The organism is Mariniflexile soesokkakense (genome assembly GCF_039650365.1).
Classification (GTDB): domain Bacteria; phylum Bacteroidota; class Bacteroidia; order Flavobacteriales; family Flavobacteriaceae; genus Mariniflexile; species Mariniflexile soesokkakense.
Genome location: NZ_JAZHYP010000002.1, coordinates 346,030 through 461,372 on the forward strand (window position 1 = coordinate 346,030; position 115,343 = coordinate 461,372).

General features: G+C 34.5%; 67 protein-coding genes (2 of these 67 only partly in view). 35 read left to right on the forward strand and 32 right to left on the reverse strand.

Going from position 1 to position 115,343, the window contains the following annotated elements:
• The 19 genes from VP395_RS05455 to VP395_RS05545 all read right to left on the reverse strand — a co-directional run.
• Positions 1–28 carry the 5' portion of a DUF6298 domain-containing protein gene (locus VP395_RS05455; RefSeq protein WP_346240734.1) on the reverse strand. 3,113 nt of this gene lie to the left of the window's left edge, so only the first 28 of its 3,141 coding nucleotides appear in the window; it begins with the start codon at positions 26–28; its stop codon lies beyond the left edge, outside the window.
• 22 nt (positions 29–50) lie between these two features.
• The gene (locus VP395_RS05460) at positions 51–2,816 is read right to left on the reverse strand and encodes a T9SS type A sorting domain-containing protein (protein WP_346240736.1); all 2,766 of its coding nucleotides are present in this window, start codon (positions 2,814–2,816) and stop codon (positions 51–53) included.
• Positions 2,817–2,837: 21 nt separating this feature from the next.
• Positions 2,838–4,433 carry a pectate lyase gene (locus tag VP395_RS05465; RefSeq protein WP_346240737.1) on the reverse strand — a complete coding sequence of 532 codons (1,596 nt, stop codon included), beginning with the start codon at positions 4,431–4,433 and terminating at the stop codon, positions 2,838–2,840.
• Positions 4,434–4,456: 23 nt separating this feature from the next.
• The gene (locus VP395_RS05470) at positions 4,457–5,140 is read right to left on the reverse strand and encodes a LamG domain-containing protein (protein WP_346240738.1); all 684 of its coding nucleotides are present in this window, start codon (positions 5,138–5,140) and stop codon (positions 4,457–4,459) included.
• A gap of 168 nt (positions 5,141–5,308) precedes the next feature.
• Positions 5,309–6,616: an L-fucose:H+ symporter permease gene (gene fucP / locus VP395_RS05475; protein WP_346240739.1), complete on the reverse strand. Its 1,308-nt coding sequence runs from the start codon at positions 6,614–6,616 to the stop codon at positions 5,309–5,311.
• Between the two features lie 22 nt (positions 6,617–6,638).
• The gene (locus tag VP395_RS05480; RefSeq protein WP_346240740.1) at positions 6,639–7,082 is read right to left on the reverse strand and encodes a MaoC/PaaZ C-terminal domain-containing protein; all 444 of its coding nucleotides are present in this window, start codon (positions 7,080–7,082) and stop codon (positions 6,639–6,641) included.
• Between the two features lie 238 nt (positions 7,083–7,320).
• On the reverse strand, positions 7,321–8,391 hold the full coding sequence (locus VP395_RS05485) for a Gfo/Idh/MocA family protein (RefSeq protein WP_346240741.1): 1,071 nt from the start codon (positions 8,389–8,391) through the stop codon (positions 7,321–7,323).
• 1 nt (position 8,392) lies between these two features.
• Positions 8,393–9,616 carry an extracellular solute-binding protein gene (locus tag VP395_RS05490; RefSeq protein ID WP_346240742.1) on the reverse strand — a complete coding sequence of 408 codons (1,224 nt, stop codon included), beginning with the start codon at positions 9,614–9,616 and terminating at the stop codon, positions 8,393–8,395.
• On the reverse strand, positions 9,616–10,755 hold the full coding sequence (locus tag VP395_RS05495; RefSeq protein ID WP_346240743.1) for a CaiB/BaiF CoA transferase family protein: 1,140 nt from the start codon (positions 10,753–10,755) through the stop codon (positions 9,616–9,618). The genes VP395_RS05490 and VP395_RS05495 overlap by 1 nt, the downstream gene beginning before the upstream one ends.
• Complete coding sequence (locus VP395_RS05500; RefSeq protein ID WP_346240744.1) at positions 10,756–11,901, reverse strand: CaiB/BaiF CoA transferase family protein; 1,146 nt, start codon at positions 11,899–11,901, stop codon at positions 10,756–10,758.
• 11 nt (positions 11,902–11,912) lie between these two features.
• Positions 11,913–13,052, reverse strand: coding sequence for an ABC transporter substrate-binding protein (locus VP395_RS05505; RefSeq protein WP_346240745.1), 1,140 nt, complete (start codon positions 13,050–13,052; stop codon positions 11,913–11,915).
• Between the two features lie 28 nt (positions 13,053–13,080).
• Entirely contained in the window at positions 13,081–14,238 is a 1,158-nt protein-coding gene (locus VP395_RS05510) for a four-carbon acid sugar kinase family protein (RefSeq protein WP_346240746.1), read from the reverse strand.
• Positions 14,238–15,266, reverse strand: a complete 1,029-nt coding sequence (pdxA, locus tag VP395_RS05515) for a 4-hydroxythreonine-4-phosphate dehydrogenase PdxA (protein ID WP_346240747.1) — start codon at positions 15,264–15,266, stop codon at positions 14,238–14,240. Before pdxA ends, VP395_RS05510 begins: the two co-directional genes overlap by 1 nt.
• 8 nt (positions 15,267–15,274) lie before the next feature.
• Positions 15,275–16,423: an iron-containing alcohol dehydrogenase gene (locus tag VP395_RS05520; protein ID WP_346240748.1), complete on the reverse strand. Its 1,149-nt coding sequence runs from the start codon at positions 16,421–16,423 to the stop codon at positions 15,275–15,277.
• A 14-nt stretch (positions 16,424–16,437) separates the two neighbouring features.
• The gene (locus tag VP395_RS05525) at positions 16,438–17,982 is read right to left on the reverse strand and encodes a sodium:solute symporter family protein (RefSeq protein WP_346240749.1); all 1,545 of its coding nucleotides are present in this window, start codon (positions 17,980–17,982) and stop codon (positions 16,438–16,440) included.
• Between the two features lie 27 nt (positions 17,983–18,009).
• The gene (locus VP395_RS05530; protein WP_346240750.1) at positions 18,010–18,858 is read right to left on the reverse strand and encodes a dihydrodipicolinate synthase family protein; all 849 of its coding nucleotides are present in this window, start codon (positions 18,856–18,858) and stop codon (positions 18,010–18,012) included.
• Positions 18,859–19,035: 177 nt separating this feature from the next.
• Positions 19,036–19,812 (reverse strand): T9SS type A sorting domain-containing protein, encoded by a 777-nt coding sequence (locus VP395_RS05535; RefSeq protein ID WP_346240751.1) that lies wholly within the window; start codon positions 19,810–19,812, stop codon positions 19,036–19,038.
• 247 nt (positions 19,813–20,059) lie between these two features.
• Positions 20,060–21,325 (reverse strand): T9SS type A sorting domain-containing protein, encoded by a 1,266-nt coding sequence (locus VP395_RS05540; protein WP_346240752.1) that lies wholly within the window; start codon positions 21,323–21,325, stop codon positions 20,060–20,062.
• Between the two features lie 411 nt (positions 21,326–21,736).
• Complete coding sequence (locus VP395_RS05545) at positions 21,737–25,348, reverse strand: pectinesterase family protein (RefSeq protein ID WP_346240753.1); 3,612 nt, start codon at positions 25,346–25,348, stop codon at positions 21,737–21,739.
• A 602-nt stretch (positions 25,349–25,950) separates the two neighbouring features.
• Here VP395_RS05545 and VP395_RS05550 point away from each other — a divergent pair.
• The 15 genes from VP395_RS05550 to VP395_RS05620 all read left to right on the forward strand — a co-directional run bounded on the left by VP395_RS05550 (position 25,951) and on the right by VP395_RS05620 (position 52,366).
• Positions 25,951–29,268, forward strand: coding sequence for a SusC/RagA family TonB-linked outer membrane protein (locus tag VP395_RS05550; RefSeq protein WP_346240754.1), 3,318 nt, complete (start codon positions 25,951–25,953; stop codon positions 29,266–29,268).
• Positions 29,269–29,285: 17 nt separating this feature from the next.
• A complete protein-coding gene (locus tag VP395_RS05555; RefSeq protein WP_346240755.1) occupies positions 29,286–31,103 on the forward strand; it encodes a RagB/SusD family nutrient uptake outer membrane protein in 1,818 nt (605 codons plus the stop codon).
• 83 nt (positions 31,104–31,186) lie between these two features.
• Positions 31,187–32,797, forward strand: coding sequence for a DUF4957 domain-containing protein (locus VP395_RS05560; protein ID WP_346240756.1), 1,611 nt, complete (start codon positions 31,187–31,189; stop codon positions 32,795–32,797).
• A 101-nt stretch (positions 32,798–32,898) separates the two neighbouring features.
• Positions 32,899–34,377, forward strand: a complete 1,479-nt coding sequence (locus VP395_RS05565) for a pectate lyase family protein (RefSeq protein WP_346240757.1) — start codon at positions 32,899–32,901, stop codon at positions 34,375–34,377.
• Between the two features lie 21 nt (positions 34,378–34,398).
• Positions 34,399–36,633 (forward strand): pectinesterase family protein, encoded by a 2,235-nt coding sequence (locus tag VP395_RS05570; protein WP_346240758.1) that lies wholly within the window; start codon positions 34,399–34,401, stop codon positions 36,631–36,633.
• 112 nt (positions 36,634–36,745) lie between these two features.
• Complete coding sequence (locus VP395_RS05575; protein ID WP_346240759.1) at positions 36,746–38,188, forward strand: glycoside hydrolase family 28 protein; 1,443 nt, start codon at positions 36,746–36,748, stop codon at positions 38,186–38,188.
• A 13-nt stretch (positions 38,189–38,201) separates the two neighbouring features.
• A complete protein-coding gene (locus tag VP395_RS05580; RefSeq protein ID WP_346240760.1) occupies positions 38,202–39,191 on the forward strand; it encodes a DUF4861 family protein in 990 nt (329 codons plus the stop codon).
• A gap of 6 nt (positions 39,192–39,197) precedes the next feature.
• Positions 39,198–40,436, forward strand: coding sequence for a glycoside hydrolase family 88/105 protein (locus VP395_RS05585; protein WP_346240761.1), 1,239 nt, complete (start codon positions 39,198–39,200; stop codon positions 40,434–40,436).
• 87 nt (positions 40,437–40,523) lie between these two features.
• The gene (locus tag VP395_RS05590) at positions 40,524–42,155 is read left to right on the forward strand and encodes a glycoside hydrolase family 43 protein (RefSeq protein WP_346240762.1); all 1,632 of its coding nucleotides are present in this window, start codon (positions 40,524–40,526) and stop codon (positions 42,153–42,155) included.
• A gap of 4 nt (positions 42,156–42,159) precedes the next feature.
• Positions 42,160–44,790, forward strand: coding sequence for a glycoside hydrolase family 3 C-terminal domain-containing protein (locus tag VP395_RS05595; RefSeq protein ID WP_346240763.1), 2,631 nt, complete (start codon positions 42,160–42,162; stop codon positions 44,788–44,790).
• Between the two features lie 6 nt (positions 44,791–44,796).
• Complete coding sequence (locus tag VP395_RS05600) at positions 44,797–46,491, forward strand: glycoside hydrolase family 28 protein (RefSeq protein WP_346240764.1); 1,695 nt, start codon at positions 44,797–44,799, stop codon at positions 46,489–46,491.
• Between the two features lie 3 nt (positions 46,492–46,494).
• The gene (locus VP395_RS05605) at positions 46,495–47,403 is read left to right on the forward strand and encodes an alpha/beta hydrolase (RefSeq protein WP_346240765.1); all 909 of its coding nucleotides are present in this window, start codon (positions 46,495–46,497) and stop codon (positions 47,401–47,403) included.
• Positions 47,352–50,606, forward strand: a complete 3,255-nt coding sequence (locus VP395_RS05610; protein ID WP_346240766.1) for a glycosyl hydrolase family 95 catalytic domain-containing protein — start codon at positions 47,352–47,354, stop codon at positions 50,604–50,606. Before VP395_RS05605 ends, VP395_RS05610 begins: the two co-directional genes overlap by 52 nt.
• A 7-nt stretch (positions 50,607–50,613) precedes the next feature.
• Positions 50,614–51,579 (forward strand): alpha/beta hydrolase, encoded by a 966-nt coding sequence (locus tag VP395_RS05615; protein ID WP_346240767.1) that lies wholly within the window; start codon positions 50,614–50,616, stop codon positions 51,577–51,579.
• 22 nt (positions 51,580–51,601) lie between these two features.
• Positions 51,602–52,366 (forward strand): rhamnogalacturonan acetylesterase, encoded by a 765-nt coding sequence (locus VP395_RS05620; RefSeq protein ID WP_346240768.1) that lies wholly within the window; start codon positions 51,602–51,604, stop codon positions 52,364–52,366.
• A gap of 94 nt (positions 52,367–52,460) precedes the next feature.
• Here VP395_RS05620 and VP395_RS05625 read toward each other — a convergent pair whose 3' ends face one another.
• Positions 52,461–53,045, reverse strand: a complete 585-nt coding sequence (locus tag VP395_RS05625) for an RNA polymerase sigma factor (protein ID WP_346240769.1) — start codon at positions 53,043–53,045, stop codon at positions 52,461–52,463.
• A 133-nt stretch (positions 53,046–53,178) separates the two neighbouring features.
• Between VP395_RS05625 and VP395_RS05630 the strand changes: the two genes are divergently transcribed.
• From VP395_RS05630 to VP395_RS05650, 5 genes are all read left to right on the forward strand, one after another.
• Complete coding sequence (locus VP395_RS05630; RefSeq protein ID WP_346240770.1) at positions 53,179–54,342, forward strand: FecR family protein; 1,164 nt, start codon at positions 53,179–53,181, stop codon at positions 54,340–54,342.
• A 164-nt stretch (positions 54,343–54,506) separates the two neighbouring features.
• Positions 54,507–57,758 (forward strand): SusC/RagA family TonB-linked outer membrane protein, encoded by a 3,252-nt coding sequence (locus VP395_RS05635; RefSeq protein ID WP_346240771.1) that lies wholly within the window; start codon positions 54,507–54,509, stop codon positions 57,756–57,758.
• Between the two features lie 27 nt (positions 57,759–57,785).
• On the forward strand, positions 57,786–59,318 hold the full coding sequence (locus VP395_RS05640; RefSeq protein ID WP_346240772.1) for a RagB/SusD family nutrient uptake outer membrane protein: 1,533 nt from the start codon (positions 57,786–57,788) through the stop codon (positions 59,316–59,318).
• Between the two features lie 126 nt (positions 59,319–59,444).
• Positions 59,445–60,440 carry an alpha/beta hydrolase fold domain-containing protein gene (locus tag VP395_RS05645; protein WP_346240773.1) on the forward strand — a complete coding sequence of 332 codons (996 nt, stop codon included), beginning with the start codon at positions 59,445–59,447 and terminating at the stop codon, positions 60,438–60,440.
• A gap of 15 nt (positions 60,441–60,455) precedes the next feature.
• Positions 60,456–61,427 (forward strand): pectinesterase family protein, encoded by a 972-nt coding sequence (locus tag VP395_RS05650; RefSeq protein WP_346240774.1) that lies wholly within the window; start codon positions 60,456–60,458, stop codon positions 61,425–61,427.
• Positions 61,428–61,487: 60 nt separating this feature from the next.
• Here the strand turns inward: VP395_RS05650 and pelA are convergent, their stop codons facing one another.
• The 7 genes from pelA to VP395_RS05685 form a co-directional block, all read right to left on the reverse strand.
• A complete protein-coding gene (gene pelA, locus VP395_RS05655; protein WP_346240775.1) occupies positions 61,488–63,113 on the reverse strand; it encodes a pectate lyase in 1,626 nt (541 codons plus the stop codon).
• A gap of 152 nt (positions 63,114–63,265) precedes the next feature.
• The gene (locus tag VP395_RS05660) at positions 63,266–65,419 is read right to left on the reverse strand and encodes a hypothetical protein (RefSeq protein ID WP_346240776.1); all 2,154 of its coding nucleotides are present in this window, start codon (positions 65,417–65,419) and stop codon (positions 63,266–63,268) included.
• A gap of 21 nt (positions 65,420–65,440) precedes the next feature.
• Positions 65,441–66,514 carry a glycoside hydrolase family protein gene (locus VP395_RS05665; RefSeq protein WP_346240777.1) on the reverse strand — a complete coding sequence of 358 codons (1,074 nt, stop codon included), beginning with the start codon at positions 66,512–66,514 and terminating at the stop codon, positions 65,441–65,443.
• Positions 66,515–69,946: a DUF4450 domain-containing protein gene (locus tag VP395_RS05670; protein ID WP_346240778.1), complete on the reverse strand. Its 3,432-nt coding sequence runs from the start codon at positions 69,944–69,946 to the stop codon at positions 66,515–66,517.
• Positions 69,947–69,994: 48 nt separating this feature from the next.
• Positions 69,995–71,374, reverse strand: coding sequence for a glycoside hydrolase family 88/105 protein (locus VP395_RS05675; RefSeq protein ID WP_346240779.1), 1,380 nt, complete (start codon positions 71,372–71,374; stop codon positions 69,995–69,997).
• Positions 71,375–71,394: 20 nt separating this feature from the next.
• Positions 71,395–72,687: a DUF4861 domain-containing protein gene (locus tag VP395_RS05680; RefSeq protein ID WP_346240780.1), complete on the reverse strand. Its 1,293-nt coding sequence runs from the start codon at positions 72,685–72,687 to the stop codon at positions 71,395–71,397.
• Positions 72,688–72,713: 26 nt separating this feature from the next.
• A complete protein-coding gene (locus tag VP395_RS05685) occupies positions 72,714–74,192 on the reverse strand; it encodes a glycoside hydrolase family 28 protein (protein WP_346240781.1) in 1,479 nt (492 codons plus the stop codon).
• Between the two features lie 263 nt (positions 74,193–74,455).
• Here VP395_RS05685 and VP395_RS05690 point away from each other — a divergent pair, with 263 nt between their 5' ends.
• The 15 genes from VP395_RS05690 (at position 74,456) to VP395_RS05760 (ending at position 108,639) form a co-directional block, all read left to right on the forward strand.
• The gene (locus tag VP395_RS05690; protein WP_346240782.1) at positions 74,456–75,502 is read left to right on the forward strand and encodes a GntR family transcriptional regulator; all 1,047 of its coding nucleotides are present in this window, start codon (positions 74,456–74,458) and stop codon (positions 75,500–75,502) included.
• 103 nt (positions 75,503–75,605) lie between these two features.
• Complete coding sequence (locus VP395_RS05695) at positions 75,606–76,910, forward strand: rhamnogalacturonan acetylesterase (protein WP_346240783.1); 1,305 nt, start codon at positions 75,606–75,608, stop codon at positions 76,908–76,910.
• 6 nt (positions 76,911–76,916) lie between these two features.
• Complete coding sequence (locus VP395_RS05700) at positions 76,917–79,766, forward strand: glycoside hydrolase family 2 protein (protein ID WP_346240784.1); 2,850 nt, start codon at positions 76,917–76,919, stop codon at positions 79,764–79,766.
• A 327-nt stretch (positions 79,767–80,093) separates the two neighbouring features.
• Positions 80,094–83,162: a SusC/RagA family TonB-linked outer membrane protein gene (locus VP395_RS05705; RefSeq protein WP_346240785.1), complete on the forward strand. Its 3,069-nt coding sequence runs from the start codon at positions 80,094–80,096 to the stop codon at positions 83,160–83,162.
• A 22-nt stretch (positions 83,163–83,184) separates the two neighbouring features.
• On the forward strand, positions 83,185–85,143 hold the full coding sequence (locus VP395_RS05710; RefSeq protein ID WP_346240786.1) for a RagB/SusD family nutrient uptake outer membrane protein: 1,959 nt from the start codon (positions 83,185–83,187) through the stop codon (positions 85,141–85,143).
• Positions 85,144–85,238: 95 nt separating this feature from the next.
• Positions 85,239–86,762, forward strand: a complete 1,524-nt coding sequence (locus tag VP395_RS05715) for a rhamnogalacturonan acetylesterase (protein ID WP_346240787.1) — start codon at positions 85,239–85,241, stop codon at positions 86,760–86,762.
• A 303-nt stretch (positions 86,763–87,065) separates the two neighbouring features.
• Positions 87,066–89,300, forward strand: a complete 2,235-nt coding sequence (locus tag VP395_RS05720; protein ID WP_346240788.1) for a fasciclin domain-containing protein — start codon at positions 87,066–87,068, stop codon at positions 89,298–89,300.
• A 55-nt stretch (positions 89,301–89,355) separates the two neighbouring features.
• The gene (locus VP395_RS05725; RefSeq protein ID WP_346240789.1) at positions 89,356–92,574 is read left to right on the forward strand and encodes a SusC/RagA family TonB-linked outer membrane protein; all 3,219 of its coding nucleotides are present in this window, start codon (positions 89,356–89,358) and stop codon (positions 92,572–92,574) included.
• Between the two features lie 18 nt (positions 92,575–92,592).
• Positions 92,593–94,086: a RagB/SusD family nutrient uptake outer membrane protein gene (locus VP395_RS05730; RefSeq protein ID WP_346240790.1), complete on the forward strand. Its 1,494-nt coding sequence runs from the start codon at positions 92,593–92,595 to the stop codon at positions 94,084–94,086.
• A gap of 11 nt (positions 94,087–94,097) precedes the next feature.
• Positions 94,098–95,786, forward strand: a complete 1,689-nt coding sequence (locus VP395_RS05735) for a fasciclin domain-containing protein (RefSeq protein WP_346240791.1) — start codon at positions 94,098–94,100, stop codon at positions 95,784–95,786.
• A 47-nt stretch (positions 95,787–95,833) separates the two neighbouring features.
• Positions 95,834–97,285, forward strand: a complete 1,452-nt coding sequence (locus VP395_RS05740) for a fasciclin domain-containing protein (protein WP_346240792.1) — start codon at positions 95,834–95,836, stop codon at positions 97,283–97,285.
• Positions 97,286–97,306: 21 nt separating this feature from the next.
• Positions 97,307–100,468, forward strand: coding sequence for a SusC/RagA family TonB-linked outer membrane protein (locus tag VP395_RS05745; protein ID WP_346240793.1), 3,162 nt, complete (start codon positions 97,307–97,309; stop codon positions 100,466–100,468).
• A gap of 36 nt (positions 100,469–100,504) precedes the next feature.
• A complete protein-coding gene (locus tag VP395_RS05750; RefSeq protein WP_346240794.1) occupies positions 100,505–102,256 on the forward strand; it encodes a RagB/SusD family nutrient uptake outer membrane protein in 1,752 nt (583 codons plus the stop codon).
• Between the two features lie 270 nt (positions 102,257–102,526).
• On the forward strand, positions 102,527–104,143 hold the full coding sequence (locus tag VP395_RS05755; RefSeq protein ID WP_346240795.1) for a right-handed parallel beta-helix repeat-containing protein: 1,617 nt from the start codon (positions 102,527–102,529) through the stop codon (positions 104,141–104,143).
• 179 nt (positions 104,144–104,322) lie between these two features.
• On the forward strand, positions 104,323–108,639 hold the full coding sequence (locus VP395_RS05760) for a hybrid sensor histidine kinase/response regulator transcription factor (protein WP_346240796.1): 4,317 nt from the start codon (positions 104,323–104,325) through the stop codon (positions 108,637–108,639).
• A 75-nt stretch (positions 108,640–108,714) separates the two neighbouring features.
• On the opposite strand, the gene VP395_RS05765 is transcribed toward VP395_RS05760, so the two are convergent.
• The 5 genes from VP395_RS05765 to VP395_RS05785 form a co-directional block, all read right to left on the reverse strand.
• Positions 108,715–109,941 carry a T9SS type A sorting domain-containing protein gene (locus VP395_RS05765; protein WP_346240797.1) on the reverse strand — a complete coding sequence of 409 codons (1,227 nt, stop codon included), beginning with the start codon at positions 109,939–109,941 and terminating at the stop codon, positions 108,715–108,717.
• Positions 109,942–110,123: 182 nt separating this feature from the next.
• Positions 110,124–112,568, reverse strand: coding sequence for a glycoside hydrolase family 31 protein (locus VP395_RS05770; RefSeq protein ID WP_346240798.1), 2,445 nt, complete (start codon positions 112,566–112,568; stop codon positions 110,124–110,126).
• Positions 112,569–112,701: 133 nt separating this feature from the next.
• Positions 112,702–113,376, reverse strand: a complete 675-nt coding sequence (locus VP395_RS05775; protein WP_346240799.1) for a DUF4998 domain-containing protein — start codon at positions 113,374–113,376, stop codon at positions 112,702–112,704.
• A gap of 24 nt (positions 113,377–113,400) precedes the next feature.
• Positions 113,401–114,594, reverse strand: a complete 1,194-nt coding sequence (locus VP395_RS05780) for a DUF5000 domain-containing lipoprotein (protein WP_346240800.1) — start codon at positions 114,592–114,594, stop codon at positions 113,401–113,403.
• A 26-nt stretch (positions 114,595–114,620) separates the two neighbouring features.
• Positions 114,621–115,343 carry the 3' end of a RagB/SusD family nutrient uptake outer membrane protein gene (locus VP395_RS05785; RefSeq protein ID WP_346240802.1) on the reverse strand. Its footprint extends 1,158 nt past the window's final position, so 723 of the gene's 1,881 nt are visible here — the last part of the coding sequence; the start codon falls outside the window, past its right edge; its stop codon occupies positions 114,621–114,623.

A 115,343-nucleotide genomic window follows, 5' to 3' on the forward strand; every position in this document is an offset into this window, starting at 1 on the left:
GCATATGCTTTACCCATCTCATTTTCATGTTTACTAATTTAAATTTTCACCTATTCTATAATTATTTTTTGAGTATGTACCAGTTGTTTTGTTTCAGATTCTAAAACCTTTAAGATAAAAACACCTTTTGTGTTTAAATTTATGTTTTCTGTACTACCCGCTTCAATAGCTCCTTTTAACACCTCTCTACCTAAAATATCAAATATTTTAAATTCAGATTTCGCACTATTATTTTTCATTTTGATAGAAAACGCCCCCTTATTTGGAATTGGCCAAACCTTAATTTCGGCTAAATTTTTCTTTTCAACCGATAAAGTTAAATCGTATCCATTAAGAATATTTACTGTACGTGACATGCTATCTCCCGCCGAATCTGTAACAGTAAATTTAAAAGAGGCTAAACCTGCTACTGCTGGTGTGAATTCCACAATATTTCCGACTAAATTTGTGGTTCCGTTTACAACATCGGACAACACATATGAAACACCACTTGTAAATCCTCTAGATAGTTGTTGAATATTAACATCAATTTTCTCACCTGTTGCCGTACTGTAATGAGGTTGAGCCATCCACTGCAAATAATAATCTAGATTTGTATATCCATCTGAATTAGTATCTGCATTAGTATCTGAAAAATCTCCAGAAGCAGAATTTATATTGGTTCCTATAATGTTTTCCCACCAATTTGGTAATCCATCATTGTCAGAATCCCAATCGGCTGCTCTTGTTACGAATGGATAATCTTCATAACCACCTACATCTGCTTCATTATCTGGAAACCCTGGCTTATTGGTTACACTTCCCCTATATGTAAATGTGCCTCCTAAAGTTTCAGTAATCATTCTTTGATCATGATCATCTGAAACTGGTTGATTACAGCCCACATCTGAAAGCACTATTTTATAGGCTTGTGTAGCCGATTGTGTTGTTACGTATGATGGAAAAAAAGGTGTATCTACAAATGTTTCATAATTAACTACAGCACCATTAGATAGCTTAATTCTTCTTCCTGCTGCTTGGTTACTTTCATCAAAACGCCCTGGCATGACATTCCCATTAAAATAACACCTTTGCATACCAGTACCTGTCCCTTCATGTTCTGCTGTAAAAGCATAAAACAATGTTGAACCTGCTCCTGGTTTATAATAATTATTTACGAAATTAACCTCTTTAGTACCTCCATCGGTTGTCCTAGACCCCCAATTGTAAACCACATTATTGGTAATATCCATTCTTCCTGCATAAGCACCACTACCGTCTAACCCACCGCCTAAACTCCAATTACGTCCGTAATTATGCGCTAATAAATTATGATGAAAAGAACCAATATCTCCGCCAATAGTAGCTGCATAACCATGTTCAGTCCCTACTGGGTAATTCTGATGTCCTGCCGCATTTAAAGCTTCAGCTATTAAAGTGCGTTGAAGCGTGATATTGTGTCCACCACGAGAACTGAATGACTCATCAATAGTCCAACTTATAGAACAATGATCAATAATACTATGATCGCCACCTGTTAACCCCATGCCATCATACGTTTTACCACCTCCTAAACGAACTCTAAGATTTTGAACCACATTATCATTACCTGTAATACCAAATGGAGCAGATCTAATTGTGATGCCTTTTCCGGGTGCTGTTTGACCTGCAATAGTTACATATGGTTGGCTAGAAACCAATCTGGAATAAAGTTGTATTAAACCAGAAACATTGAATATTATGGTTCTTGGACCAATATTATTTGTAACAGCTTCTCGTAAACTTCCAGGTCCACTGTCATTTAAATTTGTTACAGCTACTACTTTCCCTCCACGACCACCGCGCGCAAAACGTCCATAGCCTTCTGCTCCTGGAAAAGCAAGTATTGCCGGACGGAAACGCCATACATTACCCTTGGTAACTTCGCCTCCTGATACAACTTCATCAATTCTCCAATAATATGTTTCACCTGTATATAAACCATTCACTTGGTAAGAAGCATTTGCTTGTAACTGATTGCCTTTATATTCTGGCGAACCTGTATTTGCGGCATCAACCGATGCTAAACTGGTTCCAAAATAAATATTGTGTGATACGGCATTTGTGGCGGGAGTCCATTCTAATAAGGTATTCCCAGAATTCAGCTCTACATGTTCATTGTTATGAGCGGGAATTGGATCTGTTGCTTGATTAAAAATATTGGGCGTATTCAATTCAAAACCGTTTAGCATTACATTTTTGAAATCGTAAGTACCAGAAGTTTCTGCGGCAAAAAGAACAACTACATCTACACCTGAAGTGGCTTGTATATTTAGATATACCGATTTTGCTGAAGCTGTTGTTAATGCCCTTACAGTTGGAATAACATTGTCTTGAACCAAAACCCCATTAACAGACACATCAATTGGGCTAAAAGTATATGCATCACTATCTACAACATTTAAAAATGCCATTAAAGTATGATTCCCAGTAGCTAAACCACTTATGCGGAGTTGTATTTGGCCTCCTTGGTTTGCGGTTGTTCCTTTAACAGTAACTCCATCACACACCAATCTGGCGTAATAGGGAGCCTGAATACCTGTTTTGTACCAATTTGTACCCAATGCATCGCCATTAGCCCCTGCTTTTGAAACGGTAAATGTTACTCCGCTTACTGCCATTGAAGCCGAAGTCCCAGAGCCGATAACCCATGGAGTATAATCTGGTTCACCTACTTCACTAGTATTTCTACCAGCCTGATCGAAATCTATTTTCACTATGGGGTTTTGTGCAAAAACACCCAAAAAGGAAGCTAAAAATAGAATGAATATCAGTTTGATTTTGTAATTTCTTAGCATTTTTTTATTTAATTTTTAACATTATTTATTTGAGGCTTCAACAGACTGCATGTAATTAATTAACAATTTCATGTTTCTAATGTAAGTCCCTGTTGAAATATACTTTTGATCTGTTGCATCTGGGTAAGGCGATGTATCTGTTTCATCGCCAACACGTGTTGTTGCATAGGCATCGGTTGCTTCTGTTTTTATCCCATCACCAATATACGGATTACTTATAAATGCATGGTCTGAAAGCCAACGATTTTGACTGTCAAGTTGTTCAACCACCTCAACAATTTTAGATTCATCCATTTTAAAATTAAATATGTATCTATTTAAATCGTAATAACTTTGAGGCGTTCCTTGATATTGAAATTCTTGTGGTTTTAAAGGGGAGTCTTTAGTCGCCTCTTCAACTGAAAGCTTTAATACTTTTTCATATTCATCTTTCAATTCTTGAATATTGACAAAACCTTTTCCGTAATAATGAGACAGTAAATTCTTGTCATTATCATCTACATAATACTTCCCATATTTTACATTAGAACCTTTACGGTGTACATAAATTGGCTTGTTGGTTTTAACATCAACAAATGTTGGATGCGTTCTATGACCTTCCATTTTATCTTCAGGAAGTTTTACTTCTTCCAACCATTTAATAGCTTTTGGTACACCTTCAAGAAATTGTTTATCTCCTGTTAATTGATAAAACTTTATTAAAAGAAGTGCGTTTTCACAAGTGGCACCTGGTAAAAAAGCAGCTGGTTCGTAAGTTCTTGCACTGGCTGCTTCCATTTTCATATTTACTTGTTGCCCCCAAGCGCCACAACTTGCTTGCGATATCCTATAAAAGTTCATGCCTCGATATATTGGATCAAGAAAACGCTCTTGCCCTAATACTAAATAGCATTGCGTAAGAAAATTTACGTTTTCCCATATCACATCATCATTAAAAGTATAAAAAGGTGTATAATCTGGGAACCCTGGTTTTTCAAAACCTTTAACTAACGGATATCTTTGCGGCCATCCACCATTAGGATATTGACTTTTTAAAATAAAATCTAAGGCTTTATCTAAGGCTGGTTTATACGTAGGATCCATTTTTTCCAAATACATTCTTAAAAGAAATCGAGCCGCATCTGTTGTAACATCATCATCAAAGGTTGAATTTCCATAATAATGTTGGAACTCTTCCAAACGCCAGCCATTTTTCCCTATAGTATTGTACCAGTTTTTAAGCGAACGGTCGCCTGCAAAGTCAATCATATAATTCCAACCACCTTCATTACTTTGTCCCCAAATTATGGCATTGGCAGCCTTTTGGGCGGCTTTGTAATAGTATTCATTCTGTGTAACCCGATACGCGTCTAAAAACACATGACCCATACTAATGGTTCCTGGGTGTTGAAGCCAAATCATGGTTTTGTATGCTTCCATTTCACCCCATTGACGAGAGAAATCGGGCATATAATACCAAACATAACCACCATTAGCACTTACATCTTCTACCATAAACTCCGTCGCTTTTAACATGGTTTCCGAAACCAGTTCTTTAGATATTTTTGGTTGTGCAAATAAATTCAATCCAAAAATAAGGAACGATAAAACAAATACAATGCGGTTAGTTGGTCTCATAAATATCTTAGTTTTTTAATCCTTTATAACTTAAGGGTCATAAAGTGTTCTGGTTTTAGTTGTTTAGAGGTAACTCTAATTTTATATATATGCCCTTTAAACCAAGAGCGCTTATTTAAACGAACACCTACTGAGCTTTGTCCAGTTTCAATAGGATTATTAAAAGAAAAAGGCTCTGTTAGCTCAAGATTTCCATTCACATAAGTACTAAGGCTGTTTTTTGTTACTACTAAAGCCACATGGTACCATTGTCCTAATGGATGAATTAATTCCTCATCAATCAGTGCCAATTTATGCTCGCCTGAAGCAACAAAACCATCAAAATACCAATTCCCATCTATAGCTCTTATTTCAAGCAACATGCGATTACCAGACACTTCACCAATATGCACAACCCGCTGTTCAAAATCGCCATCAATTGATGGGTTAAAAATCATTTCTACAGTAAATTCTTTTAATGACTTAAGAGGGTTTTCATCTAAAAAAAACGCATCATCAACACCATTAAACAAAACAGCTTCACCATAAGGAGAATGAGCTATTTGAGGATGTCCACTTATTTCAATTTCTTTTGAATTTTCATTAAGCATTTTTGCCGACAACCACTCAACATTAGTATTTTGCCCATTTAAAATAAAAGGACAGCTCAAAAAGAATAAACTGATTAATGCTTCTATTTGATTTCTTCTATTGAATTGAAATACCATATTATAAATTCCCCAAAGGTTACACTTTACGACTCTTAAATGCAATGCAATCGATTACCCAAATATATTTAAAAAAAACACTTCATTTTAAAAAAACATGTTAAAATTGTGTGTTTTATACAATACTTGTCGTTTAGACTCTTATTTCTTCTAAAGGTTTAAAATAAATTATTGAATTTTTTCTTTTTTAACTTTTCGACCAAATACACCAAAATACAATATCACTAAAAAGCAAACTAATGGAATTATGTAACCTGATTGAATATCATCGTGTTTTACATCAATTAAAGTGCCCATGGCATACGGAAGTATTGCACCTCCAACAATAGACATAACCAACCAAGATGAACCCGTTTCTGTATTTGATTTTAAACCTACTAAGCCTAGTGAAAAAATAGTGGGAAACATTATGGACATGAAAAAACCTAAACCACCTAATGCATAGATTACATGAATACCTTCTCCATAAATAGCCACAAGACTTAATAAAACACTTAGCACACAATACATAGAAAGTAGCACATAGTCTTTTATAAATTTCAACAAAAAAGTACCAACAAAACGCCCAGCCATAAACAAAAACCCATAAACACCCAAGTAATAAGCCGCTGTTTTTTCGTCTAATCCCGCCCCTTGTTGCGCCGCTCTAATAAAGAAACTGGTAACACATACCTGTGCACCCACATAAAAGAATTGTGCCACAACTGCCCAACTTAAATGAGAAAACTTTAAAACTGAAAAGAACCCTGGTTTAACTTCTGAATCAGTAGCTTCAATTTTCAACTTAGGAAGCTTCATAAAATACACCACAGCAGCCACAAGAATTAATACGCTTCCTAAAACTATGTATGGCATTTTTACCGATGCTGCTTCACCTAACAAATAAGCTGCCTTTGTGGCCTCAGACATTGCAGCCATTTCATCGGGTGTGTGATTGGTTCCTGAAAGAATAAATAACGACCCAACAACAGGTGCTACCATGGCTGCTAATCCATTAAAAGACGCTGCTAAATTTAAACGTTTGGAGGAGGATTCTGGCGGTCCTAATATGGCAGCATAAGGATTGGCACTGGTTTCTAAAATGGTTAATCCACAACCAATAACAAACAAGGCAAATAAGAAAAGCTCATACATTCTTGTATTGGCTGCCGGCACAAACAAAAATGCCCCTATTGCAAATACCAACAACCCAGTAATGATACTGTTTTTATATCCAAATCTTTTAATTATCATACCTGCTGGAATTGCCATAATGAAATAGGCGAAAAACACAGCGGTATCAATCAATGTGGATTGACGATTGTTCAATTCACATGCCTTTTTAAGATGGGGAATTAAAATAGAATCAAGATTATGCGCCATTCCCCACAGGAAAAACAAAAAGGTTATAAGAATGAAGGGAAACATCTGTTTCCCTACTAAACTGGTTTGTTTTGGTGCTTCAAATGAATGACTTCCTTGGTTCGTTGTTTGCATGGTGGTGTTTTATTATAAGGTATTAAGCTTTTCTTTTTACAAGTAGTAAATGGTCACATACCAAAACAACTTCTCCTTTTTGATTTATAATTTCTACATGTTCGGTTACTGTTCCCATTTCTGGTCGTTTAGCTTCGCCTTTTTCGGAAATGGTTATTTCAGAATGTATGGTATCACCAATATGTACTGGCTTTACAAAGCGCATTCGGTCGTACCCTTTTGAAAAAGCTTCTGGATTAATTTCTGAAGCTGTTAGGCCTATTCCGATACTGAATATCATGGTGCCATGTGCAATTCGCTGTCCGAAAGGTTGGGTTTTACACCATTCTTCATCCATGTGATGTGGAAAGAAATCGCCTGTATGTCCTGCATGCACTACAAAATCGGTTTCGGTTATGGTGCGTCCTAAGGTTACTCGTTTATTGTTTAATTGATAGTCTTCGAAAAATGTTGATTTGAAATACATAATTACTTGTTAATCGTTAAGTTGTTTATTGTTACTAGGTGCGTTAGGGATAACTCATTGTTTAACATTTTTGAATTAATGAATTCGTGAATGCTATGTATTTGCAGCGTCATCCTTTTTAAAACGTAATGATAAAATACAAATTCACCTCTATGATTTAGCAGATTGCCATGTCCTTCGTCCTCGCAATGACGGTTTAAAAAGATAAAGCGTAAAGCCCACCCCTTGTGGTAACGCCCTAATTAAAATCATTTAATTGAACACCTCCGTTGTTATTACTTATATAACATGCTTCTACCACTTTCATGGTATCTAAAACATCTTGAACACTGGCATGCAATACCGTATCTGAACCCTCTTTAAAACGCATGAGATTAGACATGGTACCTACAAACGCCTCTGGAAACCAGGAACCTTCAAGATTTAAAATTTTCCATTCTGAATCTTTGTTTTCTTCGGTTATGATGTACTCAAATTTATCTGGCAAGCCATTAGGGTAATTCATTAAAAGTCCCATTTTTGCTTTAATAGCGCCTTTTGTACCTTCCCATTTGATGTAACTTTCTTCATGTTTCTGACCAAAATGATGGTCGTGATTGGTGTTTATTTTCACACTCATAGTATCACCATAATCTAAAATAATGGTGGAACGACAAGAGGATAAATCTTTTAATGGGTGTTTTGTTGTTCTAGCCATAACACGCTTTGGATTTCCTAAAAAAGAACGAATACAATCAATATAATGCACACTGTGAAACAAAATTTCCAAACGAGGATGTTGCTTGATTACGGGAAATAATTCCCATGGTGTATTGACTGTTACTTTAAATTCTAAATCGTATAAATCACCTATAAGCCCTTGATCTATGATGTTTCTAGCGGCACTTACAAACGATGCAAAACGCAACTGGAAATTGATGGCCGCAACCAAATTTTTACGTTCACAAACGGCAAAAATTTCTTTAGCTTGTTTATAATCATTTCCCATGGGTTTTTGAATAAGTACCGCAGCCCCATCGGGTAATTGCTCTAATATTTCTATATACTGGTCTGGCAAAACCGTAATGTCGTAAACAGCATTTTTGGGTGCGTTTTTTACTGCCTCGGCAACAGTTTCAAATACATGTGGAATATTATGGGCTTTTGCCATAGCCTGTGCTTTAGAAATGGTACGATTTGTAATTCCAAACACCTTAAATCCTGCCATTTTATAAGCTGGCAAATGGGCATCTTTCACAATACCACTTGCTCCAATAATAACAATGGGCTGTTCTGTTTCTGGTAATAATGGCTTGTAAGTAACAGTCATTTTATATGATTTTTTGGATGTTATTTTGAGTTTCTTCTAACAATTCTTTGGAAGGTGCTGTACCATTTATGGCTTTTAAAACCATGTGGTCTATCAATTCCGCTACCTTTGGCCAAACGGGTGTTTGTGGCAATGTTAAAGCATTTTCATGCAACATACTTAATTTATGATAGTATGGAATGGTTTTATTGATTTCCACATCATTCCAAGTCGATTTTCTACAACCGATGCCGCCTTCGTTTGTTAATAATTTGTCACTTTCGGGTGTTGTTGCATATTGCAAAAATTTATAAGCCAAAGCTTTATGTTTGCTTCCTGAACCAATGGTATATAACCAATACACATTTAGCGATGCTGATTTGTGGTTTTCATCATGTGGTAATTCTGCAATATCGACCTTTCCTTTTACTTTAGAAGCTTCAATTACTTCGCACATCGATGCAAATCCAAACCAGTTTATTGCCATAGCCGCTTCAGCAGTTGCGAATGCCATACCTGCTTCCACTGAACCAAAGTCTTTTGATCTTGGATGTGTTGTTTTTTTATTATTAACGATGTTTCTATAAAAATCCAAAGCTTTTACCGCTTCGGGTTTATTTATGCTTATTTGATTATTTATATCTAATAATGAACCGCCACGCGTCCATAATTGCAAACAAAAATCGAAAACCATATTATGACCATCGGGATAGTTTGCAAATACACATCCGTACAAATCCTTTTCAGGTCTGTTGAAAAATTCGGCTATTTGCGTGAATTGCTCCCACGTTTTTGGTGGTTGCAATTCGTAACCAAATTGGTTTTTGAAGGTTTCTTTTTCTAAGGAATTTTCAAATAAATCTTTTCTATAAATTAAACATTCAGGTCCATCATGAAATGGTAATCCGAAAACATCATTATTAATTTCCTGTAGATGAAGCAACGATTTATGCCATCCTTCTGGGAAATTATGCGGTGGATTATGTGCAATTAATGGTGATAAATTCTCAACTGCTTTGGCCTTTGCAGCATCAAAAATCCAGTCCGTGTTTATGTGAGCTATATCCCAATCACCATTCTGTAAGCCTTTTTTAGCGAGTGTTTCCTCATATAAATCGTGAAGTTCTAACGGAATCATTTCCACTTCAATGCTCAAATTATTTTCAGCACTAAATGTCTCCCATAATTTTTTTAAAGTGGTTTCAAAAGGTTCAAATTTCCGAACGGCAATTCTAAATTTTTCCATTAAGTATTGATTAATTCGTTTAAAATTTTCTGATTATGCTCACCCAGTTTTGGAGAACCTTTTTCCGATATAAATAATTCACCATCTATTTTTATAGGACATCGGGTTGTTTCATACCCATAACCATCGCCCATAGTTACTTTTTGAATATAATTCAACACTTTAAAGCCTTCTTCTTCAAAAAGCTCTTGGTAATTTAAAACCTTGGCACACCAAATATCAGCAGGTTCTAAAACTGAAAGCCAATGTGTTGTGGTTTGGGTTTTTAAATGAGTTGCCAATACCTTTTTTATTTTGTCCCTTAAAGTAAACTTGTTTTCTGGAAATTGCAGTAAGGCATCACATTTTAAAAGGTTTGCTAGCACTGGGACAGAACCCATTGCTAAGGCTAAAAACCCATCATTTGTTTTATAAATCCCATACGGCGCTCCTAAATACGCATGCGCATTATTGCTTTTGGTTCGCACAGGTAATTCGCCGCCATCGTTAAAAAATGTGGTTATGGTCTCAAATTGAAAATCGATAGCAGATTCTAACATACTCACTTGTACCAATGCACCAGAATCATTTATTGTTTTTCTATATAACGCCGCTAAAATACCTTGCGCCAAATGGGCACCTGCTAACATATCTACGATGGACAATCCCATAGCTACCGGCCCATCATTTTGATTACCAGTTAGCCATGTTAATGCGGTCATTGATTGTAACAATAAATCTTGACCAGGCTTATCCTTTAAATCGGGGTGGTTGCCATACCCTGATATTTCGGCATAAACCACTTTTGGGTTAATGGCTTTTACATCATCATAACTTAAACCTATACGCTTCATAACATCGGGTCTGAAATTATGCATCACCACATCGGCTTTTATCAGTAATTTTTTTATTGTTTTTAAATCTTCAGTGTTTTTAAAATCGGCTGCAAAGGATTCTTTATTTCTGTTGATTGTATGAAATATAGAAGATTCCCCATTCATTATTAAATCGGAAGTATACAACGTTCTACAAATATCACCTGTTCCCGGTTTTTCAATTTTGATGACCCTTGCGCCTAAATCTGCTAAACGTAAACTTGCCGATGGCCCAGATAAAAACTGGCTAAAATCTACTATTAAATAATCTTCTAAAGGCTTCATTTAAATCTTTAAAAATTGTTCAATTATCTTCTCATTATCTTCCCCTACTTTTGGTGCCGCTTTGGTACTACTTAATATAGTTTCATCAAACTTTACAGGATGCCTGGTTGTTTCCATTTCCTTTCCTTCTGAATTTTTAACGGTTTGTTTTAACTGTAAATCCTTCATAAATGGCTGATGATTTAAGTCGTTATAATCCGATACTTTTTCACACCACATGCCTTTTTCACGCAAAGCTTTAATCCAATAATCTGAATCTTTTGTAATTATTTGTTTACTTAATATTTTTCGAATGGCTGCACGCGACCTAAACCATGTTTTTTTATTGGTATATTTGCTTAAATCAACTTCAAGAATACTACCTAACAAAAGTAAATCGCCCATTGCCAATGCTAAATAACCATCGGCGGTTTCGTAAATTCCGTAAGGCGCACTTAAAAATGCGTGAGCACTTCCACGTACATTTCCTCTGTCGGCAAGCTTTCCTCCGTTATTTAAAAATATGGTGAGTGCTTCAAACTGCACATCTAAAATAGATTCCAACAAACTCACTTCAACCAAAACGCCTTTACCTGTTTTGGCTCGCTTTAATAAGGCTGCTAAAATGCCTTGAACAAAATGGTTTCCGCACATTAAATCTGCAACCGCCAACCCAAAAGGCACAGGACCTTGACTGCTTTTTCCGCTTAACCAAGTTAAACCTGAAAGTGATTGAATTAATAAATCCTGTCCCGGTTTTTTTGCCCATGGTCCTTTTTCGCCATAACCTGTGATAACACCGTAAATTATTTTAGGGTTTATAGCTAAAACATCTTCAAAGGTTAGCCCTATTTTTTCCATAACGCCAGGTCGGAAATTATGGGTCATAATATCTGCTTTAGCGATTAGTTTTTTAACTTGTACTAAATCGTCTGGATTTTTTAAATCGGCTGCAAACGATTCTTTGTTTCTGTTGATGGTATGAAACAGCATGCTACTTTCATCAACAAATAAATCTTTAATGCTTAATTGACGGCATGCTTCGCCTTTTATTGGGCGTTCAATTTTGATGACACGCGCACCCATATCGGCGAGTTTTAAACCCGCTGAAGGTCCTGCCAAAAATTGTGCAAATTCCAATACCAATAAACCTTCTAATGGTTTCACTTTTTTATTTTTTAATGTGTTAGTGAATCTCTATAAATAGCATTCATTTTATCTACCGCCGCTTCAATGGATGTTTTTCCAGTAATGGCATCATGGATAACAGGACTTGCTTCATCTTGAAAGTGCATATAGCCATAATATTGTGGACGCATGGTAGCTTCATCTAAAGTCTGTAATGTGTCTTTAAAAAAGTTTTTACATTGACTATTTACATCATCATTTAACCACGCTTTTCTGTGTCCGGGTTGTCCACCGAATTCAAAATACAAACCAGATTGTGTTTTTTCTAAAGCTGTAAACTCGGCATATTTCATGGCAATTTCAGCATGTTTCGTTTGGGAAGATACGGCAATACCTGCTCCGCCTAATGTAGAGCGAAGTCGTTTTCCATTAAAAGCTACCAAACCTCCCGCTTTTAAGGTATAGTCGGCATAATTTTTTTTCGAATAATTTGAATAACCATAATTGAACGGACTGTACACAATATCGTTGGTTCGGGTCATTCTCTCATAAATCTTTATAGGATTCATTTCCAAACAAAATGATGGTGCTAAATCTACCAGCTCTTTATACATTTTTACGGCTTCAACCATAATGTTTCTAGGCGCTACCTCCGTTTTACTTTCAAAAACGTCAGCTCCTAAAGCGATACACATCATAAAATGATGCATTAACGTATCAATAGGAATGGAAGCAAATGCTACTTTTCCTGTTTTGGTTAGCACTAACAATTCTTCCCATGTTTTTGGAATTTGTATATTTTGTTGCTGTACCAAATCTTCTCTCCAAGTTGCTATGGGTGTTGCTGCATCGGTTGCTAAGGTCCATTGTTTTCCATTCACGTGGTAACTAGCATGCGATTTACCAACACTATTTTCTGCTAATTCATTTAAAAATTCGGCACTTAAATAATCATCAAAAGGCAAAAGCACTTTATCGCGTGCTGCAATGGATACATGCGGATTATCCATAATCAACAAATCGTAATTAGCTGTTAATTCACCTAAAGAAGCATCGGCAAAGGCTTGTAAAGAGCGTTTTTCCCAAATAATTCTAACATCGGGGTTTAATTCCTCAAACCGTTGTGCTGTTGCCACTACCGAGGTAAACCCTCGCGTATGATTCCATGCTATTCCTTTTAATATTTTCATTGAAGTTTTTAATCTATTTCTAAATATACTAATTTAATAAACCATTTGGCCATTGGTAACTGCCCGGTTTTATGGTGATGTGTTTTAATGGATCGTTGTTGTATTGCATACGCACTACCCCTGAAGCTAATTCTGCTATTGGGGTAAACGAATTCCAATGTAATTCATCCAACAAGCCATAAGCAGTAGCACCACCTTCAATAAAAAGCTCCTCAATATCTGAGGTTTCTATCAGTTTTTTTGCGATTAAACTCATTCGAGTTTTTAAATTTAGAGCGCTTTTGTTAAGTTGAATAACATCATTTGAAACTCTTAAAGCTAACTTCTTTTTATTTTTGTAAATACCCGATATTTCATTTATAAAATTCTTTAAAGCAGTTTTATCGAGTTTGGTTTCCAAAAGCGTCTCAGGAAAAACAACCAATGGACAATTTATTTTTTTAAGATTTTTTGAAAACTCAATGCTTTGGGGATGTGTACTTCCAGAAAGAAGCAAGTAATTGCTTTTAAAACTGTGCTCTGTTTGTTTGATTTTACATATTGCTAGTTTCATTTTAATTAGAAATTGCTCGAAAAAAGCAGCACTTCCTCCAATAAGCATGTCTTGATGATATAAGTTAACACTTTTTGATAGGTCTTCTACCGATCCACAATCTGGAACAAATATACCTTTTGTGTAGATTTCATTAAAAACCCCTGTATTCACTACAATAGTATGCTCTTTAGCAACTCTATCTAATATTAAACTTTTCACTAATGATGTATTTGAAGGAAAATCAGGGTCGGTAGCAAAACCAGTATGTTCTATTAAAATATCATTTATAAAATAGGATGCATTTTTAATGCAACGATTACCCTGTGGATTTGAAGGTTGCAATAAAACACATTCTTTTCCTTCGGCATCGAGCAGTGCTGAAAGTTCAATTAAAACATGCCCACGCAATACTGAATCGCATTTTTTAAATAGGATGTTTTTTGTTTTTGAAATAGTTTCTTCGGCTAGATGAAAATGAGTTTCATAAGCTTCATCTTCAGTCATGGAGCGTGTATCTGTTGCTATAATATTTATAGTGGCTACTTTTTCAGGAATAGCATCAATTCCGAAAGAAACGTCAATTCCATAGCGAAGACAAATGCCTGCAATTTCTGCGGCTCCAGTTAAATCATCAGCAATAACGGTAATCATTATTTTTTGTGTTTTGCCATAACTATGGCATAATCAATCGCTACTAACATAGCATCTGCCGAAGCAATGCCTTGACCTGCAATTTCAAAAGCGGTTCCATGATCTACTGAAGTTCGTATAATTGGCAAACCTAGTGTGATGTTTACTCCTTTTACACTTTTCATAGTCTCCTTTACATTGTCCCATTTAAAACCTTCTAGTTTAAACGGAATATGACCTTGGTCGTGATACATAGCGATACAACCATCAAACTTGCCTTGAACGGCTTTTACAAACATGGTATCTGGGGGAAACGGACCTTCAACCGTATAACCTAACTTATTGGCTTCTTCAATAGCAGGAATAATTTCGTTGACTTCCTCATCACCAAATAATTGGTTTTCTCCTGCATGTGGATTTAATCCAGCAACGGCAATTCTTGGTTGTTTAATTCCGAATTTTTTACAAGCATCATCCAATAACGTAATGACTTCAAATACGCGGTCTTTTTTACACAAATCGCAAGCTTGACGCAACGACACATGAGTACTTACGTGAATGACTCTAAAGTTTTCATCAGCCAAAAGCATGGCGAATTTTTTGGTGTTTGTATAATCGGCATAAATTTCAGTATGTCCTGAATATTTATGTCCTGCTTTGTGAATGGATTCTTTGTTTATTGGTGCTGTTACGGTTGCATCTATCTCTTTTGCCAACGCTAATTCAATGTTTTTTATAACAGCTTCAAAAGCGGCTTTTCCAGCCATAGCCGTTACGATGCCTGGTTTTAATTCTTTATTATTAACATTTTTTAAATCGTAAACATCAATAGTCCCGTATTCAAACTTAGCATCCACTACATTTTGAATCGCATTAATCTTTAATGAAGATTTTAATGAATTTACTTCGTTTTGCATCGCTTCAGCATCGCCTACAACTAAAGGGCTACATCTGTTGTAAACATCCTTTAACGCTAAGGTTTTAATTATAATTTCTGGACCAATTCCTGCAGGGTCGCCCATTGAGATTCCTATTTTCGGTTTCATCATTTTAGTCTTTAAAGTAGTCTTTTATAAATGGCAATGGCATCTTCCCTAGTAACTTCCCTTGGATTATTTTTCAACAACCGTGTTACTTTCATGGCTATATCGGCTAATTCTGGCAATACATCTTCGGTTACTCCAATCTCCGTTAATCTTTGTGGAATGTTACATGCTCTTGATATGGCTTCAATTTTTTCAATACCTATTAATGCTAAATTTTCATTTTTATCATTCCAAGTAACTCCTAAAGCACGTGCCACTTCAGCATGTCGTTTTAAGTTTGATGACATATTAAAGCGTAATACTTCGGGCATTAAAATAGCATTTGAAAGGCCGTGAGCTATATGAAATTTACCTCCCAACCCATAAGACAATGCATGAACTGCCGAAGTATTTACGGGCCCTAAGCACAAACCTCCATACATAGAACCTAATAACAATGCCGAACGTGCCTCTATATCGTTTCCATTATCATAAGCTTTTTGAATATTATCCGCTATAAGTTGAATGCCCTTTAATGCATACACATCTACTGTTGGATGCGCAAATTTGTTCGTATAAGCTTCAATACAATGCGACAAAGCATCAATACCCGTTTCAGCAGTTAATTTAGGCGGCAAACTGATGGTTAAAACAGGGTCGAGATAACAGGCATCTGGTACTAGATATGGACTAATAATTCCGCTTTTTGCTTGCGTATCTTCGTTTAATAAAATAGCATTTGGCGACACTTCACTACCGGTTCCTGATGTTGTAGGAATACATATTAGGTTTATTTTTCTTCCGTTCAAAAATCCAATGCCAACAACGTCTTCTAGCGATTGTGTATTATTTATAAGTGCTGCTAGCAATTTGGCACAATCTAACACGCTTCCACCACCAACACCTATAACACAATCGGGATTAACCCCTTTATTCTCACTTAATAATGTATTGAATTGCGAAAACGTAGGTTCTCCTAAGAATTTATATTCAACAAGTTGCACTTGCTTATTTTTAGACTGAAGACTTTTAATTGTTTGCTCAACAGCTTGCAACAACGGTGTTGCTACAAGCAGTAGTATATTGTTTGACCTTTCTAAAATAGTGTCGTTTGAAAGTTCTTGGATTGAACCTTCACCAAACACAATTTTTTGAGGCTGTAATAAGGTAATTGAATTCATTTCAATTTAATCTTTTATTGATTTTTCTCTTTAAGTTTAAAATATCCGTATATGGTTAATTCATCTTTTGGGTTTTCAGATTTGAAAAGGAAACTTGCGAAATAACCAACCACCAATACAATAAGATGGCTATATACCCCTAACATGTATTTATGCTGGGGAAAGTTTAAATTCCCTAAATCTAAAATTACAGAACCATCAATTTTTGTGGTTGTTAATACAGCGTAACCTGTAAATGCTACACAAACTGCTAAACCTACATATAAACCTTGTTTATTTGCGCGTCTTGAAAACAATCCTAAAAGAAAAATGCCTACAATACCTGCTGAGAAAATGGCGTATAATTCAAATACAACCCCAAGTACACCTTCACCGCTCCAAGCATTATATAATAGTGCCACGGCAGACATGGCCAAACCTGAAAACAACACTAATAATCGTCCCACAACTAATCTGTCTTTATCGGTACAATTAGGTTTGAAACGCTGGTAAAAATCTTCTACACCAATGGCTGCTAAACAATTCATATCGGAATCCAAACTGGAAACTGCCGCCGCAATTAATGCTGCCAATACCAAACCAACAGCACCCACCGGTAATTCTGTTCCTATAAAATAGGTAAAAGCTTGATCGGCATTTATACCTTCGGGCAATACTGCATTTCCAGAATTGTAAAACACAAACAACAATGAGCCAATTAGCATGAACAATGCCCAAACTGGCACACTGGCAAACACGCCTATATAAGCTGCTTTTTTAGCATCTTTATCATTTTTGGCCGCCAAATATCTTTGTACAATGGTTTGGTCTGTGCCGTATTTCTGTAATGCGTAAAAAGTGCCGTTAATAACCAGCACCCAAAACGTTAACTCAGTAAAACTAAAATTATAAGGTCCGAAATCTATTTTTTTCATGGTTACAGCTTCACTTAGCATATGTCCGGCACCTCCTTCATAATTAAACAATAAGATTCCTACACATAATAAGCCGCCTCCAATTAGCAAAAAACCTTGAATAACATCCATCCAAATAACAGCCTCCATACCCCCAAGCAAGGTTAGTAAAATAATAACCACACTAAGCATTAAAATATAAATTGAAACATCTAAACCTGTTAAGGTTGCCAATGCTAAACTAACCAAATACAACACCGTTCCCATTTTTGAAAAATGCGTTAATATAAATGCTATAGAACTATACATGCGTGCAAACACCCCGAACCGACGTTCAAAATATTCATAAGTACTTAAACGAATTACTTTACGAAATAAAGGGACAATAACCCAAATTAATCCTACTAAAACAATGGGTACCATTAAACCTTGCACTAATAATATCCAATTAGATTTATAGGCTGCCGCTGGATATGCTAAAAATGTAACACTACTAATTAAAGTAGCAAAAATGGAGATTCCAATAGCCCAAGCTGGTATGGTTTTACTTCCTGAGAAATATTGATCGGAACTTTTTTGCCTATTGGCAAAGTAAAACCCTGCACCCAGTGTGAATACTACCGAAATAATTACAATTACTACATCAATCCAATGAATGTTTAGCATAATGGTTGGTTCTTAGTTGGTTTAATTTTACTCCACCTCTGTTAATGGCGGCATCATGGTTTTATTACATATTTCCTTTTCATGCATTAAGGCCTTTAATACCGCTAAAGATTGCCCCAATGTTCTATCTTTTTGATATAGCAATGCTATTTTATCGGTTTCCCGTTGCCATTTTTCGCATGCATTCCAATCTTGATTAATGGCAGCATCATACAAACTTTTGTACATTTCCGGCACATAATTACCCGTACTAGGCACAATACCATCAGCCCCCACTTTTAAACTACCGGCAGTTTGTGCCCCCCAACCACAGAAATATGAGAAATCTGGATTGTTTTTATATGTTTTTATGAGCCATTCCATACGTTCAATATCACGTTCAGAATCTTTTAAACCCCAAATATTTGAATGTGAAGACAACTCGGTAACCACTTCCAAAGGAATGGTCATCTGCGTAGTTGCCTTGATATTATACATCATCACTGGTCCGTAAATCCTATCTGCTAATGTTTTATAAAAATGAGCCATTTGTTTAGGAGTTAGACCATAATAAGATGGCAGTGTTGCCACCACACAATCGGCTCCCGAACTTATATATAAATTGCCTCTATTAACCAAATCATCAACTTGATTGCCTACCAATCCGGCATAAATACATTGGTTTTTCGCTTTAGCTTTAACCGCGGCTTCAACTAAGCGAAAACTTTCTAATTCACTAATAGAACTAGATTCCCCCGTAGTACCTAATACCAACGGGTGAATACCATTTTTAGCAAAAAGCGTTACAATACGTTTTACAGCAACAACATCTACAGTGAAATCTTTATTGAGTGGCGTTATCATTGGCACTACAACCCCGGAAAAACGTTTTTGCATAAGTTATTAATTGAATGTCATGTTTATATTGCTAATATTAATAAATTAACAATAATGAGGTGCTATTTTTGAACGCTGACCAATTATATAAATTAACTACTAAAAGTATTAAGCAAAAAAAGAAGGATATACTTTTTAATGTATATCCTTCTTTTAAAAAAGTTATTATTAATGGGATTAATTCAATAATAATTTAACAGATTTTTGACCTTCTGCAGTTTTAATAGTAGCAACGTATAACCCAGCTTTAAAAGCAAAATCGGTATTACCATTCGTTTTAAATGTTTTTACCAACGCGCCTGTAATACTGTAAATATTTACTTCAGAACTAGTTTTTACGTTCGACACATAAACTCTATTTCCTATTGCTTGTACATTTGTTGAAACTGGAGATGTATTTTCTTTAACACCAAGCACACCATCAACCACTGAAATTCTATGGTAATTTATAGAAGAAGTAGCAGAAACATAAATAGTACCTCCAGCACCATTATAAGTAGCCGTTAAAATAACTCCTTGACCAGAATCTTCAGAAGTTGCAGAACCTAAAACAGTCGTTCCATCACTAACCTCACACGTACGACCTCCCGTACCATTAACCCTAAACCAAACTTTTATTGTAGAAGGACCAGTAACAGGAAAAGAAAAATAACGTCTTGTTGGTAAAGGATTTGTAGTACCACTTCCACTACTACCGTTTCCTGGCCATTCATTATTTGGTGTATAACCGTCAGGGAAATTCAAAGAACTAGATGTTGGACGCATTGCACCAAATGTAGCTGAAACTGCTGCCACAGTCAACCCATCTATAACTTGTTCTCCTGTAGTCATTTGAGCAAGATCTGCAGGCCAGCTTGTTGAAGTTGTTCCAATCTGCCAATCACGATCTTGAGCAATTGATAATGTTGATATTAACAACATTGGCAAAATAAATAAAAGTAATTTTTGTTTCATGTTTTATAGTTTTAGTTATAATACGACTACATTATTGTAATCGATTGCCTAATTTATGTATTTTTTTTTAAATTTCGGATATAGCTCTTAAAGATTTATTCTTATAAACCATTTATTCGTTTATTCGCAATTTTAATCGACGTAATACTGATTTGAGTTTAGTGTTTTTAAGATAATAATAAAAAAAGAGAATATCAATTAAGATATTCTCTTTTAAAACTTTAATTATGAACTTGTTACAAAAGAACTAGTTCAATAATAATTTAACAGATTTTTGACCTTCAGCGGTTTTTACCGTCGCTATATAAAGACCTGCTTTGAAAGCAAAATCCGTATTGCTATTTGTTTTAAACTCTTTTACTAAAGCACCAGTAATGGCATAAATTTTAACTTCAGTACTAGATTTTACGTTAGAAACATATACTCTGTTACCAACTGCCCTTACATCTGTTGTAACTGTTGAAGCCACATCATCAACATCCAAAGAAGCATCTAATTGAGCCTGTACGGCGCTTTTAATAGAAGTAGAACTTACAAACATTCTATAAAATCTAACGGTACCACCTCTGTACGCAAGCTTATAGGTTTGTGCATCAACCGCTTGAAATTCCATAACCCTTGGTGCTTCATCTCCAGTATCTCCACCAGAAAGACCGCTACAATCAAAAGCTCCGGTACCCGTACCTTTATCCTCAATTAAAACCGGTGTTCCAGTTCCTCCATAGGATTCAAACGAAAACCAACCTGTACTACAACCTAAAGTACCGTTTCCTTCAATATCTACATATTGACCTGAAGCCACCACGGTTAAATATTCGTTTGCCTGTAAATTAACCAAAAAGCCTCTAAACCTACCACTAGTGTTGTATCTTTTTTCACCAGGTGTTGTAAACTGCAAACAACCTGGAAATGCAGTAACATCCATACCATCAGGCAAAGTTAAACGTCTATAGTCTGTTCCAGCTAATGGGGTTGTATCAAATCCAGAACCATCATAACGTGTAATATCATCTCTTACCGTTAATAATCTATCGCTATTACTGTCTTTATAAAATACCATATCGGTGGTACCATCTAAATCTGGCATTAGTTGCGGTTTGGTATATAAACTTCCCCCACTTATCAAAGTGCCATTTGGAGGGTTTGGTGATGAACTTCTTGATGACATCTGGAAATTAGAAGTTGCGAAATTGCTATACCTACTATGAAAAGTTTTAAAATAAAGTGATACGGTACTTTCACCATTTTCGTTTCCATAAGGACCACTAGCATCATCTGGTTTAGGAGCATATGCAACCCCATCGGCATAATTAGTTACTGGGGAGCCACTGCCATCAACCCAATCTATTCCACGATTTTGATTACCCCATGCATTTAAATGACCTACAGGAAGCATGTTAGAATAACCTGCTCCAAGATCTTTAGCGCCAAAATCCCAATATTTGATTTGGGCTTGTGAAGTTGCCGTTAAAAGCAACATTGGTAAAATAAATAATAGTAATTGTTTTTTCATTTTAAATAATTTAAATATTAATAACTTAGTTGAGAGTGTATAGTAATAAGATTTTACAATTAATCACCATATATGTTTAGATGCTGCAATATCAGCAAATTAGTGATTTTGGGTATATAATTTTGAACTACGGTCAATTTTATAAATAACCAACAGCGCATTTAGGCATTCTTTTAATTCAACAAATAAAATTGAAAATATTTACAAAATATAGGGTTTTTTTTATCAAATCACAAATAATTAACATTTTACGCTTGTTAAAATCTATCATTATAGACCATAGTCATTATTAACCGTTATTAGCAGCAGCAATCTTTTATTTTCTTACAATTTTAAAATTTAGAATTTTTAACAAAAAAAGAGGAAACCTTATAAGTTCCCTCTTTTTGCTTTTCTATTATCTTTTTAGTATTAATGTGTTATTATCTTCACTGCTTTTTGTCCATCAGCATCTTTAATGGTTACAATAAAAAGACCTTTTTTAAATTCAAAATCGGTATCGCTTTGCGTTTTTACTGATTTAACCAAAACTCCTGTAATACTATAAATATTAATATCTGTACTTGACTTCACATTAGAAACATAGATTCTGCTATTATAAGCAGCTACTTTAACCCCTGTTTCATGGGCATTAAAATCATCAACTCCAAGAGACTCCAACTCTGCAATAGGATCCCAATTATCATTTCCTTTTGTAAAGTTAAATGTTGTAATAGGAGTTCCATCGTGTGTTAAAGTAGGCGAACTTAAAACGGTTGACCACGAAGCACGATTTCCTGAATTATCTATACCAGAAGCATTTTCAATAGTACCATATTCATACATTTTCGCTGATTCACCACCTAAAGAGCTTGTCCAACCAACAGGTGATATTAATGATAATCCTTCGGAGCCAGGGTAAGTAGACGCATCAATAGTTGTATTATAAAAAACCACTTCACTAGTTGTTGGTGCCCATGGGCGTCCAAAATACCCAGGTTTTGATCCATTAACAGATGCTGTTTCCACTCCAGGTACTGGTGATTTTACATGACACTCGTACATAAGGAAACCTCTTCCGCTACCTTGCTGTGCCGCTGTAATATAAGCTGCATCACTACCTGAATCGCTCGTATTAAGTACAAAGTCAGTTTTGTAAAACACCGCAGTCATACCTCCAAAAATATAGTCTACGGCACCCATCATAGCTCCTTTGTAAACTACAACTCGAGACCCTACACCTCCATAAAAAGAATCTTGACGACCAATAACACGGCAATTGTTTAAGATAACTTTATCTGTATTGTTAGCAATTCCAATAGCTGCAGCTTGCGTAACATATCCAGCAGCCCTGTTTTGAACACTTGTGTTACCGTAGTCTGTAGGCCTAACAGGATCAGAGCCTTTAGGCTGAACAATATCTTGAGATTCTTTTTGAGAAATGTATTGGTTAAATGAATTTTCCAAAATAATATCTTCAGCCGTGAAACCGTTTGCTGCAACCACTACTGTTGCATTCCAATAAGACGAACCACCGCCAGTACCTTCTTGATTTATATAATCTGTATAGCCATTTTCTGTGTTTACTGCCAAAGCTTCTGCATTCCATTTATTATTGGTTCCTTGACTAAAGAAGTTATATTTTTGTCCGTAATAAGAAGTAATTCTTACTGCGTTAGCATCAATATCAACGCCTGCATTTAAAAGTGCAATACTTGGTGAAGATGCTGCATTTTTTAAAGTAACATTAGAGCTGCTTATCACTAGCATTTCTTCGTAGTTACCAGGATCTACCATAACAGTAACACGCTCATTACTAAGTCTATCCATTAAAGAAATAGCTTTCAATGCCTCATTGATGGTTTGATAATCTTTACCAGTACCAACTGTTATAACGGGCGTATAAGCAACAATTTCCAATACTTTTATTGAAACAAAATAAGAAGTTCCAGCAGTAGTCAAGGTTACAGTACCGTCGGTTGTACCTGGATATACATATTCAGTAGTAATTCTTGTATTTGTACTATTGGAAGTGTTTTGTACCTGCGCACCACCTTCAATAGAATAGTTTGACTGATAGTAATCTGTAACCAGTACTTTATCACCCACCTTAACAGGAATCGCAATTGTAGCACCTCCCGAAGCCAATAAATCCCCATTTGAACCTCGTACATTCACAGTCCCGGTAAATGCAAGACCCTTATATGCCGTGGCATTAGAAATATTGCGGTTGTTAAAGACCCATTCACTCACAGGGTTAAATGTCAAGTTTTTTGAGGTATTTACACCGGCCACCGCTAAATTTGAGGTTAATGCCAACTCAATAGGGTAAGCGTCCAACCCATCATAAGAGATAGCGTAAACTCCATCGCGTAAAGCCACCGTAGTTACATCGGTAAAATTATATGAATAACCGGCTTCATTTTGGCTAGTAAAGGTTAAACTCAATGCACTTTTTTGGGTAGCATCTAAACCGGGTGTGTTTATTGTTATACTATATAAAGGTTTAGCAGAAAAAGCAATATTAGCTGTTTGACTAGCGGTTCCTATCGTAATAGTATTGGCCAAAATTTCAAAATCATTTACGCCATCTGCTGTAATGGTATATTCTACTCCAGCCTCTAGATCAACACTATAAGTTGATGCCCCTTTGTTTATTGAAACAATAGGGTTGTAAACTTTATTTGCAGCTGGATCTGGCGTGTAGTGCAATGCAAGGTTAGTAAGATCTACCAAGCCTGTTATATCTCCACTCACTGTATACAAATCAACTTGTATTACCGTAATGTCATGGGTAGTTGTTGAGTCGGTAACATTCAAACTAAGACCGCTAGAAATAACATAACCATTGGCACCACCTAAGCTTAAGTCATAAGTATATTCAGCTGGTAAATCGATGCTGTAAGTACCACTTGATACCACAGTAGAGAATGTTTTGCCTGCTTGGTTTGTAAAACCAATGGTATATCCACCTGGTATACCTGGTGCCAAGGTTTCATCAATAGTACCAGTAATTGTTTTATAATTAGCAGCTTTTCTTTGAATCCTGTAATAACTGGGCTTATCTACAGCATCGTATATACGGTATACCCCGCCAGTTTTTGCAACAAATTTAAGTTGCGTAAGTGTTGTTCCAACAGCCACAACATCATCTTGAGCAGACGGATTCGCTTCATACATGAAATGAATTTGCCCAGTTCCAGACTGCGTTATCATATATACTGATACTTCATCATCTTCATTTAATGTTAATCTCATATATCTATCTGGAGTAGTTCCATTTTGATATACCCTACCTATATAACCAGCTACGCCTCCTAAATTCTCATCGTAACGTGTAAGATTGGTATTTGATGTTCTCAATCGATCATTAGAGCCTCCAACCCACCCTAAATCGCCTTCGGTAAACGACGGTAATACAACACCGGCAGTTCCTGGTGTTGTTGCACCATACCAAGCATTTATTTTAGCTTCGGTTAACATATTATTATAAAGTACATTATCCAATTGCTGAGCGCCAAAATCCCAAACGTCTGTTTTCTCAATTACAACCACAAGATTCGTTACATCTATTGCCGGTGTATAAGCATTAGATCCACTAAAAGTGAAATATAAAGTAATCGCACCACCTGTGTAAGTAAATTCATAGTATCCCGTTTGATCTCCCATACCAGGATGATTATCCATGTCTACGTCCATAGTACCTAGTTCGCTACCACCAACGGTTGTACCTCCACTCATGGTGCCCGAACTAAACACAGAACCGTAAAAACGAATTGTATTCTGCCCCTCGGCAACGTCAACTTCCAAGGAATTACCCGTTTTAAATGCAATCCCGTAACCAGCACTATGCCATTGGGAAGTAGGAGCTTGGGTCCTTAATTTACCATCTGGACTTACTGTAGAAGTAACGGGATCCCATTGAGTACCTGTATTGGTAAAAGTAGATTGATTTCCTAGATTATAGGAGGTAGTTGTTTGAGCTTGTACCGCAAAGTCAAATAGCATCAAAAGAATCATACTAAAAAAGGAAAGTTTTCTCATAATTATCAGTTTAATTATAGTTAGTAAAAATTGTAAAAGCCCTCATTAATCAACAAGATCTATTCCTGTTAAAAAACAAATAATAAAGAACTGCAGGTAAACTGGAATTGGAGCATTGATTAAAACAATAATCAAAATGCAATCGATTACTCAAATATATAACAAAAAAAATATTAAACAACTAGTACATACATATATTTCATGTAACACCTTAAAAACAGCTTATTTATGAAGGTGATTTCGTCAAAAAACCAACAGAAATTCCGCTATTACAAAAGTGCATACATACTTTTCTAATGGTGGATGAATTTTAAGAACCAGTGATTAAGCAAAAAAAAACGAGAAAAATTTATGTTAATTTTATCTAAAAATTTGCATTCAACTAAATATTATCTATATTTGAGCAATCGATTACACAAACAGTTATTAACTTGTTACTCTTACCGCCTTATTGGTTTTAACTTATTAAGATGGGGAATTTCAGGTTTTTTTGTTAATTTAGAGAACTTTCACTCTTTAAAAACTTAGTGTAATCAAAATAGTTTTTTTTTAAAACTCTAACTTTAAAAATCAAGCAACTTTAACAACTAAACAAATTTTTTATGACAAACCATTCCTTATTTGATTATCTTTTTTTCTTTCCAAAAGTCAGAAAGAAAATAACGCACTTTAATAAGGCTTATTTAGCTTTATTTATAGGAGCTTTTTTGCTTTGCATAGGCAACGTACATGCGCAAAGCCAAATAACTATTAGTGGAGTAGTAACAGATGGTGGCGAATTAGGCGGGCCTCTTCCTGGTGTTACAGTTCTGGTTAAAGGAACATCTAATGGTACTTCTACAGATTTTGACGGACAGTTTACAATTAACAATGTAGCTTCAAACGCAACCATCGTATTCTCTTATATTGGTTATAAAACCCAAGAAGTAGCTGTAAACAACAAAACATCTATTAATATTACCTTAGAAACAGATTTAAGTCAGTTAGACGAAATTGTACTTATTGATTACGGTTACGGAAAAGTAAAAAAAGCAGACATGACGGGTGCTACTGCTAGTATTAGCAGTAAAGAACTATCAACTATACCTATCTCAAGTGCTGCCGAAGCACTTTCTGGAAGATTACCTGGTGTAAATGTAACTTCTGCCGATGGTGAACCTGGTGCTGAAATTAGAATTAGAGTGAGAGGTGGTACATCCTTATCACAAGATAATAGCCCTTTATTTGTAGTAGATGGTTTTATTGTTGGTGGTATAGATAACATACCTGTTAACGATATTGCCAGTATTGACGTTTTAAAGGATGCAGGTGCTACCGCCATTTATGGTGCATCAGCATCTAATGGTGTTATTGTGGTAACTACTAAAAACCCTGTTGCTGGAAAAACCTCAATAAATTATAATAACTATTACCAATTTAACGAATTACCTCAAGACAGGAAGTATGAGGTTTTAAGCCCTTATGAATTTGTTTTAGCTAATTACGAATACGAAGCATTAAGAGGACAAACAGCTATAGAAGGATTTGAAAAATATTTCGGTAAATATGACGATATAGAGCTTTACAAAAACAGAAAACCAACCGATTGGCAAGATGAATTATTTGGAGGCTCAAGAGTTTCTGAATATCACAATTTATCTATTGGTGGTGGAACAGAATTGACCAAAATGAATTTAAGTTTGTCTCATAATGCTGATGAAGGCTTGCTTACTGGTTCTGCTTACGAAAGAACTGCTATTAATTTTAAATTAAACCAGAAAATATCAGACAGACTTTCATTTGATGCACAAGCAAGGATAACAAACACTATTAAAGATGGCGCAGGAACATCAAGTGGCCAGTTAAGCATTAAAGATGCTGTTCAAACAAGACCTGTTAATGGTATTGCTGATGAACTGGACATTGATTTAAATCAAGTAACCGATGATGATGATTTTCAACAATTTCTTTTGGGTTTAAAAAACCCTAACGATATCGTTAAACAAGATTGGAGAAAAAGAACTGATTACGATTATGTTTTTAATGCCGCTTTAACTTGGTCTATCACAGATGAAATTACCGCAAAAACATCATTTTCACGTTCAAAAGGATTCCAAGAAGATTTAAGATTTTATGGTCCATTAACAAGTGAATCGTTCAACAATGGAGGTAGCTTACCACTTGGTCAAAGAACAAACAGAGATGATCATTCATACCGTTGGGTTAACACTTTGAATTATAAAAAAGACTGGGGAGACTCAAGGATAGACTTTTTAGTTGGACATGAAGTATCTTCAAATGGTGGAAAATCTAATTTTATTAGAGCTGAAAACTTTAGGCTATCTATAACCCCTGAGGAGTTATTTGCTAACATGCAGTTTGGTGATGTAGATAGAATTTCAGGTGGTCAATTTACAGATTCAAATAGAAAATCGCTATTTGGACGATTTGATTTCCAATTACAAGACAAATACATCTTTACGCTTACGGCTAGAGCAGACCAATCTAGTAAATTCGCTAAAGAAAACTCTTTAGGTATTTTCCCGGCATTAGCATTTGCTTGGAAACTAGACCAAGAAAATTTCATGAAGGATGTAGATTTTGTTGATGAACTAAAAATAAGAATAAGTTATGGTGAAACTGGTAACGATAGAATTGGTTCTGGTTTAACACAATTTCTTTTTGAAGGAACAACAAACAGAGGCCCTGGTTTTGGTAATGTAGACAACCTTTACTACCAACCAGAAAGTAGTTCGTTGTACAATCCATTTTTAAAATGGGAAACTACAGTAACCAGCAACTATGGTGTAGATTTTACTATGTTTAAGAAACGTTTAAATGGTAGTTTCGACTATTACAGAAACGAAACACGCGATTTACTTTACACGCAAGCTATCCCAACTAATACTGGTTTTAATGAACAATATGCTAATATTGGTAGTACTGCTAATAATGGATTAGAACTTGGCTTAACAGGTTATATTGTTGACACTAAAGATTTTTCATTATCTGCTAATTTCAATATAGGTAGAAACATACTTACTATTGAAAAATTAGATGGAACTCAGAACAAATTTGCACAGTCTAATTGGGCAAGTACCGACCTTAGAAACAGAAATGATTATCAACTAGAACTTGGAGGTAAAATTGGTAACATGTTTGGTTTTGTTACTGACGGCTTTTATTCAGTAGATGATTTTGAAAGCTATGATGCTGTGGCTAATAGGTATATTTTAAAAACAGGTATCGCCGATGCTTCTGGTACAGTAGGTAATACATTAAGACCTGGAACTTTAAAATTAAAAGACCTAAACAATGATGGTGCCATAAATGATTTGGACAGAAAAGTTATTGGTAATGCCTTACCAGATTTTCAAGGAGGTTTTGGTTTAAATTTTAGATATAAAGGCTTTGATTTAGCCACGTTCTTTAATTACCAAGTTGGAAACGACGTTTATAATACAGGTAAAATACAATTCAATCAGTTTAGAAGAGTTTCTAATGGTAACTTATTACAAACTATGAGTCTAGAAAATAGATTTACCTATTTAGATATTGATGGCTCATACACCGGCACTCCTGGTGGCATTGTAACCGATTTAGAACAATTAAGAGAAATAAATCAAGGTAAAAATATCTGGTCTCATGCCAGCCATGGTATTGCTGCTGCGGTTATCCATGATTGGGCTATTGAAGATGGGTCATTCTTAAGATTAAATAACGTAACTTTAGGGTATAGTTTACCTGAAAAATTAATCTCTAAAGTAGGGTTATCTAAAGTTAGAGTATTCGCAACAGGTAGAAACTTACATATATGGACTAAGTATTCTGGGTACGACCCAGAAGTTAACTCAAGTAGCAACCCTTTTACTCCTGGACTTGATAGATCATCTTTCCCTAGAGCGCGTTCGTACACTTTTGGAGTTAACTTAACATTTTAATAAAAAAATTAATTGATATGAAACTTAAACTTATTTTAGCTATTATACCTATTTTTATAATAGCTACTTCATGCGACAAGGACTTTTTAGAGCCTGACTCCATTTCAACATTTGACCTCGATTATATCTATTCAAATGTTGATGATGCCAGAAATGGTGTAAATGCCGTTTACTCTTATTTTAACCAAGATGCTTTTAGGTCAAGGTTATCAAATAACATGACAGGTAGTACCGATATTGAAATTGGATATCATAATGGTGAATATGATAATGGTAGACGTGAAATCTGGAACTTAGATGCTCTAGCCTCCAATAATGATTTAAACATTGTTTGGACTTATGCGTACAGGGCTATTAGAGATGCCAACATTGCAATAAAAGGAATTACAAACAGTGGTAACTTGAATTCGACTGATGTTAATGTAAAAAACACCTTTAATCATTTACTAGGTGAAGCCCACACATTAAGAGCTTATTGGTATAGTATGTTAGCATTTCACTTTGGTGATGTGCCTTATGTTACCGAAGCTCCTGTAGCTGGTGCCAATTTCTTTTTTCCTAAAACAAATAGAAATGAGATTCTTGCTAATGAAATTCAAGCTTTAATTGATATTGAGGCAAACATGCAATGGAGAGAAGCTGTACCATTTTCAATTGAACAAGTAACTCGTGAATATACTTTAGGTATGATTGCACGTTTAGCACTGCAACGTGGTGGTTATTATTTAACTCCAGAACTTAATATGGTAAGAGATAGCGACTATTTAGATTACTATAACATTGCTAAACAATACAGCAAAAAATTAATTGATTTGAAAGACAGACCACTACCTACAGATTTTGGACAAATATTTTTAAATCAAAATAAATTAATTGTACCTGCTGGTGATGATGAAATCCTGTTTGAAGTACCATTTGCTAATGGCGGTGGTGATGTGGGTTGGAATATTGGTATTCGAGTTGATGGAGGTACCGATGCTAAACATGCCTATGGATCTGGAAGTAATTATATGGCTATGCCTCCTACTTACTATTTATCATTTGACAGTAAAGACAAGCGTAGAGATGTAACCTGCGGCTTATTTAAAGTTACAGTAGAGGATGTAAATGAACATGTAGGTATCAATATATCTCAAGCTAAATGGAACAGACGCTTATTACCAACGCCTCCAGGAAGAGAGTCTGCAAAAGGAACCGGTATAAACTGGCCAATGATGCGTTATTCAGATGTTTTATTAATGTATGCTGAAGCAGAAAACGAATTAAACGGACCAACTTCAGAAGCGCAAACTGCTTTTAAAAGAGTTAGACAACGTGCTTTTAATGAAGAAGATTGGGCAGCTAAAGTAGATGGGTATGTAACTCAAATATCAGCTTCTAAACAAACATTCTTTGATGCTATTGTTGACGAACGCGCTTGGGAATTTGGTGGTGAAATGATACGTAAATACGAGCTTATACGTTGGGGTATTTATTCTGAAAAAATACAGGAAACTGTTGCAGACCTAAAAGTGTTAGCTGATAAGGCTTTCAATGGAACTGGTACTGGCCCAGACTATATGTATTGGAAAAATGACACAAGTGGTAAGTTTGTAATATTGAATCCAGATACAAAAATTTTAGCTGCACCAGATGATACTTGGAATAGAGAATCTTTTTTATTAAGAATGCACGATGACACTAACACGTATCAGGAATGGATTTTAAACGATTATAACAATTATTATAATGGGCCAAAACCTGGGGTTGTGAGATACATATTCCCTATACCAATTAATGCCATTGAAAGTAGCCAAGGAACACTTGCTAACGATGGTTATCAATTTACTAATTAAAAACTTATATACTTATAGATATGAAAAGTAAGAGTAATATTTTTAATCTGAGAACAGTATTGTTTTTATGCTTGATCGTTACCATGTTTAACGCTTGTGATAAAGACGATAATGCGACATACGAAAAAACCCGTTTGTTTCGTCCCGTTCTTAACGAACCATTATTTGCAGAAGGTAATACCATTATTGTAAATATGGGAAAACTAAAAGGTGCTGTTGGTTATACCATAGAGGTAAGTAGAGATACTTTTAACACCATTGAATATACCATAGTAACCGACACTAATTACGTTGAAATAAACGAAAACACGGTTGGAGAAGAATTATTTTGGAATACTAGATATCAAGTAAGAGCAACTGCTCACGAAGCAAACGCTGAATTTGATAGTAGAATTTCCGATTTAGGTGGTGTAAGAACCCAAACATTTCCAAGTATTCTATTTTCACCTAAATCTTATGATGTTATAGATGTTGCTGCAAGAGTAACTTGGGAACCAGCTGGACAAGTTGTTACTGGCATGAAAGTATTTGCTTCAACTGATTTAAGACTAACAACCCCTTTGTTTCCTGAAACACCAGTGACACCTGAGGAGTTTGCTGCTGGAGAAGCCTTTGTGTATGGTTTACAACCTGAAACAGCGTATCAAATAGCTATTTATAGCGGAACTGAACTTAGAGGTTGGGTAAATTACACAACTAAAGTCGCAGATATAGACCCAAGTGGTCCTGGTGTTATAGACATTAGAGCTGATGAAAGTGCTTCAGCGGTTAGTAATGCGGTATCTGCTGCACCAAATGCCTCTATAATATTGGTGAAAAGAGGTGTTGTTTACGATTTACCTTCATCTGCTCTCGACAAATCAATTACCATCAGAGCAGCATACGGCTTTGGAGAAAAAAGAGCAGAACTACACACTACTGGTAACTGGAACATAGCTAATGGAGCTACTATAGACCATATCCGTTTTATAGATTTAGAAATAAAAGGTGAAGACAATAATGGTGATTATGTATTTAATCCGTCTAGTGGAAATACCAATGTAAACGAAGTACTTTTTGACAACTGTGAAATAGGAACCTTGCGTGGCGTGATGAGGTTAAGAGGTGATAATGCCATTATAAATACTTTTGAAATTAGAAACTCTCTTGTTTTTGATATTGGTGGATATGGCATCTTTACTTGTGATACCGATCCAAATACCCCAACTACAGCAAGAGTAAACAATTTCAAATTTGTAAATAGTACATTTAATAAAATTACCATCGGAATTCAATCTAGAACACCTTCTCTATCTGTAGTTATAGAGAGTTGTACTATTGCTAATATTAATACTATTTTCCGTTATAGAGGTGGTGATGGTAATAATGACGTAGCCAATGGTATTGAAATTAAAAACACTATTTTCGGACACAAATGGGATCCTACAGGAACAAAAACAGGTGCTGATCTTGCCGTTGTTGGAACAGAAAGTGGTGGTTTAGGAGGCACAAACTTTACTGTTCAAAACACCTATACAACTACAGATTTCCTTTTTGTAGCAGGGAAAGAAATTGCTGCTATTCCCATTGGGAATGCAGGAACTTCACAATCTGGATTGTGGGCCGATCCTGAAAACAACAACTTTAATATTGTAAGCTCTTCATTTGTAGCTAGATCTACTTCTGGCGATCCTAGATGGCGAGTTAAATTATAATTAAATAAGGTTAAGTTTTTTCTTAACCATTAAAAAATGGATATCTAAAAAGCAATTAAAAACTATTTAGGTATCCATTTTTATTAAAATAAAAATAAGATATGAAATTCCATTTTCAAGCACTATTTATATTCTCGTGCCTATTCTATTCATGCAGCAGTTCCACTCCAGATGATAATTCAGGTAAAGAAGAGAAAGAAGAAATTATAGAAGACAAACCTGTTGCTGTAGTAGAAGAAGCTTTTGCTTTTCCGGGTGCTGAAGGTTTTGGAATGAACACTACTGGTGGCCGTGGTGGTAAAGTATTATTTGTTACAAACCTTAATGATACAGGTACAGGAAGCTTAAGAACAGCTGTAAATACGTCTGGTGCACGTTACATTTTATTTAAGGTTTCTGGAACAATTGAACTAAAATCTGAACTAAAAATAAACAATGGCAACATTACAATTGCAGGACAAACTGCCCCTGGTGATGGTATTTGTTTAAAAAACTACCCTGTTACAATAAATGCTGACAATGTAATTATTCGATTTCTAAGATTTAGAATGGGTGATGAAGCTAAACAAGAAGGCGATGCTATAGGAAGTCGCTTTCATAAAAACATAATAATTGACCATTGCTCAATGAGTTGGTCTACAGATGAAACTGTATCAATATATAACAATGAAAACACAACACTCCAATGGTGTTTTATAACAGAAAGTTTACGTAATTCAGTTCATGGTAAAGGTGCCCATGGTTATGGCGGTATTTGGGGAGGTAAAAATGCCTCATTTCATCATAATTTATTAGCACACCATGATAGCAGAAATCCTCGTTTGGGTGAATACGCAGGCTCTTCATTTGCTCTTACAGATTTAGTCGATTTAAGAAATAACGTTATTTACAATTGGCAAGGAAATAGTGCTTACGGTGGGGAAGCCATGAATGTAAACATTGTTAACTGTTATTACAAGCCAGGGCCCGCAACTACAAAAACAACCCGTATTATGTCAATTGACAAAAATAAAGTTTCAGGGACTGAAGTCTATGATATTTGGGGTAAATTTTATATTAATGGCAACCATGTTGAAGGCAGTACACAAACCTCAAACGATAATTGGACTTATGGTGTGTTCAATCAGTTTCATGGTAGTTATGGTAACGTTTCTGAAGAAGATAAAGCAGCAATTCGTCAATCCGAACCTCACAACATAAACAATAACGTTACTACGCATACCGCTTTAGTTGCTTACGACAAAGTACTTGCCTACGGAGGCGCATCTTATAAGCGTGATGCAATAGATTTAAGAATAGCGACTGAAGTTACTAACAAAACCTATACCTATGAGGGCTCAAATGGTAGCACAAAAGGTATTATTGATACACAAAGCGATGTTGGTGGATGGCCGGTTTTAAATTCTGAAATTGCTCCAGAAGACACTTCGGGTGATGGCATGCCTGATGCTTGGAAATTAGAAAAAAAATTAAAAGTAGCCGATAAAAACCCTAACGGACACGATTTAAGTACAGGCTATGAAAACATAGAAGTTTATATTAATAGCTTAGTGGCTTCAATTACTGAAAATCAAAAATAATTTAGATTTTAACACATCAGAATGTTTAAGAAAATTTGCTTCACAATATCTGTCTTCTTTTTAGTTTATAATACAACTTATGCCCAACAATTAGCTTTTCCAACTGCAGAAGGCTTTGGGCAATATGCATCTGGAGGAAGAGGTGGTTTAATATATAAAGTAACCAATTTAAATGATGGTGGTGAAGGAAGTCTTAGAAAAGGCATATTGAAAAATGGCCCAAGAATTATTGTTTTTGATGTTTCAGGCACAATTGAACTTCAAAGAAATTTAGACATCAATAAAGGTGATTTAACCATTTTAGGGCAAACTGCTCCTGGTGAAGGCATTACCATAAAAGGGTATCCGTTCACCATAAAAGCAGATAATGTTATTGTACGCTATATACGCTTTAGAATGGGTGACACGTTCAAAGTTGAAGGTGATGCATTAGGCTGCAGAAATGCCAATAATGTAATTATAGATCACTGCTCTATTAGTTGGGGAACAGATGAAAACGCATCCTTTTACAATAACAAGAACTTTACTCTGCAATGGTGCGTTATTTCTGAAGCATTAAACAGATCTGTACATAAAAAAGGTGCTCATGGCTACGGTGGTATTTGGGGCGGCGTTAACGCTTCCTTTCACCATAATTTAATTGCGAGTAATAATAGTAGAAACCCTAGATTTAGTGGGTCATCAACTACTGAAAATTCAGAAAATGAATTTGTAGATTTTAGAAATAATGTTATTTACAATTGGGGAGCAAACAATATCTACGGTGGTGAAAAAGGCACTTACAATATTATTAATAATTATTTTAAATCGGGACCTGCAACAACCTCTTCAAAACTAGACCGCATCGTAAGCCCTTCTGAACCTTATGGTAAATTTTATGTCGATGGAAATTATGTAAATGGCTACGGTGCTATTACTAAAAACAATTGGAATGGCGGTGTACAATGTGATAATCCAGAAGCAACTAAATTAAATTCACCTATAAACATTTCAGAAAATATAAAAACATCAAGTGCTATTGATGCTTATGAAGAAGTACTTAAAAACGCAGGTGTAAACCTTTTTAGAGATGCTGTGGATGCTAGAATTGTACACAATACCAAAGAAGGCAGTGCCAACTATAAAAATGGCATTATAGATTCCCAAGAAAATGTTGGTGGATGGCCTATTTTAAAATCTGAAAAGGCAAAAGTTGATTCTGATGAAGATGGTATGCCTGATGAATGGGAAGTTCAAAAAAAATTAGACCCAAAAGCAAGTGATGCTATTTTAAATACTTTAGACAAAAACTACACTAATATTGAAGTTTATACAAACTCATTAATAAATGCCGCTTTAAAAAAAGTAATTAATGGAGAGGCGTTTGACTTTATTATTGACTCCAAAGGGCATGGTGATTTTACCACCGTTCAAAACGCAATCAATGCCATACCAGATTTCAGAAAAACCGAAACTAAAATCTTCATAAAAAATGGTGTTTATAAAGAAAAGTTAGTGCTTCCAACATCAAAAACCAATGTAACGTTTGTTGGTGAAGATAAAAACCAAACCATTTTAACATACGATGATTTTGCCCAAAAACACAACAAGTTTGGTGAAGAAATGGGCACCACGGGCTCCACATCATTTTTTGTTTTTGGCGATGGTTTTAAAGCAAAAAACATCACTTTTGAAAATAGTGCAGGTCCCATTGGACAAGCTGTTGCAGTAAGAGTTGATGGAGACAGAATCATTTTTGAAAATTGCAGGTTTTTAGGAAATCAAGACACCCTATATCTTCATGGAGATAAAAGCAGACAATACTACAAAGATTGCTATATTGAAGGTACTGTTGATTTTATCTTTGGGTGGTCTACTGCCTATTTTGAAAACTGCGAAATATTCTGCAAAAATAACGGCTATGTAACTGCTGCTTCTACTAATCAAAACACAACATATGGGCTTGTTTTTAAAAACTGTAAGATAACTGGCAGCGCTTTAGAAAACACCTTTTACTTGGGGCGTCCATGGCGTGACTATGCAAAAACTGTTTGGATAGATTGCTATATGGATAAACAAATCAAACCTGAAGGATGGCACAATTGGGGCAAAACCAATGCGCAACAAACCACATTTTATGCTGAATATAATTCGTCGGGACCAGGAGCTTCCAACAAAAGGGTGGATTGGGCAAAAAAACTATCAAAAAAAGAAAGCGAAACATTCACTTTAGAAAATGTATTAAAAGGGTATGATAACTGGATTCCTAAATTATAGTCTTGAGAATTTTTACATACTCTTTATAAATAAGATAATGTCCTAAATAAATTATGCCAACAATTTCAACTTTAGTATTTTTATACAATCGATTACAACTAAACATAAACTCATGAAAATTACCACATCTTCTATAGCATTTTCATTAATATGCTTGACCCTATTTACCATAACCCTCAATTCTTGCAAAATCAAAGAAAAGGAAAAGGAAAAAATAGAAACCGACGTTTTTAGTGAGGCTGATAACATTATTAGCTCCATTAAAGTTTTAGAATTTCCAGACAAAACATTTAACATAGTGGACTTTGGAGCTGTTGCCGATGGAGAAACAAACAATTCCGCAGCGATAAAAAAAGCCATTGCTGCTTGTACTGAAGCTGGTGGTGGAAAAGTTATTATTCCTTCAGGTAAATTCTTAACAGGCCCTATTCATCTAAAAAGCAATGTGAATTTACATTTAGAGGAAGGTGCTGAAGTGCTGTTTTCTAAAAATTCAAAAGATTATCTACCCGTTGTACATACCTCTTATGAAGGTCAGGAATTAATGAATTATTCACCATTAATCTACGCTTACAAACAAAATAATATTGCCGTTACTGGTTCAGGAACTTTTAATGGGCAAGCAGGAACAACCAATTGGTGGCCATGGTGTGGCGCTGAACGCTACGGACATTTAAAAGATGCACCTCAGCAAAAAGACGCTCATAACCTACCTCGGTTATGGGAAATGGCCGAAAACAATACCCCAGTTTCTGAACGTGTTTTTGGTGAAGGACATCAATTGCGCCCTTTGTTTATCCAACCATTTGAATGTGAAAATGTATTGATACAAGGTGTCACATTTACGAATGCCCCATTTTGGGTCATTCATCCTATAAAATGTAACTATGTACGCGTTGAAGGTGTAACTGTAAACAGTCACGGACCTAACAATGATGGCTGCGACCCAGAATATTCAAAAAATGTTCACATAAATAAATGCGTATTTAATACAGGAGATGATTGCATCGCAATTAAATCGGGTAGAAATAATGATGGTAGACGTGTAAATATACCAAGTGAAAATATAGTGGTCGAAAATTGCGACATGAAAGATGGTCATGGTGGCGTTGTGATGGGAAGTGAAATATCTGCAGGCGTGAGAAATGTGTATGTTCGAAATTGTAAAATGAATAGCCCAGAATTAGACCGTGCTATTCGCATAAAAACGAACACCTTAAGAGGCGGTTTTGTAGAAAATGTGTATGTGAAAAATATAGAAGTTGGTCAGGTTAAAGAAGCCGTTTTAAAAATTAATTTGTTTTATGCTATTTATGGCCCCCAAGAAGGTAACTTTATGCCTGTTGTAAAAAACATTCATTTACAAGACATTAACGTAGAAAATGGAGGCAAATTTGGAGTTCTTATAAAAGGAAGACCACAAAGTTTTGTAAAAAACGTCACTTTAACCAACGTTCATATTAAAAACGCTGAAACAGATTTATCTGTAGAAAATTCAGAACCTATTATATTTAAAAACACCACTATAAACGGTAAATCATATGAAAACAATTAACAAATCATTTCTTATGAAAAAAACAGTAATTCTATCAATTGTTCTTTTTAGTTTATTTTCTTGTAAATCTAACCAATCTAACGGAAAATTAGATACAAATTTAAAAACCTATGCTGAACTTTCTATTGCACAAGGTGGCGAATGGGTTGATGGTTCAAGAGGACATAAAGAATATAATGCTGGAACTTCTTTTAAAAACGTAAATTCGCTTCAAGTTCCAAAAGAACATACGGACCATTCCTGGTTTCTGCGCTACGAAGGCCCAGGTTGGGAAAATAACCAAATTGGGTATCGTATATATTTAGATTGGAGAAATGCTATTGATATTTACGGTAAAAAAGTAGATTCTTTAGTATTACCTTATGTTGGGCAAGATGGATTTGATTCGTACCACGAACCTGCACCTTGGGGTCAAGATATTCTAAAAGCTGGAAAATCTATGGGTATTGGTGGTTACGGAAGACTTGTAAATGACACTATTGCTCATTTTCAAAGTGTAAAAAATACGTTCGCTAAAATTGAAAATAACAAAACCAATTCCGCTGTAAACATTACTTATGAAGACTGGAAAACAGGTAATGAGACCATCAATTTAAATTCAAAACTGACCATCTATCAACAAGATCGTTATACCAAAGCAGAATTAACTCCTTCTAAAGAAATAACTGGAATTTCAACAGGTATTGTAAAATTCAAAAACATTCCTTTAATCAAAAAAGAAGGTGCAAAATGGGCATATATTGCAACCTATGGCACACAAACTTTGGTAAGCAATACAGACAAATTAGGAATGGCTATTTTTTATAAATTAGATGGAGTAGCACAACAAAAAACAGGTATTGATGACCACTTAGTAGTTTTTAAACCAACAACTAAAACAATAACATATTACTTTTTGGGTGCTTGGGAACAAGAGCTAAATGGCATAAAAACTGAAGAAGCTTTCTTTCAAGATTTGAATAAGAAATTAGAAACATTAGATAATACAAATACCATAAACTAAATAACAATGAAAAATACCACAAAATTTATGGCACTTTTTGCTATTGCTTTAGGTTTATCGACTACAGCATGTAAGAATGCAAAGGAAAACTCTAAAGAAACAGCTGTTGTAGAAAAAATAGTTCCAGAAAACCTAAAATGGTCTGAACGCATGATGCTTTCTGAGATTGAACGTTTTCCTGAAGCTTCTAAACTCGATTTCGTTGATAAACCTCGTTGGAGCTATACCAATGGCTTAGTACTATCCGCAGCTATAAAAGTATACGAACAAACCAATAATGAAAAATTTTACGATTATACATATGCCTACGCTAATGAATTGGTTGACAGCACTGGTTCCATAAAAACCTACAAATTAAGCGATCAAAATCTAGATATGATAAAGTCTGGTGATGTATTGCTTTATCTATACTCTAAAACAAAAGAAGAGCGTTTTTTAAAAGCTATGGAAATTTTAAACAGCCAAATGGAATCCCAACCAAAAACATCTGATGGTGGCTATTGGCATAAAAAAAGATATCCATATCAAATGTGGCTAGATGGATTATATATGGCCGAACCTTTCCATATCCGCTATGCTCAAGAATTCATCAAAGATGAAGCCAAAAAACAAAAAATTTATGATGATGTAGTGCTTCAATTTGATTTAATCCAAAAACACAGTCGCGATGAAAAATCTGGACTTTTATACCATGGTTGGGACGAAAGCAAAGAACAAAAATGGGCAAATAAAGAAACTGGAAACTCACAACATTTTTGGTCTAGAGGTATGGGTTGGTATGGTATGGCCATGGTAGATGTTTTAGATTTTTTACCAGAGAATCATCCAGGACATGAACGCATCATTACATATTTAAATCAATTTGCTGAAGCTATTACTAAAGTTCAAGATAAATCTGGTTTATGGTGGCAAGTTCTAGACCAAGGAGATAGAGAAGGCAACTACCTAGAAGCTACAGGAACTTCCATGTTCACATACGCTTTTGCAAAAGGAGTTCGAAAAGGGTACTTAGATAAAAAATATTTAGAAGTTGCCAATAAAGCTTACGATGCTCTTATAAAAGATTTAGTTTCAGTTGAAGAAAACGGAATTGTTAACCTAAATAAATGTTGTGCAGTAGCAGGCTTGGGAGGAAACCCTTACAGAGATGGTTCGTATGAATATTATATTAACGAAACCATCCGTTCAAACGATCCTAAAGGTACTGGGCCATTCATTATGGCAAGCCTTGAATTGAACAAATAATTCATTTCTTTTTATCAAACATTCGTGACTAATCATAGTACAAAAGAACTAGTCACGAATGTTTGATTATATAAAAACAACAAACACATGAAGCTTTATTCAATCTTATTTGCACTTTTAAGCACTACCCTGCTCTTAGCTCAAAACAACAAACCTTACATATCAGATGTTTGGGTATCCGATAATGGCGATGGCACCTACAAAAACCCAATAATTTATTCCGATTATTCAGATCCAGATGTTGTTAGGGTTGGAGGCGACTATTACATGACGGCATCCAGCTTTAATGCGGCACCTGCCCTACCCATATTACATTCAAAAGATATGGTGAACTGGAAATTAATTAATCATGCTTTACCTTTACAAGTGCCTTTTGAAACCTTTAATGTACCTCAACATGGTAATGGTGTTTGGGCACCAAGTATTCGTTATCATAATAATGAAGTTTATATCTATTGGGGCGATCCAGATTTTGGGATTTACATGGTAAAAACCAAAGATCCTTTTGGTAAATGGGACGAGCCTATTTTAGTTATGGAAGGAAAAGGACTTATAGATGCATGCCCGCTTTTTGATGACAATGGCGACGCATATTTAGTACACGCTTATGCTGGCAGCAGAAGAGGTGTTAAAAGCTTGTTATCTGTAAACAAAATGAACCCAGAAGGCACTAAAGTTTTAGATCCAGGTATTCACGTTTTTGACGGCCATGAAAAACACGAAACCGTTGAAGGTTCAAAATTCTATAAACGTAATGGTTACTATTATATTTTTGCTCCTGCTGGTGGCGTTGCTACGGGCTGGCAATTAATTTTACGCTCTAAAAATATTTATGGGCCTTATGAAGAAAAAGTAGTTTTAGAACAAGGAAAAACCAAAATTAATGGGCCACATCAAGGTGCTTGGGTAGATACACCTAATGGCGAATCATGGTTTTATCATTTTCAAGATGTAGATGCTTATGGTAGGATTGTACACTTACAGCCCATGAGTTGGAAAAATGATTGGCCAGTAATGGGAAAAGACTTAGATGGTAATGGCATTGGAGAACCTGTTATGACTCATAAAAAGCCAAACGTTGGAAAAACTTACCCTATTGAAACACCTGTTGAAACCGATAATTTTGATGGCTTTAATATAGGCCTACAATGGCAATGGAATGCTAATAATGATGTGGTTTGGCACGCTAAATTACCTGGAAACGATTATTTGAGATTGTTTTCTATTAAATCGGTTAAGGACGGTGAAAATCTTTGGATGGTTCCAAACTTATTACTTCAAAAGTTTCCTGCGCCAAATTTTACAGCTTCAACAAAAATAACATTAGTTCCAGAAGAAGCTAAAAGTGGTAAAACAGCAGGGTTAATTATTATGGGAATGGATTATGCAACCTTAAGCATTAGCCATGATGAAAACGGTTATTATATTCAACAAACCGAAGCTATAAAAGCTATTGATGGTGCCGAAGAAAAAGTTATTGTAAAAGAACGATTAAAAGAAAATACAGCCTATTTTAAAGTTGAAGTAACAGCGCCTGATGCTATGTGTCAATTCAGTTTTTCTGAAAACGGAAAAAATTATAAAAAAATTGGCAAACCTTTTAAAGCGCAACCTGGTAAATGGATTGGTGCTAAAGTAGGTTTATTCAGTATAAGCACTCAAGAAGCAAAACGTGGTGGATATGCCGATGTAGCCTATTTTAAGATTACTAAACAATAATTTTATGAAAACCAGAGGCCTTTTATTAATTTTATTATTGGTATTTGAAATTAGCTATGGGCAAAATACATTTCCATTTCAAAATTCTAAATTATCACAAGAAGAAAGACTTAACGACTTAATTTCTCGGTTAACTATCAAAGAAAAAATTGAGCAACTCATGTCTGATGCTCCAGCAATTGATAGACTGGGAATTCCGAAATATAATTGGTGGAATGAAGCTTTACATGGCGTTGCTAGATCTGGTTACGCCACTGTTTTTCCTCAATCTATTACCATTGCTGCTTCATGGAATACCGATTTGTTATCTCAGGTAGCCTCCGTGATTTCTGATGAAACACGAGCAAAACACCATGAATACATAAGACTTGGTCAGCATGACATGTATCAAGGTCTTACACTTTGGTCTCCAAATATTAACATCTTTAGAGATCCTAGATGGGGACGAGGTCATGAAACTTATGGTGAAGACCCCTATTTAACCAGCCAATTAGGACTTCAATTTGTAAAAGGTTTACAAGGGAATGACCCACTAAATTTAAAAACAGTTGCAACAGCAAAACACTACGCCGTTCATTCTGGACCAGAAGCTTTGCGCCACGAGTTTGATGTAGCCCCTAATATGCAAGATCTTTGGGAAACTTATTTACCCGCCTTTAGAACCTTGGTTAAAGATGGACAGGTTTATTCGGTGATGACTGCATATAACCGTGTAAATAACAAAGCTGCAAGTGCCAGTGATGAATTATACGATATTTTAAGAAATAAATGGGGATTTAAGGGCTACGTAGTTTCAGATTGTGGGGCCATTGCTGATATTTGGAAAACTCATAAATTAACCAATGATGCGGCTTCTGCTTCTGCCCTAGCTTTAAAAGCGGGTTGCGATTTAAATTGTGGGAGCTCCTATAAGTTTTTGAATGACGCTATAAAAGAAGGATTGATTAGTGAAAATGATTTAGATATTTCATTAAAGCGACTTTTTTTAGCCCGAATGAAATTAGGCATGTTAGATGGTGATTTAAAAACGCCTTATTCAGAAACTCCTTTTTCTGTAAATGATAACTCAGCACATTCCAATTTATCTAGAAAGGCAGCTCAAGAAAGTATTGTATTGTTAAAAAATGAAAACCAACTGTTACCGCTTTCAAAAGATATAAAAACAGTAGCCGTAATTGGCCCAAATGCAGATAACATTATGTCGTTATGGGGTAATTACAGTGGCATACCAAGCAAACCTGTTACTATTTTACAAGGCATAAAAAACAAATTAAGCCCAGAGGTTAAGGTGCTATATGCAGAAGGAAGTCCTTTAGCAGACGGCATTCCAACTATGGAAGTGATACCTTCAATATATTTTCGTACAGATAATAATATACAAGGTTTAACTGGGCAGTATTTCAATAATATTGATTGGGAAGGAGACCCTTTGTTTGAAAGAATTGATGATAACATTTCTTTTCAATGGGACATTAATACGCCCGATCCTCGTTTAAAAATGGGACATTATTCAATTAAATGGACAGGATACATACTTCCACCCAAAACAGGAATTTATTCTTTTAGTGATTGGGGAAAACCATTTATGGAGTTTTCTATAGAAACCATTAAAGGAGGCGGAAAGCACAGTCACCATGCATCTTTAAACCCAAAAGAAATTCAACTTGAAGCAGGGAAAGAGTACAAAATTGAAATAAAATATAAAAATTATTATGGAGATGCAACCGCACAAATGATGTGGAGCAAACCTACTAATAACCAAAAAGAAGAGGCCTTAGAAATAGCCAAAAAATCCGATGTTGTTATCTTAACTTTAGGTTTAAACGAACGACTTGAAGGTGAAGAAATGAGTATAAAAGTTGATGGCTTTGAAAGAGGAGATCGTACAAAACTAGATTTACCCAAAGCACAAGAAGACCTAATGAAAGCCATAGCCGAAACAGGCAAACCTGTAATATTGGTTTTGGTTAATGGTGGTGCATTAGCCATTAACTGGGCAGCAGAAAATGTACCTGCGATAGTATCTGCCGGTTATCCTGGGCAGCAAGGTGGGAATGCGATTGCCGATGTATTATTTGGTGATTATAATCCCGCGGGAAGATTACCTATAACCTATTATAAATCCATCGATCAGTTACCTCCTTTTGAAGATTATAACATGAAAGGAAGAACCTATCGTTATTTTTATCAAGAACCCCTATTCCCTTTTGGCTTTGGATTAAGTTATACCAAATTTAGTTATAGTAATTTTAAAATGCTATCTAAAATTGATATTAACAAACCCATAAACGTATCAGTAAAGGTTTCTAATATTGGTGATTTTGATGGAGATGAAGTTGTTGAGTTATATCTTAAAGACGAAGAGGCCACTACTCCTAGACCTAATCATCAACTAGTTGGTTTTAAAAGAGTTCATATTAAAAAAGGAGAACAAAAAGAAGTTCAATTTACTATTCAACCAAGGCAACTTTCCATTATTAATAATAAAAATGAATTGGTAATAGAACCAGGTTGGTTCACAATTTCTGTTGGAGGAGAACAACCAAATGTAGCATATAAAAATCATTCCGCTTCAACCGAAAGTATTTCTAAACGTATAAAAGTAGTTGGTAAAACTACAGCTATAGAATTTTAAAAAAACATGAAAACTAAACAATCACATTCACTTTTAGCACTATTCATCTTTACAATCACTTGTTATGTTAGTGCCCAAAAATCTAGCACAATTAATGAAACCAATGTTTACGAAGGCATAGAGTTTAATATGCCGAAAGTAAATACAACCAGTTTTCCAAATTATGAAGTTAGCATCGTAGATTTTGGAGCAATTACTGGTGGTATTATTAAAAACACAGATGCTTTTGCAAAAGCCATTAATAATGTATCAACTAAAGGCGGTGGAAATGTCATTGTTCCTCGTGGCGTATGGTTAACTGGCCCTATAACCTTTAAAAGTAACATAAACCTTCATCTAGAAGATGGTGCCTTAATTATTTTTAGCAAAGATTTTGATGATTACCCTATTATAAAAACCAGCTTTGAAGGTTTAAACACTGTACGCTGTGTTTCTCCTATTAATGCCAATGAAGTAGAAAATATAGCCATTACTGGTAATGGTATTATTGATGGCAGCGGTGATGCTTGGCGACCTGTGAAAATTAGTAAAATGACCGATGGACAATGGAAAACACTTGTTCGTTCTGGTGGTGTAGTTTCAAAAGATGGTAAAATTTGGTTTCCTTCAGAAGGTTCTAAAAAAGGCTATGAAAGCAGCACCAATTTTAATGTACCCGATTTAATTGGTGATGAAGAACTGGCTTCGGTAAAAGATTTTCTAAGACCCGTAATGGTAAGCATTGTTAAGAGTAAACGAGTTCTTCTAGACGGACCAACATTTCAAAACTCACCGGCTTGGAATATTCATCCTTTAATGTGTGAAGATGTCATTATCAGAAATATTAATGTTAGAAATCCTTGGTACTCTCAAAATGGTGATGGATTAGATTTAGAATCATGTAAAAATGCGTTGGTTTATAATAATACGTTCGATGTGGGTGATGATGCCATTTGTTTTAAATCTGGAAAAGATAAAGATGGTAGAGATAGAGCTATTCCTACTGAAAATGTGATTGTAAAAAACAACATTGTTTATCATGCACACGGTGGGTTTGTAATAGGTAGTGAAATGTCTAGTGGTGTTAAAAACGTACACATTTCAAATTGCACTTTTATAGGAACTGATATTGGTTTACGCTTTAAAAGCACCCGAGGACGAGGCGGTATTGTTGAAAACATATACATATCGAACATAGATATGATTCACATTCCTACCGAAGCAATTGGCTTCAATCTGTATTATTCGGGTAAAGCACCAGTTTTAGATGATAATGAAACATCTGATGCTAAAATACAAGAAGAAAAATTGGTTGAAATAAACGAAGAAACGCCCTCTTTTAGAAATATTTTTATGAAAAATATTAATGTAGCAGATTCTGAAACAGCTATGTTTTTTATGGGATTACCAGAAATGAACCTAAAGAATATTTCTATAGAAAATTCTGTTTTCGAAACAAAAAAAGGCATAACACTTATTAATTCAGATGGCATTACCTTAAAAAATGTAAAAATAAAAGCTTCAGATGATTTCGCATTAACTATTTACAATAGTAAAAATATCAAAGCGAGTAATTTTGACTTTACAGAAAGTAAATCTGCTATAAAAGCCTTAGGGCCTAAAACCAACAATATTGAGTTTGATAAAAAAGATATTTCAAATGAAAAGGAGCAAATTCAACAAGGTATGGGATTAAACAAAAAAGCTATAAAACTTCAATAAATAATGAAAAGAAAAGCAGTAATACTATGTAGCTTCATTTTTACTCTGATGCTTTCTGCGCAAGATATTATTCCGTTATGGCCAGAAGATAACATGCCGAACTCTAAAGGCTTGAGTCTTGAACATATTGAAGAACGCGAACGTATTACACAAATTTCTAAACCAAACATGCTAGCTTTTTTCCCTCCTAAAGAAGAGCAAAACGGCAGTAGTGTTTTAATTTTACCATCAGGAGGTTACCATCATCTTACATATAATTTAGGAGGTATTCAATTAGCAAAATGGTTTAATACCCGAGGCATTACAGCTTTCGTGCTTCTTTACAGATTGCCTACATCGCCAGATTTAATAATTAGTGAAAATGGCCCCATCCAAGACACCCAACGTGCCATAAAACTAATACGCTATAATGCTGAAAAATGGCGTTTAGATAAAAATAAAGTAGGCCTTTTTGGCGCATCGGCTGGCGGACATTTAGCTTCAACCATTGCTACTCATAATGAAGATTTATCAAAAATTAATGATGATGTAGATTCATTGTCGTTTATTCATGATTTCATGATTTTGGTTTCTCCTGTAATCAGTTTTGGAGCATATACACATAAAGGCAGTTTAGAAAATTTATTAGGAGATCATGCCACTTCAGAAAATATTCATAAATATTCAAATGAATTTCATGTTACCGAAAACACACCGCCTACTATTTTATTTCATGCTCAAAACGACCCTGCTGTAAACCCTATGAATAGCCTATTGTTTTATGAACAAATGATAAAGCATCAGATTAAGGGCTCGCTACACATTTTCCCTGAAGGCAAACACAATATTGGCATATATAATGAATCTTCTTTAACCGACGAATGGAAAACTATCTGTACAAAATGGTTGAAGGAAATAGCCATAATAAAATGAAAAATAGTATCCAAAAATACAAAATATTAGTACTTGTAATTTTAATTACAACATTTTCAAGCGCGCAAAATAACAACATTTTATGGTATGAAAATGCAGCGAATAATTGGAACGAAGCCTTGCCTATTGGTAATGGCAGAATTGGAGGCATGCTTTTTGGAGGTGTTGAGAATGACAAAATCCAACTAAACGAAGAAACCGTTTGGGCAGGAGAACCTGGGAATAATATTCAAAAAGATCATTATCAAGACATTCAAAATATTAGAGCATTACTTTTTAGTGACAAATACGAAGAGGCTCAAAAAGCTGCACTTCAGGCATTCCCAAAAGACACTCCAAAAGATAATAATTATGGTGTACCCTATCAAACCGTTGGAAACTTAAATCTGCATTTCCCCAATCATAACAATCCATCTAATTACACAAGAGAACTAAACATTGAAAACGCCATTTCTACAGTTAGTTATACCATAAATGGTGTTCATTACAAACGGGAATACTTTGTATCGTTTCCAGACCAAGTTATGGTCATTCATATTACAGCCGATAAACCTAAGAGTTTGAGTTTTGAAATTTCAACAGATAGTCCGCTTAAAAACCATACTATTTCAGCAAAAAAAGGATTGATTGACTTAAGCGGCACAGGAGATGACCATGAAAACAAACAAGGAAAAATCAACTTTACCACTTTGGTTTACCCTAACGTAATTGGGGGAAAAATTACCAAAAATAACCAAACGATTATTATTAAAAACGCCGATGAGGCTACCTTATTTGTGAGTATTGGCACCAATTTTAAAAACTATAAAGATTTAAGTAATTCTGCCGATAAAATTGCTAAAGTATTTCTTGAAAAAAGTAAAGGAAAATCCTTTGAAACCTTAAAGAATTCACATGTTAAAGATTATCAAAGTTTATTTAACAGAGTATCTTTAGAGATTGGAGATGCTGCAAACAGTACATTGCCAACTAACAAGAGATTGGAAGACTTCGAAAAAAAAGAAGATTTATCATTGGTGTCTCTATATTTTCAATTTGGACGTTATTTGCTTATTTCAAGCTCAAGACCTGGTGGACAACCAGCTAACTTACAAGGTATTTGGAATGATAAATTATCTCCACCATGGGACAGCAAATACACGGTAAACATTAATACCGAAATGAACTATTGGCCTGCTGAAGTGACCAACCTGTCAGAACTGCACCAACCATTATTTTCTATGCTAGAAGATTTATCTGAAACAGGTAAACTCAGTGCCAAAAATATGTACCACGCCCGTGGATGGAATATTCACCATAACACTGATATTTGGCGTATTGCAGGTATTGTTGATGGTGGTTTTTACGGACTTTGGCCCATGGGTGGCGCATGGTTAAGTCAACATCTATGGCAGCATTATTTGTTTACCGGCGATAAAGATTTTTTAAATAAATACTACCCTATTTTAAAATCGACTGCCCAATTTTATGTAGATGTACTTCAAGAAGAACCAAAAAACAAATGGTTGGTGGTAACACCTTCTATATCACCAGAAAACAAATATATGGGTAGTGCCGGAGTTACTTACGGAACCACAATGGATAATCAATTGGTGTTTGATGTATTTAGTAATGTTATTACAGCTTCTAAAACTTTAAATACCAATATTGAATTTGCCGATTCCTTAAAATTATTAAAGAAAAGACTGCCACCTATGCAAATTGGAAAACATAACCAATTGCAAGAATGGATTGAAGATTGGGATAAAACAGACGATACGCACCGCCATATTTCTCACCTCTATGGACTATATCCATCGGATCAAATATCACCTTTTAAAAATCCAGACTTATTTAAAGCTGCCGAACAAACCCTTGAGTACAGAGGAGATGTTTCAACAGGTTGGTCTATGGGTTGGAAAGTAAATTTTTGGGCACGAATGCTTAACGGAAATAGAGCCTATAAACTTATAAAAACGCAGCTTACTTTAGTTGAAGACGGAGCAAAATCCGGTGGTACTTATCCTAATTTATTTGATGCACATCCACCCTTTCAAATAGACGGCAATTTTGGTTGTACTGCTGGTATAGCTGAAATGCTTATACAATCACATGATGAAGCTTTACATTTATTACCTGCATTACCAGACACTTGGAAAGAAGGTTCTGTAAAAGGACTAAAAGCAAGAGGTGGATTTGAGGTGGATTTAGATTGGGAAGACAATGCTGTGAAAACATTCAAAGTAACATCTAGTCTAGGCGGTTATTTAAGAATTAGAACTACTGAAATATTATTGGATGCCAATGGTAAAGAGCTTGCAAAAGCTTCAGGTAAAAATACTAATCCATTCTATCAAAGTCCGGAAATAAAAGAACCGTTGATTTCTAAAGAAGCCCATTCATCAACTTTAAATCTGCCAAAGTATCATTTGTATGACATTGAAACTACAAAAGGAGGCGCTTATACTTTCAAAGCCAAACACCAAAAAGTAACAGCTGTTTATTTAATTGGTGATTCCACGATGGCAGATTATACAGGAAATTACGACCAAGGAAAAGATTATATGAAAACAAGATTTCCTGTTACAGGCTGGGGACAAGTTTTTCAACCGTTTATGGTTTCCGATAGTTTGTATAAATTAACGAATCTTATAAAAACAGATAGCATTTTTGTTGATGACAGAGCAAGAGGCGGACGCAGTACCCGCACCTTTTTTCAAGAAGGCAGATGGCGTTCGGTTTATGAAACCCTTAAAAAAAATGATGTTGTTATTATGCAATTTGGACATAACGATGCGGCTAAAGAAAAAACAGAACGCTATGTAGATGTTGAAGGTTACAAAGAGTTTTTACGATTATTTGTTAGCCAAACTAGAGAAAAAGGAGCCATACCAATTATTTTAACACCCGTAGCCAGAAACTATCCATGGAAAGATGGCGTTTTAAACGATGTACATGGTGATTACGACCAAGCTCCTAAAGATGTAGCTGCAGAATTACAGGTGATGCTTATAGATTTAAACAAAAAATCAAGAGACTTTTTTACTAAAAAAGGAGAATCTTTTGTAACAGACAATTATTTCATGAATCTCCCTGAAGGCAAATACGAAGCGTACCCTAAAGGGCAAAAAGACAATACCCATTTTCAGCCAAAAGGCGCTACAGAAGTTGCAAGACTGGTATTTGAAGGGTTGCAAGAATTAAATAGTACAATTAAAAATTAAGATAAAGATGAAGTTTTTTCTAAGCTTATGCGGTGTATTATTTCTTATGGGCAATACAAGTTTTGCACAAGACAAACCAACTTATCCCCCATATACTATTGAATTAACGTATCAAAAACTAAAAAAAGATTATCCTTTTATTACGACTATTGAGCCTTTAAAATCAAACAAAATCAAATCAAAAGAAAACATCGTTTATAAAAAAACGAACACTTCTAAATTAAAACTTGATGTTTACATTCCTAAAGGTCTTTCTAAAAAAACCTACCCTGCAGTTTTATTAATTCATGGTGGTGGTTGGCTAGTAGGCAGTAAAGAAAATGAGCGGGTTATGGCTCAATATTTAGCATTAAATGGGTATGTAGGGATTTCCGTTTCTTATAGATTAGGATTGGAAGCAACCTATCCTGCGGGCGTTACTGACTTAAAAGATGCCGTGAGATGGATGCGCAAATATGCAAAAAAATACCATATTAATCCAGATAAAATTGCAGTATTAGGCGCTTCTGCTGGTGCGCAATTAGCCGCATTAATTGGGGTAACTCCTAACTCATCCATTTATGGCTATGACACATATATTTCTGATGAAATTCAAGCCATTGTTAATATAGATGGTATTGTCTCTTTTATTCATCCAGAAGCTGCTGCTGAATCAAAACCCGGTAAAGTTTCTATGGCTGGCACTTGGCTTAATGGTGAAAAAGAGGAAAATTTCAAAAATTGGAAAGAGGCTTCACCATTAGAATATGTTGGAAAAAACACACCTCCTACTCTTTTTATAAATAGTGCACAACCCCGTTTTCATGCGGGTAGGGATGATATGATCGCTATTTTAAACAAGTATGACATTTATAACGAAGTACATACCATTCCAGATAGTCCACATTCCTTTTGGTTGATGCATCCTTGGTTTGAAACTACATTAAATTATACCATTAACTTTCTAAATAAAGTTTTAAAAGATGAAAAATAATAATTCCTTTAGCAACAAAACAATGCAACAAATAATTGCATTCTATCTATTAGCTTTTTTCTATACCTCTTTTGTATTTTCCCAAGACAAAAAAACAACAATTTATCTTGTTGGCGATTCTACCATGTGTTTATATGATGAAAGCAGGTTTCCCCAAGAAGGTTGGGGCATGCCTTTTGCGAATTTTTTCGACGATACTGCAGAAATTGAAAATCATGCAAAAGGTGGTAGAAGCACCAAATCATTTCTTGATGAAAACAGATGGCAACCTATAGTTGATTCCCTAAAGACTGGCGACTTTGTATTAATACAGTTTGGACATAACGATTCAGCCAACTCTAAAGACCATCCCAATCGTTATGCTTCACCCGAAGATTATAAAAAATATATGGGAAAGTATATTAATGAATCCAGAGCCAAAGGTGCTGCAATTATTTTAATAACACCCGTTACCCAAAGAAAGTACAATTCAAACGGTGAATTAATAAAATCTCATAAGGAATATTGCGATGCGGTTATTGAATTAGGAACCGAGTATAACGTTCCTGTTATAGATTTAAACACAAAAAGCCATGAATTGGTTAAAAAAATGGGACCAGAGTTTTCGAAAAATTTATATATGATTTTTGAACCAAATGAACTCCCTCGTTTTCCAAAAGGATTTAATGACACGACCCATTTTTCTGAGTTTGGAGCACGAAAAATGGCTGAATTGGTATTACAAGGCATTAGAGAACAAAATTTAGAATTGGTAAATTATGTTGTTAAGCCTTATTCTAGACAGTAAATTAATAATCCTAGGACTATAATTTTATAAAAACACACCATAAATTATTTACATAATTTTTCAAAAAATTCAATTGCCCAATTTATTATATGAATTAATCATTTATATTAAAATCTAATTTAGTTTCCATACCGAATAATAAAAACAAAACACAACTTACTTTACCACCAACTGCTTTGCGTAGTAAGGAAAATGCTTTTGTAATATGCGCTTCAACGGATTTTATTGAAACGTTCTTATACTCGGCTATTTCTATATTGGTAAGTCCCTCCTGCTTACTAAGTAAAAAGATTTCTTTACATTTTGGGGGAAGGTTTTGTATTTCTAATTTCACCAATTTTATTACTCTTTCAAGAGATTGTTCATCTTCATCTTCCACACTAGCCGAAAGAGCGCTTATATATTTGTTCTCTAAAGGAAAAACTGATTTTTGTTTACGATAGTAATCTATAAATTCATTGTAAACCGATTTATAAAGAAAACTACTGATTTCAAAATCTGGGTTGAGACGTTCACGCTTTTTCCAAATTCTAATAAAAACATTTTGAACAATATCTTCCGCAGCATCCTGGTCGTGAACAAGGCCAAACACATACACACATAATTTATGATGATAGGTATCCATCAAAAAAGTATAGGCTTTGGAATCGCCTAATTTTAATGCTTCTATAAGTTGCAAGTTGTTAGAAAAGCTTTTTGACATATATTAAAATGATAATAAACGATATGGTTTATTGCGAAAATATAAAAAAAACTCATAAAAAGTTAGGGTTATAGAAAGTTGATACGTATTAAGGTAAATAATGTATTAAATGATTAACCCTAAAATCGAAAACTTAATAATTAAATTCCTTACCAATCAAGCATCAGCCTCTGAATTGGATGAATTAGAGCTATGGATACAAGATTCAAATAACAACCTTTTGTTTAATACTTATGTTAAGATAAACTATGCCATCGAATTTAATATGAGAAAGTTCGATATCAATAAAGCTAAAGATAAATTAAATGAAGAAATAGGTAATGACAAAAAGGTAATTAAGCTAAAAAAAATACGTCAAAAAATACGCTATGCAGCTGCTATTACTATCGGTATATTGGCTACTAGTTACTTCTTTAAAGGTAATTTATTTGACACTTCCGTTGATAATGGTCAAAAGGTTACAAAAACCATTGAAGCTGGCACCGACAAAGCTACTTTAACATTAGATGATGGATCTATTATTCTTTTAGAAAAGGGAGATGCATATCAAACACATAACGTAAGCAGTAACGGAGAGCAAATAGTATATAATGATACAGAAATAAACACTAACAACATTAAATATAACTACCTTACTATTCCTAGAGGAGGTCAGTTCTTTATCAAACTATCAGACGGGACTAAAGTTTGGTTAAATTCAGAGTCTCAACTTAAATACCCAGTATGTTTTAAAAAGGGTGGTGCTAGACAAGTAGAATTAGTTTATGGAGAGGCCTATTTTGATGTATCACCTAGCACAAACCATAATGGAGCAAAGTTTAAAGTGTTAAATCAGACACAAGAAATAGAAGTATTAGGAACAGAGTTTAACATTAAATCTTATAAAGATGAAACCAATATTTACACAACGTTAGTAGAGGGTAAAGTAGAGATAAACACATCAAAAGGCAAGCAATTACTAGTTCCAAATCAACAATCAAATTTAAATATTACAAATAACGATATATCTATTAGCGTAGTTAATATAAAAGAAGTAGTGTCTTGGGTTCATGGCGACTTTGTTTTCCAAAACAAACCTTTAAAGGATATTATAAAAGTTTTGTCTCGTTGGTATGATATTGAAATTGAAATTGAAAACAAATCCCTTGAGGATATAAAATTCAACGGAGAATTAAGTAAATCTCAAAATTTAGAAGAAATATTACTATTAATAAAAAACACAAATTATATAAACCAATATGAATTAAATAACAAAAAAGTAATATTGAAGTAAAAAGAAAGAGGGAAAGAATATCAACATCTCACCGCAAATAATTCTCCCCTCCTTTAGTACGATTAATTAATTAAATGTTTAACTAACTAAAACTATGTAAATTTATGGAAATTAAATTAACTAATGCTTACTTTCTATTTAGAAAGCGGTTATTAATGATTATTATGAGAACATTCATTTTTCTATGTTTCTTTTCAATGTTTGGCTTTACACCAAATAACATTTTATCACAAAATGTTAAAATTGTTATAGACACAGATAAAACAGCTACCATTGATGATGTTTTTAGAATAATTAGCGACCAAACAGATTACAAATTTATTTACCAAGTAGATTTGTTTAAAAACTTGCCTAAAGTTCAATTAAAAAAAGGAATTATTGAGGCAAACACATTGCTTCAACAAAGCGTTTCTAGTGCGGATGTTCTATTTGAAATTACAAATAAGAACAACATCGTTATTAAGAAAAAAACACCAGATACTTTTTTCTCCATCTTAGAAAATAAAAAAACTCAAAACTTACAAATTTCAGGTACAGTAAAGGACGAAAATGGGCAACCACTTCCAGGTGTGAATATTCTTATTAAAGGGACTTCTAATGGAACCCAAACCGATTTTGATGGAAACTATAACATTAAAGTTGAAAATTCTAATGCTATTTTGGTATTTTCTTTTATAGGCTTTATCACCCAGGAGGTAGCTATTGCTAACAGAACTGTTATTAATGTTAGTTTAAAAGAAGATGTTGCAAAATTAGACGAAGTTGTAGTTGTAGGTTACGGTTCGCAAAGGCAAAAAGATGTAACAGGCTCTGTGTCATCAATGAAGTCTGAAGATTTTAATAAAGGTCCGCAACTAAGTGCACAACAAGCTATGCAAGGAAAAATGGCTGGTGTTGTTATCGCACAAAATAGTGGAAAACCAGGAGGTTCAAATACGGTTAGAGTGCGTGGAGGTACATCTTTAACTGGCGTAAATGATCCCTTATATGTTATTGATGGTGTACCAATTTCCACAACAGCTGGTGTAAGTTCTGCTAATATTAGAGGCAATGGAACAGATTTTTTCGATCAAGAACCTACCAATCCTTTAATGACAATAAATCCTAATGATATTGAATCCATTACGGTTTTAAAAGATGCCTCTTCTACAGCTATTTATGGATCTAGAGGTGCCAATGGCGTTATTGTTATCACTACTAAAAAAGGAAGCTCAGGAAATTTAAAGGTTACTCTTGACGTAACAGGAGGTATTTCGACAGTTGCCAAAAAACTAGATGTTCTTTCTGCTGATGAATACCGGCAAATCAATGATGATTTAGGGCTAGCTTATTCAGACTTAGGAGCAAACACAAATTGGCAAGATGAGATTTACAAAACTGCACAAACTCAAGATTATAATTTATCATTTTCTGGTGGATCTGGAAAATCAAATTATAGAGCATCATTGGGTTATGGTAATCAAGAAGGTGTTTTAAATGGTTCTGAACTAGAAAGAGCTAATGCAAGAATTAATGTCAACCATTCTGCTCTAGATGATAAATTAACTTTTGATTTAAGACTTAACTATGGTAACACGTTTTCAAATAACTCACCAGTATCTAACACTGTAGGAAGTGAAGTTGGAACTAGTATAAATTATGAGTCGTATGTTTTTAATCCTACCTATCCAATTTATGATGCTGATGGGAACTACAACCATGTTCCTCCATACAGGGTTAATCCAATATCATTTGCAAATGATGTTATAGATGAAGTAACAAACAATAGGCTGATAGGTAATTTATCTACAACTTATAATATTACAGACCCCTTAAGTGTAAATATTAACTTAGGCTATACACGCCAAGCTATAAACAGAAACTCATACATCAACAAAACAAATCCATTAGGAGAAGGTTTTGGTGGTTATGCTAGTGTTCAAAAACTAGAAGATTATAGTAAATTAATTGAAACCATTTTAAGGTACAATAATACTTTTGGCAAACATAATGTTGATGCTATTGCAGGTTATTCTTGGCAGTATTTTATAAATGAAGGTTTACGGAATGTAGCTTCAGGGTTCTTATCAGATGAATTCAAATGGTATAGTTTACAAGCTGCAAGCACAATAAGTAATGTTTCTACATTTAAAGGTAGCAATACTTTAATCTCAATGTATGGAAGAGTTAATTACAATTTTGACGATAAGGTTTTAGCTACCGCTACTGTTAGAAGAGATGGCTCTAGTAGATTTGGTTCTGGAAACCAATGGGGTGTTTTCCCTTCGGGTTCTTTGGCTTGGAGAGTTTCAAATATGGGCTTCTTTAAATCAAATACAATTTCCGATTTAAAAATAAGAACTAGTTATGGTATCACTGGAAACCAAGAAATAGGAAATTTAAACTCTCTTACCACACTAGGTGCTACTAATGCAGGTTACATAGTAGGTGGGCAAAGAGTTACTACTGTATTACCACAACAATACGCCAACCCAGACTTAAAATGGGAACAAACATCTCAATTTAATACTGGTGTTGATTATACTATACTTGATGGTAAAATTCGAGGAAGTATAGATTATTACAGAAAGAAAACAACCGATCTTTTATTACGTTTACCTGTTCCTTCACCTACAGCTGTTAGCACGCAGTTAGCAAATGTTGGTAGTGTTGAAAATAAAGGTATAGAACTAGAAATTTCTGCAGATATTATTGATAAAAATGATTTTACATGGACATCCTCATTTAACTATAGCAGAAACAGAAATAAAGTTTTAAGTCTTTCCAACGATCAATTTCAAGGAAAAGATATTCAAATAGCACCATTACAAGGGCAAGGTTTATCAGGAATTTTTGCGCAACTAATTAAACCAGGGTTAGCTCTAGGAACTTTTTATGGCAGAGAATTTATTGGAATAGAAAACGGTGCAGAAATACTTGGAGATGAAGATAAAGTTATTGGCTCTGCACAACCAGATTTCACCTTTGGTTTTTCAAATTCATTTACTTACAAAAATTTAACGCTTGGTTTAAATTTTAGAGGGTCAGTTGGTAATGATGTATTTAATTTAACAGGAAATAACCTTGGATATCTAAGTAATCTTCCTGGTAGAAATGTATTTAAAGAAGCCTTAACCAGTGGTGTTTTAAGAAGCCAACCTAAGCGCTATTCTTCTCGTTGGATAGAAGATGGATCATTTGTACGTTTAGACAATGTCACATTAGGCTATAATTTTGATCTTGAAAAAATTCCAGCCTTATCTAGTGCTCGAATATTTATTACGGGACAAAACTTGTTATTATTTACTAAATATTCTGGATTAGACCCCGAGGTTAATTCAGACATATCAGGGACTGGTATAGCGCCTCTAGGAGTTGATTATTTAGCTTATCCTAAAGCTAAAACAATTAGCCTTGGATTAAATGTATCATTTTAAGAATAACTTAAATTATAAATTAATATCATGAAAATATATAATAGAAAATTAATATTCACTTTATTTGTTTTTGCATTGTGCTTATCCGGATGTACAAATTTAGATGAGGAAGCGTTTGGAAGCTTATCTCCAGACACTTATTATAATACAGAAGAAGAAGCACTATCTTCAGTAGTTGGTGTATATCAAGCATTATCTAGTGTATCCAGTATTGATCGTCCTTGGAGACTACAAGAATATGGAACAGATGAATTTGTTATTCCAGGAAGAGCTAGTGGAGGCTGGTTTGATCAAGATGTTATCGACATTGTTACACATACCACAACCCCTGTAAATGCAGATGTAAATAGAGGCTGGAACTCACTTTTTCAAGAAATAGGTATAGCAAATGCTGTTTTAGAAAGCTTACAAGCATCTCCCAACAGGGAAAACCTAAAAAGTTTAATAGCTGAAACTAGAGCACTAAGGGCATATGGATACTTTTTTGCTATGGATCTTTGGGGTAATATACCAATAGTAACAGTAGCGAGAATAGACCCCAACAACTTACCCGCAACTAGGCCAAGAACAGAGGTGTTTGAATTTATTGAGAGTGAAATGTTAGCAGCAATTCAAGATTTACCTTCTGTTACCGAGGTTAATAGAACAAGCTACTATCCAAGATTTACCAAAGAAGCCATACAAGGTGCACTAGCGTCAATGTATTTAAATGCTGAAGTGTATACGGGAACACCTAGATGGTCTGATGCTGTCGCTATGTGTAACAACATTATAAATACAAACGCCTACGATTTGGAAGCGGATGTGGTTGATAATTTTAAATCTACTAATGAGGAAAACTCAGTGGAGTTGATTGCATCATTTTCTATAGACCCAACACAAAATGCAGGGAACAATCAATTTATATTGTACACGAATCATTCACCAGGTAAAGCTAAATACAACTTACCATTTACTCCTGCAAATGGCTTTAGTACATTTCCAGAAGCGCTTAACAGGTATGAAAACCAAGATAACCGTTTGTTATTAATTGAGTATGGTCCACAATATTACTTAGATGGTGTGACGCCATTAACATACCCGGACGGCACACAGTTAGACATTATTCCTGTTCAAGATTTAGTAAGTGCTGCAGATAATGAGGGATATAAAGTACTTAAATACACCCCAATTGGAGCAGCATTCTCTGGGTTTAATGCTGACAACGATCTTGTTTTAATGCGTTATGCTGAAATACTTTTAATAAAAGCAGAAGCTTTAGTTAGAGATGGCAATATAACCCCTAGTGTATCATTAGGTTTGGTAAATGAAGTGAGAGAACGCAGTAATGCTACACCACTTGGTAGTTTAACCTTAAAGGATATTGAAGACGAAAGAGCAAGAGAATTTTTGTGGGAAGGACACAGAAGAAGAGATATGATTCGTTTCGGAACATACTTCACAGGTACTTGGTCCTTTAAGCCAAACACAACTGAGGCATTTAGAGGTATTTACCCAATTCCTAATATACAAAGATCTGCAAATCCTAATCTGGATCAAAATCCAGGATATCCACAATAATTAGTTTAGTTTGTTTGAGTTAGTTTTTGAAATATTACCCATGTAATTTATTAAATGTAAATCACATGAGGTAATATTTTTTTTATAATAGTATCTTTTCTGATTTTTAATTTAAATAAAAACTCCATGAAAAAGCCTTTTAAAATTATAGTAATTATTTGCTTTTTTGCATTTACAGTGTTTCAAATCAATGCTCAAAACCCTAAAATTACTATTCCTAGAGACACCTCTTTTAATGTAAAATCCGATTACAAAAAAAATATAAAATATTTTCCTTACATAAAACCTGCAAAAGATTCGTTACCAAAAACTGTTAATGAACAACGAGATGTGGTTTATACCACTTTAAAAAACACACCATATGGAGATAGAGATTTATATGTAGATGTATTCTATCCTAAAAAATCCGGCAAGTATCCAGCATTAATAATGGTTCATGGCGGCGGATGGCGCGCAGGCAATAAATCATTACAAATACCCATGGCACAAAAACTTGCAGAAAGAGGTTATGTAACAGTTTGTGTAGAATATCAACTTTCAATGGAAGCAAAATACCCTGCGGCAGTTTTCAACATTAAAAGTGCTATTAGATGGATGCGAGCCAATGCCAACAAATATGGGATTGACACAAACAAAATAGCAATATCGGGTTGTTCTGCAGGCGGTCAATTAGCCATGCTCGTTGGACTCACCAATGGTATTGATGACAAGGAGGGTAATCACGGTAATTTTGGCTTTTCTAGCGACATTCAAGCTATTATTGATATTGATGGGGTTGTAAACTTTATGGCACCAACATCTTTAAACTTAAACAGGAAATATAATTCACCAGATATTGAATGGTTAGGAGGTTCATTTTATGAAAAACCTGAAATATGGAAAGATGCCTCCAGTATTTATTGGGCTAATGAAAAATCACCTCCTATTTTATTTTTAAATAGTGGTTTTCCAAGGTTTCATGCAGGTCAAGATGAGTTAATTGGCATGATGACTGATTGGGGGATCTACACCGAAGTTCATAAATTTAACGAAGAAATTCACACCTTTTGGTTATTCCACCCATGGGTAAACCAAACCGTTAATTACATAGATAATTTTTTAATCAAAGTTTTAAATAATTAGGCAACCATAAGTTTTATGAAAAACCCAATCATAGTTAAACTAATTTTAGTTTTCACATTCGTTTCTCAATCTATTTTAGCACAAACATCAAACCCAGATAAATATAAATATGAGTTTACCGTCGCTAAAGATGGCAGCGGCGATTATAAATACATTCAAGATGCTATAGATGCCATGCGTGTATTTCCATTAGCACCCATCACCTTGTATATTAAAAACGGGATATATACTGAAAAAATTGAATTATCTGAAAACAATACTGATGTTACTTTTATAGGTGAAAGTGTAGATAAAACTATCATAACATTTAACGACTATTCTGGGAGAGGGAAACATATAGGCACTTTTAATTCTCATACTGTTAAAATATCTGGAAACAGATTTAAAGCTGAAAACATCACCTTTGAAAATTCGGCAGGAACAGTTGGTCAAGCAGTAGCTTTGTATGTTGATGCTGATATGGCCATATTTAAAAACTGTAAATTTCTTGGAAACCAAGATACCATTTACTTAGGTGGTGAATATTCCAGACAACTTTTTGAAAACTGTTATATTGAAGGTACTACCGATTTTATTTTTGGCCCTGCAACTACCGTTTTTAAAGACTGTACCATCCATTGTAAATCTAATTCCTATATCACAGCTCCTAATACAACGAAAGGCAAAAACTATGGTTTTGTGTTTCTTGATTGTAAAATCACCACTAATGACACTGTTACTAAACTTTATTTAGGAAGACCTTGGCGTTATTGGGGAAAATCTGTGTTTATTAGATGTACATTACCCGAACAAATTACGCCAGAAGCTTGGCATAACTGGGGCAATGCTGAAAATGAAAAAACAGCATTTTTTGCCGAATATAAATGTAATGGAGAAGGTTTTAAACCAACAGAAAGGGTGAAGTGGTCACATCAATTAAGTGACAAAGAAGCTAAGAGCTACACGTTAGAAACTATTTTCAATTCTTGCAATCCTTGGAAGTTCTAAATAAAAAAGCCACTTAAAATAAGTGACTTTTTGTGACTAACTCAAATAAATGATAGTATATTAAATACCATGTTTATTTTTCCAACTGTTATATTCTGAACCTATTAAACTAGCTGGCCAATTGCCATACCAAGAATAACCATTTCTTCTTTCATACGATATCTCAGCAATCGTTTTTCTTGGGCCACCGCCCTCGGCATCTGAAACTCTACTACAGAAAAAAGGTTCATTAGGCCCAAATGTGTTAAATAATGCCTGATATGTATGACCTGTATAATTACCTAAAGTGTAAAACCTTGCCCACATCACGTTTCCTGGAGAGTCTACCAATACTTTATCATTACCTACATTTTGTAAACTTTTACCAACTATTTTAACAGATTCGAACCAAGCAACTGCTTTATTAATTGCATCTTTCACTTGTGATGAAGGATTATCTAAAGTCATTAATAAACGTACAATACCAACAGATTCAGAACCGCTATTTGAAGCCAATTCATAATCTCTTGCATCTGCTGGTTTTAAAGTTATAGCATCATGTTGAGCACACCATGCTGTTTTTACACCGTTAATTGTAACTTGAGTGTCTAAAATAACTTGAATACCTTTATCAAATGCAGTTTGCGCTGCAACCACATAACTTTCGTCTACAACATCTAAATTGTTCCTTTTTAAGAAAATATCTCTCATTAAGTTCATAACATTCCCCATAGCATTATCATTATAGGTGATATGACGGCTATAGTTAGTTCTTAACGGATAATACTGAGGCCAACCTCCGTTATCGTATTGCATTTCTAATAAGAAATCTATACCTCTTTCAGCTGCTTCCAAATAGGCAGGATTATTAGTCCCTTTATATGCACTTAGCAATGCTCTAAGTTCTCCAACCGTATGATTATTATCTATTGTTGTATCTGTGTTGTTTTTAGTGTTATTTGCTGTAGTTACCTCAGCACTTGTTTGCACCCTATCATACCCAGAAAAATCATTATACGGTTCTTTAGGCCAACCACCATTATTACGTTGCCATAACAACATGTTTTCTGCTTTTAACGTAGTCCCATACACAGGTGTAACTCCAGATATATTCATAACAAATTGTCCACTTTTACCAGAACCATCTGTAGCCGTTGCTGTAATAGTAACGGTACCGTTATCTTTTGGCGTTAGCAGCCCTTGACTCGATATTTCTGCTATAAATGAATTGGATACCGACCAAGTAACTATTTTATTGGTGGCATTTGCAGGTAATATTTGTACAGATAACTGTTGCGTACTTCCATCTGTTATATCTGTTCCTATAACAGAAATGCTATCAACAAAAACAGGTGGTCCTGTTACACCTGATATTGTAATAACTTTTTCTGCTGAAATTCCTGAAGCATCATTTGCAGTTGCTGTTACTGTTACCGTTCCGTTATCCATAGGTGTTAAAAGCCCTGAACTTGAGATAACCGCTATTGATTCGTTTGAAACACTCCATGTTAAAGTTCTATCAGTAGCATTATTTGGAAGCACAGCAGATCCTAATTGCTTCGCTTTTCCATCTACAATATTACTTCCATTTATAACAACACTGCTTACCAGAATGTTTTTAGAGTTTTCTTCTACAGGACTATCACTACTGCATCCAAGAAAACCTACTAAAAAAATAAAAACCATTAATCCTTTAATCTTTTTCATAAAATTATTTTTACACTTTATTACATTACAATTTATTCACAAAATAACATGTAATCGATTACGCAATATTATATAAATAAAATTGATAATGAAAATTAATTGGTGTTAATTTTCATTAAACACCAAAATAATAGACAAAAGTTGATTAAGGTTTAAGGCATAGGTTTTAATCCCTCCCATTTTACATTCCATTTTCCGTCTTTTGGAAATCCTGGATTTACAATAGTGTTGCCGTCATAACCAGCACACATAAGTGCAATAGCCGAAAGAATACCGCCATTTCCTGGCAAGTACAATGTTAATCTTTCATTTTGGTAATTATGCCCCCCAGGTAGGTAGGTATTAGTAATTTCATCTCGTAAAAGTGCTTTTACGGCATCTTCTGGTCTGTTAAGTCGAGTTGCGGTCATGGCTTCTAGCGGAAAATCCCAACCCCAGGTATGGTTCCAAGTCCAAACCTTGTCTACAATATCAAAAGTATTGTTCATTATTGTAATATCAACATAATTATTTTGAGGTAACGCACTTAAAGCTCCTAAAACGGCTGGATGGTCGATAGTATGTTCGCTTGTTGGTGAATACGAATTAGGCACACTTTCAGCCGCTAAATACACCCCGTCTTTTTGTGCCATTGGCGATAGTTTATCAATAATTTTTTGCCAATCTGTTTCAGGTTCTAAATCTAATCTTTCACGCCATTGCTGTGCTACTTGTAATGCCCACTTCCAATATGCTAACTCCCAAGGCGAATTGAATGTTTCCAATTTATCAAAACATTCTTGTGCTGGAATAATACCTTTCCCTAAAATATATCTATCGTTTTCAGCATCATAATTTGGGTAAGACGCCATAAAATCGGCTGTTGAAAAAATGAGTTTTTTATACTTTTCTAAATTTTCTTTTGATGGATTGTTTCTATAAATCAATTCTGCTAAATAAATAACATGTGGTTGTTGCCATATTAAAAACGACCCGACATTCGATGGTGCTTCTTCAGCATTATGGTCGGTCATTTTTTGCCAACGCACCCCTTTATAGCCTTGTCTTTCTGCAATTAATTTTGCTTTATCATAGGCTATAAAATACCAACCTATACTTTTTTCCAGAAAATCGGTTCTTCCCCAAAGTGGATAATGTGCCGAATGCCACCAATACATTTCCATATGTGGTTTACCATACCAACTGTTATAGGTTAAACCCGTTTCTTGCACTGGATAATTTCCTGCGCATTGCGAACGTGTTAAATATTGCGATAGTACCACGCGTCTTTCAATTTCAAAAGCTCTAGAATCGGTACATTCTGAAAAATCGACCGCACCACCCGATTGCCAGAATTGTTCCCAAGTATTTGTACTGTTCGTTTCAACCTCGTTAAAAGCGATGGCTTCATTATTATTAGCTTGTGAAAAGATTACTGCAACTTCAAAACTATCCTCTGCTGCTGGTTGCATGGTAAAATAATGGTCTTCAATTTTTGTTACCGAAGCTTCTGCATTTAAACTAGCTTCTACAAAATAGCGGTCGTTATCTAAAGTTCTATTGAAAACAAATGCTTTTCCTGTTTGTTTATTTACAGTTGTTTGATGCAATTCGCTATTGGAATAATTTACACCTCTATCGGCAAATTCGTTGGTTGGATATGGAAACCTGAACTTTAATTTAATTCTGTTTTCTTTTAATAATGGTGACTCTATTTTTGCCGCAATACCATCAGTTTTAGAATCTCCATATGTTATTACTTTTACAGGAACACCTTCTACAGTAAAATGACTTTCAATTTTACCAGTCCAAAGGTTTAGTTCTTGATTGATGTCTTTTAAATCTTCTGGTTTAGCAACGGTTCCATCTTTCTTAAGAATTTCTAAACCAACATTTCCTAATTGAAGGCGGTGTGGGTTTGCTCGAAAATAATCGGCTGCAGCCATATTTCTATCATTAGCCCTATCCTGAATGGCATACAAACTATTTGGATTTCCGTTAAAATCGTAACCCTTTAAAGTTTCACTAAACTCATAGTTTTCTATATTTGGAAGTGTATGCCATCCCCACTCCGATTGTGTTCCCAAAGGCACACCTTTTTCATAAAACTCTGGGAACGACTGCAATCCTGTAGCATCTACTGTAAAAGCAAATTTTCCATTCCCAACATTTAAAGACCCGAGCGTATCAATAGTGGTTATTTTAACATTATGGCGTGTCACTACGGCTTTTCTATCTATTTTTTGAGGTGTTTCTGTTTTGTCTTTACACGCGTATAAGCTCAAAAAAAATAAAATTAGAAGTGAAAGTAGATTTGTTTTTTTCATTATTTAGAATTGTTTTAATATTTAGTTTATTTTAAAGATAAAGCCTGAAGCTGTTTCATACTTTCCCCCTTGAGATGCCGTATACAAATAGGTTGGTTTTCCATTTTGAAACAATATTTGTGGGCGTTCTGCGCGCCCATAACGGTTTAAATGTTTTGGAGCTGGTGGCTGTGTTACATATTTTTCTAATTCCTGATAGCCTATTTGGGGTTCAGACCAATGTTTTCCATCATCAGAATCCATGTAAAGCCCTTTATCAATCCCAAATACTCCCAAATCTCTTGCGAGCATTTTAAACTTCCTATCGTACCAAACAAAAGCATCTTCGCATTGTTGATTATTTCCCATATTGTGAAAATCAATCACTGGATTGCCTTCATATTTAATATAAGGCCCGTGCAACGATTTTGCAATGGCCAATCCATATTTTCGATTACCTCTAACTTCAAACTTCGGGTTTACATAACCTTCGGTATCAAACGATTTATAATATAACCAATACTCGCCATTTGGGTGTTTTAAAAAAGATGGATTTGTTGTACAATGATCGTCCCATTCACCTTCGTTTCCAGGATATAATAATGGTTCATCTGGTCGTTTCCATGGCCCATAAAGTGAATCTGAAATTGCCAATCCAATACGCTGTGTATCTAGTTTTCTATTGGAGTTGCCCATAAAAAACAAAGCATACTTTCCGTCAACAAAATGAATATTGGGGTTATGGCAAGTTGTCGCATCCCAATAGCCTTCACCACGAGGAGCCAACACAGTACTTATATATTCATATGGCCCTTCGGGTTTATCTGCTACAGCATGAGCAATTTCCGAACTATTAGTCCAACCACTCATGGTTTTTTCTTTTGGCCATCGTGAAAAAAACACATGTATTTTGCCATCGGGACCTTCAATAGGGCTATTGCACCACACAAAATAATCTTCAAACTCTAAAGCGCGTCCAACAGGGGTTAATCGTTTTTCAAAATCTGACAAGGGAAATTGTTGCATATTTCCGCTAAAAAGCTTACTCGCCTGCATGGGCAAACATGCACCTAAAGAAGCAAGAACTGAAGTTGATATAAATTCTTTTCTATTCATTTAATTTCTCACTAAAGTTACACTCATTAACCCAATTACCACTTCATTTGCGATAGCATTAACCTCAATCTTTTTTAAAGTTTTGTTCCCATTTAACGGTAAATCTAAAATAGTTGCTGCTCCTCCATCAATACCAAAATCGGCAAAACCTTTTATAGCTGTAAAATCTTTAAAATCTCTTGTAATAATTCCAGATTTTAAATATACCCTTGGCGGTTTTGGTGCATCGGTTGTAAAGGCTAAACCATCTACAAAATAATCTTGTTCAATAGGCCACCAATTTTCTGGGTTTTTTAATTCTAATTTTTCAATAGTTCCGTCAATATAAGTGACTATTATTTCTCCGTTAACAAATCTACTCTGCATTGGATTTGTAGTTCCAGCCATCAAAAAATATGCATGGGTTGCTTTACCCGAAAGAGGTAATTCGATTGACTTCGGAAAATTATCCCATTGAGAGACAAAGGCTATATTGCTTTTATTTGCTTCTGAAGGCGTGCTAAAAGGAATATTCTGGGGACTTACAATCGTATTTTTCGCTCCCGCTTTTTGGCGTAATCCAGAATCATCCATAATTGGTTTTATGAACGGGTAACACCAGTTACCAATGCCCTGAGTTGGTATTTGTAGGGTTGGTGATGTTGGTCTCGGGCTTAAATATTGTTGTTCAAAAACATCAGTTAATTTGTTGTTAAAAATAGTTTCTAAAGAAATTTTTTCAAACATAGTGTTTGATGGTAATACATTATCCCAATTTTGAAATCTGGAAATTTCCTCTTTTTCAGGAACCACTTTTAAATGAATAGGTTGCCACCTTAGCATATCGTTTTGTTTCAATTGAATAAAGAATGTTCTACTTCCTTCTATTGAATTAATTGTGAAATCTAATTGATACTTTGTTCTCTTTACTTCTGAAATTGAAACTTGTGGATCGTAAACTTTAACAATTTCTGCTTTTGAAGTTTTAAACTGAAGTTTTTTATTTTGATGTCCTTCAAATTCAAATTTAGATTGCTCTAGCCTATCGCCTTTTAACTTAATTTCGAGAGTATATTGTTTTTGATACGGACTTTCAATAATAATTTTAGGATAACCAATGGCTGTTTCATCAAATTTCCATGCGACTTTTTGATCGTTAATTTTAACATACTCGACACCTTCATTTAAAACATCAACAGAAAAATGAAGTTTCATGTCTTTTTTAAATTTTGAATGGATAACATATCTATGCCCCTTTTTTAATTTACTGTAAGCAATAGAAATATCTGGAATATCTAACGAAGCATAATTCCAATCTTTAGGGAAGCCTGATTTTATATACAACGTGTTTTCAATAGCATTGGGTTGAATCCCAAACAAACCTTCCACTAAAGAACGTGCAGCCATGGCAATGGGGTCGGCAAAATCGCGGTACAATTCGCCTCGAATCGCATCATAATAAGACAACTGTTGAAAACTCCCAGGTGATGCTCCTAAATACATACTTTCAACTAAGGCACTTTGCCATAATTTAAAGGCTTCTTCGCTTCTGCCACCTTGCCAATACGCTAAAGCCGCATGTAAATTTTCAGCTAGTGCTACATTGTTAACAGACCATGTATAAGGTTGCCAGTTTGTTGTTGAAACGAGCTGTAAATCTTTAAACGGCAAACCTTCAGCTTTTACGGGAATATGTGGTATTTCAGTATCAACATACCTCAAAGATTCATAGGCTTGAAATGGGTTTGCAACCTCTTCATCTAAAGCGTGATAAATAGTCCAAAGTCCTGGAGTATCATGCACCAATTGCCCTCCTAACAAGTCTTTGTATTCTGCAAAAACACCTTTTTCAGGTATCCATAATTTACTTTCTATAGCCGATTTAATATGTTTAGCTTCTTTGGTGTATGGCTCGGGATTTTCACCCAAAAGTTTAGCAATGCTTGCTGCTAACACATTACAACTATAATTATATGCGGAAGCATAGGTAACGCCGCCTCCAGAATATTGCAACGCATCACTCGCCCAAATGGTGGCGTAAGCATCGTAAAGCCCATCATTGTCCGCATCAAAATTTCGTTTTTCCCAAGCGATGTGGCGCTTTATAACAGGCCATATTTCTTTCATAAAATCCAAATCGCCCGTCCATTTATAATGACGAAGGATTTGATTAATAAACACCGAATTCATATCGTAATGATGCGCTACTGTGTTATTATTCGGGTGTCTACTAATATAACCACTACTAAACATGGCGGTTCCTAAAACTTCTTTTTGTCTGGCGAAATTTCTAAACGTATCCAATACCACAGGACCTGTTTCGGGTTCTATAACTTGTGAATTACCATAAGCTTTAAAATGTGTTTCAGCTCTATCATGCCAGCCTAATGGATTGGCAACTGAAGCACCTCTCCAAGCATTTAGGTGCATGCGCCATGCTATGGAACCATGCAAAAAGGCTGGCGATTCCCAAATAGCGTCACCAGCAATTGCTAAAGCACCACCCAACGTGTTGATATAAATATCTGGGGTTTTTAAAGCAACTCTTGAAGCTAATTGCCTTACTTTTTGTAGAGCTTTATTAAATTCTGACTCTAATTGTTTTTGGGTTGTAGAAACAACGGCATCATTATTTTCTAACTTCCATAGTAATGTGTCATTAGAATTCAAATTGATTTTACCAATTATGACAGGCAACTTATCAACTTTAGATTCAAATAATTCAATGGGTTTTATTTCAAGATTTGCATCAACAAGTTTCACATCAGACTTTGGAAAATAGCCTACTATATTTCTATTATTTCCTGTTTTTTGTTTGTTGTTTTCCGAACCAAAATTCAACAAAAAACTTTCGTTTTGAAATGTATATTTATTATTAATACAATATTCAGGTTGCAAATAAAATACCGATTCTGGGTCGGCGCCAATATCACCATCACGACTAAATTTTTTGCCACTGGCACCACCATAGAGCCAAACCAAATCGACATTTTTAGGAATGTTTTCGGTTTCAACTTTCAAAATCATGGATTCGTTTTCGGCATGAGCAACCACTTGTATTTTAATAACGCCATTTTGCAATAGGGCATCCCTAATCTCATACAACATAACCCCAGGATTGTATCGTGTCTCAATAGAATCGGAGGTTGTAATCCATTTGCTTGATGTTTCAGTTATAATTCCTAACTTAAAATTACCACCCATACCAGGCATATAAAGTGCAAACTCAGGCAAATCGCCCGCTTCAACCCTAAAACCTGTATTGGTTCCATATAAAGCTCTATTAAACTTTCTGGAACCGTTTTTTAAAATAAAACTTTCGCCCTCAGGAGCATAATGGATTTTTCTGGTTTTAGTATTTGAAGTTGCTTCTTCTTGAGCCGATACTTGAAATACCATGCCAATTAAATGAAATAAAAAAAAGTATTTTATACAGGATCTAAATATGTACATCTAAATAATTTATTGAATGAATTCTGATTTCAGCAATTAATTACACCACTACTTTTTTGATTTTAATTGTAGTGAACTATCATTGATTTCAAATTCATTTGCTTTCAATAATTGAATAATTTCGGCTCCTGCCAATAAAACTGGCCCGTAACCATGTGCTGCAAACACATTAATAGGTCTATAATAATAAAAGGCTGGATCAAAGCCCATACCGGTACCAACACAAGTACCTTCAACATAACCTTTCTCATTAACTTTTGTAGACACGGCATTCCACCCAAGTATCACCACAGGCGAATAAGCTGCCTTATCAATATAACCTCTGTTAATGGCTCGGGCAATAGCATATGTGTAAATGGCCGTTGCAGAGGTTTCTAAATAAGTATCATTACGATCTATTAACTGATGCCAAAAACCTGTACCGTCTTGATAATGTACCAAACCTTTTATGTGCGCACGCAATTGTTTTAAAACATCTTGGTATCCAGCATGATCTTTAGGTAAAACTTCTAACAATTCAACAAGCGTCATAACTGCCCAACCATTGGCACGTGCCCAATGAAATTGCGGATGTTCTTCCATTGATTGTACCCACCCATGCATGTATAAACCATTTTGACTATTAAACATTCTTTCTGAAAATTGACGTACTTGTTTCACAGCATCGTCGTAGTATTTTACATCGTCTGTTAATTTGCCCATTTGTGCCAATGCCGGTACACTCATAAACAAATCGTCTAGCCACAGCGTATTAGGTTGCGGCCTGTTTCTAGCCAATGTACCATCTGACAATCTAAATTCTTTATTACTTATGTATTCCATAAAGTTATCAATCAAGGGTCTTAAATCTGCATGTAATCCTGCTCTTTGTGCTTTAATCATGGCAGCACAAACAGCCCCAGCATCATCTAAAGCTTCAGGGTGCAGCGATTGAATAATTGGCGAAGGATAGTTTTCATCCTTTTTTAGCATTTTGGTATAAAACGGTGCTATATCGGCAATAAGTTTTAAACGTTTGTTGGTGTAATTGGCGTATTTAGAATCGCCTGTTGCTTCGGTAACCAACAGCATACCTGCATAAGTAACGCCCCATTCGTAACTTGTTAACCTAAAAACTCCTGGCTCAAAAACAGTATTTTCATCTAACTTATTTAGATTGACAACTTCTTTATTAGTTTTCGAATCTATTAATCTAGAGGCTGTTTTATTTTCCAAAAAATTATAAACCCTATCTAAAGTAGCTGTAATAGCTTCAACCGATTGCGCACCGTAAGGTGTTGGATATTCCGGTTGTAAAAGATGTAACGGTGTTGTAACATCATTTAATGGCTCTTGTGCTTTAATATTCAAAGAAAAGCCAAACATAAGAGCTACAATAGTTATTGGTTTTAAAAGGCCAATTCTGCCAAAAGATTGATTTGTTTTCATGTACTAATTAGTTTAATTGTTTAGTTTGTTATTTCAATTTTTATTTCCGTAGATAATTGATTGTTTAGTTGTTTTAGATACGTTTCAAAATACGTTTTATCGGCAAACTTAGCATCACTAAGCTCCCAACAACCAACTGCATAATAACTTATTGGTTCGTTATTTGAAATTTTAAGTTTTGCTAAAAATGTATTAGTTACATTTCCTGTTTCTGGCGCTTCCGTGTAACCTAAATACTTGTCTTTTGGAAGGATTAATGCCATACCTAACCACCAACCTTTGTCATAGGTTTGTTTGTCGTGGGTATATAACACAATAAAAGTGTCATTTTCGTCAATTACAGATAATCGACTATTGTTATTAATATTAACCAACCCTACCGCTAAATTTTCATCACCTTGAAGCCCTGAAACTGCCACGGTATTTTGATAGCCATACATCCCCGGCCAAATGGATGTTTTTTCTTCAACAGTATAGATTCTATCACTATTTGGTTTCCAGTTTTGGTAACTGTAAGTTAAAACAGATTTTAAAGGGCCTTCTGTTTGAATTTTAAATGTGGTTTTTTCAATATTATTAATAGAATCGTTCACCGTAACTCCTAAACGCATTAAATCTGTATCGGTAATCAAGGCATAACCACCAAGTCCAACCGAATTTCCAACAGCTAAAATATCGCGCCCCCAATCTTCCATAACATGGTAATTATCTTCTACTTCTCCTTTAGAATTTACCCCAACCGTTTCTGGAGATATTTGATCCGTTTTTTTGCCAAAAAGGTCTTTAGCATTTCTTCCATCTAAATAATGTCTGAAACCAACTTTGTCGTTTTCCCAGGACGGCCCATCAGTTTGATATCGCTGATAACCTAAACTTTTAGGCAATTCACTAGGCAACAAAACCTCTTCCAAAGCAGGTTTTACAGGGCTATCAATAGCCGAACGCTTTCCAAATCGAGCACTTGTTCTAACCACATAATTGGGTTGTATGTTAACCCATTTTAGTTGAATGACTTTCTTTTCGTTTGAAGAAAAATTAGTGACAAAAAACAGTTCGTCCCAGTTGCCATCACCATCTATATCATTCAATTGCGATGGAATGGTATCCGATCCTGAAACTAGCAGTGGATATATATTGATACTATCGGTATTTTTAAGTTGATTTCTTTTTATTGAAACTGTTTTATCTGTTAATTTAACATCTGAACTGTTTGTTAACAAGATATTGGTTTGTTCTTCTTTTGAAGTTTTGCATGATGCCAAGAGTCCTGCAACAATCACTATGGTTAAGCTACTTTTAATTAGTTTTTTCATCACTTATACTTTTATTTATTAACCTATTATTCCGATTTATAAACCGATTCTGGAAAATCAATTTCAGTTGTGCTTTCCAAAGTTACTTTAGAATTGTCTTTCGAAAATATTTTTACATTATTAAGCTTCCAATGGGCACTATAACTTATTTGCCCTGCCTTTTCAGCTTCAATATGCACATTATTCAACGTGACGTTGCTAATTACTGAACGCTCCATTCCACTAACATTAATAGCTGTTTCAGCGCCTTTTATATGAATGTTATTGAGACTGATATTTCTAAACGTTGGAATTCCTTTTGATGCTGGTTCAACCTTTTGAAGCATTTTTTTCCAATGCTCTGGAATAGAATCTTTATTAAATTCGTCTGGCAATTTTGAGTAACTGTAATTAGGGTTCCAATTCATACCTACTTGCATAAAAGCCCCCACTTTTTCCATGGTAATGTTTTCCATATAAATATCTTCAACCGTACCACCTCTATTGGTTGCCGATTTAATATTCAGGCCATTTTTAGTGCCCAATCCTTGAATGTTGGAAACGTAAACATGACGAATACTTCCAGATGTTTCACTTCCTAAAGTAAATAACCCTGCGCCTTGTCTTGCTATACAGTTTTTAATTACCACATACTCGGTTGGTTTATTAACCCGTTGCCCATCCCAATCTCTACCAGCTTTTAAACAAAAATTATCATCATTACAATCGATGTCACAATTTTGCACCAGTATCCATTTTGAAGAGTCGATATCAATACCATCGGTACTTGGACCATGGCCGCCAATATTATTCTTAATTTTCAAACCATCAACGGTAATATATTCTGAATACAGTACTTGAACCGTCCAGAAACCAGCTCTTTGAACATTTAAATCTTTAACAAAAACATTTTTTGAGTTAGAAACTAAAATAGTTCTTGGGCGTTTAGCATCATAATCTACTATCCAACGCAAACCTCTGGGTTCGTAATCCCTTCTTAAATCCCAATAATAATCCCAAAACACTTTACCTTGTCCGTCAATTATGCCTTCGCCTTCAATAATCACATTTTTTTGGTCAATAATATTTATTAATGCTGCAGGCCATATCATTTCAATACCAGCAACACGAGTATCTATTTCTTTATAGTCCTTAATGTTTTCACTCCCTTTAACTTCTACACCTTTCGGCACTAAAAACCTAATGCCTTCTTGTATAAAAATAGAACCTGTTAAATAGGCACCTGGTTTAAAAGTAACTGTACCACCTCCGTTTTTCGCACAGGCATCAATGGTTTTTTGAATTGCCTCTGTGTTCATTGATTTACCATCATTAATGGCTCCAAAATCGTTTACGAAATAGGTTTTATTGTTAATACTAAAAGTATTTGCCCCTACTTTATATACCCAATCCGGCTTAAACTTATCTTTTAAAACTGTTTTCTTAGTGTTCAGCGTAACATGTTGCTTACACGATAGCATTGAACAAACAATTAATAGAATAGAAAGGCATTTTATTTTTTTCATATTTATAATTAAAAAGAATTAAAGGTAAATTTAGAATAATGAAAAAGAGAATGTATCCTGTACATACATGAAATTTTATATTAAACTAATCTCTAGATTCCTATTTAATGTAAGTTAAATAACAATGAAACATACTGTTACACAAACAATAATGCTAGAAGCCTACCAAAAAATTGATTGGATTAGTATATACAGTAACATTTTTATGCTAATTTTGCTAAATACGCTTTATTTTTAAATATATATAAATATTATTCTAGTCTATGTCCCAAATAATAGAAATAAAAATTAATGAATCTTCTCGTATTCCAAAATACAAACAAATTGTAGATTCTATAATTAACGATATTTCAAAGGGAAAATTAAAAATTGGCGAAAAAATACCATCCATAAATGAGTTAAGCGAATCTTGTTACCTTTCTAGGGATACCGTTGAAAAAGCATATAAACAACTTAAGGAGCAAAAGGTTATTATATCTGTTAAAGGAAAAGGTTATTACACAGCTAAAACCGATTTGATTTCTAAAATTCAAATCTTCTTTATGATCAATAAGTTAAGTTCTTATAAAATGATGATTTACAATTCGTTTGTTAACAGTATTGGCATAAATGGCCATGTAACGTTATCTGTTTATCATTGTGAAGAATCGCTTTTTGCCAGAACATTAGAAAGAAACCTTGGCGCTTTTGATTATTATGTGATTATGCCCCATTTTAAAACAGACGATTTAAATCATGTAAGTACCACTAATGTGGTAAAAGATATGATTGAGAAAATCCCTAAAGACAAACTAATAATTTTAGACAATAACAAACTAGAAATTAGTGGAAATTATGGTGCAGTATATCAAGATTTTCAAGAAGACATTTACGATGCGCTACAAAAAGGCTTAAAAAAACTTAAGAAATATGGCAAGTTAGTTTTAGTGTATCCGTTAAAATCAGTTTATCCTTACCCACTAAGAATTGTTCATGGTTTTAGAAAATTTTGTTCAAAATACAACTTCGATTTTGAAATTTTAAACGAAATTTATGACGATATGGATTTAGACAGCAAAGATACTTACATCATTATTGAAGAAAACGATTTGGTTAATTTAGTAAGGCAAGTTCGCGCCAAAGACCTTAAATTAGGAAAAGACATAGGTATTATCTCATATAACGATACACCATTAAAAGACCTTTTAGGCATTAATGTAGTAAGCACCCATTTTAAAGCCATGGGTGAAACTGCTGCTGATTTGGTTTTAAATAATAAAATGGAAAAAGTTAAAAATGTTTTTGAATATATAAAGCGCAAATCTGTTTAACTTTAAGCAAATTTTTTAATAAATTCTCAAAGATTCATCATTGTACATCATAGTACAGGATGGATCTTTTTTTTTTTGAAGATATTTTAGTGAAAAATTATGAATGAAAAACTCAAAACTTTCTTTTTTGCTGCTTTTAAGTATCGCTTTCTTTTTTAATGCTACGGCACAAAATGAACTAAGTAAAAGTTTTTATTTTGGAGCTAAAGCAAACGAAAACAATGCCATTCCCATAAATAGTCCAATCTCTTATAATGATGAGTTAGGGTACGGTTTCGATTTTCAATCTACCGGAAACATAACATTCAAAAAAAACTTCATCACCAGTAAACAAAGTATTTACTTCTCTGTAAAACTTCCCGAAGGCAATTACAAAATAGATGTAGTTTTAGGTGGTAAAAAATGTTCTAAAACAACTGTAAAAGCAGAATCTAGAAGATTAATGCTAAAAGAAATAACTTTAGAAAAAAACGGTACTGAGCAGCACTCGTTCACAGTAAATGTGAGGTCTCCTAAAATTAATGACACAGCACATATTAAAATTAAAGACCGCGATAAAAACCAGCTAAACTGGGATGACAAACTAACTTTGGAATTCTCTGGAACTGCGATGGTTCAAAGTATAAACATAGCGCCTGCTACCAATGTAAAAACCCTGTTTTTAGCGGGAGATTCTACCGTAACCGACCAAGATCAAGAACCTTGGGCATCTTGGGGGCAATTTATTACCAATTATTTTTCAAGTGATGTTGTTATAGCCAATTATGCCGAATCTGGTGCTACACTAAGTTCATTTAAAGGCGCAAACCGATTGAACAAAATATTAACCTTTATGAAGCCAAACGATTATGTTTTTATAGAGTTTGGGCATAACGATGAAAAAATAAAAGGCGAAGGAAACGGTGCTTGGGGGTTATACAAAAACTCACTAATCGAATTTATTACTAAATTTAGAGAAAAAGGTGGTTTTCCTATATTGGTAACACCAACACAACGTAGAGCTTTTAACAAAGATGGAACTTTAAAACCTACCCATGGTGATTTTCCTGATGCTATGCGAAAGGTTGCAGTAGAATTACAAGTACCTTTAATTGACATTACCGAAATGACCACGTACATGTATGAAAATTGGGGAGATGAACCCTCTAGAAAAGCGTTTGTGCAATACCCTGCAAACACATTTCCAGGACAGACAGAAAAACTAGAAGACAACACACACTTTAATGGTTTTGGCGCCAATGAAATTGCCAAATGCATTGCTCAAAGCATTAAAGATTTAAAATTGGATATTGCTCAATACTTAAAACCAGGTTTACCAAACTACAATCCTAAAAACCCTGACAGTTTTAACGATTGGACTTTACCAATGAGCACACGATTTGAAAACACTAAACCAGACGGTAACTAAAACATTATGACACATAAAAATACACTTATTGCATTTTTTACTTTTCTTATTTCTTTAAATTTTTCAGCACAGGAAACGCAAAAAATATACTTATCGGGTAAAGATTTTAAAAACCCCGTAAAATGGGATTTTATGTGTACCGATGGGAACAACAGCAAAATATGGAGCACTATAAACGTGCCTTCAAACTGGGAATTACAAGGTTTTGGAACCTACACTTATGGCAGATGGTATAAAGAGTTAGATGAAAAAGAACCTAGCAAAGAAGAAGGGTTCTACAAATATAAATTCAATATCCCTGCAAACTATAAAGGCAAAAACATCACCATAATTTTTGGCGGAGCCATGACCGATACCGAGGTGAAAATAAATGGTAAATCAGCAGGCGAAACACATCAAGGTGGCTTTTATGAATTTAAGTTCGATATTACCTCCTTAGTGAACTATGGTGCAGAAAACCTGTTGGAAGTTCATGTATCTAAACACTCAAGCAACAACACCGTAAATAATGCGGAACGTAAAACCGATTGGTGGTTGTTTGGTGGCATTTACCGCCCGGTTTGGTTAGAAGTATCACCTAAATCGTACATAGAACATGTTGCCGTTGATGCAAAAATGGATGGTTCGCTTACTGCCGATTTAGACTTTGCAAACCTTCCTAAAAACGCAAGTATCGAAGCTAGCATCACGCCTATTGGAGATACTAAAACACATCCAACCATTAATATTCCTTTAAATCAAAAGGAAAATTCTCAAACCATACATGCCAAATGGAGCGATGTAAACACTTGGGATCCAGAATCACCTAATCTATACACGCTAACTTTAACTTTAAAAACCAAGAACGAAACGCTTCATACCTATGAAACAAAAATAGGTTTCAGAACATTGGAGTTTCTTAAAAAAGACGGCATTTATGTTAATGGTAAAAAAATTATCATGAAGGGCATCAACAGGCATACTATTTGGCCAGAATCCGGTAGAAGCACCGATAAAGCTATTAGTGTTCTTGATGTCAACTTATTAAAAGACATGAATATGAATGCGGTGCGTTTTCACTATCCGCCAGATACTCATTTCTTAGAAGTTTGCGATTCTTTAGGGCTTTTTGTTTTGAATGAAGTAGCAGGATGGCAAAACGGTTACGACACCAAAACGGGCACTAAATTAATTAAAGAAACGGTACGGCGCGATGTCAACCACCCATCGGTTATTATTTGGGATCATGGCAATGAAGGTGGTTGGAATTACAATATAGACCATGTTTTCCATGAACACGACCCACAAAAGCGAATTGTGATTCATCCTTGGGCAGACTTTAATGGCTGGGACACTCACCACTACCCTACCTATTTAACTGGTATGCACCGCTTTAACAATGGCGAAAACGTATTTTTACCAACCGAATTTATGCACGGTACTTACGACAACGGTATCGGCGCCGGTTTGGAAGATTTTTGGAAACGCTATAAGCAGAGTCCGCTTTTTGCCGGTGGTTTTATCTGGGCTATGTTAGACGAAGCTGTATTACGAACCGATTGGACGGGTGACCAAAAATATGATTCCAAAGGCTCGCTTGCTGCCGATGGGGTTTTAGGCCCCCATCGAGAAAAAGAAGGTAGTTTCTTTACCGTAAAAGAAGTGTGGTCGCCTATTCAGTTCGAACCAAAACTAATAACTTCAAAATTTGATGGTTCGTTCCTAATAACAAATGACTACATATATACCAATTTAAACGAATGTAAATTAGAATACCGTGTATTAAAAACGGCTAACAATATCCTTTATACCAACGACAAAGCTGAAGTTATTGACTCAAACACCATTTATCTTGAAAGTATTGAACCTGGAGAAACCAGAAAAATTCATTTTGAAGTTCCTAAAAACTTTTTTGAAGGTGATTGGTTAGAAATTACCGCACACGACAAACATGGTAGAGAAATTTATACTTGGTCGTGGCCAATTCATCGCGCTCCCTATTTTGCCAACAAGTTAATAGCCAAAGTAGCCTCAACAAGAACAGCTACAGCTACTAAATTAGAAGGCAACATTCTTTTATCTAGCGAAAAACTCCGTGTTAATTTAAACGCTACAACCGGCGAAATTACAAGTATTGAAAACAATCAAGGAAATGTACCTTTTGTTAATGGTCCAAAACCTATTGGTATGAAAGCTAAAGTTGAAAATGTTTCCATAGAGCAAACCATGGATGGTGCTGTATGCTTTTTTAACTATTTCGGTGGTATTCATTCCATAAAGTGGACTTTATTTAACGATGGAAGACTAAAAATGGAAATGATTATCTTAAAGGATGCTGGCAGAAATGATGGCTTTGACGGGTCTGCTTTTGAAGATAAAATTAGTAAGCTTGGTATCACGTTCGATTATCCTGAAGAAGGTGTAGAAAGCATGAAGTGGTTAGGAAATGGTCCTTACCACGTTTGGAAAAACAGAATAAAAGGCACCACATTTGGTGTTTGGAAAAAAGACTACAACAATACCATAACAGGCGAAAGTTTTGAAAATTTGGTTTACCCAGAATTTAAAGGTTACCATGCGAATTTAATAGGCGCCAATCTTAAAACAAAAAAAGGAGATGTTAAATTTTTCAGTGAAAACGATAAACTTTTTTTAAGATTATTTACGCCCGATTTGCCTAAACATGCTTTTAAAGGCACTTATCCGCAACCAGAATTTCCAGATGGCAACATTTCGTTTATGTATGAAATACCTGCAATGCGTGCTTTTAAACCTTTAGAACACCAAGGTCCAGAAAGCCAACCTACTAACATTCGAATAAAAAGTGGTGATGATGGCATACCAATGACTTTATGGTTTGATTTTAGGGATAATTAAGCTTTAACAAGAAATACCACTTACAGCACAATACCACTTACAAAAAGCAGCAATAAACAATTTTATGAAAAACGTGTAAGTACAGGATGGTTTAACAAATAATTAACTTTTAATTTGGTATACTAAACTATTTAAACTTTTAAACAACTATTATATGAAATAAAATTACACTACTTCCACCTTCCTCTAATTTTAAAATTGAGTAAAATTCTTCAAAACTCAAAATAAAATTAATTCTATTTGTTATTGTTATTCAATTTAAACAAATAAGAGGCAATCGATTGCGCTTAACATTTAAACTATTTATAAACAAAAACTAAACTAGTTATGAAACAATTATTTTTAAAGTATTTATTTCTTGTTTCTATTGTGCTTTCTGGTCTTGTAGCAAATGCGCAAGAAAAAATAATTACCGGAAACATAAAAGACACAAATGGTGTACCATTGCCAGGAGTTAATATACTGGTAAAAAACACTACACGAGGTGCACAAACAGATTTTGATGGAAATTTCACTATTAATGCTAAACAAGGTGAAATTTTAGTAATTTCTTTTGTTGGTATGAAAACAACAGAAGTTAACGTAGACTCTAAATCAAACTATACCATTACTTTGCAAGAAGATGCAGCGCAACTTGATGAAGTTGTTGTAGTTGGTTATGGCGTTCAAAAGAAAAGAGATGTAACTGGAGCACTTGTTAGTGTAAATTCCGAAGATATAGCATCTCGTCCTGTTAACAATGCCATCGAAGCTATGCAAGGTAAAGCTGCTGGTATCGATATCTCTTCAAATGAACGACCAGGTCAAGTAGGAACAATACGAATTCGTGGGCAACGTTCTATCACTGGATCAAACAGCCCGCTTTATGTTGTTGATGGTATCCCTTTAAATTCTGGAGGTATTGACTTTATAAATCCAGTAGATATCGAATCTATAGACGTATTAAAAGATGCTTCTGCAACCGCCGTTTTTGGATCGCGTGGAGCAAATGGGGTTATTATTGTAACTACTAAAAAAGGTAAAAGTGGGAAATTCACTTTAAATTACGACACTGCCGTTACAACAGAAAGAATTATTGAAAGAGCACCAATTATGAATGCTGGCGACTATATTGAATTACGTCGTTGGGCAAAACATTATGAAACCCCAACGGTATTTCCAAAAGGGAATGCCCCAACTATTGCTAATGACCGTATTATATTTTTTGATACTGGCGATCCTACTGCGTGGGCAAATATCGAGAAAGGATGGGCTGGTGGCACATGGGACGGTTCTAAATTAACCACCACCGATTGGGCTAAATTTGTAACACAAACTGGCATTACCAGACAGCAAACCTTAAGTGTTAGTGGTGGTACTGAAAAAATGAAAGCGTATGGGTCTTTTGGATACATTAATAACACAGGTACTTTAAAAGGACAAGGCTTCAAGCGTTATACAGGTATTGCTAATATTGATATTACACCTACCGATTGGTTTTCTATGGGGGCTAATCTTAATGTTAGTTATGGGGAAACTGAATTTGGTCAATCAACCGTAGGTAGATCGGCTGTAGCAACTTCTGCTGGTATTTACAATACTGCAAGACAAAACTTGCCCTATGCATTTCCTTTAGATGCTAATGGTAATAGAATTCAAAACCCAGGGGCAGATTCTACCATTAGAAACGTTTTAGACGAGCATAAATTATCACAAGATCAACGTTTAACCTTACGTGCTTTTGGTAGTTTTTATGCGCAATTAGATTTCGGCGGACTTATTCCTGCATTATCAGGTTTAAAATACCGTGTAAATTTTGGTCCAGATTTAACATCATTCCGTAATGGTGTATTTTTAGATGGTCAATCTTCAGCACGTTCAGGGACTAGTTTTGCTTCGTTAAATAAAGAACAATTGGTTTCTTATACATTAGATAATTTATTATTATATAACAAAACACTTGGTAAACACGATTTTGGTTTAACCTTATTACAAAGTAAAACACAATACGCAGAAGAGTCAAGCGCTATGTCTGCAGAAAACATTCCAATTACTGAAAGTAAATGGAATGCATTAACCCCTGTAAATGTTAACTTACGAAGCTACTCATCAAACTTTTTTGAAACAGGGCTATTCTCATACATGGGTAGAATTAACTATGGTTTTGATGATAAATACCTTCTAACAGCGTCACTACGTTATGATGCAGCTTCGCAATTAGCACCTGAAAACAAAGGTGATTATTTCCCTAGTGCATCTGTTGGTTGGCGTATAGATAAAGAAAACTTTTTACAAGGTATTTCTTGGTTAAATCAATTGAAACTAAGAGTTGGTTATGGTGTTGTTGGTAATGCTGCGGTAGATGCTTTTGAAACTCAGCCTCCGTTAGCACAAGTATTATACTCCTCATTTTCTGGTGTTAATAACAATGCAAAGCTAGGTAATGTTGAATTAGGTTGGGAAAGAACAACACAATACAACTACGGTATCGATTTTGGTGTCTTTAAAAATAGAGTTTCTGGAACTTTAGAGTATTACACCAGTGAAACCAATGATTTACTTTTAGCAAGAGCAATTCCAACTGTAAGTGGCTTTACAAATACCACTGCTAATATTGGACAAACTGAAAGTGAGGGTATAGAACTTACCTTAAATACTGTGAATGTAAGAACTGAAAATTTTGAGTGGAGTTCTAGCTTAAGTGCTTCATGGCAACAAAACGCAATTACAGAATTACAAAATGGTAAGTTTGATGATATTGTTAATAACCGTTTTATAGGCCAGCCGCAAGGTGTTATTTATGGCTTCGAATCGAATGGAATTTGGAGACCTGAAGATGCCGTAGAAATGCAAAAATTTAATGATGCTGCTGGCAGAACTGTTTTTACATTTGGAAATGCAAGACCCGTTGACCAAAATGGTGATTACTTAATTGATGCTAATAACGACCGTATTATTATTGGAACTACAGAGCCTAAATATATCCTTGGTTTAACAAACACCTTTAATTACAAAAACTTAGAATTATCATTCTTTGTTTACGGTCGTATGGGATATACATTCAACGCTGGGGGCGAAAACTTAAGTGGAAAAACAAGCCAAAGAGTCATTGATTATTATACTGATGACAATACGGATGCTGAATACCAAAAACCTATTTTCTCTGCAGGTACTGGCGATGTTTACAATGGTACTTTAGGGTATAGAAATGGTTCATTCTTAAAAATACGCAACGTATCTTTAGGGTATAACTTTGATGAAAACACTTTAGAAAAAATAGGCATCTCTAGATTACGGTTTTATTTACAAGCTACAAATCCAGGTATGATTTTCTCTAAAGTAGACTTTATTGATTTAGACACAGGTACTAGTTTTTCTAACAGAGGATTTACATTTGGTTTAAATGTTCAATTCTAAGATAAATTTTAAAAAACAAATCATGAAAAAATATAAATCATTATATATAAATTTAGTGCTAGTTGCATCATTAGGGCTTAGCACATCATGTAATCAAGATTTTCTTGAAGAAAATTTAACTACAGCATATAGCAAAGCCTACTATGATACAGAACAAGGCATACTAGACTTAGCTGTTGGCACTTACTATCAAGTATTTGCTTTAGATATGAATAGAGAAGTTCCATTAACTGCAAATGAATCTGGAACAGATGAATTTCGTCTTGGAGGCGACCCTTCAAACAGATTATGGAATTCTTACGAAGCTGGTTTTGGATCGTTTGTAACCGTATCAAACTCAAATACCGTAGCTGCGGAAACAAATTGGAACAATTTATACATAGGTATTGGTAACGCTAATCAATTAATTCAGTCAGCTACTAACATAGTTTCAACCAATGATGCTATTAAAAAAGTAGCTTTAGGTGAAGGCTACTTTATGAGAGCCTATAATTATTTGAAATTAGTAAGACAATATGGTGGCGTACCTCTAAAATTAACTGTTAGTAATACGGTAGAATTAGAATACACCAGAGCAACTCCTCAAGAAATATATAGTCAGATTGTTGACGATTTTACGCAGGCTTATAATTTATTAAGCAATACAGGAGGACCTAATAAAATTACAAAAGATGCTGTTGCTCATTATTTAGCAAAAACCTATTTATCTAGGGCCAGTGAAATTAATGATGCGTGGAACTCTGCAACAAAAGCAGCAGATTTGCAACAAGTAGTTACATTAGCAGACGATGTGATATCTCGCCATCCATTAGCACCAAACTACGTTAATTTATGGGACTTTAAAGCAGCAAATGGTGCTAATGAAAAACTGTCTGAAATAATACTATCTGCCGATTTTAATTCAAACCAATTAACTACGGGTGGTAACCAACAACATTTGTATTTTATTTCTACCTACGATCAATTACCACAAATGATTCGTAATACATCAGGTGGCAGACCATTTAGCCGTTTAGCACCAACGTACTTTACTTTTGATGTTTTTGATAAAGTAAACGATTCTCGTTTCTGGAAAAGTTTCCAAACAAAAGCTGCGGTAAATAATAAATCGGGAAATTATTATGTTAATGGTGACTTAGGTTTTATGTATATTATCAACACCCCTTCAGATACGCGTTTTCCACTTACCAGAAATGATAATACTATAGTTTACTCAAAGACAGGAAAAACAATACCTACAGTATTTGTTGCCTATGCTGGTGATTCATTTATAAATAATAGAAATGGTTTATCGAGTGATGTAAGATTCCCTTCATTAAGTAAGCATATGGACGGATCAAGACTTGATTTTAATAATACTAAAGGTAGTCGCGATGCCATTTTAGCTCGTTCAGCTGATACCTATTTATTTGCTGCCGAAGCTAAAGTTAGATTAGCAAAATTAGGAACGGGTTCTTATAGTGATGCATTAACTTACATAAACACTGTTCGTAATCGTGCTACTTACAAATCGGGAGAAGACCGTGCAGCTTACACTGATGGATCTGCTGCTTGGACTGCTGCTGGACAAGGCACAAGAGCTGTATCATTCATGCCTGAAAACTCATACTACGAGTCTAATAACATTGCTGTAACTACTGCATCCACAAGCTTAAACATTACAAGCATCAACCCACTACCAGCTGCTGATGAAGCTGTTATAACTAAACTTGGCTATACCTCGGACTATGACCGCATGCTTTGTTTAGTTTTAAATGAACGCGTTAGAGAACTTTGTGGTGAATTTCACCGTTGGGAAGACTTAAGTAGAACAAAAACATTAGTAGCAAGAGCTAAGGCGTACAATATAGATGCTGAGCCAAATATTAAAGATTTCCACATTTTAAGAGCGCTTCCACAGCAATTCCTTGATGCCGTTTTTAAAGATGGGCGCCCTTTAACTGCTGCGGAAAAAACAGCAATGCAAAACCCTGGATACTAATCCAACTTGCTAAAAAATTAAAAAAATGGAGGTAAATTACCTCCATTTTTTTTTTATAAATTTACAATTCTTTAAAAATTGATTAAAATATCACCATGAAAAATTTAAAATTTCTAGTATTATTTTGCCTTTCAACTATATTAATAAATTGCAAATCTGCCACAACATCAACTTCCCAAGAAGTAAAAACACCAACAGTTTACACGGTTGGGGATTCAACCGTAAAAAATGGTCGTGGTGATGGTTCTGGTGGTCTTTGGGGTTGGGGCGATTTTATTGGTCAGTTTTTAGACAGTACTAAAGTTTCATTGGAAAATCATGCCTTAGGTGGCACGAGTAGCAGAACCTATCAAAATTTAGGTTTATGGGATGCCGTAAACAACAAACTAAAAGCAGGTGATTATGTTTTAATTCAATTTGGCCACAATGACAATGGACCGGTTAATGATACTATTAGAGCCAGAGGCACCATTAAAGGTATTGGAAATGAAACCGAGGAAATAGATAACCTAATTACCAAAAAACATGAAATAGTACATAGCTATGGTTGGTATATTGAAAAAATTGTAAAAGACGCCAAATCAAAAGGTGCCATTCCCATAATAATGTCTCCTATACCAAGAAACGATTGGAAAGAAGGCAAAGTGCCAAGAAACAATACCTCGTATGGTTTGTGGGCTAAACAAATAGCAAAAAGAAACAATGTTACTTTTATTGATTTAAATGATAGAATGGCTTCCAAATTAGAACACTTTGGAGAAGAAAAAGTTACAGGTACTTATTTTTACAAACGCGACCATACCCATACATCTGCAAGAGGAGCTTTAATGGCTGCTTCTATTATAATTAATGAGTTAAAAACAACTACTAATTCACTTAAAGATTATATTGCTTCCAACCCACAATTAGAGCTTCCTAAAAAGAAAAGCATTTTTTTAATTGGCGATTCTACCATGGCAAGCAGCAGCAACCAAAATGCAATTGGTTGGGGCGTTCCGTTTCCACAATTTTGCGACACAACTCAGGTAAATGTTATTAATAAGGCCCGTGGTGGTAGAAGCTCAAGAACTTTTATTTATGAAGGCTTATGGGAGGCTGCTAAAAAAGAATTCCAACCGGACGATTTTGTATTCATTCAGTTTGGACATAACGATGCTGGAAATATTGATAAAGCCAAATACCGTGGTTCTTTAAAAGGTATTGGAGATGAAACACAAACTGTTGTTAGAGATAGTAGCATTACTGAAACCGTGCATACTTATGGATGGTACATGAAAAGAATGATTCAAGAAACTAAAGAGCAAGGTGCTGTTCCTATAATTTTAAGCTTAACACCTCGCAATGAATGGCCTAAAGGACATGTAGAAAGAAGAACAGAAACCTATGTTAAATGGGCTAAAGAGGTTGCCATTGCCGAAGATGTCTTTTACATAGACGTAAACGATATAGTAGCCAAAGCATACGAAACTTTAGGAAAAGACAAGGTAAAGGACTTCTTTCCCCAAGACCATACACATACTAATTTGGAAGGGGCTACTTTTACCGCCTTTGCTATTGCTGAAACACTTAAAAATTCGAAAGAAATAGGATTAAGAGGATTTATTAATTTAAACAAATAATTAAACATAATATTCTGAAAACTGTTTAGCTTATAAGTATCATAATACCAATTGTATAAAAAATTAAAAGACACCTGAGGTTACCCATACTTATAACCACCACTAAAAAGTGTTACTTTTACACTAAAAAAGATTTAATTTTTAAAAAAAAATACCAAAACAGGATAGTACAGGATAGAAACCGTAATACATAACAATATTTTTGATATGTTAACAATTTCATAAAAATGTTAAAAAACAACCTATGCCTTTAACATTTTTTCAATCAACTAATAAATTAACAACTTTATAAGTCAACCCATAATGAAGAAAAAAATACTCTACTATTTACTTTTCTTACCTCTTATATCATTTCTTACTAGTTGTAGTAGTAAAGAGGAATTTGATAAGTATTATTCAAGACCAGACGATCTTGAGGCTCCAATCTATCAACAATTGGAGGCTCGTGGCAATTTTAATAACCTAACAGCCCTTATTGAAAAAGCTGGATACAAAGACATTTTAAGTAAAGCTGGTTATTGGACCATGATGGCTCCTAATGATGAAGCATTTACCAATTTTTTCCAAGAAAAGGGCATTGCAAATGTATCGAGCATAGATTCTATAACTGCTGCTAAAATTGTTAGATATGCGCTTATCTACAATGCATTTCGTACTGAAAGGCTATCAGACTATCAATCTCGTACAGGATGGGAAGAAGATAATGCTTTTAGACGTAGAACTGCCTATTATGATGGTTTTCAAACCAAAACCGTGAATGGAAATTCGATTGTTGTAGCAGGTTCTAATAGAAACAATACACCAGGTGGTGATTACTACATCCCTGGAGATAACAACAATAAATATTTAACTTATTTTGTACAGGAATATATGGATGCCCTAGGGTTGAGTGCATACGATTATAACTATTTCTACCCTAATTCAACTTATACTGGATTTAATGTTCTTGAAGGAAAAACTGTAGAAGCAGACATTGTAGCAGAAAATGGAATTATACATGAGGTAGACAAGGTCTCTCTCCCATTAATCAATTTAGATCAAAAACTTGAAGAAAGCTCTAACTACAGTCTTTTTAGAAGTTTATTGGAAACAAATTTGGTTAATTATATTTTCGACCAAGATGCTACCACTACCTATCAAAACTTCACAAGAAAAACAGATAAAGCTTATGTAAAAGTATACGATCCGGCACTGTTCTTTTCTCCAAATAACGAAAACTACATTAAAGAGTCTGATAATGATGGGCAAAATGATGCTTACACTATGTTTGCACCAGAAAACACAGTGCTTCAAAAATTTATTGATGATATCCTGCTAAAAAATTATTCCGCCTTAGATAAATTACCAAAATATGTGTTTGAAGACTTCTTTAATGCTCATATGGTTAAAAATGCCGTTTGGCCTTCTCTAATAGCAACATACAGCAATGGTTTGGATGAAGACATCCGAATTGACATAGCTACTGATATAAATGAGGCTGAAGTATTAAGTAACGGTTTCTTTTACGGCACAAACAAAGTGCAAGAGTCAAATCTATTCTTTAGTGTTTATACCTCAGCATACTTAGACCCTAAATTCACTTTAGCTACCAGACTTTACAATGATGGTTCAGGGTATCGCGAAATAATAAGCAACCTTTCAGGTAAGTACACCTTGTTTTTACCTTCTGATGAGGTTCTACTTAACCTTGGTTTTGATTACAACATTAACCGCAGTGAATGGGTTTATACCTCACCTGCTACTGGCACTACAGTTGCTGGAACCTTAGCAAGAACACGCCTATTACGCGTACTATATAACGGAATTATTCCTACACCTAACGATGAGTTAAATAACTTGTCTGGTTCTGGTATCATACGCTCAGGAGATTTTGATTTAGCTGGAGAATATATTAAATGGGAAAACAATCAAGTATTTGCTGCAGGAAATGAAGTTTTAGGAAACCGTGTGAACATTTTAGGGTATGAAGACCAAAGGAATGGTAGAACGTATTATGTAGACAATATTCTTGAATTTAGTGAGCAATTTCAAGGAACCGATATATTTGACCTTGCTGTACAAAATACCCAATTTCAATCATTTGTTCGTTTAATGCTTGGTTCAGGTTTGCTTGACCGCACCGCTGGAACTATTGTAGGAGTAGAATTAGGTACATCATACACCTTTGTTATTCCTAATAACGCAGCTATTCAACAAGCCACTAGAGACGGTGTTATACCTGGAAATACTACTACCGGCGTCCCTAACTACACTCCAACGGCTCAACAAGATATAGACAAATTACAAGACTTTATCAGGTATCACATATTAGCAACTCGTACAGCATCTGACGATGGGCTGATTAATGGCCAAACGGAAACTTTACGCAAAAACGGATTAGGTGAAAAAACATATGTTAATATCATTAGTGCCCCAGGAGAACTAACATTTGTAGATTCACAAAACAGATTATCAAATTATATAAAAAGCGCCAGCAATAACCTAGCCGATCGCTCACTAGTACATTTAGTTGATAATTATCTTTTATATACAGAATAAAATGAAATATAATATTACCCACTTTTTTTACTGTTTTTCATTTGTCTTAATCACTATGACATCTTTACAGCTTTCAGCTCAAGAATCTAATATTATTAGAGGTCAGATATTCGATGAAAACAAAGAACCCCTTGCTGGTGCAACCGTAATAGAACAAGATGCAGAAAAACGTACTATCACTGGTGTTATAACCGATTTTGATGGAAATTTTGCTATTCGTGTAAAAAATACCAAAAATCAGCTGGTAATTTCAACCATAGGTTATAAAACAAAAACCATCACTATTGGCAATCAAAGAAACTTCACTTTTAACATGGAGGTTTCCATTGAAGGCTTAGATGAAATTGTTATTAGCGCAACCAAAACTGCTGACGATGGCTTATTAAGTATTGCAGAGCGTAATTTAACTACAAGTGTTGTTACCATTCAAGCTAAAGACCTTGAAAATACACAAGCAGCCTCTATTGATGAAGCACTTCAAGGTAGGCTACCAGGAGTTGATATTACAGCAACTTCTGGCGATCCTGGAGCTGGTATGCAAATACGAATTCGAGGAACTTCTTCTATTACAGGATCATCAGACCCTTTGGTGGTGGTAGATGGGATGCCTTACGAAACATCCATTCCTGAAGATTTTAACTTCGGTTCTGCAGATGAACAGGGTTATGCCGCACTTTTAAACGTAGCACCTTCCGATATTGAAAGTATTACCATTTTAAAAGACGCCGCTGCAACCGCTATGTGGGGTGCACGTGCCGCTAGTGGGGTATTGATTATTAACACCAAAAGAGGAGCAGTAGGTGCGCCAAAAATTGGGTATAGCTACACAGGCACCATGTCTAAGCTTCCGCGCACTATTCCTATGTTAAGCGGTGATCAATATTCTCAATTAATTCCTGAAGAATTTATGAATCGTAACGGAACGCCTCTTAACACACTTACAGTTAAAGAATTTCAGTATGATCCACAGGAAGTATATTGGTATAAAAATTATGGTAATAATACCAATTGGGTAGATGCCATTTCTCAAACAGGTATTACTGGCGAACATAACATCTCTTTACAAGGTGGTGGCGAAAAAGCGCGTTATTTTACCTCTCTTGGATATTACAATTCTAAAGGTGTAACAAAAGGTACTGGCTTCGACCGTATTAATGGGCGTCTTAACTTAGATTATATCGTTTCTGATAGAATTCGTTTTAAAGCAGACATATCTTATACAAATACAAATACACAACGTAATTATGTAAATGGCACTGGAAGTGGTGATCGTGTTAGAAGCGTAGCTTATTCTAAAATGCCGAACATGAGTATATATGAATATGATGACTTAGGAGACTTAACACCAAATTATTTCTCGCCAGCGCAAAATATCCAAGGAGGTTACTCCCGTACTTACAACCCTGTTGCCTTAGCAGAATATGCTTCAAATGAACAAACAGGTCATCGTATCGTGCCTCACTTTAATTTAAAAGTAGATTTAATTCCTAATAGATTAATTTCAACATTCGACCTTCAGTTTGACTTTAACAGTACTAAAGCCAAAGCATTTTTACCACAAAATGCTACTGGAAGACCGTTTACTGAAACTGTTGTAAACCAAGCTTCAGATGCTGATGTGGATGCTACTAGTGTAACTTCTAAAACCAATTTCATTTATACCCCAGATATTGGAGAAAAACACAACATTCAAACCATATTATCGTTACAATCAAGCGATTATAGATATGAGTCGCATCAAGTGCTTACCTCAAATACAGCATCTGTATTCTTAACAGATCCTTCTGTACCTTCAAGAACACAAAATTCTGAGTTAAGGTTGTACAATAACAACAGTCAATCGCGTAGTGTTGCAGCATTAATTAACACACAATACAGTTTATTGGATCGTTACATTGTAAATGTTGGACTTCGTGGTGATGGAAATTCAAAATTTGGTCCAGATAACCGATATGCTTTATTCCCTTCTGTTTCTGCAAGATGGAGAGTTTCTGGAGAACCGTTTATGGAAAAATTTGATTTTGTAGATGACTTCAGTTTTCGTGCTAGTTTAGGGCAATCTGGTAGAGCGCCTCGTTATGACTATCGTTACTTTAACGTTTACGGAAACTTTAACTCGGAATATTTGGGGTACAATGGTGTATATCCACAAAATATGGAGTTGAGTAACTTAAGATGGGAAACCTTAACAGGTAAAAATTTAGGTATCAACTTACAATTATTTGACAAACGTGTTATACTAGATGTAGATCTTTACAAAAACCGAACTAAAGACCTTCTTTTTCAAAATTTAAATGTAACTACCGTTTCGGGATACTCTGATATTTCCGATCAAAACGTAGGAACTCTTGATAACCAAGGATGGGAAGTAGGGCTATACACCACGCCCTATAAATCTGATAAATGGCGCGTTGATTTCAACTTTAACATCTCTAGAAATGAAAATGTAATTCGTGAAATCTCTGAATTCTATCCAAGTGAGAGTGGTTTTGTTGACCGTAACGGCCAGTTTAAGCGTTTCCTTCAAACAGACAATCCGTTTGGTTCATTTTATGGATACAGATTTAAAGGTGTATATCCAGATTTAGCCTCTACGCAAACCAAAGACGCTAATGGCAATGTTATTACAGGTCCTAATGGACAAATTGTTTATATGCGTTTTAATTACCCAAATACAGACTATTTGTTTCAACCTGGGGATGCCATCTATGAAGACGTTAATAAAGACGGTAATATAGATAGCCGTGATGTGGTATACCTTGGTAACAGTAACCCTAAATTTTCAGGAGGATTTGGACCTTCAATCACCTTTAACAAACAGTTTAAACTATTACTTTTCTTTACTTATCGTTTAAATTATGATATTGTAAATGGTACAGATATGTTAACAACAAATATGTACTCATACGATAATCAAAGTACCGCCACACTATCTCGCTGGAGAAACCCTGGAGATGTAACAAATATGCCACGTGCTGTTTATGGTGCGGCATACAACTGGCTTGGGTCTGACAGATATGTTGAAGATGCATCGTTCTTAAGATTTAGATCTGCAACCTTTAGCTACCAATTTAACAAAGATTTTCTAAAAAGTTTAAAGCTTGAAGATTTAAATATTTATTTCACAGCAGATAACATTTTAACTTTTACCAAGTACCGTGGTCAAGATCCTGAAGTAAATATGCGAGGAGGAGATCCTTTCGGAATAGCTATAGACTATTCTAGAACGCCTCCTACCCGTCGTTTTACAATAGGCCTTAGAACCAGATTTTAATATTAAACTATTTGACACATGCGAACTAAAATTATATACATAATAGCTATTTTTATAGCAACACTAAATTTATCTTGTGATAGCTATTTAGATTTAAAACCTGAAGATGGTACCATACGCGAGGAATTTTGGAAAACAAAAGAAGATGTTCGAGCAGCAGTAATAGGCATCTATTCTGCCATGCTAACCACACCTCCTTCAGAAAGTGACCTTACCCTTTCAGAATATATTTTTATGTATGGAGAGCTAAGAGGAGACATGGTAAGTCCTGGAGGATTCATGTCCGATGATCAAGTTGATATGATTACTTCAAATATTTTGCCTTCAAATGATCTTACTACTTGGTCGCAGTTTTACCGTATCATTAATTATTGTAATACCGTTATAGATTTGGCACCAGGTGTTTTAGCAAATGACCCTACACTTACCCAAACACAACTTAACAATTATTTATCTGAAGTTTTAGCAATTAGAGCTTATCTATATTTTACATTAGCCCGATCTTTTAAAGATGTTCCCTTAAAACTAACAGCAACACTTTCAGATCAAGACAATTTTCAAATACCAACAACCCCACAAGCTGATGTTTTTAAACAAGTAGTTATAGACCTAACCAAAGCAGAGGGTTTTGCAATAGAAGATTATGGTACTAATGCAGAAAACAAAGGGCGTGTAACAAAGCACACCATCAATGCGATGTTAACCGATGTTTATTTGTGGCAAGAAAATTATGAAGCTGCTTTAGTAACCGCTGATAAAGTAATAAATTCTGGAGATTTCGCACTAATAGATGGCAGTTTACAATGGTTTACAACGGTTTTTGCAAGAGGAAATTCAACCGAAAGCATATTTGAGCTTCAATATACCACTCAAAACCTAAATCCGTTTTACTCTATATTTTTGCAACGCCCACAATATCTAGCTGCACCCGCAGTACTTGAAGGTGTTTTTGGTATTGACTTTGAAGACGCTCTAAACAAAGACTTTCGTGGTGAAAGAGCATCTCTAGTACCTGGAACTAATGAAATTTATAAGTATACGGGACTAAACCAAGAGCAACGTAAATCTTTACAAGAATCAGATACACATTGGTTTGTTTACCGTTATGCAGATGTATTATTAATGAAAGCTGAAGCCCTTAACGAATTGAGTAGAGGTGAAGAATCTTTAGCTATTGTCGATTTAATTCGCGAAAAACGTAATGCCATTAATGAAACCGCTCAACAACTATCTTTTGAAGATAAAGATGGTATTAGATTATACATTCTTGCAGAACGCTCAAGAGAATTTGCTTTTGAAGGCAAACGCTGGTTTGACATTTTACGTAATTCACGTAAAGAAAATTATGCCTATCTAAATATCCTATTAGGCATAGCCCTGCAAAGTGCTCCTGCAAATCAACAACAAAGTATAACCACCAAATTAAAAGATTCTAATAGCCATTATCTGCCTATAAATGAAAATGAGTTATTTACTAACAAAGCACTTGTACAGAATCCGTTTTACAAATAAAAAATAAAGTCATGAAAAATTTATTTAATTTACACAATTTATTGAGACTTTCGCTTACAGTTGTTGTGACTATTTTTGTTCTAAACTGTACGTCTGAAAAATTTAAAGAGTCTACAGATGAGACTTTGAACATTACGGAATTTTTAAAAGCTAATAAAGCCGATTACTCGCTATTTTTAGAAATTTTAGAAATTACCGATTATGCTTCTTTTATGAATACGTATGGAACCTACACACTGTTCCTGCCAAGTAATGAAGCTGTTACAAAATTATTAAATGATTTAGGTGTCAATTCTGTTAAAGATGTACCATTAGAAGATCTTAAAGAATTAGCGAAACTTCATATTTTATCTGAAAGTGTTAACACAACATCCTTCACCGACGGTAAAATTGCAAGCCCAAGTTTACAAGGGCAATTCCTTATAACAGGAGCAACATTTTTAGATGGGGTATCAAGTATAACAGTCAATAAAGAAGCACGTATTTCTAACTCTAACATAATTGTTGGAAATGGTATTATACATGTTTTAGATAAAGTACTTCGCGTTGCAAACAAAACCTTAGCTAAAAGCATAGAAGAAGACACATCACTAAGTCTTTTTACTGAAGCTCTTAAAGTTACAGGTTGGTACGACAAGTTAAACCTTCCAGTTACCTACGACAAAGACAGTATTTCTAGCCACCTAAGTGTTCTTGTACAAACCGATGCCGTATTTCAAAACAGTGGTTTAAATACTATTGAAGATTTAAAAACCAAGTACAGCCATTTAAACGATCCAATGAACCCTTTGGATAGTCTTAATTTGTTTGTTGCTTATCGTATTTTACCAGGGCTAAATTATTTAGCCGACTTAGCAGTAACTCCTGCGGCACTAACAAAAGCACCTTTAGAGGTTATATCTTTTAAATTAGTTGCTGATAGTCTTTTAATAAACCAAGAAACCTTTAATGGCGTTTTAGAAAAAGGTGTAGAAATTAATCGTAGTAATAGTGATGTAACAGCCTCTAACGGTGTATTGCACTATGTTAAAGACAACTTTTTTATTAAAAAGAGATTCCCTCTACCCGTGTACTTTGATTTAGGTGACCAACCTGAAATCAGACAACTAAGCTCTGTTTTTAGAAAACCTGGTAATTTTGTTTCATTGAAAAAGAGTGAGCTTAGTGGTGTTGATTGGCCAGACGACCAATCATTAACATATTCTGCAGCATCCATTGGAGACGGTGCTTATCTTGATAGGGCTTGGCATGGAGATATTATAGAATTATTACGTTTTAGAAACGGATTTTTAGACCCTATTACTTTTACTACTCCTGTTATCATTAAAGGTAAATATAAAGTTTGGGTGTCTTACAGAACTAATGAAAGATCTTCACCAGCAACACAAGTTTCATTTAACGGTGAACCATTATCTAGAATGATTAATTTTAGAGAATATGGCAACACCACCGAGCCTGAACGTGTTTTAGAATCTCAAGGTTACAAAAGACATATAGAACCTTCTACAAACAGATTTAATTGCAGATTAGTTGGTATTGTAGATGTTCCAACTACCGGAAGACATAAATTAACATTTGAAGCTATTCAAGACAGTAGTAATGGTCAAACATGGCTAGATGTCGTAGAATTTAGGCCTATAGACATGGACCAATTATATCCTAAGTTTCAAGCAGGTGGAGATGGACTAATCTATCAATAAACAATTAAAATTAACAAAAAATAATAGTTAAACTTAATCCAGTAAGGATGATATCAATTAATACATACATAAAAGGCTTGGTTGCAAGTATTACTCTTGTTGCTGCAGTATCTTGCTCAGACCCTTGGGAAGACCGCAGTAACACGAATGACAATAACCTTAAACAGACCCTTAGCGAACGCATAAAGAACACCTCGGAAACTTCAGAGTTTGGGAAACTTTTAGCTGAAACTGGTTTTGATAATGAGTTGTCTAATTCGAAAACTTATACTGTTTGGGCTCCTACCAATGAAGCCATGGGGCAAGTTGATCCAGTTCTATTAAATGACTTAGCCAGCAAACGTTTATTTGTACAAAACCACATTGCGTTAACAGCTTTTTCATCGGTAAGCAAAAAAGATACCGTAACGGTACAAATGCTTTCAAACAAGTATTTAGAATTTAAAAATGGTACTGTAATGGCAGAAGCGAATGTTGTAACTGCAGACCAATATGCCGCAAATGGCTTGTTTCATATTATTAATAAAGCTTTAGAGCCAAAATCAAACATTTGGCAATATCTAAAAGGCAAAACAGGTAGCAATGCTATGAGTTCTTATTTATTGACTCTAAATGAATTTAACCTGTATAGATCTGATAGTATCGCTAAAGCAAACGAGTTTCATGAAATTTATGCAGACTCGCTTACAAATTCATATCTAACAAATGTTTATAACCTAAATAATGAGAAAAATAAATACACTTTTTTCTTATTACAAGATGATGCCTATAATAGTGAAGTTCAAAAATTAGAACCATATTTAACTAAGAGCAATACAGATTCTACTACCACTTATGCTAGCTATTTTACAGCTAGAGATTTTGCTTTTCATAAAGCGGTTGCACGTGAAAATCTACCAGATACGCTTACTTCCCGTTTTGGAGTTAAAGTGCCTATTAATAAAGCTAACATTGTAGAAGAGGTACAATTAAGCAATGGTATTGTTTATATAATGAGTTCTTTGGATGTACCACTTGAAACACGCTTACTTACAACTAAAATAGAAGGAGAAGTACCAACCGGCTTTAGTAGAAATGATAAACGTGCTAACACATTTTACAGAGAAAAAGAAGATTTAGATGGTGTGTTGTTATATGACATCATGGTTCAAAATCACGGGGTACCTTTATTTGCCATTAATTACAGTGCAAATAATCTATATAGCACCACTTACAAAGTGTACTGGAGAGCTATTAACGATATTCAGACAAACACCTTTCAACAAAGTTTACGATTTGGTGGCACAGTCATGCCCGACGGTACAGTATCCGATCCTATAGCGGAACTTCCCTATACAGATGTTCCACCAAATACATATGATGAAATTTTTATAGGAGAGTTTACTCTTAATGAATCAGGTAGGCTTGACCTTATTTCACTCATTGCCGCTAACACAGGAGTAAACGGTAATAACACGTTAAGCTTAGATTACTTAAAACTAGTTCCAGTAATTAAATAAATGTCTTTTAAACCAATTATTATGCTCAAAATATTGCAACTAACCAGTCTATTATGCATACTGTTATTCGGTGGGATTGACACGGGTCTATACGCTCAAAGTCTTTCAAAATCTACAACTGTAGGGTCCCAAACCAAAGAAGGTATCCAAATTAAAGGCATCATAAAAAATGCTGTAACTGGAAAAGGAATTTCAGGAATAAATATTACTGTAAAAGATTTTTCTGCTTCAATCTCTGCAGAAGATGGAACTTTTACCATAAATGTTCCGCACTTAAACAGTTTACTTATTGTAAGTGGTCAAGATTACCAAACTAAAGTTTTTCCTTTAAAAAACAAAAACACTGGATTAGAAATCACTCTTTTTGAGGCGAGTTATTCTCAGTTTTATCAAACCGCGAATTTACCTGAAAACAGCAAATTACAATATAACAACCCAAATGCAGCTCAAGTTGTAGACTTTGAAAAAGATCAGTGGAGCAACCCTGTAAACCAATCTATAGGCAACTTTTTACAAGGTCGTATTGCAGGGCTTAACAGTGTTGGAAAATCTGGTGTACCCGGAGCTGGAGCGTATTTAACTTTAAGAGGCTTCAATTCTCTTTACGCAACAAACAAACCTCTAATCATTTTAGACGGAATGATATACGATGATGAGGATTATGGCTCAGGCATTATACAATTCAATGGCACTTCCCCTCTTTCTATGTTAGACGTTAAGGATATTGAAGATGTTACTGTTTTAAAAGACGGATCTTCCTTATATGGTACAAAAGGTGCTAATGGTGTTATCATAATCACCACAACACGCCCTGTAGATTTGAGCACAAAAATTGATTTCACTATGTATGGTGGCATCAATCAAGATCCTCAGGAGTTACCAGTAATGAAATCGGGTGCGTATAGAACATATTTATCACAATTGTTGGCATCTAGGGGCGATACACAACAACAAATTGCAAATAGACCATGGATGCTTGATAATACCGATAGTGGTTCATATTATCAGTATCATAATGAGACAGACTGGCAAGACAAGGTGTTTAAAGCAAGTGAAAACCAAAGCTATTATTTAAAAATTAGAGGTGGTGACGATATTGCAAAGTACGGCATCTCTGTTGGCTACCTAAATAGTGAAGGTGTTGTAGGCAATACAAGTTTACAACGTTATAACACAAGACTTAATGCTGCTTTACGCTTAACGGAAAAACTTTCGGTTGACGCTAATCTATCGTTTATTTATAATACAGAAAACCAACTCGACCAAGGGCAAGCCTACAAAACCAGCCCGATGCATTTAGCACTTACAAAATCACCTTTTGTTGCAATAAACGCTATAAATGCTACTGGTGAAGTGTCGCCAAATTTAGCAGATGTAGATATTTTTAATGTTAGTAATCCTGTTGCCATCATCAACAATAGTATAGGGATTAATAAAAACTACCGTTTCTACGGAAATTTAAATTTCCAATATGATATAAATAAATCATTAAAAGCAAATCTATTAGTTGGCCTTACCTTAAACAAGGAACGCGAAAACTTTTTTATTCCAGATTTTGGAGTAGCCGATATTATACTACCCACAGCAATTGCAAAAAACCGTAGTGGTAGTGAAGTGCAACAATATTTTTCAATTTATACCCATGGTTATTTAACCTACAACAAAAGTATTGATTACAAGCACAATTTTAATGTAAAGGTTGGTTTGCGTACACAATCAAACGAATCTGAGAGCGATCTTGGTTTAGGTTTTAATTCTGCTACTGATGATTTTACCACTGTAAGTGCTGGAAGCAATTTATTAAGACAAGTAGGTGGTGCATTAGGTGAATGGAATTGGGTTAACAGCTATTTAAGCGCAGAATACAATTATGCAAATAAATATTACTTAACCATGAATACATCTTATGATGGGTCTAGCCGATTTGGAGAAGACATTAATTTTGCTGCATTAGGTTCTTTATCTGCTGCATGGCTAATCTCTTCTGAAGGTTTTATGAAAAACACAAGTGCCATAGACCTGCTTAAACTCCGTACAAGCATTGGGCTAAGTGGTAATGACGATATAGGAAACTATACCGCACAACAACTTTACGTTTCTCAAAACCTATTAGGTATTCAAGGCTTAGTTAGAGGAAATATTGGAAACCCAAAATTAAAATGGGAAACTGTACGTAAATTTAATTTAGGAGCTGATTTGGCTTTATTTAATGAACGTTTCAATGCATCAGTAGATGTTTACGAAAACAAAACCACAGATATGATTACCTACGAAACTATTAATACAACTAGTGGTTTTGACTATATAGTATCTAACAGTGGCTCTATGAAAACCAGTGGCGTTGAATTAGGGCTTAATAGTAGAATAGTAAACACGTCAGATATCAAATTTGATTTAGGTGTAAACTTAGCCCAATACAAAAATGAGGTTTTAGGAATTCCAAATAGCCGTATTCTTACTCAATTTGGTGGTGCTACGTATATAACCGATGAGGGGCAAGAAGCCAACTTATTCTTTGGCTATCAAGCTAATGGTGTTTATAGCACTACTGCCCAAGCCAACGCTGCAGGCTTATCTCGCCGTTTAGAAAATGGAAGCTTAATGCCTTTTGCTGGCGGTGATGTTATATTTGAAGATCTTAATGGGGATAACGTAATAGATGAAAACGACCGTAAAGTTATTGGTAATCCAAACCCAGATTTTACAGGAAGCATCAGTACCAGTTTCAGTTATAAACGATTAAGTATCTCTGGTCTTTTCAACTTTTCAGTAGGTAATGACTTATACAATGGTGTGCGTCAAAATCAAGAAAAAATGAGTGGCTATGAAAATCAAAGCAGAGCTATAGAAAACCGTTGGGTAGCCGAAGGGCAACAAACTTCAATACCAAAAGCTACCTGGGGAGATCCTTTAGGAAATGCTTCTTTTTCTAGCAGATGGATTGAAAACGGTTCATACTTAAGACTTAAAACACTTGTAGTGTCTTATGATATTGATGTAGATTCAAACTATATAAAATACATGAAACTTTATGCAAGTGGTAATAACCTATTTACATTAACAGATTACTTAGGTTTCGACCCTGAGTTTAGCGCTACTTCATCCATTTTTGGACAAGGAGCCGATATAGGTCTTATGCCCCAATTCATGACAGTACAAATAGGATTGCGCTTAGGACTATAATGCTTATAAAATTTTAGAGTTATAAAAATGAAAACAATGATCAAAAATATTAGGAACAATTACTTTTTAGGTGCCATAGGTGTTCTTTTCTGCTTAACTTCTTGCCAAAATTATGTTGAAGTTGATCCACAAGATAGATTAAATAGCGATCAAGTTTACCGCGATGTTTTTGATGCAGATGCGGCCGTAGTTGGTATTTATGGTAAGCTTATGGGACTTGCAGAAAAATATGTAGTCCTTAACGAATTAAGAGCAGATTTACTTAGCCCTACCATTAATGCGGGTTTAACCCTGCAAGAATTAAATGAGCATTCTGTAAGTATAAACAACCCTTATGCCAACCCTAAAGATTTTTATGAGGTAATAAATCTATGTAACGATGTCCTTAAAAACTTTAAGGCAATGGCTGAAGATAATAGAATAGATGTTGATGAATTTAATGAACGCTATTCTGATATAGGCACCCTGCGCAGCTGGCTTTATTTACAATTGGGTATGCATTACGGGCAAGTACCTTATATTACTGAGCCAATAGAAAACATTAATGATATACAAAACCTAAACCAGTACACCAGAATCCCTTTTAACCAATTAATAGATGAGTTGGTTAACTTTACTGAAAGTTTACCTTATACAAGTACTTATAGTGCAGGTAGTTCATTAGTAATTAATGTAGATGGCTACAATACTGCTAAATTTTTCATTAACAAAGAATGTGTTTTAGGAGACCTTCAATTATGGAAAGGGAATTATGTAGAAGCTGCAAGCCACTATAAAATGGCTATGGAAACAGGTACTGGAAGCGGTAACGATTCTGAACGTTTCGATACTTATAGAGTTAAATATGCCGAAATAGCTACCAATAATGATTTAGCTGTGGGTTATTTAAGATTCAGAGAACAAGACGCCAGATCGTTAGTTGATAATAACACCCAAGGTTGGAGATCTATTTTTGCGAGAGAAAAAGATGCTTTGTGGAACACAGAATGGGTTTGGTCTTTACCTTTTGATAGTGATTTTGCACCTAAAAACCCATTTATCGACCTATTTTCAAATCAAGGTGGTAAATATTTAGTAAAACCAGCGCAAAATGCTATTCATCTTTGGGATAATCAAGTACAACGAAATGGCTTTCCTTACGATGCAAGAGGACAAAAATTCTCTTACAACATGATTAACGGTCAACCAGTTATCATGAAATATCTATACCGCTATCTAAATTCAACAACTAAAACACCTATTGATTTATTTGTAAGGGATGGAGATTGGTTGCTTTATCGTGCAGCTAAACTTCATTTACGCTATGCTGAAGCAGCAAATCGTGATGGAGAACATAGATTGGCAAATGCCCTTTTAAATTTTGGTCTACAGGCTGAATATACCGTTAATGGAGAAACAGACGTCACTAATATTGAACAAACCAAACTTCCTTTCCCATATAATTTTGATGCTAGACAAGGTGATTTCCCTTATTTCCGTGGAGATTGGCATCGTAACGGCGGTGTGCGTGGGCGTGCCTATGTTCAAAGAGCAGAAGTAGTAGGAGACAGTTTAATTTCAATTGAAAACAACCTTATTAAAGAAGCAGCTTTAGAATTAGCATTTGAAGGTGACCGTTGGGGAGATTTAGTCCGTATTGCTCTCCGCCGTAATGACCCTGCTTTTCTAGCTGATAAAATTTATGATAAATTAGTTAAAGAAGGTAATCCCAAAGCCGATGAAGTACGCACCAAGTTGATGAACACCGCCAACTGGTATTTACCATTTAACTGGAGAAAAGAAGAGTAAAACACAGAACAGTCTTTTAATTTTTTAAACTGTTTTAAAGTTGATTTACAGCAATCTTAAACATATTGTTTTTGAAGCTTATCAATTCTGTAACTTTATAAATATACTTATTCAGATAGATTTTTAGACTAATAAATTAAAATTCATTAATTTAATTTTCTAAAAATCTATTTTTTTTACCTAAAAGAAAACGATTAAACACAAATAATTTATGAAGTAACACTTGGACTGTTCCATAATTATAAAAATCATTAACTAAAAAATAAAAGGATGCTAAAGAAATATTTAACTATTATTACTATTCTGTGTGTTAGCATATTTTCTAATGCAACAGATTATTATGTAGCGCCAGATGGTAACGATGCTAACAGCGGAGATATAAATAACCCTGTTGAATCTATAAAAAGAGCTCAACAATTAGCTAGTAGCGGTGACACAGTATACATACGTGGTGGGCTTTATACCATGAGAGTAGACCAAATAGCCCAGTATAGCAGTATTTGGGTTTACGTAACAAAGCTTGACAAAAATGGTATTAACTATTTTGCTTATCAAGATGAAAAACCCGTTTTTGATTACCAAAACATTAAACCCGCCAACTACCGTATTACCGCATTTTTCATAAATGGTAGCAACATACATATTAAAGGCATTGAAATCATTGGAGTACAAGTAACAATAACTACCCATACCCAATCTGAGTGTTTTGAAATTCAAGGTAGCAACAACACGCTAGAAAATATTAGCATGCACAATAATATGGCCATTGGTGTATACATTTTACGAGGGTCTAATAATTTAATACTAAACTGTGACGCTTACGAAAACTGGGATTCGGTTTCTCAAGGCGGTACTGGGGGTAACGTTGATGGTTTTGGCTGCCATGTTAGAAATGGAGATACTGGCAATGTTTTTAGAGGTTGCCGTGCATGGTTTAATAGCGATGATGGATTTGATTTAATCAATTCAGGCGAACCTGTTTTAATAGATCACTGCTGGGCATTTTATAATGGCTACTCAGTAGGGTTTGCTCCCCGTGGCGATGGTACCGGGTTTAAAGCTGGTGGTTATGGAAAAGGAGGCACTCCTTACAACGATATTATCTCAAGATATGCACCAATCCCAATGAATACTATTCAATTTTCTATAGCCGTGAGAAATAGGCTTAGAGGGTTTTATTCAAACCATCATTTGAATGGAAACAAGTGGTATAATAATACGGCCTATAAAAACCCCGTTAATTATAACATGCTTAATTGTAAAGCATTAAATCCTGCAGATTATGCTACCGATGTCCCTGGTTGGGATCACATCATGGCTAACAACCTTGGAGGTGGTGCAACTTTACAAGAGTTAACAGACATAGATAAACCACGGTGTATATTAAACAATAATTACTTTGATCTACCTGTAACCATTACTGGAAGCGATTTTATAAGTTTTGATGACACTTTATTAATGGCTTCTAGACAAGCTGATGGTAGTCTTCCTGATACAGATTTCATGAAATTAGCTCCGGACAGTGATCTTATTGATGCAGGTTATGATGTTGGATTTCCCTACAATGGTGCTGCACCAGATTTAGGCTATTCAGAATCCGCTACTTTAAGTTTAGATGATATTATAATTGAACAAGGTATGTATAACTATCCAAATCCGTTTTCAACAGAAACCAATGTAATCTTCAATTTAAAACATGCTTCTAAAATTGGAATTTCCATTTATAATTTAATGGGGGTGAAAGTATTTGATATCGCAGAAAAAGCATATTCTACTGGTAAAAATTCCATCATATTAAAGAGAAATAAGTTAGCGTCTGGCAATTATTTATTGACCCTAAAAGGAACTGATAGTCAAATAAATAGCAAACTAATTACCATTCAATAATAAATAATAAAACAAAGGTTATAAAAGTGATTTTTTTAATAGGAAAGCTACTTTTATAACCTTTACCTTTTGGTGAAATTTCTTAAAACTATCGCATATTGTCTTATTATTATACTATTAAGTTGTTACAACATCATATACTAGATTAATTAAAACTAATTTAAATTTTGTTAGGTGCCATGAAGTACAAATTCTGTTTTTTTTATTTTCTGCTTCACATAACCTTATCCGCCCAAAATATACATATAGAGAACCTTAATATAAAAAACGGTCTCCCAGATAACTCGGTAAGAGACATTATTCAAGATAAGCAGGGTTATTTATGGTTTGGCACTTTAAATGGTCTTAGTAGATTTGACGGCAAAAACTTTAAAAATTATAACTCGATTCCTGGCGACACAACAAGCTTAACCAATAGCCGAATGGTTAAAATAGTTGAAGACAAAAAAGGCTTTATATGGTGTTGGGCAGACGACTTAAGTTTACAAAGAGTTAATCCTGTTACAAATGAAGTACTAAACTTAAATAAGCATATACTTAAAAATGATTTCCCTGTTGAAGGTTTTAAGATTGTTTCAAATGGTGATATATGGGCATGGGGTAAGAACGGTTGCATTAGAATAGAATATTTAAACAATCATGGATCATTAAGCACAGAAATTTTTAACACAAAAAACGGACTTACAAACAATAACGTTAATCTTGTTTTTGAAGATCATAGAGGAAATATTTGGACAGGAACGGAGAAGGGATTAATAAAAATAAATTTATCAAATAATGGAAAAACAATAAACACCTATTTCGAAAATATAAGCTTTACAAGTTTCTATTCTTACAAAAAGAAAATTTGGCTTGGAACTAAATCTCATGGAATTTACAAATATTCAGTAGAAAATAATAAATTCACCCCATATACTAATGTAAACTATGAATTAGAAGGCAATCCAATACTGTCCATAAATCAATTTAATGATAAAATTGTACTTGCTGGGTCTCAAAAATTTCTTTTTGAAATCAATTTAGAAACGAATAAAACGTCACGCATTTACCATGAAAATTTTGATGGTATTTCTCGATTTTATAATGACAGTTTTAACAGCACATGGTTTATTGCCCAAAAGCGAGGCGTTTTCAAATACAATATCATATCAAAAAAGGTTGAATACTTCGACCTTGAAGCAAACGACCGCCTATTTTTAGGTGATTCAGACAAACAAAGAATCTTGGAGGATAGTAATAAAAACCTCTGGGTTGGAATTCATGGAGGGGGTCTGTTTTTATACAATAGAACCGAAAACAGATTTATAACCTATAAATCCAACGAAGAAAAAGTAGGAAGCATTTCATCAAATATTGTGTTGGAAATTTTTGAAGATTCCTCTAAAAACCTTTGGGTAGGCACCATGTATGGCGGTATTAATAAAATTAATCTTTCTAAAGAAAATTTTATTTGGCATTACCCCATTGACAACCCAGAAAATATTTATGAAAACGAAATACGCGCATCTGTTCAAGATAAAAAGGAAAGGTTATGGTTAGGCAGTAAAGGAGGTAAAATATTTTGTTATAACAAATACAAATTACAGTACACGTTTCCGGACGATCTTTCAGCAATAAACAAGATAAAACTTAAAAACATTAATGTTTACAGTTTATATATCGATACTGAAAACAATTTATGGATAGGCACAAAAGGCAAAGGTTTGTTTGTAATTAAAAATATAATTAATACAAATACTGACAATCTAGAAATAGTACATTTTGACACAAACAAGTCCAAAGCTTTAAATACGGTTTATGCTATAACACAAGATAAAAATAAAAACTATTGGATTGGATCTCACGGCTCAGGCTTAGCTCAAATATCAAGTCCATTTAATAACCCACAAATAATTACTTTTAACCAAAAAAACTCAAATAATCAATTAATAAGCAATTATGTTCGTTGCTTATTTTTTGATAGCGATGACAATTTGTGGATTGGAACCTCTGAAGGACTTAACATTCTACCTTCTAATCAATTAAAAACAAAAAACAAACAATTCATTTCTATTAAAAATATAAAGAAAGATATTAATTCTTTAAGCTATAATTCCATTGACCACATATTTCAAGCAACCAATAAAAGTATTTATGTGTCAACTATGGGAGGCGGTATAAACGTTCTGAATTATGCAAATCTTAAAAACCGTATTTTTAATTGGACCCATTTAGACATGTCTAACGGATTATCCTCAAACAAAATTTTTGCTATGCAAGAAGACTCTGACCAGAACGTTTGGATAAGCACTAGTTTAGGTCTAAACAAATATTATCCTAAAAACAATAAATTTGAAAACTTTTTTGTTGAAGAATACGGTCTAAATTACTTCACTGAAGGCTGTGTCTCCATATTAAGAAACGGCGATTTTTTATTTGGGCATCATAAGGGGTTTTTAACATTCAACCCAAAAAACATAACAAAAGACACAACCGTTTTTCCGTTGGTTTTATCAAAATTCTTCGTAAACGGCAGCGAACAGTTACCAAGAAAATCAAATATAATCAGTAAAAATATTGAATATGAAAATGAGGTAAGTTTATTATATACCCAAAACACTATCCGATTTGACTTTTCTGTTTTAGATTATAAAAATCCTGATAAAATTCAATATTCATACAAATTAGATAATTTCGATACTAATTGGAGTGTTCCACTAACAAACAATACAGCTACCTACCAAAACCTTCCACATGGAAACTATACATTTTTATTAAAAGCAACCAATAGTGATGGCGTAGAATTACCTGAAAAACTTAAATTTAAAGTTAATATAACCCCTCCCTTTTTTAAATCGTTTTTAGGTTATTTTTTAACTTTCATATTCTTTGGCATCATTCTTTTTACATTCTTATACCTTTATAAGAGGCAAATTTCAGCTAAAAATGAAATTGTATTTGCAGATAAGTTAAATGAGAAAAAACTTGAGTATTACACTAATATTTCTCACGAATTCAAAACACCTCTCACACTAATCTCATGTCATTTACAGGATATAATTGATGACGAAAATACATCTAAAACAACCAAAATAAGCACAAATAAAATTCAAAAAAGCACAACATACTTATTAAATTTAGTTGAACAGATTCTTGATTTTAGAAAAATTAGAGAAGAGAAAATGAAACTACATTTAATAAATACCAATATTATTAATTTCATTAAAAATATTCACTCACAATTTATGCCTTTGGCTACTAAAGAAGGTATTAACCTTATATTTAATTACAAACAGAAAAATATATCTGGATATATAGATGTTAAAATACTCAAAAAGGTTATTTATAATTTACTATCAAACGCAATTAAATTCACACCCGCCAATAAAAACATTGAAATATCTTTAAAACTTGCTAAAAATAATGAGTTTATAAAACTTAAAATTAAAGACCAAGGTAAAGGTATCTCTAAAGAAGATCAAAAAAACTTATTTGAACGTTTTGGAAAAAGCGAAAACAGCTCAGGCATCGGATTGTTTTATGTTAAAGAATTAGTAAATTGTCATAAAGGTACTATAGAGATAAATAGCACATTAAATAAAGGTACCAGTTTTATTATATATATACCTATTCGTAAAAACTACTATTCTGGTGAAGAAATCGAAATTAACGATGTAGTAGTTAATGCAAGCAACTTTTACCAACCTAAACTGGAAACTACCATAAATAAAGAAGAAGCTGAAACAGAAAACAACAAATCAAACTCCATACTAGTAATTGATGACAACGACGAAATGCGCGATTATTTAGAGGATAAATTCAAGCATTTTTTTAATGTTTTCACTGCTGAAAATGGTAAAAAAGGTATTGAAGTAGCAACTAAAGAAATTCCAGACATCATTGTTTGCGACCTTATGATGCCATTAGTTGATGGTATTGGCACAGTAAAATTGCTTAGAGAAAATTTCAACACCTGCCACATCCCAATTATTCTCCTCACTGCAAATTCATCCGAACATAAAAAAATAGAAGGAATTAAAATTGGTGCTGATGATTACATTACTAAACCTTTTAACTTCAAATATTTAAAGCTAAAAATAGATGCCCTTATTTCTCAACGTAACAAAATAATTCAGAGTTTAAGTAAAAACCCAGAACTCTCTATGAATATTTTAACAAATACTGACGAAGACAAAAAATTTATTGAGCAAGTAAAACAAATTGTTGAACAAAGTATTGGAGAGGCCGACTTTAACATCAATTCTATTTCATCTAAAATGGGATTAAGCAGAACGGTATTCTATAAAAGAATGAAGGAAATAACTGGGGAAACACCTCATGAATTTATTAGCACTATCCAAATGAAAAAAGCGGCATTATTATTAAAAAACACAAATTATACGATTACAGAAATAAGTGTTATTTGCGGATTTAATGATGCCAATTATTTCTCTAAAATTTTCAAAAAGTATTTTGGACAAACACCAAAAGCCTACCAAATTGACAACAGGGAATAGATGATGCTTTTAATTAAACGAAAAAAGGCTTCACGAAAAACATGAAACCTTTTTATCTAATTAACAAAACCCACTTTAGTCTATTATAATTTTTTTAGTAATAGAACCTCTTTCTGTTTCTATTTGCATAAAATAAAGACCTCTATAATTATTTGATAAATCAACCAATCCAGTGTCTTTTTTTGAAAAAATATTCTTTCCTGTTACATCAAAAACATTCACTTTTTTTATATTCTTAATTCCATGGATAGAAAACAAACCTGGTGACGGATTTGGATAAATTGATACGTTCTCAAATTCGGCATCACTTACACCTAGAGACGCCGTAAGTTTAACAGGAATAGCAACAGTAGACCCTACGGAAACACCCCCATTATCATCTTTAATTTTACCCCCTAAATCGCCGCCAAAAGTAACATATGTGTACCCATTAGCATCAATATTGGCCTCAGGAACTCCCTTAGTTGCATGCAAAGTCCCTTCTTTGTATATTCTAATAAATTGAGAACTTTCTCCACCAAAAAAAGTTCTTGTATCATGAGTATCATAAGAAGTTCCTTGGATAGATGCCAAATTCACTTTATCCGTAGAAAAATCATCATCATTATCTACATAAACCTTATCAAAATAAGCTAGTTGAGATGCAGGGTTTACAGGACGGCTAGTCCAAATATAATCAGTTAAAACATAGAACGGGTTAGAACCATAATTTGGGCTATCAACCAAATCCAATCTTAATATAGCACTTTCCTCATCAGGAAAGTTAGTATATACGGTTGTTTTTAACCAAAAACCATCGCTCATTTGATCTATGGTTTCAACTCCTGTACCTGGCAAATAACACATAGGGTATGAGCGTGTTGGTCTATTAGACGACGTACTACCTCCATTAATATCCGAATTAGACCCTGCTTTATACAGAACTTTAATTGTGTAATAGTATGGCCTTTTATCTGTATATGTCAAATTATGGGGAATACTAATAAAACCTGTACTAGCAAAATCAACTGGTACAGGAACAATTACAGTATTCTCGGTTAATTTACTTTGTCTTCCAGTAAATCCATACTTATACTCAACGCTCTCTACATCGTCTAGTGTTTCTCCTCCTGCATCAAATGATGGCACGGTAAAAGTTATGTCTAATTTACCTTCTACAGCCGTAGAAGAGGTTGTTACATCTACTAAAAAAGCTACCTTTAGAGGGTCAATCTTACTTAAAATAGTGTCGTTAACGGTAACCTGCGCAATCATTGTTAATGGCAATAATACCATTAAAAAATTTAAATAGTTTTTTTTCATGTCTTAATTAATTTAATTGTTAGAATGATAAAATTAACATGAACTACTTTTGAATATATGGAGTATCGTACTAATAAAGGCAGAAAATCGTGCCGATTAAATTTATTTCAAAAGAAAACCCTAGGTTATTGAATTACAACAAACTAAGGCTCTCCTTACTAAACTAAACAACTATACTCTATTTACTTATTTACAACTATTTTAATATCTTCTTTATTAGTTAATTTAGAAGAAACCAATAACACACCGTCTTTATATAAAACATCTCCATCATTCTCAATTAAATGAATCTTATCATTTATTTTAACAGCAATTGGTTTTTCAGGTAAATGAAACTTTACTATATATGTTAATTCATTTCCTTTAAATTCACCTTTAGTTGTATAGATTTTTAATGAAATGCTGTTTTCTAGAACTTCAGATGATATGATTGTTGTATTAAAATTACCGTTTTGGTATTCTAAACTTTTACCATCATCATTATAAATAGTAAATGTGTTTGACTTATTTGGATAAACATCTAAAATTAATTGCGTAATTTCTTTCTCTCCAACATAATTTCCAGTTTCTTGCGTTGGAATAATAGCTCCTTCTTTCACAAAAATAGGCACTTGATCTATAGGGCATAATATATTGTAAGACTGCTTGCCTTCATAAGTTTTTCCTGTCCAATAATCTGTCCAAATTCCTTCTGGCAAATAAACTATTCTGGTTTGAGCTCCTTTTTGAGTTACAGGACAAATCATTAAACTCTCGCCCAACATGTATTGATCTGTTATGTTATAAACATTCACATCGTTTTGATATGCTAATACTAAGGCACGCATTAATGGAGTTCCTTTTTCATACATTTGATATGAATGACTATATAAGTAAGGAATTAGACTATAACGTATTTCATCGTATTTCTTAAAAATACGTAATGCTTCATCGCCGTAATTCCATGGCTCTTTATAATTAGGATGTTCCATACCAAATAAATGCGCTATTGGACTTAGCAAACCAAATTGACACCAACGAATATACAATTCTGGGTCTGCAACATGCTCAAAACCTCCCATACAATGCGACCAATTACCAACACCAGAAAGCCCAATATTCAAACCTGCTTTTATAACAGGTTCAAAGTATTGCCATTCACTTGGCCAATCACCAGCAAAAATAAACGGGTAACGTTGTATCCCTGCATACCCTTCACGGGTATGGTTCATTCCTCTTATACCATTATATTCTTGAAACTTTTCATACGGCGCTTTAGCATAAGCTATAGGAAACAAATTGTGTAGTGCTTTAACCCCTTCTCCTTGTGGCCCCACTTTGTTACTCTCGTTTGCTTTCCTTCCAAAAGCACTACCTTCATCGGTTTTTAAAAACATCGCACCTTGTTCTGCTACTCGCTTTACACCGTTTTCCCACCACCAATCTACCGATTTTTTATCGAAAAAATTAACAAATTCACCAGCATTATCTTCTTCCGGATATACAAACCCTTTCTCTCTAGCTTCGTCCAACAATTGTAATTCCTTACCATTATCAAACCGTGGCCTTAAATGAAGACCCACCATGCTTATGTTCAAATCATACAAATCTGAAAACATTTTTTCTGGATTTTTAAAAGTGTCTCTCCATTCGAAAGTCGTAGCACCTTTACCTCCACTTTTACCAAAAATACGCCATGTGGAGTCTAGATGTAAAATATCAATAGGAATCTGTAACTCTCGAAACTTTTTAACAAGATTAACTACATAATCTGTTGATGTATATTTTTCTTGACCCCAAGTTCCTCCACTATATGTACCTACATGTAATCCTAAAGCAAATTTTGGCAATAATGGTGATTTACCTGTTATAGTTGTATAACTATCCAGTATATAGGTAAATGTTGGCCCGTAAATGAAATAATAATCTAACTCTCCTTCTTCGGCTTGAAAACTGTATGTATCTGAATTGCTTGAACCCATATCCCATGTTGTTGGGTACGCGTTATGAAAAAATACGCCATAACCTTTAGTACTCATGAAAAATGGGATGGGACTATAATTAGCATCTAAAACATTATATGCACCAATAATATGTGGCTTCCCTAAGCCTCTACCCACGTTTAATTCCAGCTTTTTACCGCGACGATCTAAAAAATCCATACGCTCTCCAAAACCAAAAAAATGTTCATCTTTTTGTAACTTCTTTACTACCCCAACAGTTTTTCCATTTTGGAAAGCTCCTAAGTTTATATTAGATTTCTCGCTAACTTCTGAAGACAGCATGTTATTTTTAGAATCAAAAATTTGAATTAAGAAAGGTTTCTTTTTTACATTAATTTTTAATGTCTCTGTTGCTATTGTAATATGGGTGTTTGTTTCTTCTAAGTTATAGAGAGTAGTATCCCAACTATAATTAGAGACCATCCAATGCTCATTTTCTTCAAACTTGTTATTCCAACTAGTTCTAATTCTAACTATGGATGGTGTACAAAACTCTAGAATTATTGAAGCTTTTGTGGTTTTTATATTTAATTCATTTCCTTCTTTAAAAAGTATTTTTTCAAAATTCCCAATAGCCTTTTGAGCATTGACAGTGTTTATTAAAAGCAAGAAAAAACAAGAAAAAATCCGATAACTATATTTCATAATTTTTCGTTAGGGTATTCTATCTAAGAATATTTTTGTGGTTTCTGTTAATACATTAGTTAATACTTTGGGTTTGATATTAATGTTTCCAAATAATATCAAACCCAAAAAATCATAAAATTCAATAAAGATTTTATATACTAGACCAATCTGTACTAAACGTATCGATACAAGTAGCGTTAGGCAAAAAAATTGTAGAAAATTCACCACCAGATTTATAATCGGTAATGGTAATGGTTTTTTCGCTTGCAAGCAGTGTTGCAATTACTTCTGCATCAGAACTATTCATATACTTAATTTGTGTTTCAACAGCTCCATTTGAAATATCTGCTGTACCAAACTCAAGCGTTAAAGTACCTGTAACTAAATTTGGCACTGCACTAATTAATTCTCTGTTAGAAATAAGTTTTTCGTAGTTAGTTCCATATGATGTTCCAAACACCTCTACTGGCACAGAAATATTTCCATTTACATCATACGTTTTAATAACTAATGAATATGTGTTTTCTGGCATATTATCCATCAAGACTTCCATAAGTTTATTTGTTTCTGTTACTGGAACCGAAATAGAATCGGTAAAGAAATTCCAAAAAACACGTGCTTCTTTAACAGATGGGTCGCCTGGTGTTAATACTTCTATTTTTATTCTGTTTTTTCCAGAATAGCTTACTGGATTTAATACTTTTCCAGGATAAACTTTATTTGATGAAGATTTTACAAACCCTTCATAAATATCGGTTTGATCCTGACAAGCAAACATCCCTAAGGCTAGAATGCCTATAATTATATATTTAATATTATTTTTCATTTCTTTTACATTTAAATTTAATATTTATTCGTCAAGTTTTCCCCAGAAGGTCATTTCGGTAATAATAACGAATGCCCCAGCTCCGTAAGTTTCATTAAACTTAAAGCGGTAAAAACGGTATCCTTGTGGAATAACAGTAAATTCGTAATCAAGACCTGCTCGAGCATAGTCAATATCTTCTTGTGTACGTTGCTTGTGGGGTAAGCCCGAAGGCTTATACGGTCTGCCAAATTGATAAAGAAATGTCCAATTATCCCAAGAACCATCTGGATTCGGATTATTTGAGCCATAAACTTCCCAATCAGTAGGCAAATTTCCATCTGTATATTCTTCGTCTCCACGCTGCCACATTTTTAATCTACTTAATATATATTTATTCCCAAAATCTAAAGAAATCCATTTAGGCATAGGGTCTTGGTTTTGATCTGAAGCCCAAAAATTACTATTAGAATTTATAACACCGTCCCATAAATGCGTGATTGGATTTTTAGAGCGCAAAGATCTAGAATCTGTTGGAAGCCTTAAATCTGCAAAGTCATCTTTCGGAATTTCAATTTCAAATAAAGGTGTTAATGTTACTTTAATTAAATCGGTTTTATTTCCAAAAGGATCACTAACTATTAATGCAAAGTTAGTTTCTACTGCATCAAAACCTCTTAGAACCCATCTTCCACTAGGTAGTTTTGTATAAAGTTTATCATAAGGCACATACTCTATAGAAGTACCTAAAGTATCTACCAAAACTTGCAGAATTATATTGGCTTCATCTAAATTATTGTATAAAACTTCAATCCCTCCAAAAACAGCATTCATCTCAATTGTTTCTGCAACATTATATATTGAAGGTGTTAAGGGATTAAAACTTTTCTCAATGGCTTTTGATTCTTTTGTGTTTCTTCCTACACTATAAAATTTTATATTATGAGTATTGGTATCTCCAAAACCTTCTAATATTAATTCGTTATCATATTTAGAAGATTTAGCTTCACGGGTTACACCAGCAGGTGCTTCGTAAACAGCTTTAACATAAAGAAAATTATCATCATTAGGTATTTCATATTTCACAACACCTCCTCCTGGAGTTGGCGTGATTTCAATATCACTAATTTGTGCAGGAGCACTACCAGACTTATCGGTTAAATCTTCACGACCTTCTTCTTGGCAGCCCAATGCTATCAATAAGAAAAAAACGAATATATATTTTAAATTGCTTTTCATGATTTATGTTTTTTATAATTCTTATTTTACCAACCTAAATTTTGCACTAGATTTCGGTTTCGAATAATGTAACTATCCTTAATTGGCAAGAAATAATCCTTTGTTCCAAACTTTTGTGTAAATACAACTCTTGGTATGCTATAAAGCGCTGCTGTTTCTTGATCTAAGTTCCAAGTTAACACATCATTATTCATAATAGCTGGGGCTATTTTCCATCGTCGAATATCCCAATAACGTTTTCCTTCAAATGCAAGCTCTATGCTACGCTCTTGTTGTATAATAGCCCTTAAACCTTCTTTTGTTTGAGGTTTTGTTGGATTGGTTGAGAAATTAGCCCAAGCATTATCAACACTATCTAAACCAGCACGTTCACGAACTTTATCTATATACAATTTAACCTCGCTTGATGGCCCATTGGCTTCGTTTAATGTTTCGGCATATAATAAATATAAATCTGCCAAACGAATTATTGGCCAAGGATATGAATTTACTGAATAGCTTGTGGGTGGGGTTTGTACGTTTTCATAATGCACCAATTTTTTAATATAGCTTCCAGTTGCATTACTATTGTTTTGCTGTTTAGCTTTGGTGCGTATATAGAACAAATCTCCTTCATCAAACTTTCTTTGTCCATACCAAATACCTCCATCAAAACCAATATTTGCATAATATCTGTTCTCACGATCAAAATTATAACTTGCAGTTTCATAATTAGTATGAATATTTGGATAATCTGCAGATACAGCTAC

What these genes read in the sequence shown, in the direction of transcription:
- pelA (WP_346240775.1), bottom strand. Translation starts at nt 63,113, where the DNA reads ATGAAAAAGATTAAAGGATTAATGGTTTTTATTTTTTTAGTAGGTTTT.
- VP395_RS05735 (WP_346240791.1), top strand. Translation starts at nt 94,098, where the DNA reads ATGAAAAATTTATTTAATTTACACAATTTATTGAGACTTTCGCTTACA.
- VP395_RS05680 (WP_346240780.1), bottom strand. Translation starts at nt 72,687, where the DNA reads ATGAAAAAACTAATTAAAAGTAGCTTAACCATAGTGATTGTTGCAGGA.
- VP395_RS05660 (WP_346240776.1), bottom strand. Translation starts at nt 65,419, where the DNA reads ATGAAAAAAACAAATCTACTTTCACTTCTAATTTTATTTTTTTTGAGC.
- VP395_RS05685 (WP_346240781.1), bottom strand. Translation starts at nt 74,192, where the DNA reads ATGAAAAAAATAAAATGCCTTTCTATTCTATTAATTGTTTGTTCAATG.
- VP395_RS05705 (WP_346240785.1), top strand. Translation starts at nt 80,094, where the DNA reads ATGAAACAATTATTTTTAAAGTATTTATTTCTTGTTTCTATTGTGCTT.
- VP395_RS05775 (WP_346240799.1), bottom strand. Translation starts at nt 113,376, where the DNA reads ATGAAAAATAATATTAAATATATAATTATAGGCATTCTAGCCTTAGGG.
- VP395_RS05765 (WP_346240797.1), bottom strand. Translation starts at nt 109,941, where the DNA reads ATGAAAAAAAACTATTTAAATTTTTTAATGGTATTATTGCCATTAACA.
- VP395_RS05545 (WP_346240753.1), bottom strand. Translation starts at nt 25,348, where the DNA reads ATGAGAAAACTTTCCTTTTTTAGTATGATTCTTTTGATGCTATTTGAC.
- VP395_RS05615 (WP_346240767.1), top strand. Translation starts at nt 50,614, where the DNA reads ATGAAGTTTTTTCTAAGCTTATGCGGTGTATTATTTCTTATGGGCAAT.
- VP395_RS05760 (WP_346240796.1), top strand. Translation starts at nt 104,323, where the DNA reads ATGAAGTACAAATTCTGTTTTTTTTATTTTCTGCTTCACATAACCTTA.
- VP395_RS05530 (WP_346240750.1), bottom strand. Translation starts at nt 18,858, where the DNA reads ATGCAAAAACGTTTTTCCGGGGTTGTAGTGCCAATGATAACGCCACTC.
- VP395_RS05725 (WP_346240789.1), top strand. Translation starts at nt 89,356, where the DNA reads ATGACATCTTTACAGCTTTCAGCTCAAGAATCTAATATTATTAGAGGT.
- VP395_RS05465 (WP_346240737.1), bottom strand. Translation starts at nt 4,433, where the DNA reads ATGAGACCAACTAACCGCATTGTATTTGTTTTATCGTTCCTTATTTTT.
- VP395_RS05540 (WP_346240752.1), bottom strand. Translation starts at nt 21,325, where the DNA reads ATGAAAAAACAATTACTATTATTTATTTTACCAATGTTGCTTTTAACG.
- VP395_RS05525 (WP_346240749.1), bottom strand. Translation starts at nt 17,982, where the DNA reads ATGCTAAACATTCATTGGATTGATGTAGTAATTGTAATTATTTCGGTA.
- VP395_RS05585 (WP_346240761.1), top strand. Translation starts at nt 39,198, where the DNA reads ATGAAAAATACCACAAAATTTATGGCACTTTTTGCTATTGCTTTAGGT.
- VP395_RS05740 (WP_346240792.1), top strand. Translation starts at nt 95,834, where the DNA reads ATGATATCAATTAATACATACATAAAAGGCTTGGTTGCAAGTATTACT.
- VP395_RS05635 (WP_346240771.1), top strand. Translation starts at nt 54,507, where the DNA reads ATGAGAACATTCATTTTTCTATGTTTCTTTTCAATGTTTGGCTTTACA.
- VP395_RS05695 (WP_346240783.1), top strand. Translation starts at nt 75,606, where the DNA reads ATGAAAAACTCAAAACTTTCTTTTTTGCTGCTTTTAAGTATCGCTTTC.
- VP395_RS05535 (WP_346240751.1), bottom strand. Translation starts at nt 19,812, where the DNA reads ATGAAACAAAAATTACTTTTATTTATTTTGCCAATGTTGTTAATATCA.
- VP395_RS05665 (WP_346240777.1), bottom strand. Translation starts at nt 66,514, where the DNA reads ATGAATAGAAAAGAATTTATATCAACTTCAGTTCTTGCTTCTTTAGGT.
- VP395_RS05460 (WP_346240736.1), bottom strand. Translation starts at nt 2,816, where the DNA reads ATGCTAAGAAATTACAAAATCAAACTGATATTCATTCTATTTTTAGCT.
- VP395_RS05580 (WP_346240760.1), top strand. Translation starts at nt 38,202, where the DNA reads ATGAAAAAAACAGTAATTCTATCAATTGTTCTTTTTAGTTTATTTTCT.
- VP395_RS05780 (WP_346240800.1), bottom strand. Translation starts at nt 114,594, where the DNA reads ATGAAAAGCAATTTAAAATATATATTCGTTTTTTTCTTATTGATAGCA.
- VP395_RS05570 (WP_346240758.1), top strand. Translation starts at nt 34,399, where the DNA reads ATGTTTAAGAAAATTTGCTTCACAATATCTGTCTTCTTTTTAGTTTAT.
- VP395_RS05675 (WP_346240779.1), bottom strand. Translation starts at nt 71,374, where the DNA reads ATGAAAACAAATCAATCTTTTGGCAGAATTGGCCTTTTAAAACCAATA.
- VP395_RS05770 (WP_346240798.1), bottom strand. Translation starts at nt 112,568, where the DNA reads ATGAAATATAGTTATCGGATTTTTTCTTGTTTTTTCTTGCTTTTAATA.
- VP395_RS05510 (WP_346240746.1), bottom strand. Translation starts at nt 14,238, where the DNA reads ATGATTACCGTTATTGCTGATGATTTAACTGGAGCCGCAGAAATTGCA.
- VP395_RS05700 (WP_346240784.1), top strand. Translation starts at nt 76,917, where the DNA reads ATGACACATAAAAATACACTTATTGCATTTTTTACTTTTCTTATTTCT.
- VP395_RS05485 (WP_346240741.1), bottom strand. Translation starts at nt 8,391, where the DNA reads ATGACTGTTACTTACAAGCCATTATTACCAGAAACAGAACAGCCCATT.
- VP395_RS05590 (WP_346240762.1), top strand. Translation starts at nt 40,524, where the DNA reads ATGAAGCTTTATTCAATCTTATTTGCACTTTTAAGCACTACCCTGCTC.
- VP395_RS05520 (WP_346240748.1), bottom strand. Translation starts at nt 16,423, where the DNA reads ATGAATTCAATTACCTTATTACAGCCTCAAAAAATTGTGTTTGGTGAA.
- VP395_RS05620 (WP_346240768.1), top strand. Translation starts at nt 51,602, where the DNA reads ATGCAACAAATAATTGCATTCTATCTATTAGCTTTTTTCTATACCTCT.
- VP395_RS05650 (WP_346240774.1), top strand. Translation starts at nt 60,456, where the DNA reads ATGAAAAACCCAATCATAGTTAAACTAATTTTAGTTTTCACATTCGTT.
- VP395_RS05750 (WP_346240794.1), top strand. Translation starts at nt 100,505, where the DNA reads ATGATCAAAAATATTAGGAACAATTACTTTTTAGGTGCCATAGGTGTT.
- VP395_RS05495 (WP_346240743.1), bottom strand. Translation starts at nt 10,755, where the DNA reads ATGAAGCCTTTAGAAGATTATTTAATAGTAGATTTTAGCCAGTTTTTA.
- VP395_RS05575 (WP_346240759.1), top strand. Translation starts at nt 36,746, where the DNA reads ATGAAAATTACCACATCTTCTATAGCATTTTCATTAATATGCTTGACC.
- VP395_RS05605 (WP_346240765.1), top strand. Translation starts at nt 46,495, where the DNA reads ATGAAAAGAAAAGCAGTAATACTATGTAGCTTCATTTTTACTCTGATG.
- VP395_RS05490 (WP_346240742.1), bottom strand. Translation starts at nt 9,616, where the DNA reads ATGGAAAAATTTAGAATTGCCGTTCGGAAATTTGAACCTTTTGAAACC.
- VP395_RS05470 (WP_346240738.1), bottom strand. Translation starts at nt 5,140, where the DNA reads ATGGTATTTCAATTCAATAGAAGAAATCAAATAGAAGCATTAATCAGT.
- VP395_RS05505 (WP_346240745.1), bottom strand. Translation starts at nt 13,052, where the DNA reads ATGAAAATATTAAAAGGAATAGCATGGAATCATACGCGAGGGTTTACC.
- VP395_RS05715 (WP_346240787.1), top strand. Translation starts at nt 85,239, where the DNA reads ATGAAAAATTTAAAATTTCTAGTATTATTTTGCCTTTCAACTATATTA.
- VP395_RS05640 (WP_346240772.1), top strand. Translation starts at nt 57,786, where the DNA reads ATGAAAATATATAATAGAAAATTAATATTCACTTTATTTGTTTTTGCA.
- VP395_RS05630 (WP_346240770.1), top strand. Translation starts at nt 53,179, where the DNA reads ATGATTAACCCTAAAATCGAAAACTTAATAATTAAATTCCTTACCAAT.
- VP395_RS05600 (WP_346240764.1), top strand. Translation starts at nt 44,797, where the DNA reads ATGAAAACTAAACAATCACATTCACTTTTAGCACTATTCATCTTTACA.
- VP395_RS05595 (WP_346240763.1), top strand. Translation starts at nt 42,160, where the DNA reads ATGAAAACCAGAGGCCTTTTATTAATTTTATTATTGGTATTTGAAATT.
- VP395_RS05730 (WP_346240790.1), top strand. Translation starts at nt 92,593, where the DNA reads ATGCGAACTAAAATTATATACATAATAGCTATTTTTATAGCAACACTA.
- pdxA (WP_346240747.1), bottom strand. Translation starts at nt 15,266, where the DNA reads ATGATGAAACCGAAAATAGGAATCTCAATGGGCGACCCTGCAGGAATT.
- VP395_RS05745 (WP_346240793.1), top strand. Translation starts at nt 97,307, where the DNA reads ATGCTCAAAATATTGCAACTAACCAGTCTATTATGCATACTGTTATTC.
- VP395_RS05555 (WP_346240755.1), top strand. Translation starts at nt 29,286, where the DNA reads ATGAAACTTAAACTTATTTTAGCTATTATACCTATTTTTATAATAGCT.
- VP395_RS05645 (WP_346240773.1), top strand. Translation starts at nt 59,445, where the DNA reads ATGAAAAAGCCTTTTAAAATTATAGTAATTATTTGCTTTTTTGCATTT.
- VP395_RS05755 (WP_346240795.1), top strand. Translation starts at nt 102,527, where the DNA reads ATGCTAAAGAAATATTTAACTATTATTACTATTCTGTGTGTTAGCATA.
- VP395_RS05480 (WP_346240740.1), bottom strand. Translation starts at nt 7,082, where the DNA reads ATGTATTTCAAATCAACATTTTTCGAAGACTATCAATTAAACAATAAA.
- VP395_RS05550 (WP_346240754.1), top strand. Translation starts at nt 25,951, where the DNA reads ATGACAAACCATTCCTTATTTGATTATCTTTTTTTCTTTCCAAAAGTC.
- VP395_RS05560 (WP_346240756.1), top strand. Translation starts at nt 31,187, where the DNA reads ATGTTTAACGCTTGTGATAAAGACGATAATGCGACATACGAAAAAACC.
- fucP (WP_346240739.1), bottom strand. Translation starts at nt 6,616, where the DNA reads ATGCAAACAACGAACCAAGGAAGTCATTCATTTGAAGCACCAAAACAA.
- VP395_RS05610 (WP_346240766.1), top strand. Translation starts at nt 47,352, where the DNA reads ATGGAAAACTATCTGTACAAAATGGTTGAAGGAAATAGCCATAATAAA.
- VP395_RS05710 (WP_346240786.1), top strand. Translation starts at nt 83,185, where the DNA reads ATGAAAAAATATAAATCATTATATATAAATTTAGTGCTAGTTGCATCA.
- VP395_RS05565 (WP_346240757.1), top strand. Translation starts at nt 32,899, where the DNA reads ATGAAATTCCATTTTCAAGCACTATTTATATTCTCGTGCCTATTCTAT.
- VP395_RS05720 (WP_346240788.1), top strand. Translation starts at nt 87,066, where the DNA reads ATGAAGAAAAAAATACTCTACTATTTACTTTTCTTACCTCTTATATCA.
- VP395_RS05670 (WP_346240778.1), bottom strand. Translation starts at nt 69,946, where the DNA reads ATGTACATATTTAGATCCTGTATAAAATACTTTTTTTTATTTCATTTA.
- VP395_RS05690 (WP_346240782.1), top strand. Translation starts at nt 74,456, where the DNA reads ATGTCCCAAATAATAGAAATAAAAATTAATGAATCTTCTCGTATTCCA.